The sequence below is a fragment of the Candidatus Kosakonia sp. 282A-S69 genome (assembly GCF_029433855.1).
Taxonomy (GTDB): Bacteria; Pseudomonadota; Gammaproteobacteria; order Enterobacterales; family Enterobacteriaceae; genus Kosakonia; species Kosakonia cowanii_A.
On the sequence record NZ_JAROAU010000001.1, the window covers coordinates 294,253 to 408,367 of the forward strand.

Sequence of the window (114,115 nt, forward strand, 5' to 3'; positions counted from 1 at the left end):
ACATGTCCACCTTGATCTCGGTGATAAACTCTTGCGCCGTCTCTTTATCCCACTCCACGGCCATAAACTTCTCTGGCTCTTTCTGGTAGCCACGAATATTACGGCAGGACTCATGGTGAATAACCAGCCCTTTACCAGGGCTGACGTGGGCGACAATCGGGTCGCCGGGGATCGGACGGCAGCATTTGGCGAAGGTGATCAGCACGCCGTCTGCGCCTTTAATCGGCAGATGCGCCGTGTTAGCGCCGGTCGGTGCTGCGGTGCCCGGCGTGGCTTCCCCTTGCTGTAGATTCTTCGCCACCACAACGCTCATTGCGTTGCCAAGGCCGATTTCTGCCAGCAGATCGTCAAGCGACGCCAGCCGCATACGCTCCAGTTCGCGCTGAATATGCTCCTGCGGAATCTCTGCCAGCTTGCGGCTTCCGCCCAGCGCGTGATTCAGCAGGCGACGGCCGAGGCTCACGGAGTCGTCGCGCTTGAGATTTTTCAGCATCTGGCGGATCTTCGCGCGCGCTTTCGAACTGACGACAAAGTTCAGCCAGGCGGCGTTCGGGCGAGCGCCCGGCGCGGTGATGATCTCCACCGTCTGGCCGCTTGAGAGGGACTGCGACAGCGGGTAAGGCTGGCGATCGACGCGCGCGCCAACGCAGGCGTGACCGATATCCGTATGTACCGCATAGGCAAAATCCACCGGCGTCGCACCAGCAGGCAGTTCGACAATGCGGCCTTCGGGGGTGAAAACATAAATCTCATCGGGGAAGAGATCAGATTTAACGCTTTCGATAAATTCGAATGAGCTACCGGCGCTCTGTTGCAGCTCCAGCAGGCTCTGCATCCAGCGCTGGGCGCGGATTTGCGCTGTAGTGCTGCTTTCGCCATGCTCTTTATAAGCCCAGTGCGCGGCAACCCCCATCTCTGCCATTTGATCCATATCTTCAGTACGGATCTGCACCTCGACCGGTACGCCGTGCGGGCCAATCATTGAGGTATGGAGGGACTGATAACCGTTCGCCTTGGGAATGGCGATATAGTCTTTTACGCGACCGGGACGTGGCTTGTAGAGGCTGTGCATCTGACCGAGTACGCGATAGCAGGTATCGAGATCGTGAACAATAACGCGAAAGGCGTAAATATCCATGATCGAGTGAAAACGCTGCTCTTTAAGCACCATCTTGCAGTAGATGGAGTAAAGATGCTTTTCCCGCCCACTGACGCGGCAGGGAATTCCCGCTTCCTGTAAACGCCCTTCGATTTCTGAGAGGATTTTTTGAATCATCTCTTTGCGGTTGCCGCGCGCGGCTTTTACCACTTCTTTGATCACGCGATAGCGGTTTGGGTAGAGCGCCTCAAAGCCCAGCTCTTCCAGCTCGGTTTTGATGTGGTGGATACCTAAACGGTGTGCCAGCGGACTGTAGATTTCGAGGGTTTCACGGGCGATGCGGCGACGCTTGTCCGGGCGAAGAGAGCCCAGTGTGCGCATGTTGTGGGTGCGGTCAGCAAGCTTGATAAGGATGACGCGGATATCCTGCACCATCGCCATGATCATCTTGCGAAAGTTTTCCGCCTGCGCCTCTTTTTTATCCTGGAATTTGAGCTTATCCAGCTTGGAGACACCCTCCACCAGCTCGGCAACGCTTTTGCCAAAGAGCTGCTCCATATCCTGATAGGTGGCGGGGGTATCTTCAATCACGTCATGCAGCAACGCGGCCATCAGCGTTTCATAGTCGAGTTTCATCTCGGCCAGAATACAGGCCACCGCTACCGGGTGCGTGATATAAGGTTCACCGCTTGAACGTGTCTGACCCTCGTGAGCGTCACGTGCAACGAGATACGCCTGCCTGAGACGTTTGATCTGGTCTTCAGGCAGATAGTTTTGAATCAGCTGATTCAGGCTTTCAAACAGATACAAGGGTGACCTGCAGGTTAATTAACGACGACCTTCAGCAATGGCGGTAACGGCCTGCAGTTCTGCGGCTTCCTGCTCTTGCTGTTCCTGGCGCTCACGTACATCAAGGATCTGGTTATTAATCAGACCCTCTTCGATTTCGCGCAGCGCGATAACGGTGGTTTTATCGTTTTCTTCCGGTACTAACGGATCTTTACCGCCAACCTGCATCTGACGAGCGCGACGCGCGGCGACCAGCACCAGGTCAAAACGGTTACCAACTTTCTCTACAGCGTCCTGAACAGTTACGCGTGCCATACTTAAAATGCTCCACAGGTGAAGAAATGACTGGGCATGATACTGAAACCAGGCTCAGTCTGCCAATAGTTTGCTGATTAAAGCGTCATGTCGCTGCTTTTGGCGGCTCATGCGCAGACGTTCAGCGCGAATAATGGTTTTCAAATCGCCCAGGGCGGTATCAAAATCATCATTCACAATCAGGTAATCATACTCAGCGTAATGGCTCATCTCGGCTACCGCCTGGGCCATACGTTTCGCGATCACCTCTTCGCTATCCTGGCCGCGGCCACGCAGGCGGCGATCCAGCTCCAGCTTCGACGGCGGCAGAATAAAGATGCTGCGCGCCTGCGGCATGCGGGTGCGAATTTGCTGCGCGCCCTGCCAGTCGATATCAAGAAACACATCGACGCCGGTTGAGAGCACTTGCTCAATGGTCGCGCGCGAGGTGCCGTAATAGTTGCCGAACACTTCGGCATGCTCAAGAAACGCATCCTCACTAATCATCGCTTTGAACTCATCGTGATTAACGAAGAAGTAGTGTTCACCGTGCACTTCACCCGGGCGCGGCGCGCGCGTGGTATGCGAAACAGAAACTTGCGTGTCGTATAACGGTTGGGTTTTCAGCAAAGCCTGGATGAGGCTTGATTTACCCGCGCCGCTGGGGGCGGAAACAATATAGAGCGTGCCTTGAGCCATGAGAGTCTTTTGTATGTGAATGCGATAGGAACTTACATACGTGCCTATTATACACATCGCCGCTACGTGACGTAGCTTTTGTCACCCGTTTTACCATCAATGATTCGATTTTGCGTGCTGCTTTCCTGATTTTTATGCACGTTTTCATTGCCATGTAAGTTTCCCGGAACCCCGCTCGCATCCTGCTTTTTTCCCGCTCGAAAGTGTTTAACCGCAGCGCTATAACCAACCCGCAATCACAAGGGAGAGGCATGATGTGGAAAAGAGCTGGAGTCACCATTTTTCTACTGCTATGGAGTGCGTTTAGCCTGGCGGCTTGTCCGGTCTGGTCGCCATCACGGGCGCAGGATGAAGTAAAGCGCCTTAAACAGCAGCTCAGTAAATGGAATGATGATTACTGGTCCAGAGGCGCAAGTGAGGTGAGTGATGATGTTTACGATCGGATGAGCGCGCGGCTGGCGAACTGGCAGCGCTGTTTCAACATGATATCCGCAGACTTTTCGCCTGCTTTACCCGGCGGCAATATCGCTCATCCAGTTGCCCATACCGGGGTGCGCAAGCTGGCAGATAAATGGGCGCTGCAGCAGTGGATGAGGGGGAAGCAGGATCTTTGGGTGCAGCCGAAAGTGGATGGTGTTGCCATCACGCTGGTCTATCGCAACGGCAGGCTGGCGCAGGCGATCAGCCGGGGTAATGGTCTTGCGGGCGAGGAGTGGACAGCAAAGGCGCAGGCCATTCCCGCGATCCCTAAAACTGTTACCGGCGCGCTGGTGAATAGCGTCTTGCAGGGCGAGCTCTATTTACGTCGCAAGGGGCATATACAAAAACAGGCCGGGGGGCTTAATGCCAGAGCAAAAGTCGCCGGTGCAATGATGCGACACGACAACCCGGAACTGCTTAATGAGCTTGCTTTCTTTGTCTGGGCCTGGCCCGATGGCCCTGCCACCTTAGCGCAGCGGCTGATAGCACTGAAGAATGCGGGCTTTGAAGAGGCACACTACTACAGCGCCCCGATCAACAGCGTGCAGGACGTAGAGCGCCTGCGCGAACACTGGTTTACCACGCCGCTGCCCTTCGTCACGGATGGCGTGGTGGTGCGCACCAGCGTGGAGCCTGCGGGGAAAGAGTGGTTACCCGGACAAAGCGACTGGGTGGTAGCGTGGAAATATGAGCCGTCAGAAGAGGTGGCGGTGGTAGAGGATATTCAGTTTGCCATCGGACGGACCGGGAAAATATCCGTTGTCGCGCTGCTGGAGCCGGTAAAACTTGATGATAAGCGCGTACAGCGCGTGAATATTGGGTCCGTTCAGCGCTGGCAGGCATTAGATATCGCACCGGGCGATCATATTGCTGTCACCCTCGCCGGGCAGGGGATTCCGCGCGTAGAACGTGTGGTCTGGCGCAACATTGTTCGACAGCCGCCCACGCCGCCGGAGGCTCGCTTTACACCCCTCAGCTGCTTTTATGTCACGCCGGATTGCCAGCAACAGTTCATTGCCCGCCTCTCCTGGCTCAGTTCTGATAAGGCACTCGACATAGCCGGATTGAGTGAGAGTGGCTGGCGTACGCTGCATCAGGCGCACCATTTTGAGCATCTTTTCTCCTGGCTGGCGCTGACAAAAGAGCAGTTGCAGGCGACACCCGGAATGTCGCCCGCGCGCGGGCTGCAACTCTGGCACCGTTTTTCCTTAACGCGGGAGAGACCGCTAAACCGCTGGCTACATGCGCTCGGTACGCCGCTACCGCAATCGGCGATCAACGCCGCGGGCGATGTTTCATGGCGACAGATGCGAAGCCGGGATGAACTGGCCTGGCAACAACTACCGGCCATCGGCGCACAAAAAGCACGTCAGATTGTCGCTTTTATCCGCGCGCCGGTAATTGAGCAGCTGACGGCCTGGCTTGCGAAGCAGGGCGTAAAAGCCTTTCAGTGAGCATTATGCCTGTAGTGAAAAACCGGCAGACCCAGCTTCCAGCGTATCGCCAGCAGGCGGCTGGTGAAGCCAAACAGCAGGGTGGTAATCACCACGATGTCATGATTGGTGACGACATGGCTCAGCGCGATGTAGAACACGGCGGCAGCAAACGCGATCCCGGCATAGAGCTCTTTCTGGAAGACCAGAGGAATGCGCTTACAGAACATATCGCGCAGGACGCCACCAAAGACGCCGGTGATGACAGCCGCAATCACGGCGATCACGGGGCCTTCGCCCATATCGAGGGCGATTTGCGCCCCGATAATGGAGAATACCACCAGGCCGAGCGCGTCCAGCACCAGAAAGAGGCGGCGCAGGTGTGGCATGACTGGCGCAAAGAGTGTCGTCAGCACAGCGGCGGCGGCAACGATGATTACATACTCCGGATGCTTCACCCAGCCAAGCGGGTAGTGACCAAGCAGGATATCACGCACCGAACCACCGCCAAGCGCGGTCGCGGTGGCAATAATAATGACGCCAAAGGTGTCCATACGGCGTCGACCTGCGGCCAGCGCACCGGTCATCGCTTCAGCAGTGATACCAACCAGATAGAGAATATGTAACAGCATGCCGCCCCCATAAATTAAGAGCGTGCAGTGTAACGATTAAGCAGTCTGGGGGCGGTTGAGATTTTCTAAGGTGGTGCGTTTCGGATTAGATTGGCTAATGTTTAATATCATATTTTTATTTGATTAACGTATTGATTTTAAGGTAATTAACTTAAATATATCTACAATCTTCGTTGGCATTATAAGGTCGTTATCAGTAAATAATATGCAGGTGGCAGAGTACCAAAAAGGCCCTTGCGGGCCTTTGAATGGGATGAGGGGCCTACTCGATATTCTGAATCTGCTCGCGCATCTGCTCGATAAGCACTTTCAGCTCAATAGCCGAGTTGGTCACTTCCGCATTGATCGATTTAGAGGCCAGCGTGTTCGACTCCCGGTTGAACTCCTGCATCATAAAGTCGAGGCGGCGACCCACAGCTTCCTTCTTCTTCAGGATGTTGTAGGTCTCTTTAACATGCGCTTCGAGTCGGTCCAGCTCCTCGGCTACGTCGATACGCTGCGCCATCATCACCAGCTCTTGCTCGAGGCGGTTGTTTTCCAGCTGTACCTGCGCCTCTTCCAGCTTGCTCACCAGGCGTTCACGCTGCCATTGCAGGATTTCCGGCATATGGGCGCGCACGTTGTTGACTTCGGTGCTGACGCCTTGCAGACGCTGCTCGATCAACGCTTTCAGCGCCTGGCCTTCGGTTTCGCGGGCGATGATAAAATCGTCCAGCGCGCCATCCAGCGCGGCGAGAATTTCAGCGGTAATTGCATCGAGATCCTGCTCCTGCGCCGCCATCACGCCGGGCCAGCGCAGAATATCGACCGGGTTTATTTCACCCTCGTCGCTCTGCATTTTTACCCAGTTAGCGGCGGTAACCAGCTGCTTAGCCAGTTTTTCATTCAGAATCAGTTCGCCCTGCGCACTGGCGTCTGGCTCAAAGCGTAGCGTACATTCCACTTTACCGCGGGTCAGACGGGTACGCAGACGCTCTCGGACAACCGGTTCAAGGCTGCGGAATTGTTCCGGCAGACGGAAGTAAGTTTCCAGATAACGCTGGTTAACCGAGCGCAGTTCCCAGGAGGCGGAGCCCCATGCACCCTTGATTTCACGCCGGGCGTAGGCGGTCATACTGCGGATCATAGTCGTTCCCGTTTTGAAGGAGAGATGCGGGGGATTATAGCTTTGGTGGCCTTATCAGGATAGGAATAACCAGGGTAAGCCAGTATAATGCGCAGCCACATTCGTAACAGCCGGAGAAATCATCATGCGTCCAGCAGGCCGAAGCGCCACTCAAGTGCGCCCCGTCACCCTGACCCGTAACTACACAAAACACGCAGAAGGTTCCGTGCTGGTGGAATTTGGCGACACCAAAGTGCTCTGCACCGCCTCCATCGACGAAGGTGTTCCACGCTTCCTTAAAGGCCAGGGCCAGGGCTGGATCACTGCCGAATATGGCATGTTGCCGCGTTCGACGCACACCCGTAACGCCCGTGAAGCGGCGAAGGGCAAGCAGGGCGGACGCACTATGGAGATCCAGCGACTGATCGCGCGTGCACTGCGCGCGGCGGTCGATCTGAAAGCGCTTGGCGAATTTACTATCACTCTCGATTGCGATGTTCTGCAGGCCGATGGCGGTACCCGTACCGCGTCGATCACCGGTGCGTGCGTGGCGCTGGCCGATGCGCTGAACAAACTCGTTGCCGCAGGCAAGCTGAAGAGCAACCCGATGAAAGGCATGGTCGCGGCCGTCTCTGTTGGCATCGTTAATGGCGAAGCGGTGTGCGATCTGGAGTATGTTGAAGACTCAGCGGCTGAGACCGACATGAATGTCGTGATGACCGAAGATGGCCGCATGATTGAAGTGCAGGGCACCGCAGAGGGCGAGCCCTTCACTCATGAAGAGCTGCTCGCGATGCTGGCGCTAGCCCGAGGGGGCATTGAGTCCATTGTCGCGGCGCAAAAAGCGGCGTTAGAAAATTGATTTTGAGGGCGACGATGAGTCGCCCTTTTTTTTGCGCAACATTCGGGCTTCGGCCCGGTAGCCTGCGCAACGTACTTTGTTAAATGTTTAAATCATTACAAACAGGAAGAGGAGCGGATCCATGAAAGCGTACCAGCGTCAGTTTATTGAATTTGCGCTTAACAAACAGGTACTGAAGTTTGGCGAATTCACGCTGAAATCCGGGCGCAAAAGCCCCTATTTCTTTAATGCCGGGCTGTTTAATACCGGGCGCGATCTGGCGCTATTAGGTCGTTTTTACGCTGAAGCGTTAATGGATTCCGGGATTGATTTCGATCTGCTGTTCGGCCCGGCCTATAAAGGTATTCCGATTGCGACCACCACCGCGGTGGCGCTGGCAGAACATCACGAGCGCGATGTGCCTTACTGCTTTAACCGTAAAGAAGCCAAAGATCACGGCGAAGGCGGTAACCTGGTCGGCAGCGCGCTGCAGGGTCGTGTAATGCTGGTGGATGATGTGATCACCGCCGGGACAGCGATCCGCGAGTCGATGGAGATTATTCAGGCTAACGGCGCGACGCTCGCCGGCGTGCTGATCTCGCTTGACCGCCAGGAGCGGGGTCGCGCAGATATCTCCGCGATTCAGGAAGTTGAGCGTGATTACGGCTGCAAGGTGATTTCCATCATTACGCTGAATGACCTGGTAGACTATCTGGAAGAGAAGCCGGAGTTAGCCGATCTGGTCGCCTCCGTGCGTGCGTATCGCGAAGAGTATGGCGTCTGAATAGCCACCCGGCAGCAGGCCTGCCGGGTTTCGCCTTACAGAAGCTGCGCGCCCTGCGTGTTGACATACAGGGCGTAAATCGAGGTGCTGGCTGCCATAAAGAGCCTGTTTCGCTGCTCACCGCCGAAGCAGAGATTGGCGCAGCGCTCGGGCAGATGAATCATGCCAATCGCGTTGCCCTGTGGGTTAAACACCCGGACACCATCCAGCTCGTCGCTGCCCATCCCCCATCCGCACCATAAATTGCCGTCAACATCGCAGGCGATACCGTCTGCAGTGCCGTTGCCACAATCAATATGCACCCGCTTGTTTTGTAACTGCCCGTCGATAATGTCCCACGCCAGAATTAAGCGATTAGGTGCGGCGCGGCTCTCCACCACATAGAGGATTTTTTCGTCTGGCGAAAAGCAGATGCCATTAGGCCCGCGAACATCCTCCAGCACCACTTCCAGCTTACAGGTCTGCGGATCGAGGCGATAAACATTCTGCGGCAGCTGCGGCGCGGCTTTGTGTCCTTCATAAAAACCGGCGATGCCAAATGGCGGATCGGTAAACCAGATCGAACCGTCTGATTTGACGGCGATATCGTTCGGTGAGTTGAGCGGCTTACCGGTGAAGCTATCCGCCAGTACCGTGATGGTGCCGTCATACTCCGTGCGCGTAACGCGCCGCGTGTCGTGCTCGCAGCTGATCAGCCTTCCCTGCCGATCGCGGGCATGCCCATTGGCGTTATTTGCCGGTTTGCGAAAAACACCGATCTCGCCGGTCTGCTCATCCCAGCGCATTACCGCATTGTTGGGGATATCGCTCCAGAGCAGCATGCGCATATCACCAAACCATACCGGCCCTTCCGCCCAACGACAGCCGGTGGCGATTTGCTCCACCTTCGCGCTGGAGACCATGTACTCGCGAAAGGCATCATCGAGCGCGACCACGCGCGGATCGGGGTAGCGTTGCGCAGGCGTCCAGGCAGCAAAACTTTTTTGACTCAGTAACAGGGAAGCGGTAGCGATACCGCTCAGCTTTAACAGTTCCCGACGAGATGTTGCCATCCGGTCTCTCCTTCTTGCTTTTGTAGGGTATCGAAGCGGTACTGTGTTTTAGGCAGAAATAGCGTGCCTGAAGGAGCGTAGAGAACCGGGAAGGGTGCCACATCTGGCATTGTTACGAATTACGTTGGGCTTTTACACAGAATGGCGGGAAATGTGAATGCAGCCACAGAGGCTGCATAAGGTGATTACTGTAATTGCAGAAGTAAAAGCGGCCAGCGCGCCTCGAAATCCCCGGTCGGGCTATATTTGAACTCGCTACGCACATAGCGCGACAACATCCCTTCACAGAAGGCCAGCAGCTGGCTGGCCAGCAGCGTTTCGTCGGTCGCGTACCCTTCGCCCTCACGCATTTTGCGTTCGCGCAGTACCTGGCGCAACTGCGCTTCGATACGTTCAAACAGCTGGTTGATGCGCCCCTGCAGGCGATCCTGCTCAAACATCAGCGCATGGCCGGTCATGATGCGGGTCAAACCGGGATTACGTTCGCCGAAGCCCAGAATCAGTAAGACAATCAGACGCAAACGCGCTGTGGTATCTTTTTCATCTTTTAAAATCAGGTTGATGCGGGTAATCAGGCTATCTTCGATAAACTCGATCAGGCTATCGAACATGCGCGTTTTGCTGGGAAAGTGACGATACAGCGCGGCTTCAGAGACGCCGACCGAGGCCGCCAGTTTCGCCGTGGTAATACGTTGGCTCCCATCGCTGGATTCAAGCATTAACGCCAGAGATTGAAGGATTTCCTCACGGCGATTCTTTTTCGCAGTTTGTTTTTCTGCCATGTTCTAAAAAACCCCAGAAAATAATCACTTGTCAGGCGAGCAACCACACAACGACCGCAAATGCCTGGCATTTGCGATCATCTTATCGCGTTATAGTGTTGTGTAATGCGTTAAATAGCGCGGATTATTGACGCCCGGAATGGCCAAAACCGCCTTCGCCACGCGCGGTGGCATCGAACTCTTCCACCAGGTTAAATTCAGCCTGCACGACCGGCACAAAGACCATCTGCGCGATACGTTCACCAGGCACTATGGTGAAGCTCTCCTGGCCGCGGTTCCAGACGGAGACCATCAGCTGCCCCTGGTAATCGGAATCAATCAGCCCAACCAGGTTGCCCAGCACCACGCCATGTTTATGACCCAGGCCCGAGCGCGGCAGAATCACGGCAGCGAGCGTTGGGTCGGCAATGTGAATCGCCAGGCCGGTCGGCAGCAGCGTGGTGGCGCCAGGCGCAAGCTCTACGGCGTCATCCAGACAGGCGCGCAGGTCAAGACCGGCGGAGCCGGAAGTGGCATAGGTCGGCAGCGGGAACTGCTCACCCACGCGCGGGTCCAGAATCTTAACGTCGATTTTTTTCATCATAACGGGTAACAATCTCGTCCAGTAATAGGTGTCCCAGCAGCGCTTTGCGCTCCAGCGGCAAGCGCTTATCGCCATCGTGCCAGAACAGATGTAATGCGTTGTTGTCGCTATTAAAGCCTTGATTAGATTGCGAAACATCGTTGGCGCAAATCAGGTCGAGGTTTTTGCGGGCGCGTTTCTGCCGGGCGTATTCTTCCACATTATTCGTTTCCGCGGCAAACCCAACGACATAAGGACGATGGCTGGTGAGCGCCGCAACGCCGGCGACAATATCGGGGTTTTTCACCATTTTTATTGTGATTTCATCGCCTTGCTTTTTAATTTTCTCCGGGGCGACTTGGCTGGCGCGGTAGTCCGCGACCGCCGCACAGCCGATAAAAATGTGCTGCTGCTGGGCACGCTGCTGTACCGCCGCTTCCATCTCAAGGGCGGTGGTAACGTCCACGCGCTGAACAAAGGCGGGTGTAGGCAGCGACACCGGGCCCGACACCAGCGTCACGTTCGCGCCACGCTTCGCGGCAGCTTCAGCAATGGCAAAGCCCATTTTGCCGGAGCTGAGATTGGTGATGTAACGCACCGGATCCAGCGGTTCGCGGGTCGGACCGGCGGTAATCATAATGTTCAGATGTTGCAAATCCTTGACCGGCGAAAAGTGAGCTGCGGCCATATCAACGATGGTCAGCGGATCGAGCATGCGCCCCGGACCAACATCCCCGCAGGCCTGGCTGCCGCTGTCTGGTCCCCATAACAGCAAACCGCGCGAAGCGAGCACCTGCAGGTTGTGTTGGGTAGCGGCATTGCGGTACATCTGCTGATTCATTGCCGGAACAACCGCAACCGGTGATGGCGTGGCCAGACAGATGGTTGAGACCAGGTCATTCGCCATTCCCGCCGCGACGCGGGCGATTAAATCGGCGGTGGCGGGGGCCAGAATCACCAGATCGGCCCATTTACCCAACTCGATATGCCCCATTGCCGCTTCCGCAGCCGGGTCGAGCAGGCTGTCGGAGACCGGATAACCGGAAACGGCCTGCAGACTCAGCGGTGTGATAAAAGCTTTGGCGGCCTCGGTTAGCGCCACGCGGACTTCCGCGCCCCTATCGCGTAAGCGACGCACCAGCTCAGGCGCTTTATAGGCCGCGATACCGCCGCTTACGCCGAGGACAATTTTTTTACCCGCCAGAGTTGTCATGATTCTTTCCTGTTGGATTCGCCAGAGGCTGGGGATTTTATCACAATCCTCATGTCGTCGTGCCTATGCTCGTGAACCACTTTGCGAGGCGCTACGCAGCGTTGAAAAGTGCCATTCGATGAGCTTCCCTAGTTGTGGCAGCATAATGACCAGACAGGGAGGTGTGGATATGGCGATTGTGTTAATTCCTCAAAAGCCGCGTGAGAAAATGATGCAGCTGGGCGTTGAATCCCTTACGGACGTTGAGTTACTGGCGCTCTTTTTACGCACCGGCGCGTGTGGTAAAAGCGTACTTACCGTGGCGCGTGAGATGCTAAACCACTTTAGCTCGCTCCACTCTCTGCTCTGTGCCGACTATGATGAGTTTCGGTTTATCTCGGGCATTGGCGTTGCCAAATATGCGCAGCTCAGGGGCATCGGTGAGCTGGCGAGACGCTCTTACAACGCGCGTATTGCCGAGGAGAGTTCTCTGCTGAGCCCGGAGATGGTGCGGGAGTTTTTGCAGAGCCAGCTGGCAAACGAAGAGCGGGAGGTCTTTATGGTGATTCTGCTTGATAACCGCAATCGCATCATTAAACACGCCCGGCTATTTTCCGGCACGATTAACCATGTTGAGGTGCATCCGCGAGAAATTTTACGCGAAGCGATAAAATTCAATGCGGTTGGCGTGATCCTCGCGCATAATCACCCCTCGGGTAATGCTGAGCCCAGTAGAGCAGATAAGGCCATCACCGAACGAGTGATAAAATGCTGCCAACTCATGGACATTCGCGTTCTTGATCATCTGATCATTGGCCGCGGCGAGTGCGTTTCTTTTGCAGAACGCGGTTGGATTTAGACCACTTTGCGCGATCCATCGGGATCTTTGTCTGTTCGGGACTTGAGCACACCGCCGAGTCAGCGTATACTACGCCACCTTTGAGAATCTCGGGTTTGGCATTTGGGCCTGGCAATCGAGAGTTCACATAGAACTGCGATGACCGGGCTGTAAAGCCTGACGAGGCGCCAATACCCCATACGAAGCTCGAGCTAATTTGATTTTTGGAGAATAGACATGTCCCGAGTCTGCCAAGTTACTGGCAAGCGTCCGGTGACCGGTAATAACCGTTCCCACGCACTGAACGCGACTAAACGCCGTTTCCTGCCGAACCTGCACTCTCACCGTTTTTGGGTTGAGAGCGAAAAGCGTTTTGTCACCCTGCGTGTATCTGCTAAAGGTATGCGTGTAATTGATAAGAAAGGCATCGATACAGTTCTGTCTGAACTGCGTGCCCGTGGCGAAAAGTACTAAGTACTTAAAGGATATAAATCATGGCTAAAGGTATTCGTGAGAAAATCAAGCTGGTTTCTTCCGCTGGTACTGGTCACTTCTACACCACCACGAAGAACAAACGTACTAAGCCGGAAAAACTGGAACTGAAAAAATTCGATCCAGTTGTCCGTCAGCACGTGATGTACAAAGAAGCTAAAATTAAATAATTTTAGTTTTCTTGAACAAAAACCCCGCATTGTCGGGGTTTTTGCATTTCTGATAGCCCGCAAAAAGCTGGAGATGAGATGCCTGAATTACCTGAAGTTGAAACCAGCCGCAGAGGCATTGAGCCGCACCTGGTCGGTGAAACCATCCTGCATGCGGTGGTGCGCAACGGTCGCTTGCGCTGGCCTGTTTCCGAAGAGATCCACAGCCTGAGCGATAAACCGGTGCTCAGCGTGCAGCGACGCGCTAAATACCTGTTACTGGAGTTGCCGGACGGCTGGATCATCATTCACCTCGGCATGTCCGGCAGTCTGCGCATTCTTCCCCACGAGCTTCCTGCACAAAAACATGACCATGTTGATCTGGTGATGAGTAACGGCAAAGTGCTGCGTTATACCGATCCGCGTCGTTTCGGCGCCTGGCTGTGGACCAAAGAGCTGGAAGGGCATAATGTGCTGGCGCATCTCGGCCCCGAGCCGTTAAGCGACGCGTTTAATGCTGACTATCTGCGGGAGAAGTGCGCAAAGAAGAAAACGGCGATAAAACCCTGGCTGATGGATAACAAGCTGGTAGTGGGCGTCGGGAATATTTATGCCAGCGAATCGCTGTTTGCCGCCGGGATCCATCCCGATCGGCTGGCCTCATCCCTCTCGCAGCAGGAGTATGAACTGCTGGTACGGGTGATCAAAGCGGTGCTGTTACGCTCCATTGAGCAAGGCGGAACGACGCTGAAAGACTTCCTGCAAAGCGACGGCAAACCCGGTTACTTCGCGCAGGAGTTACAGGTTTACGGGCGGGAAGGGCAGCCGTGTCGCATCTGCGGGGCACCCATCGTGGCGGCAAAACATGCGCAGCGCTCGACGTTTTACTGCCGACAGTGTCAGAAATAAACAGGTATGGAATAAAAGCCAGATAAGCTATCCGGCATTGAAGCTTACTTCAGCTTATCAAGCAGCGCCTGGTGAACTGGCTGCGGCAGGAAATGCGCGACGTCGCCCTGATGGCGCGCCACCTCTTTGACCAGTGAAGAGGAGATAAATGACCACTCTTTCGACGGCATTAAATAGACGCTTTCCAGATCCGGCATCAGATGCCGGTTCATATGCGCCAGCTGCATCTCATACTCAAAATCCGCTACTGCGCGCAGACCGCGGATCAAAATCGTGGCCTGCTGATCACGCGCGAAATTGGCCATCAGATCGCTAAAACCGACTACCGTGACATTTTGCAGATGCGACGTCGCCTGCTGCGCCAGCGCAACGCGCTCGTCAAGGCTGAACATCGGTTTTTTGCTCGGGCTGGCGGCAATTGCCAGTATCAGCTCATCAAACATCACGGCGGCACGGGTCACAATATCGATATGCCCGTTAGTGATAGGATCAAATGTACCAGGGTAGATCGCCCGCTTTTGCATAATCGACCTTATTGCGCTTTAGGTGGCAGATAGGGTTCCAGCAGTTGCAACAGAAGCTGCAGAGCGCCCTGATTCTGATAGAGCACTTCCACTGCGTGGCGACCGTAAAAACTCCGGTAATCTTCATCGGTCAACAAAGAGGTGATCTCTTTGATGAGCGCATCCACGTCGTTTACGGTGATCAACCCATCGGCCTGCGTCAACCGTGCGCAGATATCTTTGAAGTTGAACGTATGCGGCCCCATCAACACCGGGATTGCATGTGCGGCGGCTTCAAGGGGGTTATGACCGCCTCTCTCTACCAGCGACCCGCCGACAAATGCCAAATCTGCAATGCCGTAAAGCAGCATCAGCTCACCCATCGTATCGCCAACCACCACCTGGGTGCTGGCAGAGGGGATCTCGCCGGAAGAGCGCGTGATAAAACTCAAACCCGCATCCCGCACCATATTGACGGCGTCAGGAAAGCGTTCAGGATGACGTGGAACCAGAATCAAGAGTAAATCAGGAAACTGTTTTAGCAAGGCCTGATGCGCGAGCAGCATGATGCTCTCTTCCCCTTCGTGGGTGCTGGTCGCAATCCAGACCGGACGATGCGGCGCCCACTGGCGACGCAGGGCGACAGCGCGGGAGGCCAGTTGCGGTGTGACGGAGATATCAAACTTCAGGCTGCCGGTTACGGTAAGCTGATTGCGCCTGGCACCAAGTGCGATAAAACGGTCGCCATCTTCGCTGTTTTGCGCGGCAATCAGCGTAATTTTGCGCAGCAGCTTCTGGATAAATTTACCCAGCTTCGCATAGCCAGCGGCAGAGCGCGCCGAGAGCCGGGCGTTAGCGATGACCAGCGGAATGCTTCGTTTGTGCAGCGCGCTAATCAGGTTTGGCCACAGCTCGGTTTCCATAATCAACACCAGCTTGGGGTCAACTTTATCGAGGAAACGGTTTAGCGCGCCGGGCAGATCGTAAGGCAGATAAACATGCTGCACGTCGCCACCGAATGCTGACATCACGCGCTCGGAGCCAGTTGGCGTCATGGTGGTGACGGTTATGGGCAAATCGGGATAGCGATGGCGTAAGGCGCGCACCAGCGGAATTGCCGCCAGCGTTTCGCCCACGGAGACAGAGTGCAGCATGATGCCGCCTGCTTTCAACGGCTTCTTGTAGAAGCCATAGCGCTCGCCCCAACGTTTACGGTAAGCCGGAGCTTTTGCACCACGCACCCATAACCGCACCCAAATCAGCGGCTGAATGATGTACAGCAGTGTGGTGTAGAGCAATTGGAGCATAGTACGTTGCAGGCTTAGGAATGTGCAGGGGATTTTATGTATTTAGTACCGCTATTGCTATTACTTTTGCTGAAATCGTCCAAATTCACCTCTTATAGCGTCATTAGTATCAGTCTTATCAATTTTTTTTCATTTTTATCTATTTTATTGAATGTTTCAGAACGTACCCATCAGGAGCATGTGACTAAGAAAAGTATTTATTGTTTTGATTTTTATGTTTTTTTTAAGGGGTTTGTTGAAAAGTGCTGCGGGTCGGATTGATGATAAAGAAGTGGTACAATAAAAGATCTATAAGTGTGCAATATCAGTGTTCAGGTAGCTGTCGAGCCTGGGGCGGTAGCGTGCCTGTAATTTTTCACGGATATACATCAAGAAGAGCCGATTGTGGAAAAGCCATTTCACCGAATTCTGGTCATAAAAATGCGTTTTCATGGAGACATGCTGCTGACCACGCCGGTCATCAGTACGTTAAAACGCAACTATCCTGATGCGCGCATTGATATGCTGCTTTACAAAGACACAATGCCAATCTTATCCGAAAATCCTGAGATTCATGCGCTTTATGGCATGAGCAATAAAGGGGCGTCCTTAAAGGAAAAGATAGGGAATTTCTTCGGTCTGATGAGCCAATTACGCAAGAATAATTACGATCTCATCGTGAATCTGACGGATCAGCATATTGTGGCGCCGCTGGTGCGCTGCCTGTCGGCAAAAGTGAAAATTTCGCAGGATTACGCTCATCGCCAGTCCGCTTTCTGGAAAAAGAGCTTTACGCATCTCGCGCCGTTCGCCGGTGAGCACGCGGTAGAACGTAACTTATCAACCCTTGCTCCGCTGGGCATCACCGACTTCTGCCGTGATACCACCATGAGCTACGCCCCCGACCACTGGGAGCGTATGCGCAGCGCGCTGAATGAGGCAGGCGTTGGCGAGCACTACGTCGTTGTACAACCGACGGCCCGCCAGCTATTTAAATGCTGGGACAATGAAAAATTCTCGCAGGTGATTGATGCGCTGCAAGCTCGAGGATATGACGTTGTACTGACCTCCGGCCCGGGCGCTGACGATCTCGCCTGCGTTGAGGAGATTGCCCGCGGATGCGCGCGCAGGCCTGTCACTTCTCTGGCGGGGAAAACGCGTTTTCCTGAACTCGGTGCCTTAATTGCCCACGCCGCGCTGTTTATCGGCGTGGATTCCGCGCCGGGTCATATCGCCGCCGCGGTGAAGACGCCAATTATCTGTCTCTTCGGTGCCACCGACCACGTTTTCTGGCGGCCGTGGAGCGACAACATCATCCAGTTCTGGGCCGGTAATTACCAGCCGATGCCAGCGCGTAGCCAGCTGGACAGAAATAAGAGATATCTCTCTGTTATTCCGGCAGAAGATGTCATCGCGGCGACAGAGAAAATGCTGCCCTCTTTAGAAGGCGTCTCCTGATGATTGTCGCTTTCTGCTTATATAAATATTTTCCCTTCGGCGGTCTGCAGCGCGATTTTATGCGCATTGCGCAGACCGTTGCCGGGCGTGGGCATCATGTCAGGGTCTATGTCCAGTCCTGGGAAGGCGATGTGCCAGCAGAGTTTGAGCTGATCCGCGTCCCGGTCACGTCACGCACCAACCACGGTCGCAACGCCGAATACCACGCCTGGGTAGTGACGCATCTGGCAAAACACCCCGCCGATCGTGTGGTCGGCTTCAATAAAATGCCGGGTCTTGATGTCTACTATGCGGCCGATGTTTGCTACGCCGAAAAAGTGGCGCAGGAGAAGGGCTTCTTCTACCGCCTGACGGCCCGTTACCGCCATTATGCTGCCTTTGAGAAAGCGACCTTTGAACACGGGAAGGCGACGCAGTTGCTGATGCTGACGGATAAGCAGATTGGCGATTTTCAACGGCATTACCATACCGAAAGCGACAGGTTTCACATTCTGCCACCGGGGATCTATCCCGATCGTAAATATAGCCAGCAGATCGCCAACAGCCGCCAGATCTACCGTGAAAAAAATGGCATCGCGGACGATCATTTCTGGCTGTTACAGGTCGGATCCGATTTCAGCAGGAAAGGCGTTGATCGTACACTTGCCGCTGTTGCCGCATTGCCAGAGCCATTAAGAAGTAAGACGCAGCTATTTGTGGTCGGTCAGGACAAACCCGGACGCTTTGCCGCACAGGCGGCGAAGGCAGGTATCAAAGAGAATGTGCACTTCTTCTCAGGGCGCAGCGATGTGGCCGAACTGATGGCGGGTGCCGATCTGCTGATGCATCCGGCCTATCAGGAAGCAGCGGGCATTGTGCTGCTCGAAGCGATAACCGCCGGCCTGCCGGTGATCGCCAGCGGCGTTTGCGGATATGCGCACTACATTGCCCGCGCGCAGTGCGGCGTGGTAATTGAAGAGCCATGGTCTCAGGCCGCGTTAAACGAGGCGCTACAGCGTGCATTGCAAGAGACTGCCTTGCGCGAAGCGTGGGCAGAGCGGGCGCGTCACTTCGCGGACACAGAAGATCTTTATAGCCTGCCGGAGAGAGCGGCGGACATCATTACGGGTGAAGTGAATGGTTGAATTGAAAGAGCCGCTGGCGACACTCTGGCGGGGTAAAGATGCGTTTGCCGAAGTCGAAAAGTTACAGGGAGAGGTGTTTCGCCAGCTCGAAACGCGGCGCACCCTGCGTTTCGAACTTGCCGGTAAAAGCTATTTCCTGAAATGGCACCAGGGCACCGCGTTTAAAGAGGTGTTGAAAAATCTGCTTTCACTGCGCCTGCCGGTGCTGGGTGCCGATCGCGAGTGGAAAGCCATTCATCGTTTGCATGATGCAGGTGTTGATACCATGCACGGCGTTGGGTTTGGCGAAAAGGGTGCCAACCCTATCAATAAAACGTCCTTTATTATCACTGAAGATCTGACGCCAACCATCAGCCTCGAAGATTATTGCGCAGACTGGCGGGCGGTACCCCCGGAACCGCGCATCAAACGGATGATTATTCGGCGCGTCGCCACCATGGTGCGCAAGATGCATCAGGCCGGGGTTAACCATCGTGACTGCTATATCTGCCATTTTCTGCTCCACCTGCCTTTCACAGGCGATGAAAAGAGCCTGAAAATCTCGGTGATTGATCTTCATCGTGCGCAAATGCGTGCGCATGTGCCGACGCGCTGGCGAGATAAGGACCTGATCGGGCTCTACTTCTCTTCACTCAATATTGGGCTTACCCAGCGGGATATCTGGCGTTTTCTTACGGTCTACTTTGCCGCATCGCCGCGAAATATCGTTCAGCAAGAAGCGGGTTTATTAGCACAAGCGCAGGCCCGGGCTGAAAAGATCCGCGAAAGAACGGAACGTAAGTCTCTCTAAAATGAGAAGTGGTCACTCCATGAAAATTGCATTTGTTGGCGAAGCCGTATCGGGCTTTGGTGGCATGGAAACGGTCATTAAGGCCGTCATTCATTCGTTTCAGCAGGACGCCTTTGCGCAGTGCGAGGTGTTCTTTTTTTGCCGTAACGACAAAATGGATAAAGGATGGCTGGCAGGAATTGATGCTGCTTACTCATTTTCAAAGGTGAAAATCAGCTTTATCAGGCGCGCGATCCATATTCGTAATTTAAAGCGTTGGATAGATGAGCATAAGCCCGACCTTGTTATCTGTATTGATACCCCCTCCTGCTTCCTGACAAGCAGAGCCCAGCAGAAATGCAAACATCGTTTTACCATTTTGTCATGGCCTCATTTCTCGCTGGATCATAAAAAGCACGGCGACTGTGTGGCCTGGGCTGATTATCACCTCGCGATAAGCAGCGGCATCAAAAGGCAGATGGAGGCGCGGGACATCGCGGAGGAGACAGTCCACGTCATCTATAACCCGGTTGCACCGCAGAGTGGCACAATTCCCGCTCCGAACGCGGACGAGACCGCGACCTTCCTGTACGTTGGCAGGATGAAGTTTGAGGGGCAGAAAAGGGTTAAAGATCTGCTTGATGGCCTCGCGCAGGTCAAGGGCAAGTGGCATCTGCATGCGATTGGTGATGGCTCGGATTTTGATAAGTGCAAGGCCTACGCGCGCAAACTCAATATCGACAGCAACATCACCTGGCATGGCTGGCAGGCCCAGCCCTGGGAGGTCGTCAGGGACAGGATCGAAAAGGTCTCCGCATTGCTGCTGACCTCCTCTTTTGAAGGCTTCGGTATGGTGCTTCTGGAAGCGATGGCGTGGGGCATTCCCTGTATCAGTGCAAACTGTGTTGCCGGCCCGGAAGATATTATTCGCCAGGGTGTTAATGGTTACCTCTACCCACCAGGCGAGATGGCTGAGTTTGTGACCTTGCTGCAGCAGGTCGTTGATCATCGCACCTCGTTCCAGCCGGATACGATTAAGCAATCAATTAACACGTTTTACACCGAGACATATAATCGACGTATGCGAGAGGCGATCCTCTCTGTCCTCGCTGCACTGAATACGAGCATTAAATGAGCCAAACTTATTTTGATGAGAAAGACGTGATTCTTTCAATAAAGGATTATAACCATTTATCTGATGCTGGCATCAGTGCGTTTAATATCGCCTACGGCATCGATAAGAACTTTCTTTATGGATGCGGGATTTCGATAGCGTCAATTCTTTTAAATAATAAAGATAAGCGCTTATCCTTCCATGTCTTTACCGATTATATAACCGAAGAGGATAACAAAAAGTTCTCTTCACTCGCAGAGCAGTACCAGTCACGAATTACGGTTTATCTGGTGAATTGCGATAAATTGAAATCGCTTCCCAGCACCAAAAACTGGACCTATGCGACCTATTTCCGCTTTATTATTGCCGATTATTTTACAGAAAAAGCGGATCGTGTGCTTTATCTCGATGCGGATATCGCTTGTCAGGGCAGCGTTCAGGAGCTGATTGATCTCGAATTCAACGATCATGAGATCGCTGCGGTTGTCGCGGAAGGTGATATTAACTGGTGGCAAAAGCGAGCAGTAAGCCTGGGCTCACCTGGTTTAGTTAATGGCTATTTCAATGCCGGTTTCCTGCTGATTAATATTCCGTGCTGGACGGCTAATGATATCTCGCGGAATGCGATTGAAATGCTACGCGATCCGATTGTTGCCAGCAAAATTACGCATCTCGATCAAGATGTGTTAAATATGCTGCTGGTGAGTAAAGCGAAGTTTATCGATAAAAAATTCAACACTCAGTACAGCATTAATTATGAATTAAAGGCCGGTGTGTTAAATCCGGTGAACGAAAACACGGTGTTCATTCATTATATCGGGCCAACGAAACCGTGGCATGAATGGTCGGATTATCCTGTTTCACAGGGTTTTCTCCGGGCTAAAAAAGAGTCACCGTGGAAAAACGATCGCTTATTGAAGCCAACAAATGCGAATCAGTATCGATATTGTGCCAAGCACATGCTGCATCAGAAGAAGTTCGTTAAAGGGCTAATTAGTTATTTGTTCTATTTTCAAAAGAAAATCGCAAACTAAAAAAACACATAGGTGATGCAGTGGACTCATTTCCAGGTATTAAAATTTCTGAATTTGAAGTTTTTGATCATAGCAAAGAGATAACGACCAATGCTTTAAACATCGCCTATGGAATTGATCGCAACTATCTTGATTGGGTAGGCGTATCAATAACGTCGATTGTCATCAATAACAGTATCAATATTAATTATCACATCATTTCAGATGAGTATGATGACTATTTCCTGAAACGAATCGCGGTTCTGGCTGAGAAGTATTCAATCAGCATAAGCTTATATTTGATTAATGCTGGATGTCTGAGCGACCTACCGAGCACTAAAATATGGTCGCGCGCCATGTATTTCAGATTGTTCGCCTTTGAATACTTCAGCAATAGCTTTGATAAGTTACTTTATCTGGATGCTGACGTTTTTTGCAAAGGTAAGCTCGATGAACTGGCTGAATGTAACCTTGATAACGTTGCAGCTGCGGTTGTCAGGGATGTTGATTCGATGCAAAGTAAAGCTGTTGAGAGATTAAAAGATCCGGATATCCGCAACAATTATTTTAACTCAGGCGTGGTGTTTGCCAACCTTAAAGAGTGGGTGAAAAACGATCTCACTAATCAGGCGTTCTCTATTCTACTCAATAAAGATAATCGCGGCATCGAATTTAAGTATCCGGATCAGGATGTGCTTAATGTATTACTGAAAGATAAAGTCCATTTTCTGTCGGGCAAATTTAATACAATTTACACCATTAAAAGTGAGCTAAAAGATCATACTCACCAAAATTTCAAGAATATTATCTCGGATGAAACCGTATTAATACACTATACGGGGGCCACAAAACCCTGGCATAAATGGGCGACGTATCCATCAACCGTTTATTACCAAACTGCGCTAGCTGCATCGCCCTGGAAAGATCAGCCGCCGCGTGACGCAAGGACATTTATAGAGTTTAAGAAGCGATATAAACATCTCCTGGTGCAACATAAATACATGGCAGGTATCAAAGCAGGTTTTTTATATCTTTTGAGAAAATATTCTTTACATTCAAAATAAAATAATAGCTGGTCAAATTTATGAGTGACAAATATCAAGTTAGAGATTATGTTGTTTTCACCAAAAAAGGTGGTGAAAAATACCTGAAAATCTTTAAAGATTTTATGGATTATAATCTCGATGTGATAAAGATTTTTCGCAGTATTGATGACACCAAGGTTTTACTAATCAATACAGAATATGGCAAGTATATTTTAAAAGTCTTCGCGCCAAAACAGAAAAAGACCGAACGTTTTCTCAAGTCTATTTTCAAAGGCGATTACTATGAAGCTCTGTTTCATCAGACTGAACGCATCAGGGCAAATGGTGCTGACGCGATAAATGATTTTTACCTGCTGGCTGCTAAAAAGACATTTCGCTTCGCTCACTCCTATATTATGTTAATCGAATATATTGATGGCATTGAGTTAGCAGACTTCACTACTATTGATGATGACCTGAAAGAAAAAATTAAACTATCAATAGATGAGTTACATCAAAATGGTATGGTTTCAGGCGATCCGCATAAGGGTAACTTTATCATACAAAACGGTGAGGTTCGCATCATCGATTTGTCCGGGAAATCGCCGTCCCGCATACGTAAAGCGAAAGACCGCATCGACCTGGAGCGGCATTATGGTATTGTTAATGGCGTCAAAGATCTTGGCTATTACCAGTTTATTTATAAGAAAAAATTGCGTAATTTTGTTCGTAAGATAAAAGGTAAGCCGGTTCGCTGAAAACATGAGATGGTTTCGGGTTGCTTCTACATCGCGTGCAGAAAACTTAATAGTGGTAAGCACAGCAAGCAGAAAGGTGGTGGGAGAAGTGAGGCACCACCTAAAGTAATATGGTTGGCCCGTATTATTAAAGATAAGCATATTGTTAGTCTGAAACGGTAATATGTGTTAATCCCAACAGGTTTATTATGAAAAATATTAAATATATTACACATGCATGTGTTGAACGATTGAAAAGGCACAAGTCTTCAGATGACGTGGTTATCTTTCTCTCTGGGCCAACTTCAAAGAAGACGCCATTATCAATTCTTCGCAATCGGGATATTATCGCGGTAAACGGCTCTGCCGCTTATTTAATCGAGAATGATATTAATCCGTTAATTTACGTTTTGACGGATGCCCGTTTCTTGCTGCAGCGACGTGATGATTTTTACCAGTTCAGCCGCAACAGCCGTTTTACCATTGTTAATGCAGATGTTTACGAGGCGGCAACGGAGGAGGATAAGCGCTACCTTCGTGAAAATTGCCTGATACTGCGTGCCTTCTACAAACGAGAAAAAGGTGGGGCAGTTAAAAAGGTAAAATTCCTGATGAAAAGTCGTCTGCATAAAAATCTACTGATTAACATCCCCTGGTCTAAAAAGGGGCGTCTGGTTGGCTTCAGTAAAGATATTGCGCTGGGTTACTGTTCATGCCATACGGTCGCTTATACCGCGATTCAAATTGCCTATTCCTTACAATACAGCGCAATTATCTGCTCCGGTCTGGATCTTACCAATAACTGCCGCCGCTTTTACGACGAAAGCAGTAATCCGATGCCATCTGAATTGAGTAAAGATCTGCCAAAGATTTTACCTTTCTTTATTTTTATGCGAGCAAACATTCCAGATATTAATATCTATAATCTTTCGGATGACACTGCAATTAGTTACGACATCATTCCTTTCATTCAACCCGAAGAACTTGAAAAAAATCATTATAAAAACAGTCATGAGTTGCATGAAAAAATTGATTTCGAACGCAAAGCCAACACCTTTGCTAACTAGTGGCAAAAACCTTTTTGGTAAGAAAAATGCGCCTTGGAACCTTTCACAAGAAGAAAAAGCATTTAATTAATAAAATAAAAATTAATTTCCTCTCTTTGCTCTTAAAAAACAGAAGAGGACCCGATGTAGACAGCAAAAGCGTAAAAAGCTGCCTGTTGATTCATGACAACAGTAAGATTGGCGATCTGATTGTTCTCAGTGCGCTTTACCGAATACTGGCCAGAAAAGAGATCGCCTTATCGATACTCTCTTGCGGCACGGGGCACGCTTTTCTCAAAGGGCACCCGCATATCGAACAGCTGTTTATAAAAAAATCAAACAGCCTGGCTGAAACGCTTAAACTTCGTCGCCAGTTAAGCGAACGCCAGTTCGATATTATCCTGGATCCTTTCGAAACGTTTCCCTGTTTTGGTCATGCGCTACTGCTCTCGGGTTTCCGGGATTCCTACGTGCTGGGATTTGATAAATGGTATAAGCGCTATTACTCGCGTTATAACCCACATGACGAATTGCTTAATGAACATATGTCTTCACGCACAAACGTCATTGTGCAGGAGATTTTCGGCTGCGATGCCGACGATGATTATCGTTACGATATCGCCATTCCGGCTGATGTCGAAGAGGCGGTAAGCGCGTTCGTGGGATCGTCTGACGTTATTATTATCAATCCGCTGGGTGCCAAGAAGATTTGCCGTCTTTCATCTGAACAGATGGTGCTTATCCACGGCTGGCTTGCACAGCACTATCCTGGCCTGAGAATTATCTATACAGGCCATCCGAACGACTTATCCTCCATCCCTGTAAGCAATATTGAAACGCTGCCCTATCCTGACTTTATCTATACTGTAGCGTTAACGAAGCTGAGCAAATATGTTGTATCCGTCGACACCGCGCTGGTGCATATCGCTTCAGCCTTTAACCGGCCGTTGCTGGCGCTCTATCCTCAGGCGCGTACTGCAGAGTATCCATCGCCGTTGATTTGGTCGCCGAATAATGAGTCTGCGCAGCAAATTATCTCGCCCACGCATTTTGTCGCAGATATCGATGCGCGTACGTTAATTGACGGGCTAGAAAGCCTGATGACCTGCAAGTTGAGTGCTGCGCAATAAAATGGCCACACGCGGTGGCCATTGTTTCATCATGCTATTGCGAGCTACGAATCTTATTGAAGAGTAAAAGAAGAGTCAGGCCACAGATAATGATAATTGGCACGCTTCTCGCCCAAATAAGTACGTCGCTTAATCCGGAACCAATGATGGCAAGGGTAAAAGCAAATAGCCCAAGCGCGCGATAGTAGTAAGCGGAAAAAAGTAGAGCGATATAAAAACAAAGTACAGATATTACGCCAACTATGCCTTTAAGTGAGGCATTTTCAATAATTTCGTTATGCAGATGAACGTTTATATATATCATCGCAGAACTTAATGTTTTATTTTTTGCGATTAAATTTTCAACCCCCTGCGATCGTTCTTCTGCGGAGCGCCATTTTAACGGAGCTTCCTTAAAGAGAGTCATACCAGATTCGTACATCGCAAATCGGGCACCGAGAGAGGTATCACCGTTACCCTGCTGATATAAGTTTATGTCATTTATGGCCGCATCGTATCGAGTGGCAATGGACTGGCTGAACACAAGACCAAGAACAATCATTAATGTTAAGAAACCACAAATTCCCAGGAAAAGTTTTTTCGGATTTTTAAGATAATAAGTAATGATCGTTATGCAGCAGATTACCGGGAACACCAAAATGGATGAGCGGGTCTGCGTCATCACCAGAGCAGCAAAAACCATTATCGTGTTCAGCACAAATAAAAATGGATGACTTTTAGGGGTATACAAAATGGATACCGCGCTGATCAGTCCAACCAGCATAATTGAGTAAGCAGCGCCCGTCGACGAGCCTATACCAAAGTCAATCCTGTCCATACCGATGGAAAATTTCTGGTAGAGAGCATAGCCCAGAATAATAAAAGAAACGGAGTAGAGAAGATAAAGCAGCACGCTGCTCTTGTACTTAATTTTTGTCGTGGCGGCCAGCAATATGATGAAGAAGCCGAAAATAAAGACCCGCACGGTATTGATGTAGTTATGGTACGTCGCCTGGAAGGGAGAGTTATTAACTTTAAAAAGCTTGTACCAGATAAGATCGATGATGCCAATAAAGAGAATGGACGCAGGCAGGGCGAAAATCTTCCAGTCTATATTTGATGACCTTCCTTTGAGAATAAGCGTTAATATTGCGAGAATTGCGCAGATATTAAATAACTTCATGCTCAAATTATTATTAATCATCGCTACGAGCAGTGTCGCGGCGCTCAAAATAAACGTACCATATTCCATAACGGAGGCGGCTTTTTCACTTCGCCCCTTCCAGGTTTGCGCACTCATAGAGTCTGGCATTCACTTTCCTTTACGCTAAACAGGTTATCTCATTAAAAACGGTGTCTGCGCTGAGATGGGCTAAGTCGCCATCATCCGCGCGGCATATATGCTGATTTTTTCCATACCCACCAATAAGTCCGGGATCGGTTGGGCCATATAATGTGACATTTGGTCGATCCAGCGCCGCTGTCAAATGACTAAGGCCCGTATCCACTGATACCACGAATTTTGCGCCAGCCAGTGTCTGCGCGACCTTCTCAAGACTCATCTTCGGCAGCACTTCAACGTAATCAAACCCTTCCGCTAAGCGCTTTGCACGTGCCTCTTCATGAGGGGCTCCCCAGGGAAGCTTTATCTGCAAACCGCTTCCGTTAAGCTGGCCAATTAATGCGCGCCAGTGGCTTTCCGGCCAGTGTTTATCATCTCGCGTAGTGGCATGTAAAAAGACGGCATAGGAGGAGACTGGCGCAGCGCTGGACATAAAATGTTGCGCAATCGCGTAATCTCCCTGAGCCTGCGGTTTGGCATAGCCAAGACTTTTCGCAAAGAGCTCACGCGTACGCTCAACCGCGTGTTGCTGTTTCGAAATAGGGTGACGTCGGTTGTAGAACAGGCTCGCCAGCGGTTCGCGCGCAGAGTGCCAGTCCATGCCATGTTTCACGCCATGCGCCAGCCGGGTGACCAGCGCGGCACTCTTCACCAGGCCCTGCGCGTCAATAATGGCGTCGTACTGCCTCTCCTTCAGCGCACTGCGGAACGCCTGGCGCTCTGCCGTAACAGGCGCGGAAAACCAGGCTTTGCGCCAGCGGCGGATAGCCACTGGGATAATGCGATCAACCGCTGGATGCCATGAGGGGATCTGGGCGAAACCCTCTTCTACGACCCAATCAAAACGGATGCCTGGAATGGCGTGCGCGGCATCGGTCAGCGCGGGCAGCGTATGCAGCACATCGCCCATTGACGAGGTTTTCACAATCAAGACCCGCATCGCTTATCCTTCTGCTGCCAGCAACAAACCATTCAACTCATCCAGCACGCGCTGCGGCGTAATATCGATCAGGCTCTGGTGATACCCTTCAGCGGCATCGCCTTTGCGCACTTTATGGTAGCCAGTGATTAAGCGAATCACGCGCGCTTTGTGAGAGAGCGGCGGCGTGAAATCGGGGCTGCTTGGGCCATAGAGCGCAACCAGTGGGCGATCGAGTGCGGCGGCGACGTGCATCAAGCCTGAGTCATTACTCACCACCGCTTTACAGGCGGCAATCAGCACCACGGCTTGTTCCAGCTGCGTTTCTCCCGCCAGGTTGCGGCACCACGCTTGTTGCTCAACGCTCAACGCGGTCAGAATCTGATTACCCGCATCGTGATCTTTTGCTGAGCCGAACAGCAGCACCTGATAGCCTTCATCAATAAGCTGTTTCGCCAGCTCGGCGTAGTGATAGTGGGGCCAGCGTTTCGCCGGGCCAAACTCTGCACCGGGACAAAATCCGATCATCGGACGTTCAGAAGCGAGATCGAAGGTTGCGCAAACCTGCAGCTTCTCACTCTCACTGACCTGTAGCTGCGGCCATAACAGCGGCTGAGGCAGATCTTTCGCCGAGCGCATCACGCCTTTGTCATACGCCAGCGCGACATAACGCTCGACCATCAGCGGCCAGGCTTGCTTATCCAGCACTCGCGCGTCGTTAAGCACGCCATAGCGCATTTCGCCGCGCCAGCCGGTACGGTGCGGAATGCCGGCAAAGAAGGGGACCAGCGCGGATTTAAAGGAGTTAGGCAGCACATAGGCGCGATCGTAACGCCGGTCGCGCAGGCTGTGTCCCAGCTTACGGCGTGCGCCAATCTCCAGCGCGCCGTGACCGAGCGGCATCGGGATCGCTTCATTGACTTCCGGCATGCGCGATAAAAGCGGACGGCACCACGCGGGTGCCATCACATCGATTATCGCCTGGGGAAAGCGCGCCTTTAGCGTGCGGTAGAGACTCTGCGACATCATCATGTCGCCCACCCAGGAGGGTCCAATGACCAGAATTTTCATACTTACGCGTCGCGGTTCAGCCAGGCCATATATTCGCTCACGCCCTCAGCCACGGTTTTAAACGGCTTATCGTAGCCCGCAGCGCGCAGGTTGGTGAGATCGGCCTGCGTAAACGCCTGATAGCGGCCTTTCAGCTTGTCCGGGAACGGAATGTACTCAATGCTGCCTTTTTTATGGAAGGCGAGCGTGGCATCCGCCACGGCCTGGAAGGACTCCGCGCGGCCGGTGCCGAGGTTGAAGATGCCGGAGACACCGTTTTCCCAGAACCAGAGATTGACTGCCGCCACATCGCCGACATAGACGAAATCGCGTTTAAAGTTGTCGCTGCCTTCGAACAGCTTCGGGCTCTCGCCGTTGTTCAGCTGGGTGTTGAGATGGAAAGCGACGCTCGCCATGCTGCCTTTGTGCCCTTCACGCGGGCCATAGACGTTGAAATAGCGGAAGCCGACAATCGGCGAGTTCGCTTCCGGCAGAATGCCGCGCACGTACTCGTCGAACAACATTTTCGAGTAGCCGTAGACATTCAGCGGCTTCTCATATTCGCGCGATTCAATAAAGTCCGAGGTGCGGCCGCCGTAAGTGGCGGCGGAGGAGGCATACAGAAAGGGAATTTCGCGCTCCAGGCAGTAGTGCAGCAGCTCTTTGGAGTACTGATAGTTGTTCTCCATCATATACTTGCCATCCCACTCGGTGGTGGAGGAGCACGCACCTTCATGGAATACCGCTTCAATCTCGCCGAACTCTTCGCCAGACATAATCTGGATCAGAAAATCCTCTTTATCCATATAGTCGGCGATATGCAAGTCGACCAGATTGACAAACTTTGTGCCGTCTTTCAGGTTGTCCACCACCAGGATATCGGTGATGCCTTTGTCATTCAGAGCTTTAACGATATTGCTGCCGATAAAACCCGCGCCGCCAGTGACGATGATCATAACTGTACCTTTGCAAAATGAAGCGTTGAGACTATCTCAGACACGAATAACTTTATCATACCATCACATTGCTGACCCTTCAGCCATTCCCCGGGAAAGCGGAGGGCTATGCGTGATTTATGCTGCAAAATGGATAAGCAGTGAAGCGTCATCTCGTATCAGCGTATAGCTTTGGGTAATATGTGCCGAAATTTGCCCAGTCTGGAGAATTGCGATGCGTGGGGATTTTTATCAACAGTTAACGAACGATCTGCAAACCGCACGTGCGGAAGGATTGTTCAAAGAGGAACGCATTATCACGTCAGCGCAGCAGGCTGATATCACCGTGGCGAATGGTAGCCACGTCATCAACTTCTGCGCCAACAACTATCTTGGCCTCGCCAACCATCCGGAGTTGATTGCCGCCGCGAAAGCCGGTATGGATAGCCACGGTTTCGGTATGGCCTCAGTGCGCTTTATCTGCGGCACACAGGATAGCCACAAAGCGCTGGAGAAGAAGCTGGCCGACTTCCTCGGCATGGAAGACTCCATCCTTTACTCTTCCTGCTTCGATGCGAACGGCGGGCTATTTGAAACGCTGCTCGGCGCGGAAGATGCCATCATTTCTGATGCCCTCAACCATGCCTCCATCATTGACGGCGTGCGTCTGTGTAAAGCGAAGCGCTATCGTTACGCGAACAATGACATGCAGGAGCTGGAAGCCCGCCTGCAGGAGGCGCGTGAAGCGGGTGCCCGCCACGTGCTGATTGCCACCGATGGCGTCTTCTCGATGGATGGTGTGATCGCCAACCTGCAGGGCGTCTGCGACCTGGCGGATAAATATGATGCGCTGGTGATGGTAGATGATTCCCACGCTGTCGGGTTTGTTGGCGCAAACGGTCGCGGAACGCACGAATATTGCGACGTGATGGGCCGTGTCGACATCATTACCGGCACGCTGGGCAAAGCGCTCGGCGGGGCGTCGGGCGGTTATACCGCCGCGCGTAAAGAGGTGGTGGAGTGGCTGCGTCAGCGCTCGCGCCCTTATCTCTTCTCCAATTCACTGGCCCCAGCGATTGTCAGCGCATCGATCAAAGTACTGGAGATGCTGGAGTCGGGCGGCGAATTGCGCGATCGCCTGTGGGCCAACGCCCGTCTGTTCCGCGAGCAGATGAGCGCCGCGGGCTTTACGCTGGCAGGCGCCGATCACGCCATTATTCCGGTGATGCTTGGCGATGCCGTGGTGGCGCAAAACTTTGCCCGCGAGCTGCAAAAAGAGGGCATTTACGTCACGGGCTTCTTCTTCCCGGTCGTGCCGAAAGGCCAGGCGCGCATTCGTACACAGATGTCGGCGGCCCATACGCCTGAACAAATTGAACGCGCGGTAGCAGCCTTTACCCGCATTGGTAAACAACTGGGTGTGATCTGAGGACGTGAAATGAAAGCGTTATCCAAACTGAAAGCGGAAGAGGGCATCTGGATGACCGATGTGCCGGAACCGGAAGTGGGGCACAACGATCTGCTGATTAAGATCCGCAAAACCGCGATTTGCGGTACCGATGTTCATATCTATAACTGGGATGAGTGGTCGCAAAAAACCATTCCAGTACCGATGGTGGTCGGTCATGAATATGTGGGTGAAGTGGTTGGCATCGGTCAGGAAGTGAAAGGCTTTAAAATCGGCGATCGCGTCTCCGGCGAAGGGCATATTACCTGCGGCCACTGCCGTAACTGCCGCGCGGGTCGCACCCATTTATGCCGCAATACCGTCGGCGTGGGCGTCAATCGCCCGGGCTGTTTTGCCGAGTATCTGGTGATCCCGGCCTTTAACGCCTTCAAGATCCCGGACAATATCCCTGACGAGCTGGCGTCAATTTTCGACCCGTTCGGTAACGCTGTACATACGGCGCTCTCCTTCGATCTGGTGGGCGAAGATGTGCTGGTCTCCGGCGCAGGCCCCATCGGCATCATGGCGGCCGCGGTCGCGAAACACGTTGGCGCACGCCATGTGGTGATTACCGATGTGAACGAATACCGTCTTGAGCTGGCACGCAAAATGGGCGTGACGCGCGCGGTAAATGTTGCTAAAGAGAGCCTCACCGAGGTGATGGCGGAATTAGGGATGACGGAAGGGTTTGACGTCGGTCTGGAGATGTCCGGCGCGCCTGCGGCGTTCCGTACTATGCTCGACACCATGAACCACGGCGGACGCATTGCGATGCTCGGTATTCCGCCTTCGGAAATGTCGATCGACTGGAACAAGGTTATCTTCAAAGGGCTGTTTATCAAAGGGATTTATGGCCGTGAGATGTTCGAAACCTGGTACAAAATGGCGGCGCTGATCCAGTCTGGCCTCGATCTCTCACCGATCATCACTCACCGCTTCGGGATTGATGAATTCCAGCAGGGCTTTGACGCGATGCGTTCGGGACAATCCGGCAAAGTAGTGCTGAGCTGGGATTAAAATAATAAGGGCCAAACAATGGCCCTTTTTTTTACGAAAAATCTCAAAAAATATTATCCAATGTAAAATTTTGTCAGTGTCATAAATTCTTCGCAATTACGCCATACTCTTATTACGCCCTTTAACTCTCCTGGCTACTCTGAATAATCTTAGTTCGCATCAGTGATGAAACTTAATCGCAAACACTCTGTCTGAGAATTTACCTAATCAATCAGCCCGACCTTAATTTTTTCTTAATTAAAACAATTTAAAAATAGTCACTGTAATGACAATGAATCAGGTAATTAATGATGAATAGCCCTGGTAAGCTTAGCGTTATTATCCCCCTCTATAATGCGGGCGATGACTTTGTACCTTGCATGGAATCCCTGTTAGCGCAAACCTGGACGGCGCTTGAAATCATCATCGTCAATGATGGTTCAACCGATAATTCTGCTGAAATAGCAGAGCGTTACGCAAAGAAGTACCCACATATTCAGCTTGTTCACCAGTGTAATGCCGGTGCCTCGGTGGCGCGTAATCGTGGCTTAACCTATGCCACAGGTGAATACGTCGCGTTTGTCGATGCCGATGATATTGTCTATCCGCAAATGTATGAAACGCTGATGAAAATGGCGCTGGAAGACAATCTTGATGTCGCGCAGTGTAACTCAGACTGGTGCGATCGGCAGAACGGCAGCACCTGGCAATCCATTCCGCTGGATCGTATTCGCTCCACCGGCGTGCTTAGCGGGCCTGACTGGTTAAGAATGGCGCTGGCAAGCCGCCGCTGGACGCATGTGGTGTGGATGGGGGTTTATCGCCACGATGTGATTAAGCAAAATCGTATTGAATTTATTCCCGGACTGCATCACCAGGATATTATCTGGAGCACCGAATTTATGTATAACGCCAAACGTGTGCGTTATACCGAACAATCGTTATATAAATATTTTCTCCACGGCTGCTCGGTCAGTCGTCTGAAGCGCCAGGGGTTAAAAAACCTCGCCTATCAGCGTCATTACATGAAAATTACGCGCCTGCTGGAGAAATTAAATCGTGATTACGCGGGCCGTATTACAATATATCCCGAATTCCATCAACAAATTACTTATGAAGCACTCCGCGTATGCCATGCGGTGCGAAAAGAACCGGATGAAATAATTCGCAAGCGCATGATTGCCGAAATATATGCATCGGGAATGTTTAAACGAATGGTCACTAATGTCCGCAGCCCTAAACTCGCTTATCAGGCGCTGCTGTGGTCACTTCGTCTGTACAAATGGCGGGACAAGACGATGTCTCACTATCGTCTTGCCCGTAAAGCGGTAAAAATCTACTAGCACAGCTTACTTCCGGCCCCAGCCCTGCCACTGGTGCTGGAAGTACTGTACCAGCGTACTTTCGCTGATGCTCTCTCCCACCACGCTAAAGAAGCGGCTGGCATTGACCGGCTCTGGCTTCTGCTTCGCTTTACACACCTTCGCGCCGCGGAACGGGTTACGTGGCGTCTGCTGCGGCGCGTCAGGTTTAGCTGGCGTGGAGTTGTCCACCTGCGGCTCATGAAGCAGGTCGCTCGGGCGCACCAGCGTAATGTCAGAGGGTAAGTTTGCCAGCGCCTGCTGCAACACGCGCACGGTCGCCGGATGCGGGTGTCCGATGGCGATTGCCGAGCCATTACGGCGCGCGAGCGCGACGGCACGGTCAAACTGACGGCGGATATCTCCCTCATTCTGCGTGTCGTCGAGGAACACTTTGCGCTTAATCACTTTTACACCGGTGCCGGATGCTGCGCGCATCGACTGACTGTTGCCGATGGTCATGCTGTCGAGGAAGTAGAGGTTATAGCGCTCCAGTGCCTGCATCACTTTCTGCATGCCAAACAGACTGGAGGTCATGGCGCTGCCCATATGGTTATTCAACCCGACGGCATAAGGCACCTTATTCACGGCGTCACTGATAATGCGCTCAATCTCTGCGCTGCCCATCTCCGGGCGCAGGGTATCTTTTTCCAGCGGCTGTTTGCTGAGCGGTGCCATCGGCAGGTGGATCAGCACTTCGTGGCCGCTATTGTGCGCTTTGGTCGCCATGTCGCGGGCGTGCGTGGCATTTGGCAACACCGCGACAGAGACCGCCTGCGGCATGGCCAGCACCTGGTTTTCTGTCTGGGGGCGGTAGCCAAAATCGTCGATAACGATGGCCAGTTTGCCGGCAAACACCGGCGAGGAGAGCGCCAGCACGCTGGCAAGAGTGATCACGATGCGGCGAAGTTGAAGCAAACCTATCTTCCCAACCACGGCTGTGGATTGACCGCCTGGCCCTGACGGCGAATTTCAAAATAGAGTGAAGGCCGGCCCTGACCGCCACTGCTCCCGACGAGAGCTATCGGCTGGCCTGCGCGCACCTGCGCACCGACGCTGACGAGGGCGCTTTGGTTATAACCATAAAGGCTCATATCGCCTTTGCCGTGCTCAACGACAACCACCAGGCCATAGCCCTGCAGCCAGTCGGCGAGGATCACGCGCCCGTCGGCGATGGCTTTGACTTCGCTGCCTTCAGACGCACCGATAACAATCCCTTTCCACCGTAGCTCACCCTGCAGCTGTTCGCCATAGCGATGGAGTAACGGGCCGCGAACCGGCCACATCGCGCGGCCTGCTGGTGAGCCTAAGCCGCCGGTGCGGGACATCAGCGAGCGCTCGCTCTCGGTTGGCTTATAGGTGGTGCCTTTGCGGCTGGCCTCGTTCTGCCGCTCGCGCACCGCCTGCGCTTCCCGGGCTTCGCGCTCGGCGCGGGCTTTTGCTGCCGCTTCCGCACGGGCAAGGCGATCGCGCAGACGCGATTCGTTGGCGCGCATCTCGCTTAGCTGCTGCTGACCTTCCTGAATAGAGGACTCAAGCCCGGCGAGGGTCTTTTTACGCTCGTTTCGCGCCTGCTCCAGCTTCGCCTGCTGCGCCTGCTGCTCATAGAGCAGGGTCTGCTGCTGGCTCTGCTTCTCTTCCAGATCGGCCTTTTGCGAGGCGACCTCTTCGCGCGTCTGCTTAAGCTGCGCGATGGTCTCCTGGCGCGCCTGGTTGAGATAACCAAAGTAAGCCTGCAAACGTTGCCCGCGCTGGCTCTCTTCACCGCTCAACAGGAACTGGATACCGCTGTGCTCGCCCTGGCGAAACGCGGCATCAAGCTGTGCGGCGAGATTGCGCTCCTGCGACGCACGCTGACGCTCCAGTTTGGCGATGGAGGCATTCATCTCATCAATCTGTTTATTGAGTACGGCCAGCGTGTTTTCGGTTTCATGCAGCTGGCGGGCGGCGGCGGAGATGGCCTCCTCCTGCGCCTTCAGCTGCGCGAGCAGGCCTGCGCGCTGCTGCTGCTGTTGGCGAACTGCGCGCTCTTTGGCGGCGATATCGGCCTGGATGGATTTGAGCTGATCGCGGTCATCCGCGTGGGCGGGAACGGCGCACAGCAATGCGCCAGCGCTGAGTGCGCTGGCGCAGAGCAGAGGTCGGAGCCCGACCCATGTAATTGAAAAAATCGCCTTTCCCCTCATGGGGAGCGATTATTCCACGATGAACAGCGGCTTACCAGTCATCTCTTGCGGGATTTCCTCGCCCATCAGCGACAGCATGGTTGGCGCGATGTCGGAAAGTTTGCCGCCGGATAGCGCTTTCACCGTTTTGTCACCCACATAAATCAGCGGAACCGGCAGATTGGTGTGCGCTGTATGCGCCTGGCCGGTTGACGGATCGCGCATCTGCTCCGCATTACCATGGTCGGCGGTAATCAGCAGTTGCCCGCCAACGGATTCAACGGCGCGGGTGACCTGTGCAATGCAGTTATCCAGCGCTTCCACCGCGGCGACAGCGGCATCAAACACGCCGGTATGGCCAACCATATCGCCATTCGGGTAGTTACAGATGATGGTGTCGTATTTGCCGCTGGTAATGGCGGCGACCAGTTTTTCCGTCAGCTCAGCGGAGCTCATCTCCGGCTGCAAATCGTAAGTGGCAACTTTCGGAGAGTTGATGAGGATGCGCTCTTCGCCCGGGAATGGCTCTTCAACGCCACCATTAAAGAAGAAGGTGACATGCGCATACTTCTCCGTTTCGGAGATACGCAGCTGGGTGCGTTTTTTCTTCGCCATCCACTCGCCAAGGGTGTTGGCAAGAGAGGTCGGCGGGTAGGCCACGGCGGTTTTGATATCAGCGGCGTATTCGGTCAGCATGACGAAATCGAGCTTAACCACTTTCTTGCGCGGGAAGCCGTCAAAATCGGCGTTGACAAAGGCACGAGTGATTTCGCGGGCGCGGTCGGCGCGGAAGTTCATGAAAATCAGTGCGTCGCCATCTTCCATTGCTGCAGTGGCCTGACCGGCGGCGCGAATTACTGTCGCTTTCACAAACTCATCGTTTTCGTCGCGAGCGTAAGCGGCTTGCAGCCCGGCAACGGCGCTGTCGAAGATAAACTCCCCCTTGGCCTGCGTCATCAGGTCGTATGCCTGCTCAACGCGATCCCAGCGGTTATCACGATCCATGGCGAAGTAACGGCCAATAAGGGAAGCCACGCGGCCTTTACCGAGGGCCGCGAATTTCTCTTCAAACTTTTTCAGCGAGGATTCAGCGCTGCGCGGCGGCGTATCGCGGCCATCGAGGAAGGCGTGCAGGTAGATTTTCTCTGCGCCGCGTTCAGCGGCCAGCTCGACCATCGCCATAATGTGGTCTTCATGGCTGTGAACGCCGCCCGCGGAGAGCAGGCCCATAATGTGCACCGCTTTGCCCGCGCTAACTGCGTTATCCACCGCGCCGCGCAGCACCGGGTTGGTGAAGAAGGTGCGCGCTTTAATTTCAACGTCCAGACGGGTTAAGTCCTGGTAAACAATACGCCCGGCACCAAGATTAACGTGCCCTACCTCGGAGTTGCCCATCTGGCGATCCGGCAGCCCCACTTCCAGGCCGGAAGCATCAATCAGGGTGTGCGGACGGTTGGCCCACAGGCTATCCATCACCGGGGTTTTAGCATTAAAAATGGCGTTATCTTGCTGATCTTCGCGATAGCCGTAGCCATCAAGAATCACCAGTACCATAGGTTTTTTTGAAACCGACATTGCGACAACCTCATGCTCTGAAGATAAAAATTTGCGTAATTTTACTACAGCTGAATCGATCAAATAGCCGCAGAAGATCAAAGAAAGGGGGTGCGCGAGGGGGCGTTTTGCATCGCTTTGTTTATTTTTTTCGTAACACGCCGCAGAAAATGCAATCCATCGCGCTCGCTGGCTGTATTTGCCCAACTGCGCAGGTATACTCCTTGCTGGTTTTTAATCACTTAGTCGGGAGCTGTTACCCCAGATGCAAGAAATTATGCAATTTATTGGACGCAACCCGATACTCTGTATCGGCTGGCTTGCGTTGTTCGCCGCGGTGTTATACACGACCTTCAAAGGCGTCGCGTCGAAAGTGAAAGTGATTTCCCGTGGCGAAGCCACGCGCCTCATCAACAAAGAAGATGCGGTGGTTGTGGACTTACGTCAGCGCGATGATTTCCGTAAAGGTCATATCGCCGGCGCGGTGAATTTGCTGCCAGGCGAGATCAAAGCCAATAATGTAGGTGAGCTTGAAAAACGTAAAAGCACGCCGATTATTGTTGTAGACGGTACCGGCCTGCAGGCGCAGACCCCGGCAAACGAGCTGGTAAAAGCCGGTTTCGAGAAAGTCTTTGTGCTCAAAGACGGCGTCTCCGGCTGGGTCGGCGAAAATCTGCCGTTAGTACGCGGTAAATAATTTACCCGGTGGGCTTTGGCTCACGGGTAAAACAGGAGAAGAGATATGGCCAATATTGAGATCTACACCAAAGCAACCTGCCCGTTTTGCCACCGTGCAAAAGCGCTGCTGAGCAGCAAAGGCGTTGATTTTGCCGAGCTGCCGATCGACGGCGACATGGTAAAACGTGAAGAGATGATTCAACGTAGTGGCCGTACCACGGTTCCGCAGATCTTTATTGATGCGCAGCATATCGGCGGCTGCGACGATTTATTTGCGCTGGATGCGCGTGGCGGATTGGATCCGCTGTTACGTTAATGCTTTCTAAGCACTACAACACTTAAGGGTTACTTATTCATGTCTGAGCTAAACAACACCGAAATGACTTTCCAGATTCAGCGTATCTACACGAAAGATATCTCTTTCGAAGCGCCGAATGCGCCGCACATCTTTCAGAAAGAGTGGCAGCCGGAAGTCAAACTGGACCTCGACACCGCGTCAACGCAGCTGGCGGACGGCGTGTATGAAGTGGTTCTGCGCGTAACCGTAACCGCCTCACTGGGCGAAGAGACCGGCTTCCTGTGCGAAGTACAGCAGGGCGGAATCTTCTCTATCGACGGTATCGAAGGCACCCAGATGGCGCACTGCCTGGGCGCATACTGCCCGAACATCCTGTTCCCGTATGCCCGTGAGTGCATCACCAGCCTGGTTTCCCGCGGTACATTCCCGCAACTGAACCTTGCGCCGGTCAACTTTGATGCGCTGTTCATGAACTACCTGCAACAGCAGACTGGCGAAGGTGCCGAACAACATCAGGATGCCTGATGAACGCACTTAATGCTGCAATGACTGTGATCGGTGCCGGCTCTTACGGCACCGCTCTTGCCATCACGCTGGCAAGAAATGGCCACTCGGTTGTGCTGTGGGGCCATGACCCGAAACATATCGCGACGCTGCAACGCGACCGCTGCAACGTTGCGTTCCTTCCCGATGTACCTTTCCCCGACACGCTTGTGCTTGAGAGCGATCTTGCCCGTGCGCTGGCTGCCAGCCGCGACATTCTGGTCGTTGTGCCGAGCCACGTCTTTGGCGAAGTGCTGGCGCAGATCAAACCGCTGATGCGTAGCGATGCGCGCATTGTCTGGGCGACAAAAGGGCTGGAGGCGGAAACCGGGCGTCTGTTACAGGACGTGGCGCGTGAAGTCTTAGGCTCCTCCATTCCGCTGGCGGTGATCTCCGGCCCGACGTTCGCCAAAGAGCTGGCGGCAGGGCTGCCGACGGCAATCTCTTTAGCCTCCACCGACCCGCAGTTTGCCGACGATCTGCAGCAGTTACTGCACTGCGGCAAAAGCCTGCGCGTCTACAGCAACCCGGACTTCATCGGTGTGCAGCTTGGTGGCGCGGTGAAGAACGTGATTGCGATTGGCGCGGGCATGTCTGATGGCATCGGCTTTGGCGCGAATGCGCGCACGGCGCTCATCACGCGTGGCCTGACGGAGATGTCGCGGCTTGGCGCGGCGCTGGGCGCCGATCCTGCCACCTTTATGGGCATGGCGGGGCTGGGCGATCTGGTGCTGACCTGTACCGACAATCAGTCGCGCAATCGCCGTTTTGGCATGATGCTCGGTCAGGGCATGGATGTCGAAGGCGCGCAGGAGAAGATAGGCCAGGTGGTTGAGGGCTATCGCAATACCAAAGAAGTGCGCGCGCTGGCGCACCGGTTCGGCGTCGAGATGCCAATAACCGAGGAAATTTATCAGGTATTGTATTGCGGAAAAAATGCGCGCGAGGCAGCATTAACGCTGTTAGGCCGCGCTCGCAAGGATGAGCAATAAGCGGCTAATCGCAGGGATTCTCATCACTATCACGTCAAGGCTGGCTGAGTCCGGCCTTGCTTTTATTTCGTCTGGAGTAAGCAATGCCGTGTGAAGAACTGGATCTGGTCTGGAAAAATATCAAAGCCGAAGCCCGCGCGCTGGCGGACTGTGAACCGATGCTGGCCAGTTTTTATCACGCAACCTTACTCAAGCATGAAAACCTCGGTAGCGCCCTGAGCTATATGCTGGCGAACAAGCTGGCATCGCCCATTATGCCCGCCATCGCCATTCGTGAAGTGGTGGAAGAGGCCTACGCCGCAGACCCGGAGATGATCGCCTCCGCCGCCTGCGATATCCAGGCTGTCCGCACCCGCGACCCGGCGGTAGATAAATACTCAACGCCGCTGCTCTACCTGAAAGGCTTTCACGCCCTGCAGGCGCACCGTATTGGTCACTGGCTGTGGACGCAGGGCCGCCAGGCGCTGGCGATTTTTCTGCAAAACCAGGTCTCGGTGAGCTTCCAGGTGGATATTCACCCGGCAGCCACCATCGGGCGTGGCATCATGCTCGACCACGCCACCGGCATTGTGGTGGGTGAAACGGCGGTTATCGAAGATGATGTGTCGATTCTGCAGTCGGTTACCCTCGGCGGGACCGGCAAAACCAGCGGCGATCGCCATCCGAAGATCCGTGAAGGGGTGATGATTGGCGCGGGGGCGAAGATCCTCGGCAATATCGAAGTGGGGCGCGGCGCGAAAATCGGGGCCGGTTCCGTAGTGTTGCAGCCCGTGCCGCCGCACACCACCGCCGCAGGCGTTCCGGCGCGCATTGTCGGCAAGCCGGAGAGCGATAAACCAGCGATGGATATGGATCAGCATTTCAACGGAGCCAATCACGGATTTGAATACGGCGACGGTATTTGAAAAATGCCGGATGGCGCTGCGCTTATCCGGCCTACATCTATTTTCGCCAATAACGCCAGAAAGCGTGGTAGGTTAACGCGCTACCCGTAGGCCGGATAAGGCGCAGCCGCCATCCGGCAATGCCGCCCCAACTCACCCACTAGCTGCGCAACACCGCGCCGGGATAACCGAGCTGGCGCCAGGCTTCATACACCACCACCGACACCGCATTAGACAGGTTCATGCTGCGGCTGTCCGGCATCATCGGAATACGGATCTTCTGCTCCGGCGGCAGCGCATCAAGAAGGGTGGCGGGCAGGCCGCGGGTTTCCGGGCCGAACATTAAATAATCCCCATCCGCAAACGACACGGCGCTGTGCGCGGGCGTCCCTTTGGTGGTCAGCGCAAACAGGCGCTGAGGCTGAGCGACAGCCAGAAAGGCGTCGTAATCGGCGTGGCGCTGCACGGCGGTAAATTCGTGGTAATCCAGCCCTGCGCGGCGCAGGCGCTTATCGTCCCAGGTAAAACCCATCGGCTCGATGATATGCAGACGAAAGCCGGTGTTAGCGCACAGGCGGATAATATTCCCGGTATTGGGCGGGATCTCAGGTTCAAATAAGACAATGTTTAGCATGCAGCCCCCTTAATAGCGGGGGCAGGATAGCACTCTCCCCTGGGCGGGGAGAGTCTTTTTTACTACGCTGCATCGCCGTGCGACAGGGGGGCCAGCGCCGCCGGAACCTCGCTCTGCGCCTGCACCAGCGACGCTTTACTGATTTCGCGAATCGATTTCGCGCCGGTCAGCGTCATGGCCACGCGCATCTCTTTTTCAATCAGATCCAGCAGGTTTGCCACACCCCGTCGGCCATGTGTCGCCAGCGCATAGAGATAGGCGCGGCCAAGCAGAACGGTGTCTGCGCCGAGTGCAATCATCCGCACCACATCAAGGCCGTTACGAATCCCGCTATCGGCGAGGATGGCAATATCTCCCTTCACCGCATCGGCAATTGCCGGCAGCGCGCGCGCTGAGGAGAGCACGCCATCAAGCTGGCGACCGCCGTGGTTAGAGACGACAATCCCATCCGCGCCAAAGCGCACCGCGTCGCGGGCATCCTCCGGATCGAGGATCCCTTTGATCACCATCGGGCCATCCCAGAATTCGCGGATCCACTCCAGGTCCTTCCAGGAGATAGAGGGATCGAAGTTGTTCGCCAGCCAGCCAATATAATCCTCCAGCCCGGTTGGCTTACCGAGGTACGCAGAGATATTGCCCAGGTCGTGTGGACGGCCATTGATGCCCACATCCCACGCCCACTGCGGATGCATCACTGACTGCCAGTAGCGGCGCAGGGCGGCGTTCGGCCCGCTCATCCCGGAGTGCGCATCGCGATAGCGCGCGCCGGGCGTCGGCATATCGACGGTAAAGACCAGCGTGGAACAGCCCGCCGCTTTTGCCCGCTCCAGCGCATTGCGCATGAATCCGCGATCGCGCAGCACGTAGAGCTGGAACCACATCGGGCGCTTAATAGTTGGCGCCACCTCTTCAATCGGGCAGACGGAGACAGTCGACAGGGTAAAGGGGATACCTTTGGCATCTGCCGCCCCGGCGGCCTGCACTTCACCGCGTCGCGCATACATGCCGCACAGCCCGACGGGTGCCAGCGCCACCGGCATCGAGAGCTGCTCCTTGAACAGCGTGGTCTCAAGGCTGAGGTCGGACATATTCTTCAGCACCCGCTGGCGGAGCGCGACCTGCGATAAATCCTCGACATTGCGGCGCAGGGTATATTCGGCGTACGCGCCCCCGTCGATATAGTGAAACAGGAACGGCGGCAGAGTGCGTTTTGCCGCGGCGCGATAGTCGCTGGCTGCGGAAATAATCATGCTTTTTTCTCCCTTAAATGAATCAGTTGCTCGTCGGGCAGACGGGTTATGCGCGCCTGGCGGGCCCGGTCTTCGTCAAACTGGCGAATAGTCGTGTGGACGAACGCAAGGTGCGCCATCATCGCCTGACGCGCGCCTTCGGCATCGCCGGCAAGAATGGCGTTCATCACCGTGCGGTGTTGCTCCGTAAGCCGGGCGAAAACCGGCGGAACAAGGTACATACGCTGGCGGCTCTGCTTAACCGAGGATTGCAACAGGTCGAAGAAACCGCGCATGGTTTGCAGCAGCACCACATTGTGCGAGGCCTCGGCGATCGCCAGATGGAAACGCACATCCGCCTGCGAAGCGAGATCCGGGTCATCGGACTGCGACGCCTCAAAGCAGAGCACGATTTTCTCTTTATCGGCTTCGGTGGCGCGCATCGCCGCATGCCAGGCAGTGCTGGCCTCAATCGCGTGGCGGGCTTCGAGAATGTCAAAGCTATAATCGGGGTCGTCATTGAGCAGCGGTTTCAGCGGCTGAACGATATTCTGTTCCGACCAGGCCTCGTGCTGCCAGCGCACAAAGGTTCCGCCGCCGCGGCGGCTCAGCAACACCCCTTCGCTGACCAGCTTTGCCAGCGCTTCGCGTAAGGAGTTGCGCGACACACCAAGCTGCACGGCAAGCTGGCGCTCGGCAGGCAGCTTCATGCCCGCTTCCAGCTGTTGTTCTGTAATTAACGCCCGCACGCGGTCGGCGACCTCGTCAGCCAGGCGTCTGGGAAAGGCATTCATGGGATCATCCAGGTCAGCACATAGGCCTGCAGGGTGGTGATCACGCCGACCATACAGGTGAATATCAGGCTATGTTTCACGGTAAAGCGGAAGAGATCGGACTCTTTGCCCACCAGACCCACCGCCGCACAGGCGATAGCGATGGACTGCGGCGAGATCATCTTGCCGGTGACGCCGCCGGTGGTGTTAGCCGCCACCATCAGCACATCCGAAACGCCAATCTGCTGCGCGGCGGTGGCTTGCAGCGCGGCAAACAGCGCGTTTGATGAGGTATCGGAGCCGGTTAAAAAGACCCCCAGCCAGCCGAGGAACGGCGAGAAAAAGGTAAATGCGCTGCCGGTATGCGCCAGCGCTAACGCCAGCGTCGACGACAGGCCGGAGTAGTTGGAGATAAAGGCGAAGGCCAGCACCATACCGATAGAGTAGACAGGCAACGCCAGCTCTTTCAGCGTACCGGCGAAGGTGGTGATGGCATCCTTCGGTTTCATCTTCAGCCACACAATCGACAGGATTGCCGCAAAGAGAATGGCGGTGCCGGTGGCAGAGAACCAGTCGAACTTATAGACCGCCGCATACGGCGTGGCGGCGTTCACCACTGGCGGCATGCGCGCCACCAGCTTATCAAGGTGCGGAACGGAGATATTAAACACCCAGTCGTAGAGCGCGCCACCCGGCGCAAAGAGCGCTTTAAAGGGAGGAACACTCCATAGCGTGACGGTCGCCGTCAGGAACAGGAAGGGTGACCAGGCGCGCAGGATCTGCCCGGCGCTGTATTGGGTGCGGGATAAATCGAGATCGACCTGCGACGCGCCCATATCGCCAAAGCGGAAAATGCGCACCGGCTTCCAGCGCTTGAGGAACAGCGTCAGGCAGACCAGCGACACCAGAGAGGAGATGATGTCCGGCAGTTCCGGGCCGATAAAGTTAGAGCTGAGATACTGCGCAATGGCGAACGAGCCACCGGCAACGACCACCGCAGGCCAGGTCTCTTTCACCCCGCGCCAGCCATCCATAATCGCCATGATCCAGAAGAGCACGATAATGGTCAGGAAGGGGAGCTGGCGGCCCACCATCTGGCCGATTTCGAAGCTGTCCAGCCCGGTCACCTGGCCGGCAACCAGAATCGGAATACCCATCGCACCGAAGGCAACCGGCGCGGTGTTGACAATCAGGCACAGCCCGGCGGCATAGAGCGGGTTAAAGCCCAGACCGACCAGCAGGGCGGCGGTGATCGCTACCGGCGCGCCAAACCCGGCGGCCCCTTCCAGAAACGCGCCAAACGAGAAGCCGACAATCAGCATCTGCAAACGCTGGTCTGGCGTAATGGAGAGAATCGACGAGCGAATAATGTCGAACTGGCCGGTTTTGACAGAGATCTTATAGACAAAGACGGCGGCGATGATGATCCACGCGATGGGCCACAGGCCATAGAAAAAGCCGTACACCACCGACGCCAGCGCGCGATCCACCGGCATTTTGTAGAACAGCAGCGCAACGGCAAGGGCGATGACGACGGTCCAGCTTGCCGCAACGTAGCCTTTCAGCTTGAGCTTTATCAGCGCGAAAAAGAAGAACAGGATCGGAAGCGATGCGATGAGGCTGGAAAGCCAGAGGTTGCCAGCCGGGTCATAGTTCTGTTGCCAGAGCGTCATGCAGGTCTCCTGAGAACCACGGCAAAACCGCGAGCGATAAGTCTCTGCTTAGCTCTGTCTCACAGGTTTTGTAAAAGTGGTCCTGCCAATGCGGTTGTGTAGGGTTTGTGATAACGAATGGTTATCCAAATGTTGCGGCGTGGCAATCGGGCTGTGAAGGGATTTAATGGAACTGTGAAGCGCGGAGAAAAAGCGGCTGGAATTGGTAGGGCCAATTAATACCGCCCGCGCGCTCAGCAGAGGCGGGGCGGAGAGAATATCAGAATTCGGTGTTGGCGAAGCCGGTCATCGCATCGAGGCCCATTTCGCGGCCCAGCGCCGTCATCGGGTGAACCACGACAATCCCTCGCACGCTTTTTTTCAGCTTGCCGAGATCGGCCTGCTCTTTCCTGGTGATCGGGCGGCTATAGCGCATTTTCGTCAGTTTCTGCGCCTCTTTACTCAGCTTCTGGCTGTACTGTTCGCGCAGGCGGGCAATTTCGGTCTCCAGCGTAGTCTTCTCTTTTTCCAGTTCGGCGTACTTCTCAGCCGCGTCAACCAGAGAGAGCTCTGCCTGCTGGTGGCGGATCGCGTCGAGACGGTCGCTCAGACGCTTAATTTCGTTTTTTTCGACTTCTTTCATGATAGGCATTTTCTTCAGGAACAAAGTGCAAGGATACAACACTTCAGGAAGGGATTACTTCTGGAATGCTTTTTTTAAGCTGATCCGTGAGATCAGCTCGGTCAGCGAAAGCACCATGGTGGAGCGCACCACCTGCTGATAACGCTGTTTTTGCATGGCGAAAAAATCTGCATCGCTGGTATCGAATATGGGCTGCGGCGGCAGGGCGGCGACGCAGTGCAACTCGCCAAACGGCCCGAGGATCTCATCATCGGTGAAGGCGTACTCCGTGCCATCGTGGTTCAGCTCTTCGCGCAGCGCCATCAGCAGCTCGGCATCTTCATACTCGGCCCGCGAGATAACCCCGAGGCCGTAAATCAGCTTCAAACGCACAGACAAATTGCCCAGCGGACCGTCGCCGTCCAGCAGCGGCTCGACGGCATATTTCACCGCGTAGTCATCTTTGCGAAACACCTGGAGCACGAGGATATTGATCGCTTCGTTGAGCAACTCAACGGCGGCAATCAAAAAACTGCGCACGGTTTTTCCCGCATTCAGACGCTCGAGTACACGGTTTTCGAAAGCCTGGGTGTGTTCCATTATTGCCTGCATATCTGACAACTTCGTTAGCTGGCGCGGGGCATCCCGCGCCAATATCGGCATCATGCCTGGGTTTGATAAGCGTTGACGGCTTCCTGGACTACCGGGCTGTCGGCGTCGAGGCCGGAAACCTGTGCCAGCGCCGCCTGCGGGCCTTTCTCAGCAATAAGCTGAGCCAGCTCCTGCGCCTGCGGATCCTCTTCGCTGCGATAGTGCATCGCGGCGGCGATACCTTTCACCAGGTTGGCGTGCGGCAGGTTGTACTCCAGCGTGCCGAGCAGCGGTTTAATCAGACGGTCGCCCGCGCTCAGTTTACGCAGCGGTTGACGCCCTACGCGCTCTACATCGTCTTTCAGATAGGGGTTCTCAAAACGGCCCAGGATTTTCTGAATATAGGCCGCGTGCTTGTCAGCATCGAAACCATAACGCTTGATCAGCACCGCGCCGCTCTCTTCCATCGCGCCTTTCACCACGGCACGAATTGTCTCATCAAGGATCGCGTCGCGAATGGTCTGATGGCCGGTCTGTTTTCCAAGGTAGGCGGTTATAGCATGCCCGGTATTCAGCGTGAAGAGCTTACGCTCAACAAAGGCCATCAAATTATCGGTCAGCTCCATTCCCGGGATGGTCGGCAGCGCGCCTTTAAACTGGGTTTGGTCGACAATCCACTCGCTGAAGGTCTCCACGGTCACTTCCAGCGGATCGTTGTTGGCGGAAGCGGAGGGGGGAACAATACGGTCAACGGCGGAGTCGACGAAGCCGACATGCGCCTCAACCCAGGCTTTATCCTGCTCCGCCAGCTGGGCGAAAACATGCCCTTTCAGCTGGCTGGTGCCGCGCACCATATTTTCACAGGCGATAATGTTCAGCGGCGTATCGACGCCCTGCGCCTTACGTTTTACCAGCCCTTTGGCGACCGCCGGGGCGATGCGCTCCAGCACTACCGGGCCAACGGCGGTAGTGACTAAATCCACCTGCGCAATCAGGTCGACAACCTCTTCGCCGATGCTGCTCACCGCATTGACGCCCGAGACGATATCGACCTGCTCTTTTTCACCAACGACGTGAACCTGATAGCTGTGACGGGCGTTGAGGGCGTCCAGAACCACCTGATTAACATCGGCGAACGTCAGTTCAATCCCCGCGTCGGCCAACAGCTTGCCGATAAAGCCACGTCCGATATTACCTGCGCCAAAATGTAATGCTTTCATAGAATGACCCTTTATCAATGTTTTTACCCGAGAGGGCTGGGGTGAGAAGCGTCAGCGGGTTCTTCTCACCCAAGCCCTCTCCTCCGAAGAGGAGAGAACGTGGAGCTGATTACGGGTTCAGCAACGCCAGCACTTCCTCAACGCTTGTGGTGTGCGTGAGACGTTCGACAATTGTCTCATCATCCAGCGCGGTGGTCAGGCTGGTAATGACCTGAATGTGCTCGTTATTGCGTGCGGCAATGCCGATCACCAGATGAGCAATCTCATCCTCCTCTTCGCCGAAGCGCACGCCCTGCGGATACTGGCAGAAGACCACACCGGTTTTCAGGACGCGATCTTTCGCTTCCACCGTGCCGTGCGGAACCGCGATAGACTGACCAAGATAGGTCGGGGTCATTTTTTCACGGTCCAGCATTGCGTCAATATATTCTGGCTGCACATAACCGCCTTTGACCAGTTGCTCACCGGCAAAGCGGATCGCCTCCTCTTTATGCGTTGCGCTACAACCGAGGAAGATATTCTCCGCGCCCAGCTTAAAGAGATTTGTATTGGAGGTATCAAAGCTATCCTGCAGGCTGCTGTTGACCTTCGCTTCGTTAGTCGTGTGGCGCTGGGCAGCCGCCAGACGCTCCGTCAGGCCGGTGTAGAGGCCGCTGTCGAGGAAGTTGGTCAGCGAAATATGCTGCGCTTGCGGTGCCTGGCGCATGGCGCGCTCGGTCAGGTCGCGGTGCGTAATCACCAGATCGACATCGGAGGGCAGGCTGTTAATCGCGCTGTTGGTGACAGAGATGTTGGTCAGACCCGCATCCTGCACTTTCTTACGCAGTACGCCTGCGCCCATGGCGCTGGAGCCCATCCCGGCATCACATGCGACGATGATTTTGCGCACGTGGCTCAGATCGTTAGTGACATCTTTTGTCCCGTGCGCAGCAGCAACACCTTTGGATTCGGCTTTCATATCGTGCATACGGCGGGTTGCCGCTTCGATATCATCCTCTTCCTCTTTCACTTTGCTGGTCTTCAGCAGGATGGCCGCGACAACGAAGGAGACAATCATGGCTGCGAAGATCGCCGCGAGGTTAGCGAAGTAGGCGCCTTTTGGCGTCATGGCCAGCACCGCCAGGATAGAGCCAGGAGAGGCCGGAGAGACCAGGCCGCCGTTCAGCATGCTGAGGGTAAAGACGCCGGTCATACCGCCGAGGATCACGGCAATCAGCAGACGCGGGTTCATCAGCACGTACGGGAAGTAAATCTCATGGATCCCGCCGAGGAAGTGGATAATCGCCGCGCCACCCGCAGACTGCTTCGCGCTGCCGCGACCAAAGAACATGTAGGCCAGCAGGATGCCCATACCCGGACCCGGGTTCGCTTCAATCAGGAAGAAGATGGACTTGCCGATCTCATGGGACTGCTGAATACCCAGCGGCGAGAAGATGCCGTGGTTGATGGCGTTGTTGAGGAAGAGGATTTTCGCCGGCTCAACGAAGATAGAGGCCAGCGGCAGCATGTCGTGAACAACCATAAAGTTCACGCCTGCGGCGAGCGCTTTAGAGAGCACTTCCACCGCCGGGCCAATCGCCAGGAACGCCAGAATGGCGAGGATCATCCCGATGATGCCAGCGGAGAAGTTGTTCACCAGCATTTCGAAACCGGACTTGATCTTGCCGTCGACGGCCGCGTCAAATTTCTTGATGCAGTAGCCGCCCAGCGGGCCTGCAATCATCGCGCCGAGGAACATCGGCATATCCGCGCCCACGATCACGCCCATGGTGGTGATAGCACCAACCACACCGCCGCGATCGCCACCCACCAGACGACCGCCGGTAAAACCGATCAGCAGTGGCAACAGGTAGGTGATCATCGGGCCGACGAGTTTCGCCAGCGTCTCGTTAGGTAACCATCCCGTAGGGATAAACAGCGCGGTGATAATCCCCCACGCGATAAAGGCGCCGATATTCGGCATCACCATATTGCTCAGGAAACGACCAAAGCTTTGCACCTTGATCTTGATATCGGATGACATAAAACACCCCTTCTTATGTTTGCTAGCGCACAGGCCGGAAGCCCGAGGTTTATTGTTAATGTGGCGGCAGAGGTAGCCGGACCTGAATTGTCTGTGATGCGGAATCTGGCACCGAATCGCGCACCTGTCCAGATGACACACTTTAATGTGATTCTGATCACGTTAAGGGCGGGGGTTATCCCTCATTCATAGTGATTTTCGTCACAAAAAATGAGTGTAAAAAAAGAACGGCGCGCAGAATTTATACGATGTCGGGGAATAAATGTGACGGATATCACGTTTAACTGCTGGGGGTTTGTGAGTTATTTGTGATGTGAGTCACAAGATATTTTTCTCGGAAAATTCCGAACGTGATCGACCGCAAAGTGCGCTTTTTCACAAGCCCAAAGATGTAACTTCCTTTCACCCTTCAACCGCTCATCATGAGGGGTAAAGTTGTCACCCTGATGAAGGCGACGCGCGCCTGCGCTTTCCTCACGCGTTAAGAGCGGCTCTGTTATCCAGGATAAGACTCCTGGTTTTGCGATCTGATATTCCCGCACGGATTAAAAGGACTATTTTATTATCCTGAGACAATGTTAAGAGGCGCGGGGCCAGCGCCTGTACAACCCCCGTACGTGACGTACACTCTTTTTTATCCCTGCGGCAAATTTAAAAAGGACACGGCAATGAAACTGATCGGCAGCTACACCAGCCCGTTTGTACGCAAAATCTCTGTCATTCTGCTGGAAAAAGGTATCACCTTCGAATTTATCAATGAGCAACCCTACAGCGCCGGGAGCGGCGTCGGTCACTATAATCCGCTCGGCAAAGTGCCGGCGCTGGTCACCGATGAGGGGGAGGTATGGTACGACTCGCCGATCATTGCACAATACATTGACCTGCTGGGCGCTGAGCCGCCGATGTTGCCGGATGATGCTAAAGCGGCGCTGAAAATCCGCCAGCTGGAAGCGCTGGCCGATGGCATTATGGACGCCGCGTTGGTCTCGGTTCGTGAATTAGCGCGCCCGGTAGAGCAGCAGTCGCAAGCGGAGCTGCTGCGCCAGCGGGAAAAAGTCTCTCGCGGGCTGGATGCGCTGGAAAAGTGCCTGCAAGAGGGTGAACTCGCTGTCGATACGCTCAACCTGGCCACCATCGCGATCGCCTGCGCCATTAGCTACCTCAACTTCCGCCGCGTCTCGCCGGGCTGGAATGTCAATCGCCCGCTGCTGGTGAAGCTGGTGGAAAATCTCTTCCAGCGTGAAAGCTTTGCCCGCACGGAACCGCCCAAGGCGTGATCCGTGTTATGCCCGCCTGAGAAAATCGCTGTACAATCCCCCTCACGTCAACACCCCTGACGGGAGGGGTAACTCCACAGCCGGGCCTTTTCATGACAACTCTTTACAGCCAGATTCCTTCGACCGATCGCCTGTTACGTGACGAGGCGTTCGCGTCGCTGTTAACCACCTATGGCCACCGCCGCATCACGCAAACCCTGCGTCAGCTTCAGGACGAAGCGCGCGCGGAGATCCGCGACGCGCAGCGCTTGCCTGCATGGTGTGAAAACTGGGCGCAGGCTGTGCTGCAGCGCCTGGAGCAGGAGAACAGCCACGCGCTGCGCCCGGTGTTTAACCTCAGCGGCACGGTGCTGCACACCAACCTCGGGCGCGCGGTGCAGTCGCAGGCGGCGATAGATGCGGTCACGACGGCGATGGGCTCGGCAGTAACGCTGGAGTACGATCTCGACGGTGCCGGGCGCGGTCATCGCGATCGCGCCATCGCGGCGCTGCTCTGCCAGTTAACCGGCGCGGAAGATGCCTGTATTGTCAACAACAATGCTGCCGCAGTGCTGCTGATGCTGGCGGCGACGTCGGCCGGCGGTGAAGTGGTGGTATCGCGCGGTGAGCTGGTGGAGATTGGCGGCGCGTTTCGTATTCCCGATGTGATGCGCCAGGCGGGCTGCATCCTGCATGAAGTGGGCACAACCAACCGCACCCACGCCAGGGATTACCGCCAGGCGATCGGCGCGAATACCGCGTCGCTGATGAAAGTCCATACCAGTAACTACCATATTGAAGGCTTTACCAAAGCGGTGGACGAAGCCGAGCTGGTGGAGCTGGCGCAGGAAGCCGACCTGCCGGTGATTGTCGATCTCGGCAGCGGCTCGCTGGTCGATTTGAGCCTCCACGGTTTGCCAAAAGAGCCGATGCCGCAGGCGCTGATTGCCGCAGGCGTCAGCCTGGTGAGCTTCTCGGGCGATAAGCTGCTCGGCGGGCCGCAGGCGGGGATTATTGTCGGTAAAAAAGCGTTGATCGAGCAGCTTCAGCACCACCCGCTGAAACGCGCGCTGCGGGCGGATAAAATGACTCTCGCGGCGCTGGAAGCGACGTTGCGCCTCTATCTGCACCCGGAAAAATTAACGCAAAACCTGCCGACGCTACGCTATCTCACCCGCCCGCAGGCGGAGATCCGTGACCAGGCGCAACGCTTATGCGACGCGCTTGCCGCTCGTTACAGCGAATTTGCGCTGCGCGTCGAGCCCTGTCTGTCGCAAATCGGCAGCGGTTCGCTGCCCGTCGAGCGGTTGCCGGGCGCGGCGCTAACGCTTACGCCCCATGACGGCAGCGGCCGTCGGCTGGAAGCGCTGGCAACGCAGTGGCGCGCGCTGCCGCAGCCGGTGATCGGCCGTATCTATGAGGGCCGTCTGTGGCTCGATTGCCGCTGTCTTGATGATGAATCCCGCTTGCTGGAGATGTTGCTGAAATGATTATTGCCACTGCCGGGCATGTGGACCACGGCAAAACCACCCTGATCGAAGCCATTACTGGCGTCAACGCCGACCGTTTGCCGGAAGAGAAGCGGCGCGGCATGACCATCGATCTGGGCTACGCCTACTGGCCGCAGCCGGATGGCCGCGTGCCGGGCTTTATTGATGTGCCGGGGCATGAAAAATTCCTCAGTAATATGCTGGCGGGTGTCGGCGGTATCGATCATGCGCTGCTGGTCGTGGCCTGCGACGATGGCGTGATGGCGCAGACCCGTGAACACCTGGCAATTTTGCAACTGACCGGCAACCCGGCGCTGACCGTCGCGCTCACCAAAGCCGATCGCGTTGACGAGGCGCGCATTGCCGAGGTGCGCGAAGAGGTGGAGAACACTTTACGTGAGTTTGGCTACCCGCAGGCGACGCTGTTTGTCACCGCCGCCGTCGGGATGCGCGGCATTGATGCGCTGCGCGCGCACCTGTTGCAGCTGCCGGAGCGGGCGCACCCGGAGCATCAGCGCTTCCGGCTGGCGCTGGATCGCGCCTTCACGGTGAAAGGGGCAGGGCTGGTGGTCACCGGCACGGCGCTCTCCGGCGATGTTCGCATCGGCGATACGCTCTGGCTTACCGGAGTGAATAAGCCCATGCGCGTGCGCGGTCTGCATGCGCAGAATCAACCCGTTGAGCATGCCCACGCCGGGCAGCGCATTGCGCTGAATATCGCCGGTGATGCGGAGAAAGAGGCGCTCAGCCGCGGCGACTGGCTGCTGTCGCAACAGCCGCCTGAGCCAACGGAGCGGGTGATCGTCGCACTTTATAGCCATACCCCACTCACCCAGTGGCAGCCGCTGCATATCCATCACGCCGCCAGCCATGTTACCGGGCGCGTATCGCTGCTGGAAGATGGCTTAGCCGAGCTGGTGCTGGATACGCCGCTGTGGCTGGCGGATAACGACCGGCTGGTGCTGCGCGACATCTCCGCGCGCACTACGCTGGCGGGTGCTCGCGTGGTGACACTGAACTCGCCGCGGCGCGGCAAGCGCAAAGCGGAGTACTTAGCGTGGATCGCCGCCCTTGCCCATGCAGAGGATGATACTCAGGCGCTCAGCGCGCACCTGTCGCGCGGTGCGGTTGATCTCACGGCTTTTGGCTGGTCACGCCAGCTTAGCGCCAGCGGGCTGAATGCGCTGCTGGCGAACCCCTGTTTTATCCGTGCCGGTAATAACCTGCTCGATGCGCCGATAGCCGCCCGCTGGCAGCGCAAGCTGCGGGAGACGCTGGCGACCTATCATCAACAGCACCATGACGAACCCGGCCCTGGCCGCGAGCGTTTGCGCCGCATGGCGCTGCCGATGGAGGATGAAGCGCTGGTCTTAACGCTGATTGAGCGTATGCGCGAGAGTGGTGATATCCAGAGCCATCACGGCTGGCTGCATCTGCCGGAGCATAAAGCCGGTTTTAACGATGAGCAGTCGCAGCTGTGGCAGAAAGCCGCGCCGCTCTTCGGCGATGAGCCCTGGTGGGTGCGTGATTTGGCACGCGAAACGGGGGTTGATGAGCAGGTGATGCGCGGCGTATTGCGCCAGGCGGCGCAGCAGGGGCTGATCACCGCCATCGTCAAAGACCGCTACTACCGCAACGATCGCATTGTCACCTTCGCCAGCATGATCCGCGATCTCGATCAGGGGCGCGGCTCCACCAGCGCGGCGGATTTTCGCGACCAGCTCAATGTCGGGCGCAAGCTGGCGATTCAGATCCTTGAATACTTCGATCGCATTGGTTTTACCCGCCGCCGGGGCAATGACCATATTCTGCGCGACAAGGCGCTCTTTATTAACGAGAAGGGTTAGGGCACCTCGCCTGGGGAGAAATCTGCCGATCTCCCGGGGTGTGATCAAAGCGCGCAGGCGGTCTCTTCTGGCACTCTCGCTCTTTTCAGCCTCAGGCGGGAGGACGCGTGAACCGATTTATCATCGCCGATGCGGCAAAATGCATCGGCTGCCGCACCTGCGAAGTGGCCTGCGTGGTGTCGCACCAGCAGAATCAGGATTGTTCGGGCATTAACCCTGCCCGTTTCTCTTCACGCATTCGCGTGGTCAAAACCGGCGACTTTTCCACGGCCGTCACTTGTCATCACTGTGAAGAGGCTCCCTGCGCCGGAGCCTGCCCGGTCGGTGCCATTTACCGCACGCAGGGCGCGGTGCAGGTCGAACAGTCGCGCTGCATTGGCTGCAAAAGCTGCATGATCGCCTGCCCGTTTGGCGCGATGGAGGTGACAGCAGCGCCGCGACAGGCGCTGAAGTGCGATCTCTGTCAGCACCGCGACGGCGGGCCAGCCTGCGTTGAGGCCTGCCCGACGCGCGCGCTGAGCTGTGTCGATCCGGTGCTTTTACGCGAAGTGCGGCTCAGGAGCCTGCCCGCGTAAACCCTTGTCAGGCGCTGTGCTCCTGCCAGGCGCGCTCCACCTCTTCGGCGAGGATTTTAACGCCCGCTTCGATAAGCGCAGGTTCCGGCACATAGTTCATGCGCATGCATTGATGGGTATGGGGCCAGGGTTTATCGAGGCCGGGGAAGAAGTAGTCTCCCGGTACCATCAACACGCCGCGTTTTTTCAGACGCTGGTAGAGCAGTTCGGTGCTGATCGGCAGATCTTTAAACCACAGCCAGAGGAAAATTGCCCCTTCCGGTTTGTGGATCAGGCAGCGCTCCGGCGGCAGATAGCGACGCAGCGTAGCGATGGTCTCCTGCACGCGCTGGTAGTAGAACGGCTTAATCACCTCGTCAGAGAGGCGCAGCAGGTCTTTGCGCTTAATCATTTCGCACATCATCGCCGGACCAATGCCCCCCGGTGAGAGGCTGATGATGCCGTTCATATTGCGGATGGCAGAGATCACTTTGTCATTGGCGATAATGATGCCGCAGCGGCTGCCCGGCAGGCCCAGCTTCGACAGGCTCATGCAGAGAATGATATTCGGGTTCCAGAGCGGGCGCGCTTCGCTGAAGATAATGCCGGGGAAAGGAACGCCGTACGCATTATCGATCACCAGCGGGATATTGTGCTGATTGGCCAGCACATCCAGCTTCATCAACTCCTCATCGGTGATGACGTTGCCGGTCGGGTTGGTCGGGCGCGAGACGCAGATCATCCCCGTCTCTTCACCAATATGCAGGTGTTCGAAATCGACGTGGTACTTAAACTGCCCCTCCGGCAGTAACTCGATATTGGGCCGCGTGGAGACGAAGAGATCCTCCTCCAGCCCGGCATCGGCGTAGCCAATATACTCAGGCGCCAGCGGGAAGAGCACTTTGCGCGTGCTGCCGTCGGCGCGGCGGCCGGCAAAGAGGTTAAACAAGTAGAAAAACGCGCTCTGGCTGCCGTTTGTCAGTGCAATGTTCTGCGGTTCAATGTCCCAACCTAACTCTTCACGCAGCATCGCGGCCAGCGCCGTCAGAAGCTCGGTTTTGCCCTGCGGACCATCGTAATTACACAGGGCATCCGTGGCGCTGCCGCTCTCCAGCATCTCAGAAAGCAGCTGCTGGAAGTAGTCGGTCATCGCCGGGATTTTTGCCGGGTTGCCGCCGCCGAGCATGATAGCGCCAGGGGTGCGTAAACCGTCGTTAAGATCCTCCATCAGACGCGTAATGCCTGAATGTCGGGTAAATTTGTCGCCGAAAAGTGAAAATGTCATCGCTACTGCTCTGTCGGGCTGCGGGTGAAAGTGGCTAACCATAACGCTCTCACCCGCGTGGTGCAAATCTCCCTTCGCTGCAGTTTATCGACGTTTACTCTTACCGTGCGTGCTTTATTAGCACAATATTCTGGCATTAGTTCTGTTGCGCACGTCCGGCCCAGACGACCATCACTTTATCCTCGCCCTGCGTGCGTACAAAGCCATAACCCTGCGGTAGGGTGAGCGGGGTTTGCTTGCCGCTGCCCAGCGCCGGGTGGCGCGCGCGGAACTGCCCGAGCGTCTGCCAGTGACGCAGGCTGGCGGCGGCTTTACCATCAAGATCCTGCCAGTTCATCTGCGATCGCGTCCCCTGCAACGGATCAGAACCCGTCGGCCCGAAGGGACGATCGGATTCGTCGCCGTAGAAGATCTGCACCGCGCCGGGGGCGAGTAGCAGCAACTCTGCCGACTGCGTACCGCCTTCGCGGAACAGGCGGGTATCGTGGGAGGAGAGGTAGCTCAGCACATTAAAGCTTTGCAGCTTCTCCGCCATCTCTTGCCAGACGCTCTCCATATTCGCCAGGCAACTGGCGGCATCTGCCGCCTGCTGCTGATAATCAAAGTTAATCATCGCGTCGAAGCCGTGCTGGTAGTAAGCACTCTGCATCACGCCGTGTCCCCAGGATTCGCCGGTCATCCAGAAGGGCGCATCGTCGATCTTCTTCTGCGGGTTGGCCTGTTTCCACTCCGCCAGCGCCGCCGTAGCCTGAGTTTTTAACTGCTGCCAGGCCTCCGGTTCAACGTGCTTGGCGGTATCAACGCGGAAACCATCAATGCCGTAGTCGCGCACCCACTGACTGAGCCAGTGGGTCAGGTAGTCGCGCGGCGTGTAACCAGCAATCTCGCGTGCGGCGGTATCTGGTTTATGGCGATAAAAGAGCGGCAAGCCGGAGGGCTCTTTAGATTCGGTTTTCAGATCCGGCAGGAAGGCCAACGACATCGTCAGGTCGTCGAAACCGGGATTGTCGTAATCACCAATATCGGTGCGGATCCACTTTTTGCCCCACCAGTTTTGCCAGGCGGTTTTATCGCTGAAGTTGATGTAATCATTGAAGCTATGCCAGGTCTGTCCGGCGGCGGGCTTCCAGTCGGTCCAGTGCTCGCCGAGGATTTTTTTGCGCTCCTCCTCTTTCAGGTAGAGCGCGCCGAACTGGTAAGTCTGCATATCTGCAAGCGTTGCGTAGCCGGCGTGGTTCATCACCACATCAAACAGCACACGGATGCCACGGCGGTGTGCTTCATCAACCAGCGTGCGCAGATCGTTTTCATCGCCCATATTGGCGTCGAGGCGCGTCCAGTCGAGCGTGTAGTAACCGTGGTAGGCATAGTGGGGGAAATCCCCTTTGGTGCCGCCGCCAACCCAGCCGTGGATCTGCTCCAGCGGCGAGCTGATCCACAGCGCGTTTACGCCGAGCTGCTGCAAATAGTCGAGCTTGCTGGTCAGCCCCTTCAGATCGCCACCGTGAAAAGTACCGATCTCCTGCATACCATCTTTGTGCCGCCCGTAGCTGTTGTCATTCGAGGGATCGCCGTTGACATAGCGGTCGGTGAGCACGAAATAGACCGTGGCGTTATGCCACTGAAATGGTGCCGCGCCGTGCGTCTGCGCTGCCTCAAGCAGCAGCAGGCCGTTGCTCTCTTGCGCCGGCAGCAGTGTGATTTTGCCGTCGCGCACCGTCGCGGTTTGCTGGCTATAGAAATCCCGCACTTCGCTGCCTTCTGCGAAGGTGTCGCCAACCGGAATGGTCAGCGGTTTATCGCTACGCACCGGGCACTGGCGCGCCACCACCGTTTGCTTCTCTGCCGGGGCTTTTACGCTGATTAATAGCGTCGGCGTGCCGGAGCGGGTATCAAGCTGGAGCTGATAGTCACCGTCGCGGAAGATGCGCCACTGCGGCGCGCTGGCGCTGCATGGCATAAGCGATAACATCTGGTTGAGCTTGATGGCTCCGGCAGGCTGCCAGCACGCGTCGCCTTGTTGCACGGTGACAGGCCGCTCACCCTTTTTCAGCGTTGCCTGGCTGCGCCAGACGCCGGTGCCGTCGTCGGTCAACGCGGGAAAACCGGCCGCCGTCCAGTCGGTAGCGCAGGCGACGCCAGGCAGTAACAGCAGAAGTAAGGCAGCATGTTTCATCGAAGAGCCCCGAGGTAGCGATTTTCCCTAGTGTGCCCGTGTGTTGATGCGGGCAACTCCTCCCCGGCACCGGTTCGCCAGGGAGGAGGGCGAGGGTTGAGAAAATGCGTAAAACGTGCGGTTTTCAATATTGCGATAATCACCGCAATTTTAAGAACTTGTGCGCTTTATGTGCAGTTTACCGGTGACATAGTTTCAGAATTGGATTATTTCTGTACGTGCCCGATAAGGTTAATTTTGGTATGATTTGCGATTCAGCCCGCAAAATCGTGCATAAAAGAAGGTGTTGGAATGTTTATATCCGACCAGGAGACCTAATGATATCGATACCCATGCGACGAAGTGGGGCGACGATACTCATGTTTTTCACCTTGATGTTTTCAGGTGGAGTGCTGGCAAAAACGCACACAGAAACAGCGAGTCACAAAGCCCACGTCACTAAGGCAAGCGTAAAAAAAGAGGCAAGCAGTAAGAAAGAGTATTCTCGCAATAGTGTAAAAAGCCGTTCACTTCCTGATTTGCGAAAATACCCTTCCGGGACACCACGAAAGAGAGCGTTTCTCCGGACCGTAATGCCTTACATCACCAGCAAAAACGCTGCAATAACCGCGGAGCGTAACTGGCTGCTCAGAAAACAGTACGACAGCCAGTGGTCGCCGTCTGAGCGCACACGTATGAAGGATATTGCCAGACGCTACAAAGTGAGCTGGTCCGGGAATACGCGTCGTATTCCGTGGAACACGCTGCTTGAGCGCGTTGACATTATTCCGGACAGCATGGTTGCCACCATGGCTGCGGCAGAGAGCGGCTGGGGCACCTCTAAGCTGGCGCGCAGCAATAACAACCTGTTCGGCATGAAGTGTGCGAAAGGTGCCTGTAAAAGCGGCTCTGGCAGAGTGAAAGGCTACTCGCAGTTTGGTTCGGTGCAGGAGTCAGTGGATGCCTACGTCACCAACCTGAATACGCACGCGGCCTATGCCTCATTCCGAAAATCCCGTGCGCAGCTGCGTAAAGCGGATCAGGAAGTGACGGCGACGGCGATGATCCACAAGCTGAAGGGCTACTCCACCCGCGGCGCGAGCTATAACAACTATCTGTTTGCCATGTATCAGGACAATCAGCAGTTAATTGCCGCCCACATGTAACCCCGCTTGCTGAAACGCCTTCCCTCCGGAAGGCGTTTTTCTTTGCGCCTAAATCAGAATTTCACTGTAGCGATCGCGATAATCCTTTGGCGTGCTGTCGTAGGCTTTGCGGAACACGGAGTAGAAGTACTGCAAGGACGGGTAGCCGCACATCTGCGAAATCTCATTGATAGAGAGCGACGTGGAGATCAGCAGGCTGCGCGCCTTCTCCAGCTTCTCGGCGTGAATCACTGCATGAATGGTTTCGCCCACCTCCTCTTTGAAGCGCTTCTCCAGATTGGAGCGCGAAATGCCGACCGCATCCAGTACCTGATCGACCTTGATGCCTTTGCAGGCGTGGTTGCGGATGTAGTGCATCGCCTGAATCACCGCCGGATCGTTGAGCGAGCGATAATCTGTCGAACGGCGGGCGACGACCCGCATTGGCGGTACCAGCAGGCGCTGCAAGGGCATCGCTTCGTTATCCAGCAGCCGGTGCAGCAGTTTCGCGGCCTGGTACCCCATCTGGCGCGTGCCCTGCGCCACCGAGGAGAGCGCGACGCGGGAGAGGTAGCGGGTAAGCTCTTCATTATCGATGCCGATCACGCACAGCTTCTCCGGAACCGGAATATGCAGATGGTCGCAGACCTGCAAAACGTGGCGCGCCCGCGCGTCAGTGACGGCAATAATCCCCGTTTGCGGCGGCAGCGTCTGCAGCCAGTCGGCAAGGCGATTTTGCGCATGCTGCCAGTTTTCCGGCGCGGTGGTCAGCCCCTGGTAGACTACGCCGCGATACTTCTCCTGCGCGACCAGCTGGCAGAAGGCATATTCCCGCTCGGCGGCCCAGCGCTTGCCGCTCGACGCCGGCAGGCCGTAAAAGGCGAAGCGATGCACCCCCTTCTCTTTAAGGTGCAGAAACGCGCTCTCGACCAGCGCATGGTTGTCGGTGGCGATATAGTGCACCGGCGGATAGTGCTCCGGTGTATGGTATGAGCCGCCGACGCCGACAATCGGCACATCAACATCCGTCAGCAGCCGCTCAATCTCCCGGTCATCGTAGTCGGCGATCACGCCATCGCCGAGCCACTCCTTAATGTTCTCAATGCGGGCGCGGAAATCCTCCTCAATAAAGATATCCCACTCCGATTGCGACGCCTGAAGGTACTCCCCAACACCTTCGACCACCTGGCGGTCGTAGGCTTTATTGGCGTTAAATAACAGCGTGATGCGATGGCGCTTTTCAAACATAGTGGTTCGCTTCCTGACTATTCATCAGTTCTGATTACCATATTCAACACACGGCCGGACAAAAATAATCCGGCAGTGTGATCGCGCCTCTGTTCGCCCGGCTCAGGCGCGACGTTTGGTGGCGGAGTCCATCCATACCGCCAGCAGTAAAATGGCCCCTTTGACGATGTACTGCCAGAAGGTGGGGACATCCATCATACTCATACCGTTATCCAGCGAGGCCATAATAAACGCCCCCATCACCGCGCCCGCCACACTGCCGATCCCACCTGCCAGGCTGGTGCCGCCAATCACGCAGGCGGCAATCGCATCCAGCTCGGCAATGTTGCCGGCCGACGGTGAACCCGCGCCGAGACGGGAGCTGAGAATAAGGCCGGCAATCGCCACCATCAGGCCATTAATTGCGAACACCGCCAGCTTGGTGCGCTCAACGTTAATACCGGAGAGTCGCGCCGCTTCAAGGTTGCCGCCGATAGCGTAAATGCGGCGGCCAAAGGCGGTGCGCGTCGCCATAAACAGCCCGGCCAGCAGCAGAAAGACCAGCAGCAGCACCGGCGTCGGCACGCCGCGGTAATCATTCAGCAGCCAGATGGCACCGAGCACGATCACTGCGATAAGCGCCTGGCGCCCCACCGCGTGGCTGGAGGAGGAGGTGGCTAAGCCCAGCGACTGGCGGCGCATACGCCCGCGCCACTGCCAGAGCACAAACGCCACCAGCCCCAGCGCGCCAACGCCGAAGCCAACGCCGTCCGGCAGATAGCTCTGACCAATTTGCGACATCGCCGCGCTGGTGGGCGAAACGGTGGTGCCGTTAGTAATGCCGATTAACACCCCGCGAAACGCCAGCATCCCGGCGAGGGTGACGATAAACGACGGGACTTTGCGATAGGCCACCCACCAGCCGTTCCACGCGCCGAGCAGCAGGCCGAGCAGCAGCGTCACCACCACGGTGAGCGGCAGCGGCCAGCCGAGCCAGACGTCAAAAATGGCCGCCGCACCGCCCAGTAAACCCATCATCGAGCCTACCGAGAGGTCAATCTCCGCCGAGATAATGACAAACACCATCCCCACCGCCAGGATGCCGGTGATGGCGGTCTGGCGCAGCAGGTTAGAGATATTGCGCGCGCTCAGGTAGGCACCGTCGGTCATACCGGTAAAAAAGAGCATGATTACCACGATAGCCGCAAGCATCACAAACACCTGCAGGTTGAGCGATTTCAGCCCGGAGAAGGGGCCCGGCGATGCGGTGGATAACTGACTTTCAGACGGGTTGCTTTTCGACATGATGTTCGCTCCTCAGCGCCGCTTCCATAACCTGCTCCTGGGTCAAATGACGGTTGATAAGATCGGCTTTCAGCTTTCCTTCGTGCATCACCAGCACGCGGTCGCTCAAGCCCAGCACTTCGGGCAGCTCGGAGGAGATCACAATCACCGCGATCCCCTGCTGCACCAGTTGGTTAATCAGTTTGTAAATTTCATACTTCGCGCCGATATCGATGCCGCGCGTCGGCTCATCAAGGATCAAAATGCGTGGGTTGAGCAGCAGGCAGCGGGCGAGAATCGCTTTCTGCTGGTTGCCGCCGCTCAGCCGACCAATCGCCAGCTCTGGCGAGGAGGTTTTCACCTTCAGCCGCTGAATCGACTGCAAAATGCACGCCTGCTCGGCGGCGTCATCAAGGCTGCTCAGGCTGCCGGTAAATTGGTTAAGTGCCGCCAGCGTGATGTTTTTGCCCACCGCCATCACCGGCACAATGCCGTCGCGCTTGCGATCCTCTGGCACCATGGCGATGCCGTGGCCAATCGCCTGCTGGCAGTTGCGGATCTCAACCTCCGTGCCATTGAGAAAGATTTTTCCCTCCCAGCGACCCGGCCAGACGCCAAACAGGCACTGCACGGCTTCGGTGCGCCCGGCACCGACCAGCCCGGCAATGCCAAGAATTTCGCCGCGCTTGAGGCTAAAGGAGATGTCATTGACGCGTTTGATATGGCGGTTAACCGGATGCCAGGCGGTGAGATGCTCGACGCGCAGGATCTCCTCGCCGTGGGTATGGGGCTCATTGGGGTAGAGCGCCGTCAGCTCGCGACCCACCATCATGGTGATGATGTCATCTTCACTCATCCCCGCCGCATCGCGGGTGCCGATGTGCTTCCCGTCGCGGATAACGCAGATGACGTCGGAGATCGCTTTCACTTCGTTAAGCTTGTGGGAGATGTAAACGCAGGCGATATCGTGGTTGCGCAGGTCGCGGATGATATCGAGCAGCACCGCCGTCTCCTGCTCGGTCAGCGAGGCGGTCGGCTCATCTAAAATCAGCAACCGCACCTGCTTGTTCAGCGCTTTGGCAATCTCCACCAGCTGCTGCTGGCCCAGGCCTAAGTCGCCGACACGGGTATCCGGCGAGATGGCGAGGCTCACCTGCCTGAGCAGCTTTTCGCAGCGCAGCGTCATCTGGTCATAATCCATCACGCCGCGGCGGGTGATCTCCGCGCCAAGGAAGATGTTCTCCAGCACCGTGAGGTGTTTCACCAGCGCCAGCTCCTGGTGAATGATGGCGATGCCTTTACGCTCGGTATCGCGGATATGGCTGGCTTGCAGAATCTCACCGGCAAAGTAGATTTCGCCCTCATAGCTGCCGGCCGGGTAGATGCCGCACAGCACTTTCATCAGGGTCGATTTACCCGAACCGTTTTCGCCGCACAGGGAGAGCACTTCGCCCGCGTTAAGCTGCAGGCTGACGTTATCAATCGCCTTCACGACGCCGAAGGTTTTGGTGATGTTCTTCATTTCGAGTAAGTAAGGCATGGCTACTCCACGTCGATCGCTTATCAGACAGCGCCTGAAACGAGTGCGGCAGCGCGCATGATGCTCGACTCAGGCGCGCTGTCGTTTTCAGAGCTGATTCTTCTGGTGGAAGCCGTCTTTGATCACCGTGGCGTCAATATTCTCTTTGGTGACCTCAATCGGCGTCAGCAGGCGGGCTGGCACATCTTTCAGGCCATTGTTAAGTGAGGCATCGGCCTTCGGCTGCTTGTCGTTGCCAAGCTCGACGGCGATCTCCGCCGCGGTGTTGGCAAGCTGGGTGATAGGTTTATAGACGGTCATCGTCTGGCTGCCGTTAATCAGGCGTTTAACCCCGGCGAGATCCGCATCCTGACCGGAGATGGCGACTTTGCCCGCCAGCCCCTGGGCGCTTAACGCCTGGATAGCCCCACCGGCTGTGGCATCATTCGAAGCGACTACGGCATCGATTTTATTGTTGTTGGCGGTCAGCGCGTTCTCCATTATTTTCAGCGCATTTTCCGGCAGCCAGCCGTCGACCCACTGATCGCCCACAATTTTAATTTTGCCGCTGTCGATATAGGGCTTTAACACCTTCATCTGCCCGGCGCGGAACAGCTTGGCGTTATTATCCACCGGCGAGCCGCCCATTAAGAAGTAATTACCCTGCGGCACCTTATTGACCAGGCTTTGCGCCTGTAATTCCCCAACTTTTTCATTGTCGAAGGAGATATAGAAATCGATATCTGCATTATTAATCATGCGGTCATAGGCCAGAACTTTAATTCCTTCCTGTTTGGCTTCTTTAACAACGTTACTTAATACCTGACCGTTGTAGGGAATAATTACCAGCACGTCGACACCGCGGTTGATCATATTTTCGATTTGCGACATCTGGGTCTCTTCATTACCGTTCGCCGACTGGACAAAGACATCGGCGCCGAGGGATTCGGCTTTCTTAACAAAAATGTCGCGATCTTTTTGCCAGCGTTCAAGACGGAGATCGTCAATCGCCATGCCGATTTTTATCGTTTTGGCGTGGCCGAATGCGCTGGCGAGCAGCAGAGTGGCGCAGAGTGTAAGGCAGAGATTCTTTATCTTCATAATAGGAATACCTTTCGTAGGGTGGTGTGCGAGATAAAAGAAACGTGCACTGCTTAGAACGAGCAAATTCTTAACGCAGAATGGAATAGTGGCAATTACAGATTTTAATAGGCGGGTTACGTTTTTTGGTTTATTTGCTGATTTATGACCCCGATCTTATTTTAAAAAAAATAAAACTGGCGTTGCATAAAAAACAGGAAACTTTCTCGCAGCAACTTTTGCGGTTATTTTGCGAGCCAGCGCACGTTTGCGTATTCTCTCAATGGCAGTGTGAAATAACGTAATTGAGCAGGGCGCAGAGAGAATCCAGTATTAACTCAGATATGTTCACTCGCCAATGGAGCTCATTATGCACGCTTATTTTGACCAGCTGGATCGGGTTCGTTTTGAAGGTTCAAAGAGTACGAATCCGCTCGCGTTTCGTCACTACAACCCGGATGAGCTGGTGCTCGGGAAACGCATGGAAGATCACCTGCGTTTCGCCGCCTGCTACTGGCACACCTTCTGCTGGAACGGCGCGGATATGTTTGGCGTCGGATCATTCGATCGCCCCTGGCAGCAGCCGGGCGAGGCGATGGCGCTGGCAAAACGCAAAGCCGATGTCGCCTTCGAATTTTTCCATAAGCTCAATGTGCCCTATTACTGCTTCCATGATGTCGATGTCTCCCCGGAGGGCGCCTCGCTGAAGGAGTACCTCAATAACTTTGCCGAAATGGTTGATGTGCTGGGAGAAAAACAGCAGCAGAGCGGCGTTAAGCTGCTGTGGGGCACGGCGAACTGCTTTACCAACCCACGTTACGGTGCGGGCGCGGCCACTAACCCGGACCCGGAAGTCTTCAGCTGGGCGGCAACCCAGGTGGTGAGCGCGATGAACGCCACCCATAAACTCGGCGGCGAAAACTACGTGCTGTGGGGCGGTCGTGAAGGGTATGAAACCCTGCTCAATACCGACCTGCGCCAGGAGCGCGAGCAGATTGGCCGATTTATGAACATGGTGGTTGAGCATAAACACAAAATCGGTTTCCGCGGCACGCTGCTGATTGAGCCAAAACCGCAGGAGCCGACCAAGCACCAGTACGACTATGACGCCGCGACCGTCTATGGTTTCCTTAAACAGTTTGGGCTTGAGAAAGAGATTAAACTCAATATCGAAGCCAACCACGCCACCCTCGCGGGCCACTCTTTCCATCATGAAATTGCCACCGCCATTGCGCTGGGGCTGTTTGGCTCTGTCGACGCCAACCGCGGCGATCCGCAGCTCGGCTGGGATACCGATCAGTTCCCGAACAGCGTCGAAGAGAATGCGCTGGTGATGTATGAAATTATCAAAGCGGGTGGCTTCACGACCGGCGGCCTCAACTTTGACGCCAAGGTTCGTCGCCAGAGCACCGATAAATACGATCTCTTCTACGGTCATATCGGCGCGATGGACACCATGGCACTGGCGCTGAAAATCGCCGCCCGCATGGTGGAAGAGGGCGAGCTGGATAAACGCGTCGCCAAACGCTACGCGGGCTGGAATGGTGAGCTGGGCCAGCAAATTTTGCAGGGGCAGCTTAGCCTTGCGGAGCTGGCGAAGTACGCTGAAGAGCAGAACCTGGCACCGCGTCACCAGAGCGGTCATCAGGAGCAACTGGAGAACCTGGTCAACGCGTATCTCTTCGATAAGTAACCGGCTTCTGCGCGGCACACTCAACAAGGAGTAGCACTATGTATATCGGGATCGATCTCGGTACCTCGGGCGTGAAGGCGATTCTGCTCGGTGAGCAGGGCGAGGTGCTGGCCTCCTGGACGGAAAAACTCAGCGTCTCTCGCCCACACCCGCTGTGGTCGGAGCAGGATCCCGAAAGCTGGTGGCAGGCGACGGATCGCGCCATTCAGGCACTTGGCGCGGCGCATTCGCTACAGCAGGTGAAGGCCATCGGCCTCGCCGGGCAGATGCACGGCGCAACGCTGCTGGATAGTGAAAACCGCGTTCTGCGCCCGGCGATCCTCTGGAATGATGGTCGCTGTGGTGAGGAGTGCGGGCTGCTGGAGGCGCGGGTTGCTAACGCCCGAGCGATCACCGGTAACCTGATGATGCCGGGCTTTACCGCGCCGAAGCTCTTATGGGTGCAGCGGCATGAGCCGGAGATCTTCGCCAGGGTGGCGAAAGTGCTGCTGCCGAAGGATTACCTGCGGCTGAAGATGTCCGGCGTCTTTGCCAGCGATATGTCTGATGCCGCGGGCACCATGTGGCTCGATGTGGCGAAGCGCGACTGGAGCGACGAGATGCTCGCCGCCTGCTCACTGTCGCGCAGCCATATGCCCACGCTTTTTGAAGGTAGCGAGATCACCGGCGAGCTGCTGCCGGAGGTTGCCCGGCGCTGGGCGATGCCGGTAGTGCCGATTGTTGCAGGCGGTGGTGACAACGCCGCTGGCGCGGTCGGCGTCGGCATGGCGGATGCGGGCCAGGCGATGCTCTCCCTCGGCACATCCGGCGTCTACTTTGCCGTCAGCGAAGGGTTCCTCAGCAAGCCTGAAAGCGCGGTGCACAGCTTCTGCCATGCGCTGCCAGGGCGCTGGCACCTGATGTCGGTGATGCTGAGCGCGGCCTCCTGTCTGGACTGGGCGGCCAAACTGACCGGCATGGCGTCGGTGCAGGCGCTGATTAAAGCCGCGCAGCAGGCGGACGAGAACGCGGGCGATATCTGGTTTTTGCCTTACCTCTCGGGCGAGCGCACGCCGCACAACAACCCACAGGCAAAAGGCGTCTTCTTTGGGCTGACCCATCAACACGGCCCGGCCGAGTTGGCGCGCGCGGTGCTGGAAGGGGTGGGATATGCGCTGGCAGACGGTATGGATGTGGTGCACGCCTGCGGCGTGACGCCGCAAAGCATCACCCTTATCGGCGGCGGCGCGCGCAGTGCCTGGTGGCGGCAGATGCTGGCGGATATCAGCGGCTTGCAGCTTGATTACCGCACCGGCGGGGATGTTGGCCCGGCGCTCGGCGCGGCGCGGCTGGCGCAAATCGCCGTGAATCCCGACGTACCGCTGGCAACGCTGCTGCCGCAGCTGCCGGTGGAGCAGCAGCATCACCCGGACGCAGAGCGCCACGTGCACTATGCCTCGAAGCGTGACACCTTCCGCCGCATCTATCAGCAACTGTTGCCGCTGATGTCATAACCTTTGCGGCCCGCTGACAAACGGTGGGCCGTAATCACCCTGATGTTGTCCTTTTTTGGTCTTAGCAGCAGCGTAAAGCCTTGCCAGAATAGCGTTAACCCCACTGAGCAAGGAGTCCTGAAATGACCCGTACCGCCCTGATTAACATCGACACCCAGCAATCCTTTTTCCACCGTGACTTCTGGCAGGATAACGACTTTCCCGCCTTCCAGCAGGCGATGCTGACGCTGATTGCCGGGTGCCAGGCGCGCGGCATTCCGCTGGTGGATATTTTTCACGTCGCCGACAGCGGCCCCTTCTCGCTGGAGAGTGGCTTCGTGAAACCGATGCCGTTTTTGCAGCATCAGCCGGATGTCACCTTCCATAAGCATGTCCACAACGCCTTTACCGATACCGGCCTCGATCGCTGGTTGCGTCAGCGCGATATCAATCATCTGATCATTTGTGGTATTCGTACGGAGCAGTGCTGTGAAACGACCGCCAGGGTGGCATCGGATCTGGGCTATCGCGTGACCTTTGTCAGCGAAGCAACGCTCACCTTCCCGATGACGCACAATGGCGTGACGCTCGATAGCCACACGCTGCGCCACCGTACGGAAACCGTGCTGGTCGGGCGCTTTGCCGCCATTAAAACCGTCCAGGAGACGCTGGAATAATAAATGTGTGATGTCTGGTTTGTGATGCTGCCCGGCGTGCTGGCGCTGGATATGGCCGGTCCGGCAGAGACCTTTGCGCAGGCGCAGGAGACCTTTCGCCTGCACTACATCGGCCCTGAAGCGGAGGTGGCGACTTCCCTTGGCTTGACGATGGGCAACATCGCGCCGCTGCCGGAGTCATTGCCAGAGGGGAGCCTGCTGGTACTGCCCGGCGTCAGCGATTCGTCGCGCTTATTCGACACGCCGCAGGCAACCCAGGTGCGCAACTGGCTGATGTGTCTGCAACCGCTGCTGCACCGACGGGCGATTACGCTAATGTGCGTCTGTTCCGGGGCGATGCTGGCGGCGAAAGCCGGGCTGCTAAAAGGGGTGCAGTGTACGACCCATCACCATGTGATTGCCCGCTTGCAGGCGCTCGAACCGGCGGCGCTGGTGAAAGAGAACCGGATTTTTATTGAGGATCGTGGCATCTGGACCAGTGCGGGCATCACGTCAGGCATCGATCTCGCCCTGCACATTATCAACCGCTTATGCGGGCCGGCGCGCGCGCTGGCGGTAGCGCGTGAAATGGTGGTCTGGTTTCGCCGCTCCGGCGACGATCCGCAGCTTTCACCGTGGCTGCGCTATCGCAATCATCTCCATCCGGCGGTGCACCGCGCGCAGGATGCGCTAACCGCCGAGCCGCAAAAAGCCTGGCAGCTGGTGGAGATTGCCGCCCAGGCACACGTCAGTGCGCGGCATCTCACCCGTCTATTTCAGCAGCATCTTGGGATCAGCGTGCGCGACTATCTGGAGCAGCTGCGGCTGGTGATCGCCGAGCAGGCGCTTTTGCAGGGGCTGGGCGCAGAGCAGGCGGCGCTGGCCGCCGGTTTCTCCTCCCCGCGTCAATTGCACCGGGCGCGGGCACGAATCGCTAGCTGACAAACCGCCGGTGGTCGATGCGCTGAACCAGCATCGAGAGCGCCAGGCTTGCCGCCAGCGCCGCGCTGAAAACCCACAGAATGTCGAGCAGCGGCCAGCTTTGCACCTCTACTCCGCGCGTGCGCAGCGCATGAATAATCAGCGCGTGAAAACCGTAAATGCCCAGCGAGTGGCGCGAAATCAGCGCCAGCCCCGGCAGCGTGCGGCTATTGAGGGTGTTTTTTACCAGCGTAAAGAGCGCGATGGCGCAGAGAAAGACCATCGGGCCGCAGTAGAGATACCAGGTATCGGCGAAGTTGCCGCGCCATCTCAGCTCATGCAGCGTCCCGCGTGAAATCGCCACCACCGCCAGCACCACCACCGCGGCGCTCAGCCAGTTCAGCGCCCGTTTTTGCGTCTCCATCATGCCGATGGCGCGCCCAAGGATGGCGTAGAGCACGTAGTAAAAGGTGTCGCCATTGATATAAAGATTGATCGGTAGCCACTCCACGCCGTCGCTTTTTAGCGTCACCAGATTAGGGTTGGCGACGACGCCAATCACCACCATCAGCGCCAGCAGCATCTTGCCGCTCAGGGCTTTGACCTGAATTAAGGGCGACAGCAGGTAGATAACGATGACGGCGAAGAAGAACCACAGGTGATAAAAAATCGGCTTTTGCAGCACGTTCTTCAGCGACAGGTCGCTGTTAATCGAGGTAAACAGCACGATGTAGAGCAGGGCGATCGCGCTATAAAACAGCAGGCAGAGGGCGATGCGCGCAAAGTGGCGCGGCTGGGCGCTGCGTTCGCCATAAAAGAGGTAGCCTGAAATCATAAAAAAGAGGGGAACGCTGACGCGCGAGGCGGAGTTGAGCAGGTTGGCAATATTCCAGTCGAAGCTGGTCACAGTGGCCGGATTGGTAATGTACCAGGTGGTGGTGTGGATCATAACCACCATTAAACAGGCTATCCCGCGTAAATTATCAATCCAGTGAATTTTTGACGGCATCAGTTCCTCTGTTTCTTATTGTCGACAAATATCCTGAGACTGGTAATTTACCTGCGTATCTCTTTGGATAATTCTGAGTTTTCCCACGTGTGGTTGTGCACTTAGCGCAGTGCTGCACAATGGCGGTTTTGGTCGTTTACCCTATCAGCCCGCAAGGAAATGCGTAAGAAAATGATGAAGTTTACTCTGCCCATGCTGATGTTGCTGCTGGCGGGCTGCAGCGCACCCGAGAAAATGCCGGAGCAGAAGGCGCAAACGGCGCGGCCTGGCCCGACGCGCTCCCTCGATATGGAGCAGCTCTGCCGGGAAAACGCCGCGCACCGCTACAACACCGGGGCGGAAAAAGTGAGTGTGACCGGCCTCGAGCAGTATCAGGGCAGTTACGAGATGCGTGGCGTTACGCCACGCCATGAGGCGTTTGTCTGCACTTTTGACGCCGAAGGGCAGTTTTTGCACCTTTCGATGCGTTAAGCCCCCTAATACGCGCCAATGCCGCCTCTATTTCCCAATTTTCCGTAAACAACCCCGTTTCGTACTGTATATCTTGCAGTCAGCGGGTATACTGGTCGCCTCCTTTAAATCCACACGTATCCAGCACGAAATAATATGCAAAAGTTTGATACCAGGACCTTTCAGGGTCTGATCCTGACCTTACAGGATTATTGGGCTCGTCAGGGCTGCACCATCGTTCAACCTCTGGACATGGAAGTGGGTGCCGGCACCTCGCACCCGATGACCAGCCTGCGCGCGCTGGGCCCGGAGCCGATGGCAACCGCCTACGTTCAGCCTTCCCGCCGCCCGACCGATGGTCGCTACGGCGAAAACCCGAACCGCTTACAGCACTACTATCAGTTCCAGGTGGTGATTAAACCCTCTCCGGACAACATTCAGGAACTGTATCTCGGGTCACTGAAAGAGCTGGGTATGGACCCGACCATTCACGATATCCGTTTCGTGGAAGATAACTGGGAGAACCCGACGCTGGGTGCCTGGGGTCTTGGTTGGGAAGTGTGGCTTAACGGCATGGAAGTGACGCAGTTCACCTACTTCCAGCAGGTTGGCGGCCTGGAGTGCAAGCCGATCACCGGTGAGATCACCTACGGTCTGGAACGTCTGGCGATGTACATTCAGGGCGTGGACAGCGTCTACGATCTGGTCTGGAGCGACGGCCCGCTGGGTAAAACTACCTACGGCGACGTGTTCCATCAAAACGAAGTGGAGCAGTCCACTTACAACTTCGAATACGCCGATGTCGACTTCCTTTTCACCTGCTTTGAGCAGTATGAGAAAGAGGCTCAGCAGCTGCTGGCGCTGGAAAACCCGCTGCCGCTGCCGGCTTACGAACGCATTCTGAAAGCCGCCCACAGCTTCAACCTGCTTGATGCGCGTAAAGCCATCTCCGTCACCGAACGCCAGCGCTACATTCTGCGCATCCGTACGCTGACCAAAGCAGTCGCTGAAGCCTATTACGCTTCCCGTGAAGCCCTTGGCTTCCCGATGTGCAACAGAAATAAATAAGAGGCGGCCATGTCAGAGAAAACATTCCTGGTGGAAATCGGCACCGAAGAGCTGCCACCAAAAGCGCTGCGCAGCCTGGCTGAGTCCTTCGCTGCTAACTTTACCGCGGAGCTGGATGCGGCAGGTGTTGCCCACGGCGAGGTTAAATGGTTCGCCGCGCCGCGCCGTCTGGCGCTGAAAGTCGCTAACCTTGCTGCCGCGCAACCGGATCGCGAAGTTGAAAAACGCGGCCCGGCTATCGCCCAGGCGTTTGACGCGGAAGGCAAACCGAGCAAAGCGGCTGAAGGCTGGGCGCGCGGCTGCGGTATCACCGTCGATCAGGCTGAACGTCTGACCACCGACAAAGGCGAATGGCTGCTCTACCGCGCCCATGTTAAAGGCGAAAGCATCGAAACGCTGCTGCCGAACATGATCGCCACCTCGCTTAGCAAACTGCCGATCCCGAAACTGATGCGCTGGGGCGCGTCGGACGTGCACTTCGTGCGTCCGGTTCACACTGTTACGCTGCTGCTGGGCGACCAGCTGGTTCCGGCAACCATCCTTGGCATTCAGTCCGATCGCGTGATCCGCGGCCACCGCTTTATGGGCGAGCCGGAGTTCACCATCGACAACGCCGATCACTACCCGCAAATCCTGCTGGAGCGCGGCAAAGTGATGGCGGATTACGCCGAGCGTAAAGCCAAAATCAAAGCGGATGCTGAAGAGGCGGCGCGCAAGATTGGCGGTGTCGCCGATCTGAGCGACAGCCTGCTGGAAGAGGTGACGTCGCTGGTTGAGTGGCCAGTGGTGCTGACCGCGAAGTTCGAAGAGAAGTTCCTCGCGGTTCCGGCAGAAGCGCTGGTCTACACCATGAAGGGTGACCAGAAGTACTTCCCGGTGTATGGCAACGACGGCAAACTGCTGCCAAATTTCATCTTCGTCGCCAATATCGAGTCGAAAGATCCGCAACAGATTATCTCCGGTAATGAAAAAGTGGTGCGCCCGCGTCTGGCGGATGCCGAATTCTTCTTCAATACCGACCGTAAAAAACGCCTGGAAGACCACCTGCCGCGTCTGCAAACCGTGCTGTTCCAGCAGCAGCTCGGCACGCTGCGCGACAAGACCGATCGTATTCAGGCGCTGGCGGGCTGGATTGCCGGTCAGATTGGCGCAGATGTGAACCACGCCACGCGCGCGGGCCTGCTCTCCAAGTGCGATCTGATGACCAACATGGTGTTTGAGTTTACCGACACCCAGGGCGTGATGGGCATGCACTATGCGCGTCACGACGGGGAAGCCGAAGATGTTGCCGTCGCGCTGAACGAGCAGTATCAGCCGCGTTTTGCCGGTGACGATCTGCCGTCTAACCCGGTGGCCTGCGCCGTGGCGATTGCCGATAAGATGGATACCCTCGCGGGGATCTTCGGTATCGGCCAGCATCCGAAAGGGGATAAAGACCCGTTCGCGCTGCGCCGTGCCGCGCTGGGTGTGCTGCGTATTATCGTTGAGAAGAACCTGGCGCTGGATCTGCAAACTCTGACCGAAGAGGCGGTGCGTCTCTACGGCGATAAGCTGACGAACGCTAAAGTGGTCGACGATGTGATCGACTTTATGCTGGGCCGCTTCCGCGCCTGGTATCAGGATGAAGGCTACAGCGTGGATACCATCCAGGCGGTGCTGGCGCGCCGTCCGACTAAACCGGCAGACTTCGACGCGCGTATGAAGGCGGTTTCCCACTTCCGTACGCTGGAGGAAGCGGCGGCGTTGGCGGCAGCCAACAAGCGCGTCTCCAACATCCTGGCGAAATCTGACGAAACGCTGAATGAGAACGTGCAGGCGGCGGTGCTGAAAGAGGCGGCAGAGATTAAGCTGGCGGGCAACGTGGTGGTTCTGCGCGATACCCTGCAGCCGTTCTTCGCCGAAGGGCGTTATCAGGAGGCGTTGATCGAGCTGGCGCAGCTGCGCGAGCCGGTGGATGAGTTCTTTGAGAACGTGATGGTGAACGCCGAAGATAGAGAGGTGCGCATCAACCGCCTGACGCTGCTGGCGAAACTGCGCGAACTCTTCCTGCAGGTTGCGGATATCTCGCTGCTGCAGTAATCGTACAGTTGATAAAAAACCCGCTACGGCGGGTTTTTTTATGCTCCAGTGTTGCCAGACAGTTTGTTGCCGGATGGCGGCTACGCCTTATCCGGCCTACGATTGTGTGCCATCGCTCCGGCCATGTAGGCCGGATAAGCGAAGCGCCATCCGGCAACAGCACCCACTCAGCGGCGTGGCGCATGGGTGAATCGACGAAAGGCGGTGCTGACGCGTACGGCGTTGCGCCCGGCGCGTTTCGCCTCGTAAAGCGCATTATCCGCGCTCTGGATAAGCTGCCCATATTCGGTATGGTTTTGCTGACACACGCTGGCGACGCCGATACTAACGCTGACGCAGCCATCCGGTGAACTGGCATGGGGGAGCTCAAGCCGCTGCACGCTGGTGCGCAGCGTCTCCGCCAGCTCAACGGCATCGGCGGAGCGCGTTTCTGGCAGCAGGGCGCAAAACTCCTCGCCGCCGTAGCGAAACAGGATCTCATTCGGGTTATTCAGCGCACCGCGCATCGCTGTGGCAATCTGCTGTAAGCACTCATCGCCGCGCTGGTGCCCATAGCTATCGTTATAGGACTTGAAATAGTCCACATCGATAAGCAGCAGCGACAGGGGTTTGTTATTGCGCTTGCTGGCGCGCCACTCGCGCTCGATGCAGAGATCAAAATAGCGGCGGTTGCCGACGCCCGTCAGGCCATCCGACAGGGATTGTGACAACAGCTCATGCGCCTGATCGCGCAGCAGCGACTCACGGCGTACCGCCGCGGTGACATCGACGATCTGAATCAGGCAGTAACGCTCGGTATCGCCGAGTGGAACAATGGTCACCGCCTGGCTCAGACGGGCGGTGGGCCGCGCCGGTTCTGCATAGAGCGGAAAAGGGGAGCGGTGCAGGGATTGCGAAAGCAGGGAAGATAAATTGTGACCAATGGCCTGGCGGATCGCATCACCAACGCGGTGATACGTTAAGTCAGGAAAGACGGTAAAAAAGTCTTCGCCAACGGTGTCGCTGGCGGCCCGCCCGGTATGCGTCTCTAACCACGCATTCCACAGCGCGATGCGGTACTGCGCATCCACAAGGATGACACCGAGGCTGAGGGCTGAAAACGCATCCAATAACAACTTATCTTTCATGATTAATGCATTCCGCTGGGAACACTACCGGATTCTAAACGGCTGATATAAAGCCGAACCTGCTCGCGTAAGTCGCACAGAGCGGACATATCCAGAATAAACGCGAGATAGCCCTGGATCTGCTGGCGCTCCAGTGCAAAATCGATGCGCAGCATCATCACCAGCGGATCGTTCTTCTCTTTTTCCGGGTTGAGGATCTCTTCGCTGCTACCAACGCGTACCACCGGCAGCGATCCCTGGAGCTCTTTCTGGAACATATTTGCCAGCGTGCCGACACAGGCGTTGAGCACGATATTGCCAATCTCGCTCATCGCTTCGCGCTCCATCTCTCCCAGTTCGTGCGCCGGGATCAGATCGCCGACCATCATGCGCACAATTTCGAAACTGGCGGCTTCCGGGAACATCAGAATCGCTTCGGTGGCGTACGCCCCTTCGTAATGCTGGCTGATGCCGAACAGCGACACGCCCGCACCCATCTCGTCGGCCGCTTTTGAGCGCGGCGTAAAGCGGATCGTTGGCACCGACATTCGCACCTCTTCGTTGACGATGTTGCTCATCGCCGCCGCCGCGTGACCGACCCCGATATTGAAAATCTCCATCAGGCTGTCCGCTTCGATCTCGCTGATATCGGGCAGTTCGGTCATGGTTGGCTCTCCAGACTTTTCAACATGGCGTGAAGCTGCGGCTCTTTCAGCGGTTTCGGCAGAAAGCCGAGCCCCATCTCTTCGGCGGCAGCCTGAACCGAGTTTTGCACGTTAGCGGTGAGCAGCACGATGTGGGTCTGCGGGTGCGTCTGACGCAGGCGTGACGCTGCTTCAATGCCGCCAATACCGGGCATATTCACATCAAGCAGAATTAAATAGGGGGGATTCGCCGCGGCGTGGGCAATTGCCTCTTCGCCTGTGCCAGCCTCATCAATACGCCAGTCGCTGTGCAAATTAAGTACATACTGGCGGGAAATCATGCGTGACAGGCGGCTGTCATCGACAATCAGAATATATCTGGACATCATTCATTCTCATTTTAGGATTCAGGGCCTGAAACCAGAACAATGCTTCACTTCCGGATCTCTTCCCTGAGCAGTGCTGAACGATATGCCACCGTTATGCGTTTGGTTTAACGCGCGGTTTTATCGTCTCCTTTCTGAAATGGCGATCCTGGATTGCACGCATGGCCTGCTACTTTCAGTTAAGTCACCTTATTCATCGGCAATATTGCGCAAACAATTAGCCCTCAATTTTGCGCGCTGCGTGATAAAGATGAAAATTTGACCTTGAACCTGGCCTGTCTCTCTGGCTATTCTTTGTCGCGACGAACTCCTCGTCTCACTGGAGCGCACCCGGAAAATGAACAAACACGACTGATGAATCCGCACCTTGTTACACGCCCGCGCGTTGGCAAGGCCGTTAACGATCTCATTCAGGAGTGCTTATGGCTCATTGTGCGCAGTCACCCGCCTTTATTTTGCATCAGGTCACCTGTCAGTTTGCGACGGGCGAGACCCTTTTTGGCCCGCTCAATTTCACCCTCGACGGCTCGCTATGCGGGCTGGTGGGGCGTAACGGCGTCGGCAAAACCCAACTTCTACGCCTGCTTGCCGGGCACAGTCAGCCCGCGTTCGGGCATATCGAATCCGCGGTGCGCTGGGCGTATGTCGCGCAGCAACACACCCTCTCTGCGCAGACCACCCTGGCGCAACTGCTGGGCTATGGCGAGATCTTTGCCGCGCTGGATCGCGTGTTGCAGGGGGGCTATCAGCCCGCTGACCTTGAACTACTCGACGGTCAGTGGGATCTGCCTGAGCGGCTTGCGGCCGCCTTTTCGCAGGCCAACCTGCCGCCGTTCGCGCCGGACAAACCGGCTGCGGCTTTAAGCGGCGGCGAACGCGTTCGGGCCTTACTCTGCGGCGCGTTTATGACCGGCGCGGACTACCTGTTACTGGACGAACCGACTAATCATCTCGATGGCGAAGGGCGCGCGTGGTTTAGCGACCTGCTCCGGCAGCATAAAGGCGGTGCCCTGATCGCCACTCACGACCGGCAGTTGCTCGGTGAGATGTCGCGCATTGTTGAACTGACGCCCGCCGGGCTTCGCAGCTACGGTGGCAATTACGCTGATTACGCGCAGCAGCGCGACGCGCAGCAGCAGGCTGCCCGCGCGATGCTGGATCATGCCGCCATCGAGCGTCGGCGCGCGCGCAGCCGAATGCAGAAGGAGCATGACGCCAGCCTGCGGCGTTCGGCGAAGACGCTGCGCACCGTCGACACGCTCAACATCGCCTCCTTTGAGCGGGTGAAATATAAAAACCTCGCCAAAGAGCGCCCGGCGAGCTGGCGCAAGCAGCATCAGCAGCAAAACGAGGCACTTAACGCTGCGGTTAACCAGGCGCGTGAGCGGGTCGAAGAGGAGATGCCGGTGCTGTTTACGCTGCCCGGCAGCCAGGTGCCGCCGGGCAAACAGGTGCTGGTGCTCGACGAGGTGGTGCTGCCGCACGTCGCGCTTCCTCCTCTGAGCATGCGCATCGACGGCCCGTTGCGCGTTGCCATCCGTGGGCCAAATGGCTGCGGCAAATCGACGCTGTTAAAGGTGATCCTCGGTGAGCTATTGCCGCTGGCAGGCGAGTGTCACCGCTCGGTTGCCTGCGCCTGGCTGGATCAGCATCTCTCCCGGTTCGATCTCTCGTTATCAGTACTTGAGCACCTTCAGCGGGCCGACTCACTGCTGGAGGAGGGGGTGCTGCGCAGCCGCCTGGCGCAGTTACAGCTGGGCGCGGAGAAGGTGATGTTGCCGCTGGCGGCTCTGAGCGGCGGCGAGCGGTTGAAGGCGGCGCTTGCCTGCGTGCTGTGGCAGCGGGATGCCACGCAGCTGTTACTGCTCGATGAGCCGACCAACCACCTCGATCTTGCCTCCACCCGCGCGATTGAAGCGGCGCTGGCAGATTTTCCCGGCGCGATGGTGGTGGTCTCGCATGATGAGGCGTTCCTTGCCGGGCTTGGGCTGACGCACAGCCTGACGTGGCAGGCCAGCGGATGGTGCTGGCAGCAAGCGTGAGCGGACAACCAATTCTCGTAGTCAATCCTGCTCTAAACTTGAGTGGTGAAAATAAACGCGATACGGTTGCCTGCTGTTAATGAGAAGTAACATAAGTGAAAGCGATAGATATGCTCACGCTGCTCAGCCCCGGTTGGACAGCTTCTGCTACGCCACCGCCACAAGGAAACGATGATGAATCTGCCAGGAATGAACCCCGAACGAAATCTGCCGGGGTATGAATTTGCCCGTATGACCGGTGCAGGAGCGAGTGATTTTGATTTTAAAGCCCTCGGCGCCGCCATGGATTGTACCCGTGAATTTGCCGAGGCTGGCATCATCTATGCCGATGGTCCCGAGCGTTATCTTGTGCGTCCGAGTAAACGCCACCCCAACGGGCAGAGCGGCATCGTCACTCACGTTATCGTCACCAAAGCCGCCGCCCAGCCGACCAACTCCAGCAACGGGAAAGCGCTGACGGAAGCGGTCTCCGCAACCTCAATGGGCACCGAGATTGCCTCAACGGTGCTCTCCTGCGGCGCGATGCTCATCACCGCGGGCGTGATGGCCGCCGGCACCGTCGCAACACCGCTCACCGCTGGCGGCAGCACCGTCCTGGTGGCGATTGGCTACGCGGGCACGGCGGCGACCGGTTTGCAGTGCCTTAACGGCATCTACCGCGTGTACGATCTGGTGGAGAACGGCGGTGAAAATGTCGCCTGGCTCGATTCGCAGGAGTGGTATGTTGCCACCTCAACCTCGCTGGATCTTATCTCTCTGGCGAGCGCCGGTGGCGCGCTGAAAGAGGCACTGGCGACCTGGAAAGCGATGAAGTCGGTTTCTTCGCTGAAAGCAACGCAGTGGCTGAAAGAGTATCCGCGCCAGGATCGCGCCCGCCTGACGGAGCTGATTATCCGCGCGCAGAACCCCGGCATCAGTAATAAAGGCATCAAAGCCGCCATCCGCGCCGGTCTCTATCCGAAACGCTTCCCGGTCGAGCCGGTACAGGTTGAGCTGACCCGCCAGCTGGGCCAGGTGGTAACCAGCGCGGCGGCACTGGCAGGCAGCGCGGTGAGTGGCGTGATTGCCGCACCGGGTAACGTGCCACGCACCGGGCGCTATATCGTCGGCACCATTCAGTCGCTGGCGGTGATCTGATGTCGTTGTTGAGCTGGCTGACGGGATCGGTGTTCTACGATTTATGGCAGCACGGGCGTGAAATCGAGCCGCTGATAGCGCGCAGAGATGAACGCGTCCTGTCGCGCTCCACGCCCGAGCTGGAGCGCCACTTTGACAAAACCGCCGCCGAGCAGCCGCGCCAGAACGGTTTCCCGCTGGCGTTTGTCATCCTGCTGCTGCTGGTGGCGTTTGCGCTCAATCTGCTGACTCTGCTGCGCATCTTGCCAGGGTTGACGCCGCCGCTGCACGCGCTCGCCTTTTTTGCGCCTGCGCTGGTGGTGCTGGCGACAACCCTCAGCAGCATGTTTATGCTGGCGCGCGGCTTTAGCGCCGGGCTTGCCGGTTTCGCGTATCTCTTCAGCGGCTTGCTGCTGGTGACCGTCGTCCAGTTAGTGATGAATCTGCTGACGGGCGGCGGCGCGGCGATACCGTTGCTGATTGCGCTGGCGGCGTTAGCTGGGTGTCGGTGGTTGCTGAATGGTGAAGGGTTTGTGCTGTTTGCGCTTTACTGTCGGACAGCGCGTCTGACAAGAGTGGCGAGGGATTTGCGGCTGAAGTCTCGTTAAGGCGGGGAAAACATAAACCCCCGGCGTGGCGGGGGCTCTGACCGTTGCAGCTTAGTCAATAAGCTGCTTGCTGAGCATCGGATTCGAATGAATCAGGCGCATCAGTTTCATCTCGGTGGCGGTGGGTGTTATACGTTGTGATTCCCACTCATGCACCATTGAGACCGAGACTCCCATCGCACGAGCGAAGTCATCAATCTTCAGACCGGTCCCACGTCGCAATTGTTCAAAGTCACTAAAGGAATTCGGCTTCTTGCTCAGGGTTCCCGTCTGCGCAACATCTTTCTTAAATACGATCTGTTCGAGACTGCTCATCAGTTCAAACATCGGGTCTTTGTACTCCATTGAGCACTCCTCATAAAATCACACAGCGGATATCGTGATACAGCCTGATAAGAATAGTCGGGAAAAAACCTGGCGTATGATTTCGCCAGTGATTATTTGCGTTGTAAGCGGGATATATGCGCTCAAAAATGTACCTTCTGCCGCTTAAATTTTTCTTAATTGATTGATTAATAAGAGAGCGATTTTGCTCGGTATAAATTTGTAAATCGTCAGCAAAAATTTGGATTAAGAATAATCCGACCGGGATCACGGAAAATATCGTGCCAAAACGGATCCGCGCGTTTTTGTGTGTAATGAAGGGGTATCTTGCGAGGCTGACCTGGACTATCCTTGTAGGCCGTTGGGCACGCGTGTGCCGAGAAGCGGTTTTATGGGTAAAAGGAGTAATAAAATGGCGACAGGACAGTCCTGCTCTCGCTGGTTTGCGTCTCTTGCGGCGCTATTGATGGTAGTAAGCCTGAGTGGGTGTTTTGATAAAGAAGGCGATCAACGTAAAGCGTTTATCGATTTCCTGCAGAATACGGCAATGCGCAGCAGCGAACGTCTGCCGGCGCTGACGGCGGATCAGAAAAAACAGTTCGGCCCGTTTGTCTCTGATTATGCGGTTATCTATGGCTATTCCCAGCAGGTGAACCAGGCGATGGATTCCGGTCTGCGCCCGGTCGTTGATAGCGTTAACGCCATCCGCGTGCCGCAGGATTATATGACGCAGCGCGAGCCGCTTCGCCAGGCCAACGGCTCTCTCGGCGTGCTGAGCCAGCAGCTGCAGAACGCGAAAATGCAGGCCGACGCTTCCCATGCCGCGCTCAAGCAGGCAGACGATCTGAAACCGGTCTATGACCAGGTTTACACCAAAGTGGTGACCAACCCGGCTAACGCGCTGCAACCGCTGATCCCGGCGGCGCAGGTCTTCACCCAGCAGCTGGTTCAGGTGGGCGACTTTATCGCGCAGCAGGGCACGCAGGTGAGCTTCACGGCGAACGGCATTCAGTTCCCGACCTCCGAGCAGGCCAGCCAGTATAACGCGCTGATAGGGCCGCTGGCGGCGCAGCATCAGGCGTTTACCCAGGCCTGGACGGCAACCGTCTCAGGAATGAAATAAGTAATAAAGTTGCGGTGAAGCGCGGTCGCCAGTGGCTGGCGCGACACCTGCTACATCCGCGCCTGAAAGGAACGGCCTGTTGATGGTCGTTCCGCTCCCCTTCAGCCAGGAGCGGAAGCCCTATCAGCGCTTTTTCCTCAACACTTACCTGTCTCAGTAAATCTTCGCAAACAAGTCGTGTAAATCGCTGAGCCAGCCCATCACCTTTACCCATGAACGCGATTAGATTTCAACGTAGGGGTCATTTATCAGTGGAAATAACCAAATATTTACATTTCATTCCATGGATACTTGTTGTGGTAATAGTCGTTTCTTCACTTAAAGGAGTTAAAGTTAATAAAGAAGAGAACACGCTAATTAGACAATGGAATACCAAAGATAAATGGCAAGGCGAAGTGACTGCTGCATCCATCATTGACTGGAAACAGTTAAACGTCATGCGTAACTTTGACTACTTCTACGAGTTCACGCTGGAGAGCAATATCGGCGGGAAAAAAACGGTATTGAAAGCCGCGGGCGTGATACCCGTATCGCAAGCGAAGCTGATAAAAAATGGCGCATCGGTCGTCGTAAAATACAGTCTTCAGCCCAAAAAAACCGCCGTTGAGTACATTGTCGATCCTGAAGGGCAGCACCACGTCGAGTTACCTTAAGCTGTTGCTCGCAACCCAGCAGTAAGCGGATGCAGGGATAAAAAAAGAGGCGATATGATCGCCTCTTTTTTATTGCTGAAGTGATCTTAGCGGACGACCTGCGGGTTAACGCAGTTCTGCTCCACTTTGCCATTCAGCGCATTAATCAGGTTATCGACCGCGCAGGCCGCCATGTTGTAGCGCGTCTCGTGGGTCGCAGAGCCGATATGCGGTAGCGCCACCACGTTGGGCAGCGACAGCAGCGGTGAATCTGTCGGCAGCGGCTCCTGCTCAAACACATCCAGCCCGGCGGCGTCTATTTCGCCGTTTTGCAGCGCCTCAATCAGCGCCGCTTCATCCACCACCGGGCCGCGCCCGGCATTAATAAAGATGGCGGATTTTTTCATCATCGCGAACTGCGCTTTGCCGATCAGATGCTGCGTCTCTTCAGTGAGCGGCAGCACGACGCAGACAAAATCGGACTCCTGCAACACCGTGTCCAGATCGCAGTGGCGCGCCTGAAAGCGCTCTTCCGCTTCCGTGTGCTGGCGGCGGGCGTGGTAAAGGATCGGCATGCCGAAGCCGCAGTGCGCGCGCTGCGCCAGCGCCAGGCCAATGCGTCCCATACCCACAATGCCCATCGTTTTATGGTGTACATCGATGCCGAACCAGTCCGGCCCGATGCTTTTAGTCCATTCGCCCGCTTTAACGCGTTCAGCCACATCCACCACCCGGCGGGCGCTGCTCAGCACCAGCGCCATAATGGTATCGGCCACGGTTTCGGTCAGCACGGTCGGGGTGTGCATCAGGGCAATCTTGCGCGCGTTCAGCGCATCCACATCAAAATTGTCATAGCCTACCGAAACGGTCGAGGCGGCACGCAACTGCGGCATCTTCTCCAGCAGTGCGCTGTCCACCGTCTGGCTGGAGCCTAACAGCCCCTGTGCATTAGCAAACGCCTCGGCGTGTTGCTGCACCGTTTCTGCTTTCAGGTTAGCAATCTGTGTGACGGTAAAGTGCGTCTCCAGTCGTGCGAGCAGATCATCGGGCAAGGCTTTGTACAGGATGACAGATGGCTTCATGCGGTTCTCCCTTGTGACGGTGCGCCTGCCGGAATCTGCTTATTGTTAGCAGGCTTAACAATTAAAGTAAGCCATACAGAGGCGAAAAGTGCCACCCCCATAAAGATGTACGAGGCGGACGGGCTGCCGGTCGCGCCGTTGAGGTAGCCGACAAACCACGAGCCGCAGAACGAGCCGAGCGCGCCCATGCTGTTGATCAGTGCCATGGCGCCGCCCGCAACGTTGCGCGGCAGCATCTCCGGGATAATCGCAAAGAAGGGGCCGTACGGTGCGTACATCGCCGCCCCGGCAATCACCAGCAGGGTGTAGGAGATCCAGAAGTGGTTCGCGCCTACCGCCCACGAGCCGATAAAGGCGAATGCACCAATCAGCAGCAGCGGCCAGACAAAGAGTTTACGGTTTTGCAGCTTATCGGAGGCCCAGGAGGCGAGGATCATCGCAATGGTTGCCGCCAGATAGGGGACGGAAGAGAGCCAGCCCACTTCCACCATGCCGAGGTTGTCGCCGCCGCTGCGGATAATTGACGGCAGCCACAGCACAAAGCCATACACGCCGATGCTCCAGGCAAAATATTGCAGGCAGAGCAGCACCACATTGCGCGAGCGGAAGGCTTCGCTGTAGTTGCGAACGGCTTTAATGCCCTGCTGCTCTTTATCAAGCTGCGTTTGCAGAGCGCGCTTCTCATCTTCGCTCAGCCACTTCGCCTGGCTCGGTTTATCTTTTACCAGCACCCACCAGCAGAAGGCCCAGATCACTGCCGGCACGCCTTCGATGATAAACATCTCGCGCCAGCCGAAAGACTGGATCAGGTAGCCGGAGACCACCGACATCCACAGCACCGTGACCGGGTTGCCGAGGATTAAAAAGGTGTTCGCCCGCGAGCGCTCTGATTTGGTAAACCAGTTACTGATGTAAATCAGCATTGCTGGCATCACTGCCGCTTCCACCACGCCAAGGATAAAGCGGATGGCGGCCAGCATCGGGATATTGCTCACCACGCCGGTCAGCGATGCGCAGGCACCCCACAAAATCAGGCAGATAAAGATCAGTTTGCGCACGCTGCGCCGTTCGGCGTAGACCGCGCCGGGGATTTGGAAGAAGAAGTAGCCGAGGAAAAAGAGCGCACCCAGCAGCGAAGAGATACCTTTGGTAATGCCAAGATCTTCATTAATCCCGGCCGCAGAAGCGAAACTGAAGTTCGCGCGATCGAGGTAGGCCAGACTGTAGGTGATAAATACAATCGGCATGATATAGAGCCAGCGTTTGGCTGAGTTGGTGGCGTTGCTCATAAGGTTGCCTCTATGGTTGAGGTTATTCTCCGCCTGTTATGTAGGGTACAGGCGGTTTGAGTATCGACGAAACGGGCGCTTACAGCGCGCCCAGCTCCGCACGGGTTGGCAATCCTTCGCTGTCGCCGGGCACCTGAATCGCCCGCGCGCCGATGGCATTACCCCGGCGCACCGCATCGTGCAGCGTTTTTCCTTCCAGCAGGGCGCTGATCACCCCAACGGCAAAACCATCGCCTGCGCCGACGGTATCAACAACCTTCTCGACGATGATCGGCGCAACTGCCCCCTGTTGACCGTCGGCAGCTTTAAACCATGCGCCGTCAGGGCCGGTTTTGATAATTACCGCCTTCACGCCGCGTTGCAGATAGAAGTCGGCAATCCCTTCCGGCGTCTGCTGACCGGTGAGAATGACGCCCTCTTTCAGCCCCGGCAGCACCCAGTCTGCCTGCAAGGCGAGGGCATTAAGCTTCTCGACCATCTCCGCTTCGCTCTTCCACAGCACCGGGCGCAGATTGGGATCAAACGACAGGGTTTTGCCCTGCGACTTCATCGCCTTCGCCGCATGCTCCAGCAGGGCGTAAGAGGTGGTAGAGATTGCCGCCGCCACGCCGCTCATGTGCAGGTGACGCGCATCGCTGAACAGCGCGGCGTTAAAATCCTCCGGTGAAAGATGGCTTGCAGCGGAACCCTTGCGGAAATACTCCACAATGGGATCGGTTCCATCATCGCATTTCGATTTCAGCTGAAAGCCGGTCGGGTAGCGGGTATCCAGCGTTACGCCGGCGGTATCAATCCCCTCTTTGCGTAGCGTGTTAAGGATAAATCGGCCAAAGCTGTCATCGCCGACGCGGCTGACCCAGCTCACTTTCAACCCCAGCCGTGCAAGGCCAGTGGCGACATTTAATTCGGCTCCTGCCGCACGTTTAATAAAGTGTCCGGCCCCGGCGAGATCGCCGGTTTCGGTGGCGACAAACATCGCCATCGCTTCGCCAAGGGTGATGACATCCAGCGCGTTATGCATGGCTGAACTCCTTACGTAGCAGAGAGACATAGTGACGGGTTACAGCGGTCAAATCGTCGCCTTCGAGCGGAAACTCGATGCCGCGCGGTATATCGCCAGGCAAGGCGTCGAGCAGCGCCAGCCAGCGCGGATTTTCGGCATTGGGCGGTGTGGCGCGGTGTTGGCCGCCTGCCTGCTCAACGGCTTTAACGTGCACATAGCTGACGGCGGGCGCGAGCTGGCGCGCGGCCTCTTCCGGCGTGTCACCGACCCATAGCCAGTTGCCGGTATCAAAGGTGAGCGTGACGGGGAGGTGCGCGGTGTGGCAGGCGGCTTTAAAGCGCAGCATCGGCGCGAGCTTGCCACACTCGGTTTGATCGTTTTCCACTACCAGCGGCACATCGCTTGCCGCCAGCCAGCCGCGCAGGGTCTCCAGCACGGCGTTATCGTTGAAATGCCCCAGCGAGACTTTCAGCCACAGCGCTTTCAGTGTGCGGGCCTCTTCCAGCAGGGCGGGCAGGCGCGGGTTTAAGCTGCCATCTTGCAGGCAGAGCGGCTCCGGCGCAGAGTAGCAGGCCAGCAGGTTATGCATATCAATCGCGAAGGCCAGCGAGGGCAGGTGCGACAGCTCTTCCGCGCTCAGCAGTTCGCGGCGAATCTCCACGCCGTCGGCACCGGCATCGGCGATGAGAGGCAGCGTGCCGACCTGGCCGCCCAGCGCCGCCACCTGGTCATGACCATACGCGGCGGTAACAACAATAATTTTTCTTTCCATCTTCCGGTTCCCCGATAACGGCAGGGTGATTAGCTTCCATTAACGCTAGATGGAACCGGTTCCAAAGAAAAGTTCACTGTGTCGAATTTATGATCGGCATCACGAAGGGGAAAATTAACGCGACGTGGAGCCGCGCACGATCAGCTCACCGGAGAAAACCCGCTCGTGAACCGTGTCGCTGTGCCCCTCAATGCGGCGCACTACCTGCTCAACGGCGGCAAAACCGATCTGCCAGGTGGGCTGTTTTAGGGTGGTAATGCCCACCCCCGCCAGCTCTGCCCACTCCAGCTCATCAAAGCCCAGCAGGCCGATATCGCTGCCCCAGTTCAGGCCGATGCGCTTTAGCGATCGCGCCACCTGCAACGTTAATGCGCCGTTGGCGGAGATCACCGCTTTGCGCATACCGCGATGGCGGGCATGGAACTGGCGCAACGTGTTATCGAGCTGCGCTGCTTCGTGCAGCACCACTTCTGCATCTTCCGCCACCACACCAGGGTAGCGGGCAAGGGTGGTGTGAAAAGCGTGCAGCCGCTCGCGGCGGGTGTTGACGGTGCCCAGCGGTTCGCTGAGGAACAGCAGCGCTTCAAAACCCTGTTCAATCAGGTGTTCGGTGGCGGTGGTGGCGGCCTGGGTATTATCCAGCCCGACGACATCGCAGGCGAAATCGGGGATTTTGCGGTCAATCAGCACCATCGGCAGGGAGGATTGTTGCAGGCGGTTCAGCCCCTCTTCGCGCATACCCACGGCATTCACCACAATCCCCTCCACCTGGTAGCTGCGCAGCAGGTCAAGGTAGTGCAGCTCCTGATCGACTTCGTTATTGGTGTTACAGACCAGCGGCGTAAACCCCTTTTCGCGGCAGGCAGCTTCGATGCCGCTCAGCACGTGCACGGAGTAGGGGTTGGTGATGTCGGCGATAATCAGCCCGATAAGCCGGGTGCGCCCGCGCTTGAGACCGCGCGCCATCAGGCTTGGGCGGTAATCCAGATCGGCGATAGCCTGTTCAATGCGCGCCAGCAGGGCCCCGGAAAGGAGATGTTTTTCACCGTTGAGATAGCGTGAAATACTGGTTTTTCCGGTGTTGGCCGCTTTCGCCACATCGCTGATGGTTGGGCGCGTCGTTTTCGCCATTGTTGCTTCCCTCGCCGTAACTGGTTGCCCACACCTTAGCGCGAAATCGCGGGCAATCAAGCACTAACCTGCGCTTATCACCCGCCGTGCGGCGGTAATGACGTTTAATTCTTTGCCAAACGCGCCCCGCCGTGGATGATAGAGCGCAAACAACACATCCGACACCACCTGCAAGCTATTCAGGAGCGCGCTTTGGCAAACTCTGCTATCAAAACAGTTCTTACGGCGGCCCACTGGGGCCCGATGCTGGTCGACACCGACGGTGAAAAGGTGCTCGCCTCACGCGGCGCGCTGCCGACCCCTTTCCCCAACTCGCTGCAAAGCGTGGTGCAGGAGCAGGTTCACAGCCCAACGCGTGTGCGTTATCCGATGGTGCGCAAAGGCTTTCTCGCCTCGCCGGAGAGCCCGCAGGGCGTACGCGGGCAGGATGAGTTTGTGCGCGTCAGCTGGGATCAGGCGCTGGATCTGATCCATCAGCAGCATAAACGTATTCGTGACAACTATGGCCCGGCGTCAATCTTCGCTGGCTCCTATGGTTGGCGCTCCAACGGCGTGCTGCACAAAGCCGCAACGCTCTTACAGCGCTATATGAGCCTCGCGGGCGGCTATACCGGTCATCTGGGAGATTACTCCACCGGCGCCGCGCAGGCGATTATGCCGCATGCGGTTGGCGGGAATGAAGTTTATCAGCAGCAGACCAGCTGGCCGCTGATCCTTGAGCACAGCGACGTAGTCGTGCTGTGGAGCGCCAACCCGCTTAACACTCTAAAAATTGCCTGGAACGCCTCAGATGAGCAGGGCATTCCTTACTTTGACGCGCTGCGCAACAGCGGCAAGCGGGTGATCTGTATCGATCCTATGCGATCGGAGACCGTCGATTTTCTTGGCGAGCGCGCCGAGTGGATTGCGCCGCATATGGGCACCGATGTGGCGTTGATGCTCGGCATCGCCCATACGCTGGTGGAAAACGGCTGGCAGGATGATGATTTTCTCTCCCGTTGCACCGTTGGCTACGAGATTTTTGCTGCCTACCTCACCGGCAAAAGCGATGGCGTGGCGAAAACGGCGGAGTGGGCGGCAGGCATCTGCGGCATTGAAGCAGCTAAAATTCGCGAACTGGCGGAAGTTTTCCATAAAAACACCACCATGTTGATGGCGGGCTGGGGCATGCAGCGCCAGCAGTTTGGTGAGCAAAAACACTGGATGCTGGTAACGCTGGCAGCGATGCTTGGGCAGATCGGTACGCCGGGCGGCGGGTTTGGCCTCTCTTATCACTTCGCCAACGGCGGCAACCCGACGCGCCGCGCGGCGGTGCTCGCCTCAATGCAGGGGCTGGTGAAGGGGGGAACCGATGCGGTGGAGAAATTCCCCGTCGCGCGCATTGTTGAAGCGCTGGAGAACCCCGGCGCACCTTACCAGCACAACGGCATGGATCGACACTTCCCGGATATTCGCTTTGTCTGGTGGGCGGGCGGTGCCAACTTTACCCATCATCAGGATACTAACCGCCTCATCCGCGCCTGGCAGAAGCCGGAGCTGGTCGTCATCTCCGAGTGTTTCTGGACTGCCGCGGCAAAACACGCCGATATCGTGCTGCCCGCCACCACTTCGTTTGAGCGTAACGACCTGACGATGACCGGCGATTACAGCAACCAGCACCTGGTGCCGATGCAGCGCGTGGTGCCGCCCCAGTTTGAGGCGCGCGATGACTTTGAAGTGTTCGCGGAGCTGAGCGAGCGCTGGGAAGCGGGTGGGCGGGAGCGCTTTACCGAAGGGAAGAGCGATCTGCAGTGGCTGGAGACCTTCTATACCATCGCCGGCGAGCGCGGGGCGAGCCAGCAGGTGACGCTACCGCCGTTCGCTGAGTTCTGGCAGGCGAACCAGCTGATTGAGATGCCACAGAGCGAGCAGAACGCGCGCTTTGTACGTTACGCCGATTTCCGTCGCGATCCGCAGGCGCACCCGCTGAAAACGCCGAGCGGTAAAATTGAAATCTACTCTGAGCGCATCAACAGCTTTGGCTATGCTGACTGCCCGCCGCATCCAACATGGCTGGAGCCGGATGAGTGGCACGGCAATGCCGAACCGCAGCAGCTTCAGGTGCTCTCTGCGCACCCGGCGCACCGCCTGCACAGCCAGCTCAACTTCACCCGTCTGCGCGACGAGTATGCGGTGGCCGGGCGCGAGCCGATTACGCTCCACCCGCTGGATGCGCAGGCGCGCGGCATTGCGCCGGGCGACGTGGTGCGGGTATGGAATCAGCGCGGGCAGGTGCTGGCGGGCGCGGTGGTGAGCAGCGGCATTAAGCCTGGCGTGATCTGCATTCATGAAGGGGCATGGCCAGATCTTGAGCCAGCGGCGAATGGGCTGTGTAAAAACGGCGCGGTAAACGTGCTGACCAAAGATCTGCCCAGCTCGCGGCTGGGCAATGGCTGCGCCGGAAACACGGCGCTGGCGTGGGTCGAGAAGTACCGCGGCCCGGCGCTTACGCTGACGGCGTTTGATCCGCCTGCCAGCTCATGATCCACGTCGGATGACCGGTCTCCTCCTGCCATGCGCGCTCGGAAAGGGTAAAGCCCTGCGCATGGTAGAAGTTCACCGCCCGCTCATTCTGCTGGTAAACCTCAAGGCTTAACCGGGAAAAACGCTGTTTAACGTGGTTAATCAGCGCTTTCCCGATCCCCTGGCCAAACGCCTGCGGGCGCACAAACAGCGCGCCGATAAACTGCTCGTCCATTACGCTGACAAACCCCTGCAGTTCACCTTCGCGCTCAACGACCCAGGTTTTCGCCGCCGGAAGGTAGGCGTCGCGCACCAGCGCTTCGCTCTCCTGCCAGTAGCTGGCCTTAATAAAGGGGTGGGCGAGGGTGGTGCTCTCAAGCCACAGCGCCAGCAGCGGGGTTAAATCTTCACTGTTCCATGCGCGAATCATGCGTCTCTCCCGGGTAACAGATGCAGCCGACGACGTGGTCATTAACCAGACCGCAGGCCTGCATAAAGGCATAACAGATCGTTGAACCGACAAATTTGAAGCCGCGTTTTTTCAGCGCTTTTGATAAGGCATCGGAAACGGGCGTTGAGGCGGGGATCTCGGCGAGCAGTGCGGCGTGCGCGATCTGCGGCTGGTTATCGACGAACCCCCAGATAAAATCTGAAAATGATTCACCGTTCGCCTCCATCGCCAGGTAGGCGCGCGCATTGCCAATGATCGCTTCAATCTTGCCGCGATGGCGAATAATCCCGCTATTTTGCAGCAAGGTATCGACCTCCTGCGGCGTCATGGCGGCGACGCGCGGCGGGTCAAAATTGTGGAAGGCGTGACGATAATTCTCCCGCTTTTTCAACACGGTAATCCACGACAGCCCCGCCTGCTGCCCTTCGAGACAGATCATCTCGAACAGCTTTTTACCCTCTCTTTGCGGGACGCCCCACTCGTTATCGTGATAATCGAGATAGAGCGGGTCCTGCGTAACCCAACCACAACGCTGCATATCCATACTCCGTTTGTGAAGGAAAAATAAACGTCGGCCTGCCTTGACGTTAACCCCAGAAAGACAATATTTATTACAGGGCTTTTGCCCGCTCTAACAACGATAACAACTACGCCGGATTCGGCTCTTCTCTGGAGTCGTAAAATAATGAATACAACACGCAGTGGCCTGATGATGTCGCTGCTGCCTGCCTGTCTGCTTTTTTCGCAGACGACGGCGGCGTGGCAGCAAGAGTATGTCGGTGCTGATGACACCGATGGACGCTATCGCTGGGATAGTGAACGGCAACCCCGTTATAACGATATTCTTGAAGAGCGCATTCGTTCGACGCAAAACTCGCCGGGGCTGGCAATTAATCTCCCCGATACGTCGCCGCTCGATACGATTAGTACCATGAGCCTTGGCTGGAATATTCCGCTCTCCAGCCACGTTACTACCGGCCCGGTGGCGGTGTGGCATTACGATGGCTCAACGACCTCAATGTATAACGAATTCGGCGACAGCGCGACCAACGTGCAGTACAGCGATCCGCTGTGGCACGCCAGCGTCAGTTCGCTGGGCTGGCGTGTCGATAGCCGCTTTGGCGATCTGCGTCCGTGGGCGCAGATCAGCGTTAACCAGCAGTTTGGCGAAAACGTCTGGAAGAGCCAGTCGGGTCTTTATCGCCTCACCGCCGCCAACCAGTATGGTAACTGGATGGATGTGACGCTGGGCGCTGATATGCTGCTCAACCCGCACCTCGCCGCCTATGCGTCAATGTCGCAATCGGAAAACGAGGCCTGGGGGCAGAACTACCTCTACAGCATGGGAGTCAGCGCCCGTTTTTAGCTCGATTAAAACAATCTTTTTACAGTCTGGAAACAATAGCGGCGCGTTTTGTATTGATAGTATGTACTAACTCACACTTAATATTCGCCGCATTGATATTTCGCGCGGTCATTCATTCCCGCTCAGCGGCATTTCATTCCTCTCTCGTTGCATTTCATGCCTTTTTTACCCTGGCATGAAATGCGCTTCGTTATGGTTGTCGGCAGTGAATTCCTTTTTATTCTTCTGCGGGACAACTGCCATGAATAGTTCCTTTGCTCAACACACTCGCTGGCTGACGCTGGTCGGCACCATCATCACGCAGTTTGCGTTAGGGTCGGTTTACACCTGGAGTTTGTTCAATAGTTCGCTGGCGGAAAAACTGGGCGAACCGGTAAGCCAGGTCGCCTTCTCCTTTGGCCTGCTGAGCCTTGGCCTTGCGCTCTCCTCCTCGGTGGCCGGCAAACTGCAGGAGCGTTTTGGCGTGAAGCGCGTCACCATCGCTTCCGGTCTGCTGCTCGGCCTCGGCTTCTTCCTCACCGCGCACGCCACCAATTTGATGATGCTGTGGCTGAGCGCCGGGGTGCTGGTTGGCCTGGCAGACGGCGCAGGCTACCTGTTAACCCTCTCTAACTGCGTGAAGTGGTTCCCGGAGCGCAAAGGGCTGATTTCCGCCTTCTCGATTGGCTCTTACGGCCTTGGCAGCCTTGGTTTTAAATTTATCGACAGCCACCTGCTGGCGACCGTCGGCCTGGAAAAGACCTTTATGATTTGGGGCGCGATCACGCTGGTGATGATTGTCTTTGGCGCGATGATGATGACCGATGCCCCGCTGCAGAAAGCCTCTACCGTCAACGGTGTGGTTGAAAATGACTTCACTCTTGCAGAGTCGATGCGTAAACCCCAGTACTGGATGCTGGCAGTGATGTTCCTGACCGCCTGCATGAGCGGCCTCTATGTGATTGGCGTGGCGAAAGATATCGCGCAGGGGATGGTGCATCTTGACATGGCGACGGCTGCTAATGCGGTAACAGTGATCGCGATTGCTAACCTTAGCGGCCGCCTTGTGCTGGGTATTCTCTCTGACAAGATTGCCCGCATCCGCGTGATCACCATCGGCCAGGTGATTTCATTAGTGGGTATGGCCGCACTGCTCTTCGCACCGTTAAATGCTATGAGCTTCTTTGCCGCCATCGCCTGCGTTGCCTTCAACTTCGGCGGCACCATCACCGTCTTCCCGTCGCTGGTGAGTGAGTTCTTCGGCATCAACAACCTGGCGAAAAACTACGGCGTGATTTACCTCGGTTTCGGTATCGGCAGCATCTGCGGCTCGATTATCGCCTCCCTGTTCGGCGGCTTTTATGTCACCTTCTGTGTCATCTTCGCTCTGCTGATCCTCTCGCTGGCGCTCTCTACCACCATCCGCCAGCCGCAGCGCGAGGTCTACCAGCAAGCGCACGCGTAATAATAACCTGACACGAAAAACCGCCGTCCTTTACGGCGGTTTTTTTATCTGCGCCGCACACTTTCCGCAAAGCGACTATCCTTAATAATCAGGTTCATCCAACAGAAGGAGTGACAAATGTCTTTAGAGAAAGTGGTTTACCGTGCTAAAGCGAAAGCAACCGGGGGACGCGATGGCCGTGCAACCTCCTCTGATGGCGTGCTGGATGTCAAACTGGGCGTACCGAAAGAGATGGGTGGCCCTGGCGGTGAAGTGACTAACCCAGAGCAGCTGTTCGCGGCGGGCTACTCGGCCTGTTTCCTTGGCGCGCTAAAACACGTTGCAGCAAGCGAGAAGAAAAAAGTGCCGCAGGATGCTTACATTGAAGGTCAGGTAGGTATTGGGCCGTTGCCGACCGGTTTTGGTATCGAAGCGCAGCTGGATATTCACCTGCCGGGCATGGATCACAAAGAAGCGGAAGAGCTGGTGCAGAAGGCGCATATTGTTTGCCCGTACTCCAATGCCACCCGCGGTAACATTGATGTAAAACTCAATGTAATTACTTCCTGATAACCCATCGCGGTTAACATTTTTTGTCATCGGCCATCTATTTTTTGTAAATATATGGCCGAATCTCATTTCCCGCTGACACTTTTCTCTGCCGCTATGGTCTACTTAGCGCGCTTCCGAAGTTTCACGTATTAACTTCCTTCGCATTTTTTTAGCCTGACGCGTGAATGACTCTCGCTTTCAGGAGCTTTTTCCTCTTTTTGAGTTGCTTGCATGAACTATATCAAAGCGATAACGCAGCAGAAGTTGAGCTTCCTGCTTGCGTTGTATATCGGCCTGTTTATGAATAGCGCTGTGTTTTACCGTCGGTTCGATGGTTATGCGCACGCCTTCACCCCGCTAAAAGGGCTCTCTGCGGTTGTTGAACTGGTCGCGACCGTGCTGGTCACCTTCTTTTTGCTGCGTGTCCTGTCGCTGTTTGGCCGACGCGTCTGGCGTATTCTTACCTCGCTGATTGTGGTCTTCTCGGCCGCCGCCAGCTACTACATGACTTTCCTTAACGTGGTAATTGGCTACGGCATCATCGCCTCGGTGATGACCACGGATATTGACCTCTCCAAAGAGGTCGTGGGCTGGCAGCTGTTCGTCTGGATCGTGGCGGTGAGCGCGCTGCCGCTGCTGTTTATCTGGCACAACCGCTGTCGTGACACCCTGCTACGCCAACTGCGCCAGCCCGGTGCGCGCATTCGCAGCGCGGGCCTTGTGGTGTTAGCCGGTCTGCTGGTGTGGGGGCCGATTCGCCTGATGGATGTGCAGCAGAAGCAGACCGAGCGCGCCTCGGGCGTTGATTTGCCGAGCTATGGCGGCGTGGTCGCAAACTCCTATCTGCCCTCCAACTGGCTCTCCGCGCTGGGGCTCTATGCCTGGGCGCGGGTTGATGAGTCTTCAGACAACAGCTCCCTGCTGAACCCAGCGACGAAGTTTACCTACGTTGCGCCGAAGGATATCGATGATACCTGGGTGGTGTTTATCATCGGTGAGACCACACGCTGGGATCATATGGGCATGCTTGGCTATGAACGCAACACCACGCCGAAGCTGGCGCAGGAGAAGAACCTCGTTGCCTTCCGCGGTTACTCGTGCGATACCGCGACCAAGCTCTCGTTGCGCTGTATGTTTGTGCGCGAAGGCGGCGCGGAGCCCAACCCGCAGCGCACGCTGAAAGAGCAGAATATTTTCGCGGTGCTCAAACAGCTCGGCTTCTCCAGCGATCTCTATGCCATGCAGAGCGAAATGTGGTTCTACAGCAACACCATGGCGGACAACATCGCTTACCGCGAGCAGATTGGCGCCGAGCCGCGTAACCGCGGCAAGCACGTTGATGACATGCTGCTGGTCGACGAGATGGATCGCTCGCTGGAGGAGAATGCTAACGGTAAGCATATGATTATTCTCCACACTAAAGGGTCGCACTTTAACTACACTCAGCGCTACCCGCGCAGCTTCGCGCAGTGGACGCCGGAGTGCATGGGCGTGGATCGTAAGTGCAGCAAAGAGGAGATGATCAACTCCTTTGATAACTCGGTGACCTATGTCGATCACTTTATCGATAGCGTGATCGATAAGATGCGCGACCGTAAAGCGATTGTGTTTTACGCAGCGGATCACGGCGAGTCGATCAATGAGCAGGAGCATCTGCACGGCACGCCGCGCCATATGGCACCGCCTGAGCAGTTCCGCGTTCCGATGATGGTGTGGATGTCTGATAAATATCTTGCGGACCCACAAAAGGCGCAGATGCTGGCGCAGCTTAAGCAGCAGGCGGCCTATAAAGCACCGCGCCGCCACGTTGAGCTGTACGACACCATTATGGGTTGCCTCGGTTATACCTCGCCGGATGGCGGGATTAACGAGAACAATAACTGGTGCCGTTTGCCGGCGCAGGCCGCGAAGTAACGGCGCTGCTGGCTTTCTCGCCAGTCAGTTAGCTTTTTTCGATTAAAGGATTGACGGGGCATGTTGGCGGCAGTAAGATGCGCCCCGCATTCGGTGATTGGCGCAGCCTGGTAGCGCACTTCGTTCGGGACGAAGGGGTCGGAGGTTCGAATCCTCTATCACCGACCAAATTTGAAAACCCCGCTTCGGCGGGGTTTTTTGCTTTCTGCGTCCGCACAATTGCCTGATGGCGGCTTCGCCTTATCAGGCCTACGCGATCCAGCACACCCATGATTCCGAATCCAGCACCCCCGTAGGCCGGATAAGCATTCACGCGCCATCCGACAAACCATCGATTCCGCAGGCAGCACCCCCGTAGGCCGGATAAGCGTTTACGCGCCATCCGGCAAACCATCGATTCCGCAGGCAGCACCCCCGTAGGCCGGATAAGCGTTCACGCGCCATCCGGCAAACCATCGATTCCGCAGGCAATTCATCCGGCAAAAACCAAAACTCACCGAAACTCCCCTTATCCCAGCTTCCCGCTGCCTGACGGCTATTTTTTGCGATATTCCATTGTATTTATTTATATATATAACGATCTTTTTTCGCGTTGCTTATGGATAAAGGCAGCATTTTGCGCTGTGCGTTTTAGCGTTCGCGGGATATACCGCTCAGATAATCATCATTCTGGTAGAAATTTTTCATAATCTGCATGAATGTTAATCACTGGGTAAGCGCGCTTTATAAGGGGAATATTCTGCTTCCGCGCCCTTAGCATAAATTTCCCTGCTGAATATGGTGGCTTGAACTTTTTTTTAACTTTGTTTGCCGATTCTCACCGTCGTTGTAAATCCCGGTTACCTGTATTGACGTTTTGACATTCTGTTGACAGATTGTAGGGCATGAGGGGCATTTCATGGAGAATCTGTACTGCAACTCAGTCAACCTTGTGAAAGGAATCCCCATCTCTCATAACGCCTGCGGGCACAACCGACCAGACCGGGTAAAAAACTAAAAAAGGCCTGTCGGACATACCCACTGCATGGGTAACAACACATATCACATTGGAGCAGAATCAATGAGTATTTCCTTGAAGAAGTCAGGGATGCTGAAGCTCGGTCTTAGCCTGGTGGCCATGACCGTCGCGGCAAGCGTGCAGGCTAAAACCCTGGTTTATTGTTCTGAAGGTTCGCCCGAAGGCTTTAACCCACAGCTTTTCACCTCTGGTACCACTTACGATGCCAGCTCTGTGCCAATTTATAACCGTCTGGTTGAGTTCAAAACCGGCACCACGGAAGTGATTCCGGGTCTGGCGGAGAAGTGGGACATCAGCGAAGACGGCAAAACCTACACCTTCCACCTGCGTAAGGGCGTGAAGTGGCAGGACAACAAAGAGTTCAAACCGACGCGTGAATTCAACGCCGATGACGTGGTGTTCTCTTTTGATCGTCAGAAAAATGCCCAGAACCCCTACCATAAAGTCTCTGGCGGCAGCTACGAATACTTCGAAGGCATGGGTCTGCCGGATCTGATTAGCGAAGTCAAAAAAGTCGACGATCACACCGTGCAGTTCGTGCTGACGCGCCCGGAATCGCCGTTCCTCGCTGACCTGGCGATGGACTTCGCCTCCATCCTCTCCAAAGAGTACGCGGACAACATGCTGAAAGCCGGCACGCCGGACAAAGTGGACCTCAACCCAATCGGTACCGGTCCGTTCCAGCTGCTGCAATACCAGAAAGATTCGCGCATTCTCTACAAAGCGTTTGAAGGCTTCTGGGGCACCAAGCCGAAGATCGATCGCCTGGTCTTCTCCATCACGCCGGACGCTTCCGTGCGTTACGCCAAGCTGCAGAAAAACGAATGTCAGGTGATGCCGTACCCGAACCCGGCTGACATCGCGCGCATGAAGCAGGACAAAAACATTAACCTGATGGAGCAGGCTGGCCTGAACGTCGGTTACATGTCCTTTAATACCGAGAAAAAACCGTTTGATGATGTGAAAGTGCGCCAGGCGCTGACCTACGCGGTAAACAAAGAAGCGATCATCAAAGCGGTCTATCAGGGCGCGGGCGTTGCGGCGAAAAACCTGATTCCGCCGACCATGTGGGGCTATAACGATGACGTTAAAGACTACACCTACGATCCCGAGAAGGCGAAGCAGCTGCTGAAAGAAGCCGGTCATGAGAAGGGCTTCACCGTTGAGCTGTGGGCTATGCCGGTACAGCGTCCGTACAACCCGAACGCGCGCCGTATGGCAGAGATGATTCAGTCTGACTGGGCGAAAGTGGGCGTACAGGCCAAAATCGTGACCTACGAGTGGGGCGAGTACCTCAAGCGCGCGAAAGCGGGCGAGCACCAGGCCGTAATGATGGGCTGGACCGGCGACAACGGGGATCCGGATAACTTCTTCGCCACCCTGTTCAGCTGCGCCGCGGCGAAAGATGGCTCTAACTACTCACGCTGGTGCTACAAGCCGTTTGAAGATCTGATTCAGCCGGCGCGTGCGACCGACGACCACAACAAGCGTATTGAGCTCTACAAACAAGCGCAGGTGGTGATGCATGACCAGGCACCGGCGCTGATCGTCGCGCACTCCACCGTCTATGAGCCAGTGCGGAAAGAAGTGAAAGGCTATGTGGTTGATCCATTAGGCAAACACCACTTCGAAAACGTCTCTGTCGAATAATAAGTAAAATGCCTGACTTCCCCCTCTTCGCTGGAGGAGGGGGAAAGGTCTGTTCCCTCTTGTCATGAGAGTGGAAATACATTTGTGAGCAATACAGACGTGCCGTCGCCAGGCGTCGCGTCACTACTGAGAATCCGGGTTATGTTGCAGTTCATCCTCCGACGTCTGGGGTTAGTTATCCCGACGTTTATCGGTATCACCCTTCTCACCTTTGCCTTTGTCCATATGATCCCCGGCGATCCGGTGATGATCATGGCGGGTGAGCGTGGTATCTCCCCTGAGCGTCACGCTCAGTTGCTGGCCGAGCTCGGTCTCGACAAGCCGCTGTGGGAACAGTATGTCCACTATGTGTGGGGCGTACTGCACGGCGATTTAGGTCTCTCATTGAAGAGCCGTCTTCCGGTGTGGGACGAATTCGTGCCGCGCTTTAAAGCCACGCTGGAGCTGGGCGTCTGCGCGATGATTTTCGCCGTTGCCGTCGGCATTCCGGTGGGCGTACTTGCCGCGGTCAAACGCGGTTCCATCTTCGACCACACCGCGGTGAGCCTCGCGCTGACCGGCTACTCCATGCCGATCTTTTGGTGGGGCATGATGCTGATTATGCTGGTCTCGGTGCAGCTAAACCTGACGCCGGTCTCCGGGCGCGTCAGCGATATGGTGTTCCTTGATGACACCAACCCGTTAACCGGCTTTATGCTGATCGACACTGCCATCTGGGGCGAAGAGGGCAACTTTATTGATGCCGTCGCGCACATGATCCTGCCGGCCGTCGTGCTCGGCACCATTCCGCTGGCGGTGATTGTGCGTATGACGCGCTCCTCGATGCTGGAAGTGCTGGGCGAAGACTATATCCGCACCGCGCGCGCCAAAGGGCTGACCCGTATGCGGGTGATTATCGTCCATGCGCTGCGCAACGCGATGCTGCCGGTGGTGACGGTCATCGGTCTGCAGGTCGGCACCATGCTGGCGGGCGCGATTCTGACGGAAACCATCTTCTCCTGGCCTGGCCTTGGCCGCTGGCTGATTGATGCACTGCAACGCCGCGACTATCCGGTGGTGCAGGGCGGGGTGCTGCTGGTCGCGACGATGATTATCCTCGTCAACCTGCTGGTCGACCTGCTTTATGGCGTGGTGAACCCGCGTATTCGGCATAAGAAGTAAGGGGCCATCATGTCACAAGTTACTGAAAATAAACTTATCTCTGCACCAGTGCCGATGACGCCGATGCAGGAGTTCTGGCACTACTTCAAACGCAACAAAGGTGCGGTTGTCGGCCTGGCCTACGTCGTGGTGATGTTGATTATCGCCATCTTCGCCAACTTTATCGCGCCGCATAATCCGGCTGATCAGTTCCGCGATGCGCTGCTGGCACCGCCGGTCTGGCAGGATGGCGGCACCTGGACGCACATCCTCGGCACCGACGATGTGGGCCGCGACACGCTGTCGCGCCTGATGTTCGGCGCGCGCCTCTCGCTGCTGGTTGGCTGCCTGGTGGTGGCGCTGTCGCTGATTGCGGGGATTATCCTCGGCCTGGTAGCGGGTTACTTTGGCGGGCTTATCGACAACATCATTATGCGCATCGTCGACATCATGCTGGCACTGCCGAGCCTGCTGCTGGCGCTGGTGCTGGTCGCGATATTTGGCCCGTCGATCGTTAACGCCTCGCTGGCCTTGACCTTTGTCGCCCTGCCGCACTATGTGCGTCTGACGCGCGCCGCCGTGCTGGTGGAGGTAAACCGCGACTATGTGACCGCCTCCCGCGTGGCGGGCGCAGGAGCGATGCGTCAAATGTTCGTCAATATTTTCCCGAACTGCCTTGCACCGCTGATCGTTCAGGCGTCGCTCGGCTTCTCCAACGCCATTCTCGATATGGCCGCCCTTGGCTTCCTCGGCATGGGTGCGCAGCCGCCAACACCGGAGTGGGGCACCATGCTCTCCGACGTGTTGCAGTTCGCACAGAGTGCCTGGTGGGTCGTGACCTTCCCGGGTCTGGCGATCCTGCTGACGGTGCTGGCATTTAACCTGATGGGTGACGGACTGCGTGATGCGCTCGACCCCAAACTGAAGCAGTAAGAGGTTCGAGATGGCGTTATTAAATGTAGATAAATTATCGGTGCACTTCGGCGACGTTGGTGCCGAATTCCGCGCCGTAGACCGCGTAAGCTACAGCGTAAACCAGGGCGAAGTGATCGGTATCGTTGGCGAATCCGGCTCCGGTAAATCGGTCAGCTCGCTGGCGATCATGGGGCTGATTGATTTCCCCGGACGCGTCATGGCAGAGAAGCTGGAGTTCAACGGGCAGGACTTAACGCGGATTTCCGAAAAAGAGCGCCGTAACCTGGTCGGCTCGGAAGTGGCGATGATTTTCCAGGATCCGATGACCAGCCTCAACCCCTGCTACACGGTCGGTTTCCAGATTATGGAAGCGATCAAAGTGCACCAGGGCGGTAATAAGAGAACGCGTCGCCAGCGGGCAATCGACCTGCTTAACCAGGTTGGTATTCCCGATCCGGCGTCGCGTCTGGACGTTTACCCGCACCAGCTCTCCGGCGGTATGAGCCAGCGCGTGATGATCGCGATGGCGATTGCCTGCCAGCCGAAGCTGCTGATTGCCGATGAACCGACCACTGCACTGGACGTCACCATCCAGGCGCAAATCATCGAGCTGTTGCTGGAACTGCAGCAGCAAAAGAACATGGCGCTGATCCTGATTACGCACGATCTGGCGCTGGTGGCGGAAGCGGCGCACAAAATCATCGTGATGTATGCAGGCCAGGTGGTGGAAGCGGGCGAAGCGCGGGATATCTTCCGCGCGCCGCGTCACCCTTACACCCAGGCGCTGCTGCGCGCGCTGCCGGAGTTTGCGCAGGACAAAGCGCGTCTGGCGTCACTGCCGGGTGTTGTACCGGGGAAATATGACCGCCCGAGCGGCTGTCTGCTCAACCCGCGCTGCCCCTATGCGACGGACAAATGCCGTGTCGATGAGCCGGATCTGAACACCGTCGACGGCGGCCGTCAGTCCAAATGTCACTACCCACTCGATGATGCCGGGAGGCCGAATTATGAGTACGCATGAGGCCACTTTGCAGCAGCCGCTGTTGCAGGCGATCGATCTAAAAAAACACTACCCGGTGAAGAAGGGCTTATTCGCCCCGGAGCGCATGGTCAAAGCGCTGGACGGCGTCTCGTTTTCGCTGGAGCGCGGTAAAACGCTGGCGGTGGTCGGCGAGTCCGGCTGCGGCAAATCAACGCTTGGCCGCCTGCTGACGATGATTGAAACGCCGACCGGCGGCGAGCTTTACTACCAGGGCCAGGATCTCCTCAAGCACGATCCGCAGGCGCAGAAGCTGCGCCGGCAGAAAATCCAGATTGTCTTTCAGAACCCCTATGGCTCGCTCAACCCGCGTAAAAAAGTGGGGCAGATCCTCGAAGAGCCGCTGTTGATTAACAGCTCGCTCAGCAAAGAGGCGCGCCGCGAGAAAGCGCTGGCGATGATGGCGAAAGTGGGGCTGAAAACCGAGCATTACGACCGCTATCCGCATATGTTCTCCGGCGGTCAGCGTCAGCGTATTGCCATCGCCCGTGGTCTGATGCTCGACCCGGACGTGGTGATTGCCGATGAACCGGTTTCGGCGCTCGACGTCTCCGTGCGTGCGCAGGTGCTGAACCTGATGATGGATCTGCAGCAGGATTTGGGGCTCTCCTACGTCTTTATCTCTCACGACCTGTCGGTGGTGGAGCATATTGCCGATGAGGTGATGGTGATGTACCTCGGCCGCTGCGTGGAGAAGGGCAGCAAAGCGCAGATCTTCGCCAACCCGCGCCACCCTTACACCCAGGCGCTGCTCTCCGCGACCCCGCGTCTCAACCCGGATGATCGCCGCGAGCGCATTAAGCTCACCGGCGAGCTGCCGAGCCCGCTCAATCCACCGCCGGGTTGTGCCTTTAATGCCCGCTGTAGCCGTCGCTTCGGCCCCTGCACCCAGTTGCAGCCGCAGTTGAAGGAGTACAACGGTCAGCTGGTGGCCTGTTTTGCGGTGGATAAAGATGAGAACCGCGAGATCCCGCAGGTGTAGTGTGGACGCTGGCTCGTAACGCGTAGGCCGGATAAGGCGCAACCGCCATCCGGCATGTTTCGCGGCGCTGATGCCGGATGGGTGGAAGGGTTCCGTTCACCACGGGGATGGGAGCCTCATAAATCATCTGTGCGGTGAACGGGACAAGGGAAGCGGCCGCGCTCCCCTTGTCAATCCCCGCGGCCCCGCGAGGAAATCGGTGCTGCGCACTGCGCTCACCTCCCGCGTGCCTGACTGCGGCCGGCTCTACTCGACATCCTGTCTCGGTTCGCCTCTGGACGCCATCCCTGGCGTCCAGACCTTGTCATTCCCGCTTCGGTTCGCCGATTTCAGCGGGGACACAACCCTTCGCTGTCATATTGCAGATATAAAGCCGCACCAGTGTCGCTGAAAGCACGTTTTGGTAGGCCGGATAAGGCGCAGCCGTCATCCGGCAATCGTGCCGCGAGGATAATGCCGGATGGCGCGTACCGCTTATCCGGCCTACGCCGTTTCAGCGACTTCTTTCATATAGGCCGGTTAAGGCGCAGCCGCCATCCGGCAATCAATACCGGGGTATGTGATGTGGGTTGTCGCGGTTTTGGTAGGCCGGATAAGGCGAAGCCGCCATCCGGCAATGGTGCCGCGAGGATAATGCCGGATGGCGCGTACCGCTTATCCGGCCTACGCCGTTTCAGCGACTGCTTTCATATAGGCCGGTTAAGGCGCAGCCGCCATTCGGCAATCAATGCCGGGGTATGTGATATGCGTTGTCGCGGTTTTGTAGGCCGGATAAGGCGCAGCCGTCATCCGGCAATCGTGCCGCGAGGATAATGCCGGATGGCGCGTACCGCTTATCCGGCTTACGCGGTTTCAGCAGCGCTTCGTACTGCATTATTCTGTTTATGCTCTTTTCTGGCCTGCGTTCGCTGCTTAAACAAACTAATTTATCTTTAGTCTTCGTATAAATATCGCACAACTCTTCACTGGCAGCGATTAACGCTGTCGCCTCTCTTCGCGCCTAAAAAAAAAGATGCAATCAGCAGCATTATTTATATATTTAGTGCCAGTTAAAGCGCGAATTAGCACCACTAAAATTAATAGCGCAACCGCAGGCCGCAGGTCATCGCCGTTACATTCACCTGTACCCTCATAAAAAGCACCACCAATAAAAACATTCATCACCCTACGCGTGGCAGAAGAGCCTCTCCTGCTGGTGGGGGAACGCGTTTATTGCGTAAATCACGGACTTAACCATGAAGCACTATGATGATTTGCAGAGATTCAGGGAGAAGAGCGGCAAACAGCATCACGCCTTCAAAGACCTCTCTACCCAATCCCTTGCTGCCGACCAGGGTAACTGGGCGATCCTCAACCAGCTCGCGCCCGCCGACGACAATGCCGGGCTGGCGCTGGGTGGGCATGTCGCCTCTCCCGTTCCACAACCCATTAATAGCGAGCACTTCGCCGCCGGGGCGCAAATAAGCGCCCCGCCAATCCCGAGCGCCAGCCAACCCGATCACCCCCCCGTGCCGCGACCGGCTGCGGCGTTGCAGCGTGACGCCAGCATTCACTACGACCAGCTCTTTGCCGCGAAGCCTGCACAGACCAAGCCGCGCAGCCAGAAGAACCAGCCTCTACAACCGTTGCTAGAAAGGATTGCCGCATGCCGCTGATTTGTGTCTGCTCACCGAAAGGCGGAACCGGGAAAACGACCCTTGCGGCGAACCTCGCCTATGCGCTGGCCCGCAACGGCAGCAAAGTGCTGGCACTCGATTTCGACGTGCAAAATAGCCTGCGCCTGCACTTCGGCGTACCGCTCTCCGACACGCGCGGCTACGTTGCCCGCGCGGCAGATGCCTCCGACTGGAGCCAGTTTGTCCTCACCGCAGGCGGCAATATTTTTGTCCTGCCCTATGGCGATGCCACCGGCGCGCAGCGCCGCGACTTTGAGCAGCGCCTCACCCACGACGAGCACTTTCTCACCCGTGGGCTTAACACGCTGCTTAACTATCCGGGGCTGATAATTGTCGCCGACTTCCCGACAGGCCCCTCGGCGGCGTTAACGGCGCTGTCCCGCCAGGCCGATCTGCACCTTATCCCGCTGCTGGCGGATAGCGCCTCGCTCTCACTACTGCCGCAGATTGAAAACCACCACCTGACCGGCGAGGTATTGAATCAGAAAGCGGGCCACTTTGTGGTGCTCAACCAGAGCGATAACCGCCGCCAGATCAGCCGCGATGTCACTGCGTTTATGGAACAGCGCCTCGGCAACCAGCTACTCGGCGTGCTGCACCGCGACGAGAGCGTGGTGGAAGCCAATGCTTCACAACAGTCGGTGTTCGACTTCAGCCCGGCCTCGGCTGCGGCATTTGATATTGAGCTTATCGCCAAACGCGCCGCCGGTATGCTGGGCGTCACCATCGGCGACGGCACGCTGCACAACTCGCCGCGCATGCCGGGACTCTAAGCGTCAGGACAACTATGAAAAAGATCCTCTCTCTCCTGCTGGCGCTGGTTATGCTGCCGCTCGCCCTGCTGGTGATCATCACGCCGATGGACAGCCAGAAGCAGTACATTTTCGGCCTCATCAGCATCGGCGCGCTGTTCATCGCCGGCACTCTCAGTAAAAAGCGCAGCGTCTCGCTGGTGATGGTGGCGATGTCGGTGCTGCTCTCCACCCGCTATATGTACTTTCGCCTGACCCAGACGCTGCACTTCAACTCGGAAATTGAAACGCTGCTCGGCATGGGGCTGTTTCTGGCCGAAGTCTATGTCTGGGTGATGCTGCTGCTCAGCTACCTGCAAACCGCCTGGCCGCTGAAGCGCGACATTGTGCCGCTGCCGGATGACACCAGCCTGTGGCCGACGGTCGATGTCTATATACCCTCCTACAACGAGCCGTTGGAGGTGGTGCGCGACACGGTGCTGGCGGCGCAGTGTCTCGACTACCCGCGCGACAAACTGAAGATCTACCTGCTCGACGATGGTAAACGCAGCGAGTTCGCGGTATTTGCCGCCGATGCTGGCGTTGGCTACATCACGCGCAGTGACAACGCCCACGCGAAAGCGGGCAACCTCAACCATGCGATGAAGCTGACCCACGGTGAGTTAATTTGTGTTTTTGACTGCGACCACGTGGCGACCCGCATCTTTCTCCAGGCCACCGTCGGCGGTTTCTTGCAAGACCCGAAACTGGCGCTGGTGCAGACGCCGCACTACTTCTACTCACCGGATCCGTTTGAGCGCAACCTCTCGGTCGGGCGCAATATCCCCAATGAAGGGGCGCTCTTCTACGGCCCAATCCAGCAGGGAAATGACAACTGGAACGCCACCTTCTTCTGCGGCTCCTGCGCGGTTATTCGCCGCAGCGCGCTCGATCAGATTGGCGGCTTTGCGGTGGAAACCGTTACCGAAGATGCCCACACCGCGCTGAAGTTGCAGCGGCTTGGCTGGGGCTCGGCGTTTATTGATATCCCGCTGGCGGCAGGGCTGGCGACCGAGCGTCTGGTGCTGCATGTGATTCAGCGTACCCGCTGGGCGCGCGGCATGACGCAGATCTTCCGTCTCGATAATCCGCTGCTCGGACGAGGGCTGACGCTGCAACAGCGGCTCTGCTACCTCAGCGCGATGCTCTATTACCAGTTTGCTATGCCGCGAATTGCCTTCTTAACCGCGCCGCTGGCCTACTTGCTCTTTAACCTCAATATCATTCACGCCTCGGCGAGCCTGATCTTCGCCTACGCGCTGCCGCACCTCTTTCTCGCGGTGTATGTTAACTCGCGGCTGAATGGGCGCTTTCGTTACAGCTTCTGGGGTGAGATTTATGACCTGGTGCTCGCCTTCCACATTGTGCTGCCGACAGCGGTCACGATGCTCTTTCCGAAACGCGGCAAATTCAACGTCACCGACAAAGGCGGGCTGCTCAACGTCGGCTACTTCGACTTCAGCGTGGTGCGTCCGCATCTGATTATCGCTCTGCTGCTTGGCGCAGGGGTGATCGCCGGGATTGTCCGTACCTGCGCTCACGACTACTTCGGCGTCGATCCGCGCGTCATTGCCCTCAACGTCGGCTGGGGGTTATACAGCCTTATCTTCCTGCTGGCAGCGATTGCGGTGGCGCGCGAAACGCGGCAAACCCGCAAAACCATCCGCATTGAGGTCGGGATTCCGGTGCTGATCCACTACGCCAGCGGCATTGTCTCCCGCAGCAAGACGGCGGATCTGTCGATGGGTGGCTGCCGCATTATCGCCCCGGACGATCGTCATCTGAACGAGACGATCGAGGAGATCGAGTTGCTGCTGCACTCCGGGGCGATTCTCCTGCCGGTGCAGACCATTGCCAGCGATGAGAACTCCATCCGCTTGATGTTCAATGATATTCCGCTGGCGCGCCGCCGCGAACTGGTGCGTGTGGTGCTGGCGCGCGCCGATGCGTGGATCCACCCGCCGAAGCCGCAGGACAACCCATTCCGCTCCATGTTGACCATTGTGCGCTGCGTCTTTGACCTCTTCTGGCTCACCTGGCGTTCGCGGCGTGAAAACCGCCGCCTGCGCGCAGAAAAAGCGGCGAACGTGACGCAGGAGGAGAGCCGTATATGAAACGTCTCACCCTGTTAACCCTGCTGGCGAGCGCGCTGGTCACCGCGCCGCTGCACAGTGAGCCGACGCCTGTTGACGCGTTGCTACCGGCGCTCTCCGCCTTTGCTCCCTCGCGTGTCGAGAGCGTGTCGCTGGCGCAGATGGGCCAGCCGCAGGGGCTCACGCTCAGCGGCGGGCAGTTCCAGGGCGGGGTCGATTTCACGCTGCCGGTCGATCAAGTGGTCACCAACGCGCGGCTGGCGCTGAGCCTGAAAATCTCCCCGGCGCTGTCGGCGGCTAACGCCACGCTGCAACTGATGCTGAACGGGCAACCGCTCGGCACCGTGCCGTTGAGCACCGTCGACGGTGATACCGCCCGCTACCAGCTTGATGTGCCAGCGGCGCTGATGGTCTCCAGCAATAATCTCAGCTTCAAAATCAACGGCGGTGACGCCGTGCAGTGCCAGCGCGATGCCGACACCAAAAGGCATGTGACCATCCTGCCGGAGTCGCGCTTCGAGCTGGAAGGGCAGCAGCTCGATATGGGTGCCGATCTCAGCCGCTTCCCGCGCCCCTTTTTTGACAGCATGCAGATGACGCCCGCCGCCATCGCTATCGCTTTTTCGGCGAAACTGAGCCCCGATGCCCTTAGCGCCGGGGCGCTGATCGCCTCATGGTTAGGGATTCAGGCCGATTATCGCGGCGTCACCTTTGCTGCGTACCATGACCGCCTGCCGGAGAAAAACGGCATCCTCATTGGTCATCCGGGCGAGCTGATCGGTGGCCTGACGCTGCCGCAAAGCCACCAGCCGCTGCTGAAGATCATCGATAACCCGGCTAACCCGGTCTATAAGCTGCTGCTGGTGGTGGGCAAAGATGATGAGGCGCTGCGGGCGGCGGCCTGGCGTCTGACGCGCGGCGAGTTCGTGGCGCAAACCGCTGCCGCAGAAGTCGCGGCACAGACACTGCCGCGCAGCCAGCCCTACGATGCGCCGCGCTGGATCGCTACCGATCGTCCGGTGATGCTCTCAGAACTGATCCGCAAGGATCAAAGCCTGACCGCCACCGGCATCTGGCACCCGTCGCTCCAGGTCGCGTTTCGCGCCGCGCCGGATCTCTTTTTGTGGGACGGCGAGACCATTCCGCTGCATATCGGGTACCGCTTTCCCGCCGAAAACTGGATCGATGAAGAGCGCTCGTGGCTGAGCATGACCCTTAACAACACCTTCCTGCACAACCTGCCGATGAACAAGCAGGGCGCGCTGGAGGGGCTGTGGCATAAGCTCGGCGGCGATGCCCGCCAGGAGCAGTTTGATATGCCGCTTGAGCCCTACATGATCTATGGCGACAACCAGCTCTCCCTCTACTTCAATATCGTGCCGAAGGCGGATGCGCCGTGCAGCACCCTGTTGAACAACAACATCAAGAGCCGCATCGACGAGCACTCATGGATCGATCTCAGCCACACGCGCCACTTCGCGCTGCTGCCCAATCTCTCCTACTTTGTCGGCGCTTCATTCCCCTTCACCCGGCTGGCGGACTACGCCGAAACGGTGCTGATGCTGCCGCCCGCGCCGAGCGAAACGCAACTGGCAACGCTGCTGGATATGGCCGCGCGCGCGGGTAACGCCACTGGCACGGCCTTAACCCACAACCGTGTGCTGCTCGGCATGCCTTCCGGCGACCAGGCGCGTGCAGTGCTGGAGAACCGCGATGTGCTGGCGATAAGCGGTATGGATCAGCATGCGTTTAACCGCGCGCTGCTCGCCGACTCGCCCTTCACCGCCCATGACAGCACGCTGGGCGTGCGTAAACCGGGCAGGTGGCAGAAGGCGCAACGCTGGATGACGGGCGACTGGGCCGCCGAAGGGCTGGAGGCGGATCGCTACTTCTCCTCCAACGAAGCCTGGCGGGGCTTTATCAGCTTCCGTTCGCCGTGGAACAGCAAACGGCTGGTGGTGCTGGCGCTCGGCAGCAGTGATGGCCAACTGGCGCAGCTGCATGACGATCTCTCCTCGGCAACGATTAACGCCGGTATCCGCGGTGATGCGGCGATCATTACCGATGAGAACGGCGTGCGCAGTTTCCGCGTCGGCGAGCAGTTCCCGAGCGGCGAGATGCCGCCGCAGATGATGATTATCTGGTACGCCAACCAGCACTCGGCGCTACTGGCGCTGCTCGGCCTGCTGCTGGGCGCGCTGGCAGGCGGGCTGCTCTATCGCACCCTGAAACAGCGCGAGCGTAAACGACTCAACCCGGAGAAGCAGAAATGAAAAAGGTCACCGCGTTATTGTGCCTCTCCGGCGCGCTCAGCTTCGCGGCGCCCGGCCAGGCGCAGGTCTCGCCTAACCCGGCGGCGTTAAAAGCGCTGTTCGATCAGGCCAACTACTGGCATGAAAAATCCCACGACGATCTGGCGACGGCGTCGCTGCAAAAGGTGTTGATGGTCGATGCCAACAACACCCAGGCGCTCTACTTACTGGCGCTGTGGGCGCAGCAAAATGGCGATTTGAAACGTGCTGCGCAGTGGCGCGCGCGCCTGGTGCAAACCGCCCCGGCCGATGGCAGCCTGCAAGCGCTCGATAACGCCAACGCGCTGGCGCAGGTGCCACAGGGGCAGTTAACCCTGGCGCGGCAACAGGCGCGCAGCGGTAATATTCCGGCGGCGCTGGAGACCTGGCGCGGCCTGTTCAACGACAGTACGCCACCGCAGAGCCTGGCGCCGGAGTATTACCTCACCATGGCGAGCGACAAAAGCCTCTACCCGCAGGCGCTGGCACAGCTGCGCGCGCTGGTAGAGCAACATCCGCAGGATAACGCTGCGCGTATTGCGCTCGGCAAACTGCTGACCTGGCAGGAAGCGACGCGCCGCGAAGGGATGCTGACGCTGGAGCCAATGGCGGGCGGCAGCAAAGAGGCTGATGAGGGGCTGCGCCAGGCGCTATTGTGGCTTGCTCCGCAGGCGGGCGATGAGCGCTTCTACGACACCTGGTTGCAGCGCCATCCTGATGACAGCGAAATGCAGGCCTGGTATCGCAAAAGCATTGGCGGGCGGGCAAAAGGCGCAGGCTTTGAGGCGCTCAACAGCGGCGACAGCAGTGCAGCGAAGCGCCAGTTTGAACAGGTGCTGCAAACCAACCCGCAGGATGCCGACGCGCTGGCGGGCATGGGCTATATCGCCCAGCGCAACGGCGATTACCAGGCGGCGGCGCAATATCTTAGCCGGGCGGCAAGCCAGGGCGGCGAGGCTTCCGACGAGCGGCGGGCGCAGGCTGAAGATGCCGCTTTTTATGGCCAACTGGCGCAGGCGCAGCAGGCACTGAAAGAGGGGAACCTCAGCCAGGCGCTGGCGATCTCCGCGCCGCTGGCAGAGCAAAACGGCGAGCGCGGTACGGCGGCGAAGCTGTTTCGCGCCGATGTCCTGCGCCAGAACAGAGATTACCCGCAGGCGGAGCAGGCGCTGCGCGGCGTGCTCAATAGCGAGCCGCAAAACGCTCCGGCGCGGGAAAACCTCTACTACGTGTTGCGTGAGCAGAACAAAACCGCTGAGGCGCAGACCATTCTGCGCACCTTGCCCGCCGCCCTGCAGGCGAAGCTGCAGTCGCGCACGGTGAGTGGTACGCCGGGCGATCCGCTGCGCCGCGAAGCGCAACAGCTGGCGGCAAACGGCAACCGTCAGCAGGCCATTGCCGTGCTGCGTCAGGGGGTGGCGCGCTTACCGGATGATGCCTGGCTGCGTCTCGATCTGGCGCGTCTGCTGGTGCAGGCCGGGCAGGAGAACGAAGCGGCGAATGTGATGCTGCCCGCGCAGCGTCAGGGAGCCGGGGCCAGCGCGCTCTATGCCGCCGCGCTGTTTGCCAGTGAGCAGGGGGGCTGGCAGCAGGCCAGCGCTTTGCTGGGGCGCATTTCGCCTGCCAGCCAGACGACACAGATGCGAGAGCTGGCACAGCGAGCCAACTATAACTTACAGATGGTCACCGCCGAGCGCTACCTGGCGCAGGGCAATATGACCGCCGCCGCCAACACCCTGAAAGCGCTGGCGCAAACTTCGCCCGCAAGCCCGGTCGATGCCGGGAAACTGGCGCGTATGCTGGCGCGCAGCGGCGATCTCACCTCGGCGGTCGCGCTGGTGCGCGGCAATATGCGCCAGGGCGTGCAGGGCAACGCCGGGGATTATGCCGATCAGGTTGCCGTGCTTAACCAGGCGGGACTGAACGCCGAAGCGCAGGCGTTTGTCGAAAGCCCCGAGATGCAGGCGCGCAGCACGCCCGCGCAGCTTGCCGGGGTACGCAACGGCTATGTCATCAACGAGGCCGACAGGCTGCGCGAGCAGGGAAACTACGCCGCGGCGTACGACACGCTGATCCGCGCATTGCAAAACGACCCGCAGAATACCGACTTGATGTTCGCGATGGGGCGCCTCTACCAGTCCGGCAAGATGAACAAAGAGGCGGGCGTGCTCTATGACTACCTGATGACCCGCGACAGCGACGCTCAGGCGGCGCGCGTCGGCGCGATTGATGTCGCACTGGCACAGAACAACGTCGAGAAAGCGCAATCCCTCGCCAGCGGCCTGCGCAGCGACACCTCGCCGGACCGTCTGCTGTTACTGGCGCGGCTGGAGGAGGCGAAAGGCAACCACCAGCAGGCGATGACCTATCTACGCAGCGCGCGCGGCAAGCTGGTCGGTCTGGAGGCCAGCAACGCTGCAGGTACGCCAACCCTCGGCGGGGTGCTGCTGGCGGATAACCCCTTCACCACCACCAGTAAAACGCCGTCGCCTTACGGGCAAGCTATGCCATGGCAGGTGGCGCAGACGGCGCGCGAGCCGGGTAGCCTGTTGCCGGGCACTGCGCGCACCGATCTGCCCCTCGAGACCACGCAAAGCCGCACGCTGCGCCAGGTGGACGAGATGATGCAGCAGATGAACGATAAAACCGGCATGTGGTTGCAGGGTGCGGTGGCAATCCGCGGGCGCGACGGTGAGACGGGCACCAGCAAACTGACGGAGGCGAAAGCGCCGCTCAGCTGGTCCAGCTCGCCGTTTGGCGAGTCGCGCTTTGAGTTGACCGCCACGCCGGTTTCCCTCAGTTCAGGCAGCGCCTCGGGCGATGCCTGGCGGCGTTATGGCAGCAACCCGCTGGCGGATGCAGCGACCAATCTGGCGGCCTCCATCAAAACGGCGAACAGTTCAACGGCCACGGACGGCAGCGATAAGTTCACCGATCTTGCCCGCTACGCCGACGCCGGGAAGTTATCCCCCTTTACCGAAGAGGGATTCGACAACCTCAGCGCGCTGCTTGGCTCAAACCGTTTACAACGCCTGAGCGAGTCGACCTACAAGAAAAGTTATAACGATCCGATCCGCGCCTCGACCGATGCGCAGAACGGCAGCGGCGTTGAGTTGAATATGGCGCTGAGCGGCGAGGGCTATAAGCTCGACATTGGCACCACCCCGCTGGGGGAGGATCTCAGTACGCTGGTGGGCGGCGTGAAATGGTCGCCGAAGCTGACCAACTACCTGACGCTGATCCTCACCGGCGAGCGGCGCGCGGTCACCGACAGCCTGCTCTCTTACGTCGGCTTGCAGGATAAGTTCTCCGGCGAGCGCTGGGGGCGGGTGACCAAAAACGGCGGTAGCGCGCAGCTGAGTTACGATGATGGCGATGCCGGGTTCTATATTGGCGGCGGTGGCTACAGCTATCTCGGTGAGAACGTGGCCAGCAACACTAGCCTCAATGCTAACGCCGGGGTCTATTTACGCCCGTGGCATGATGATTTCCGCCAGTTGCAGACCGGCCTGAGCATCAGCTGGATGGATTACGCGAAGAACCTCAGCTACTTCACCTTTGGCCAGGGCGGTTATTTCAGCCCGCAGAACTATGTCAGCGTCTCGCTGCCTGTGGACTTCACGCAGAAGATCGATAACTGGAGAGTGCGCCTTGGCGGCGCGGTAGGGTATCAATCCTACACCCAGGATAAGAGCGACTACTTCCCGACCTCGCCGCAGGCGCAGGGGATGCTGGAGCAGCTGGCAGCGCTCGGCTTTATCAAAGAGGCGCAGTACCGTGGCGCGTCGCAAAACGGCATCGGCTACAACTTCCGCGCCGGGCTGGATTACAACGTGAACAAAAATATGTCGGTGGGCGGCAACGTTGGGTATGACACCTTCGGCAGTTATAACGAAAGCACCGCAGGCATCTGGCTGCGGTATATGTTGGGAGAGAAATAATGAGCAGTAACCTGTCCCCTGAACTGGCCTGGCATCAGCAACAGCAGACGCCGCCGGGCTGGTTTGATCTGCTTAACGTGATAATCGATGGCATGGTGAGAAACGTTGGCGAAGCGCAGAGCCTGCTGTTTTTACGCCAGATGGGCGAGAGGCTGGCCGCGCAGACGCCGCTTGCGCCATCCACCACCGTCGGCGAGCTGGAAGCGGCGATCAATGCCAGGCTGGCCGCCTTTCACTGGGGAGTGATGGATATTGAGACCCACGACAGCGGCATGACCTTCCGCCACCGCGCGCTGCCCGTCGCCCGCGATGAGGCGCAGCAGACACGCTGGTGTCACGCCTTTTGCGCCGTGCTGGAGGGGCTTTATGGCCGCTGGATGCAGGATCAGGGCGGCGATGCGCGCCTCGTGTTTAACCGGGAAGCGCTCTATTCTGTCTCGGATGTTCTCTTTCGCTACGCCAACCCAGAGTGAGATTCGCTATGTTTAAACCCCTCTTTAGCGCAATGGTCATGCTAATCAGCCTGCTCTTTTCCACCGTGTCGCAGGCGGCGACCGCCTGGGAGAGTTACAAAGCGCGCTTTTTAATGCCCGACGGGCGAATTGTCGATACCGGCAATAACAACGTCTCTCACACGGAAGGGCAGGGTTTCGCCATGCTGATGGCGGTCGGCAATAACGATAAAGCCGCGTTCGACAGCATGTGGCACTGGACCCATACCACGTTGCAAAACAAGGAAAACGGCCTCTTTTACTGGCGCTATAACCCGGTAGAGGCCGATCCGATCGCCGATAAAAACGATGCCACCGATGGCGATATCCTTATCGCGTGGGCGCTGTTAAAGGCGGGCCAGCGCTGGAATCAGCCCACCTACACCGCCGCGTCGGACGCCATTACCCAGGCGGTGCTGAAACATACCGTCACCACCTTTGCTGGCTATCATGTGATGTTGCCGGGGGCGAAAGGCTTTAATCTCCACAGCCGCGTGACGCTGAACCCCTCCTACTTCATCTTCCCGGCGTGGCAGGATTTCGCCAACCGCAGCCACCGGACAATCTGGCAGCAGCTGATTGATGACGGGCAAAAAATGGTGGGCAAGATGGCCTTCGGCAAACCGCACCTGCCGACCGACTGGGTCTCTCTCTCGGCAGACGGCACCTTTAGCCCGGCAACGGAGTGGCCGCCGCGCATGAGCTACGATGCCATTCGCGTGCCGCTCTATATTGCCTGGCACAATCCGCAGAGCGCGCTGTTAGCACCGTGGCGTCGCTGGTGGCAGGGGTTTGAGCGCAGCCAAACGCCGGCGTGGGTGAATGTGACCACCAACGAGAATGCGCCTTACAACATGAATGAAGGGTTGCTGGCGGTACGGGATTTAACCGTTGGCGAGGCGACGGGAGAGCCGCAGATCACTGCGCAGGATGATTACTACTCCGCGAGCCTGAAAATGCTGGTCTGGCTGGCACAGCAGCGCTAGCGCCTGATGCCGGGAGGCGGCTGCGCCTTACCCGGCCTACGTTAATGTGCGGTATGAATGTGCGGTGCATGATGCCGGGTGGCGGCTTTGCCTTACCCGGCCTACGTTAATGTGCGATATGAATTTGCGGTGCGTGATGCCGGGTGGCGGCTGCGCCTTACCCGGCCTACGTTAATGTGCGGTATGAATGTGCGGTGCATGATGCCGGGTGGCGGCTTTGCC

102 protein-coding genes and 1 tRNA gene (1 of these 103 cut by a window edge) are annotated in these 114,115 nt (G+C 56.7%); 59 read left to right on the forward strand and 44 right to left on the reverse strand.

Annotation, left to right across the window (positions count from 1 at the left end):
- The 3 genes in view from spoT to gmk are tightly spaced (at most 54 nt apart) and all read right to left on the reverse strand, a layout consistent with a single transcriptional unit that may run on beyond the window.
- Nucleotides 1–1,909, reverse strand: partial view of a bifunctional GTP diphosphokinase/guanosine-3',5'-bis pyrophosphate 3'-pyrophosphohydrolase gene (gene spoT, locus PU683_RS01350; RefSeq protein ID WP_042715011.1) — the 5' portion only. Its footprint begins 209 nt before the window's first position; 1,909 of the gene's 2,118 nt are visible here — the first part of the coding sequence; the start codon lies at nt 1,907–1,909; the stop codon falls past the left edge of the window.
- 18 nt (nt 1,910–1,927) lie between these two features.
- Nucleotides 1,928–2,203: a DNA-directed RNA polymerase subunit omega gene (gene rpoZ, locus PU683_RS01355; protein ID WP_007369481.1), complete on the reverse strand. Its 276-nt coding sequence runs from the start codon at nt 2,201–2,203 to the stop codon at nt 1,928–1,930.
- 54 nt (nt 2,204–2,257) lie between these two features.
- Nucleotides 2,258–2,881, reverse strand: a complete 624-nt coding sequence (gene gmk, locus PU683_RS01360; RefSeq protein ID WP_042715009.1) for a guanylate kinase — start codon at nt 2,879–2,881, stop codon at nt 2,258–2,260.
- Between the two features lie 254 nt (nt 2,882–3,135).
- On the opposite strand from gmk, the gene ligB reads away from it, so the two are divergent.
- The gene (gene ligB, locus PU683_RS01365) at nt 3,136–4,815 is read left to right on the forward strand and encodes an NAD-dependent DNA ligase LigB (protein WP_277170466.1); all 1,680 of its coding nucleotides are present in this window, start codon (nt 3,136–3,138) and stop codon (nt 4,813–4,815) included.
- Here the strand turns inward: ligB and PU683_RS01370 are convergent.
- A complete protein-coding gene (locus tag PU683_RS01370) occupies nt 4,809–5,426 on the reverse strand; it encodes a trimeric intracellular cation channel family protein (RefSeq protein ID WP_277169759.1) in 618 nt (205 codons plus the stop codon). The genes ligB and PU683_RS01370 overlap by 7 nt on opposite strands.
- A 262-nt stretch (nt 5,427–5,688) precedes the next feature.
- Nucleotides 5,689–6,552 (reverse strand): YicC/YloC family endoribonuclease, encoded by an 864-nt coding sequence (locus PU683_RS01375; RefSeq protein ID WP_277169760.1) that lies wholly within the window; start codon nt 6,550–6,552, stop codon nt 5,689–5,691.
- A gap of 124 nt (nt 6,553–6,676) precedes the next feature.
- On the opposite strand from PU683_RS01375, the gene rph reads away from it, so the two are divergent.
- On the forward strand, nt 6,677–7,393 hold the full coding sequence (rph, locus tag PU683_RS01380; RefSeq protein WP_277169761.1) for a ribonuclease PH: 717 nt from the start codon (nt 6,677–6,679) through the stop codon (nt 7,391–7,393).
- Between the two features lie 121 nt (nt 7,394–7,514).
- Nucleotides 7,515–8,156 (forward strand): orotate phosphoribosyltransferase, encoded by a 642-nt coding sequence (gene pyrE / locus PU683_RS01385; RefSeq protein WP_139567446.1) that lies wholly within the window; start codon nt 7,515–7,517, stop codon nt 8,154–8,156.
- 35 nt (nt 8,157–8,191) lie between these two features.
- On the opposite strand, the gene PU683_RS01390 is transcribed toward pyrE, so the two are convergent.
- From PU683_RS01390 to coaBC, 4 genes are all read right to left on the reverse strand, one after another.
- Nucleotides 8,192–9,208, reverse strand: coding sequence for an SMP-30/gluconolactonase/LRE family protein (locus PU683_RS01390; RefSeq protein WP_277169762.1), 1,017 nt, complete (start codon nt 9,206–9,208; stop codon nt 8,192–8,194).
- Nucleotides 9,209–9,393: 185 nt separating this feature from the next.
- Nucleotides 9,394–9,990, reverse strand: a complete 597-nt coding sequence (gene slmA, locus PU683_RS01395; protein WP_277169763.1) for a nucleoid occlusion factor SlmA — start codon at nt 9,988–9,990, stop codon at nt 9,394–9,396.
- 124 nt (nt 9,991–10,114) lie between these two features.
- Nucleotides 10,115–10,573, reverse strand: a complete 459-nt coding sequence (gene dut / locus PU683_RS01400) for a dUTP diphosphatase (RefSeq protein ID WP_277169764.1) — start codon at nt 10,571–10,573, stop codon at nt 10,115–10,117.
- Nucleotides 10,551–11,765 carry a bifunctional phosphopantothenoylcysteine decarboxylase/phosphopantothenate--cysteine ligase CoaBC gene (gene coaBC / locus PU683_RS01405; protein WP_277169765.1) on the reverse strand — a complete coding sequence of 405 codons (1,215 nt, stop codon included), beginning with the start codon at nt 11,763–11,765 and terminating at the stop codon, nt 10,551–10,553. Before coaBC ends, dut begins: the two co-directional genes overlap by 23 nt.
- A gap of 169 nt (nt 11,766–11,934) precedes the next feature.
- Between coaBC and radC the strand changes: the two genes are divergently transcribed.
- The 4 genes from radC (at nt 11,935) to mutM (ending at nt 14,132) form a co-directional block, all read left to right on the forward strand.
- Entirely contained in the window at nt 11,935–12,603 is a 669-nt protein-coding gene (gene radC, locus PU683_RS01410; RefSeq protein ID WP_277170467.1) for a RadC family protein, read from the forward strand.
- Between the two features lie 216 nt (nt 12,604–12,819).
- Nucleotides 12,820–13,056 (forward strand): 50S ribosomal protein L28, encoded by a 237-nt coding sequence (rpmB, locus tag PU683_RS01415; RefSeq protein ID WP_002436699.1) that lies wholly within the window; start codon nt 12,820–12,822, stop codon nt 13,054–13,056.
- A gap of 20 nt (nt 13,057–13,076) precedes the next feature.
- Complete coding sequence (gene rpmG, locus PU683_RS01420) at nt 13,077–13,244, forward strand: 50S ribosomal protein L33 (protein WP_013094893.1); 168 nt, start codon at nt 13,077–13,079, stop codon at nt 13,242–13,244.
- A 78-nt stretch (nt 13,245–13,322) separates the two neighbouring features.
- Nucleotides 13,323–14,132 carry a bifunctional DNA-formamidopyrimidine glycosylase/DNA-(apurinic or apyrimidinic site) lyase gene (gene mutM, locus PU683_RS01425; RefSeq protein ID WP_277169766.1) on the forward strand — a complete coding sequence of 270 codons (810 nt, stop codon included), beginning with the start codon at nt 13,323–13,325 and terminating at the stop codon, nt 14,130–14,132.
- Nucleotides 14,133–14,176: 44 nt separating this feature from the next.
- Here mutM and coaD read toward each other — a convergent pair whose 3' ends face one another.
- Both coaD and waaA read right to left on the reverse strand, forming a co-directional pair.
- Nucleotides 14,177–14,656, reverse strand: coding sequence for a pantetheine-phosphate adenylyltransferase (gene coaD / locus PU683_RS01430; protein ID WP_277169767.1), 480 nt, complete (start codon nt 14,654–14,656; stop codon nt 14,177–14,179).
- Between the two features lie 8 nt (nt 14,657–14,664).
- Nucleotides 14,665–15,942, reverse strand: coding sequence for a lipid IV(A) 3-deoxy-D-manno-octulosonic acid transferase (waaA, locus tag PU683_RS01435; protein WP_277169768.1), 1,278 nt, complete (start codon nt 15,940–15,942; stop codon nt 14,665–14,667).
- A 384-nt stretch (nt 15,943–16,326) separates the two neighbouring features.
- On the opposite strand from waaA, the gene rfaQ reads away from it, so the two are divergent.
- The 9 genes from rfaQ (at nt 16,327) to PU683_RS01480 (ending at nt 25,337) form a co-directional block, all read left to right on the forward strand.
- Nucleotides 16,327–17,379, forward strand: coding sequence for a lipopolysaccharide core heptosyltransferase RfaQ (rfaQ, locus tag PU683_RS01440; protein WP_277169769.1), 1,053 nt, complete (start codon nt 16,327–16,329; stop codon nt 17,377–17,379).
- Entirely contained in the window at nt 17,379–18,503 is a 1,125-nt protein-coding gene (locus tag PU683_RS01445; protein WP_277169770.1) for a glycosyltransferase family 4 protein, read from the forward strand. Before rfaQ ends, PU683_RS01445 begins: the two co-directional genes overlap by 1 nt.
- Complete coding sequence (gene rfaP, locus PU683_RS01450; protein WP_277169771.1) at nt 18,496–19,293, forward strand: lipopolysaccharide core heptose(I) kinase RfaP; 798 nt, start codon at nt 18,496–18,498, stop codon at nt 19,291–19,293. Before PU683_RS01445 ends, rfaP begins: the two co-directional genes overlap by 8 nt.
- Before the next feature lie 19 nt (nt 19,294–19,312).
- Nucleotides 19,313–20,407 carry a lipopolysaccharide 1,6-galactosyltransferase gene (waaB, locus tag PU683_RS01455; RefSeq protein ID WP_277169772.1) on the forward strand — a complete coding sequence of 365 codons (1,095 nt, stop codon included), beginning with the start codon at nt 19,313–19,315 and terminating at the stop codon, nt 20,405–20,407.
- Complete coding sequence (gene waaO / locus PU683_RS01460; protein WP_277169773.1) at nt 20,404–21,420, forward strand: lipopolysaccharide 3-alpha-galactosyltransferase; 1,017 nt, start codon at nt 20,404–20,406, stop codon at nt 21,418–21,420. Before waaB ends, waaO begins: the two co-directional genes overlap by 4 nt.
- Before the next feature lie 20 nt (nt 21,421–21,440).
- Nucleotides 21,441–22,463 (forward strand): glycosyltransferase family 8 protein, encoded by a 1,023-nt coding sequence (locus tag PU683_RS01465; RefSeq protein WP_277169774.1) that lies wholly within the window; start codon nt 21,441–21,443, stop codon nt 22,461–22,463.
- 20 nt (nt 22,464–22,483) lie between these two features.
- The gene (gene rfaY, locus PU683_RS01470) at nt 22,484–23,182 is read left to right on the forward strand and encodes a lipopolysaccharide core heptose(II) kinase RfaY (RefSeq protein WP_277169775.1); all 699 of its coding nucleotides are present in this window, start codon (nt 22,484–22,486) and stop codon (nt 23,180–23,182) included.
- Between the two features lie 188 nt (nt 23,183–23,370).
- Nucleotides 23,371–24,228 (forward strand): 3-deoxy-D-manno-oct-2-ulosonate III transferase WaaZ, encoded by an 858-nt coding sequence (waaZ, locus tag PU683_RS01475; protein ID WP_277169776.1) that lies wholly within the window; start codon nt 23,371–23,373, stop codon nt 24,226–24,228.
- Nucleotides 24,229–24,254: 26 nt separating this feature from the next.
- Nucleotides 24,255–25,337 carry a glycosyltransferase family 9 protein gene (locus PU683_RS01480; RefSeq protein ID WP_277169777.1) on the forward strand — a complete coding sequence of 361 codons (1,083 nt, stop codon included), beginning with the start codon at nt 24,255–24,257 and terminating at the stop codon, nt 25,335–25,337.
- A gap of 34 nt (nt 25,338–25,371) precedes the next feature.
- Here the strand turns inward: PU683_RS01480 and PU683_RS01485 are convergent, their stop codons facing one another.
- From PU683_RS01485 to rfaD, 4 genes are read right to left on the reverse strand one after another with little or no spacing between them, the layout of a single operon-like run.
- Complete coding sequence (locus tag PU683_RS01485; protein ID WP_277169778.1) at nt 25,372–26,628, reverse strand: O-antigen ligase family protein; 1,257 nt, start codon at nt 26,626–26,628, stop codon at nt 25,372–25,374.
- A gap of 10 nt (nt 26,629–26,638) precedes the next feature.
- Nucleotides 26,639–27,598, reverse strand: a complete 960-nt coding sequence (rfaC, locus tag PU683_RS01490) for a lipopolysaccharide heptosyltransferase RfaC (protein ID WP_277169779.1) — start codon at nt 27,596–27,598, stop codon at nt 26,639–26,641.
- A 3-nt stretch (nt 27,599–27,601) separates the two neighbouring features.
- The gene (rfaF, locus tag PU683_RS01495) at nt 27,602–28,648 is read right to left on the reverse strand and encodes an ADP-heptose--LPS heptosyltransferase RfaF (RefSeq protein WP_277169780.1); all 1,047 of its coding nucleotides are present in this window, start codon (nt 28,646–28,648) and stop codon (nt 27,602–27,604) included.
- A 2-nt stretch (nt 28,649–28,650) separates the two neighbouring features.
- On the reverse strand, nt 28,651–29,583 hold the full coding sequence (gene rfaD / locus PU683_RS01500; protein ID WP_042718686.1) for an ADP-glyceromanno-heptose 6-epimerase: 933 nt from the start codon (nt 29,581–29,583) through the stop codon (nt 28,651–28,653).
- Between the two features lie 214 nt (nt 29,584–29,797).
- On the opposite strand from rfaD, the gene kbl reads away from it, so the two are divergent.
- The 3 genes from kbl to PU683_RS01515 all read left to right on the forward strand — a co-directional run bounded on the left by kbl (nt 29,798) and on the right by PU683_RS01515 (nt 33,348).
- A complete protein-coding gene (gene kbl / locus PU683_RS01505) occupies nt 29,798–30,991 on the forward strand; it encodes a glycine C-acetyltransferase (protein ID WP_277169781.1) in 1,194 nt (397 codons plus the stop codon).
- 9 nt (nt 30,992–31,000) lie between these two features.
- Nucleotides 31,001–32,026 (forward strand): L-threonine 3-dehydrogenase, encoded by a 1,026-nt coding sequence (gene tdh, locus PU683_RS01510; protein WP_277169782.1) that lies wholly within the window; start codon nt 31,001–31,003, stop codon nt 32,024–32,026.
- A 287-nt stretch (nt 32,027–32,313) separates the two neighbouring features.
- A complete protein-coding gene (locus PU683_RS01515; RefSeq protein WP_277169783.1) occupies nt 32,314–33,348 on the forward strand; it encodes a glycosyltransferase in 1,035 nt (344 codons plus the stop codon).
- Between the two features lie 6 nt (nt 33,349–33,354).
- Here PU683_RS01515 and PU683_RS01520 read toward each other — a convergent pair whose 3' ends face one another.
- From PU683_RS01520 to gpmM, 3 genes are read right to left on the reverse strand one after another with little or no spacing between them, the layout of a single operon-like run.
- Nucleotides 33,355–34,284, reverse strand: coding sequence for a divergent polysaccharide deacetylase family protein (locus PU683_RS01520; RefSeq protein ID WP_277169784.1), 930 nt, complete (start codon nt 34,282–34,284; stop codon nt 33,355–33,357).
- A gap of 2 nt (nt 34,285–34,286) precedes the next feature.
- The gene (gene envC / locus PU683_RS01525) at nt 34,287–35,552 is read right to left on the reverse strand and encodes a murein hydrolase activator EnvC (RefSeq protein ID WP_277169785.1); all 1,266 of its coding nucleotides are present in this window, start codon (nt 35,550–35,552) and stop codon (nt 34,287–34,289) included.
- A 9-nt stretch (nt 35,553–35,561) separates the two neighbouring features.
- On the reverse strand, nt 35,562–37,106 hold the full coding sequence (gene gpmM, locus PU683_RS01530) for a 2,3-bisphosphoglycerate-independent phosphoglycerate mutase (protein WP_277169786.1): 1,545 nt from the start codon (nt 37,104–37,106) through the stop codon (nt 35,562–35,564).
- A 244-nt stretch (nt 37,107–37,350) separates the two neighbouring features.
- Here gpmM and PU683_RS01535 point away from each other — a divergent pair, with 244 nt between their 5' ends.
- The 5 genes from PU683_RS01535 (at nt 37,351) to cysE (ending at nt 40,501) form a co-directional block, all read left to right on the forward strand.
- Nucleotides 37,351–37,782 carry a rhodanese-like domain-containing protein gene (locus tag PU683_RS01535; protein ID WP_042718673.1) on the forward strand — a complete coding sequence of 144 codons (432 nt, stop codon included), beginning with the start codon at nt 37,351–37,353 and terminating at the stop codon, nt 37,780–37,782.
- A 45-nt stretch (nt 37,783–37,827) separates the two neighbouring features.
- Entirely contained in the window at nt 37,828–38,079 is a 252-nt protein-coding gene (grxC, locus tag PU683_RS01540; protein ID WP_277169787.1) for a glutaredoxin 3, read from the forward strand.
- A 39-nt stretch (nt 38,080–38,118) separates the two neighbouring features.
- Nucleotides 38,119–38,586 carry a protein-export chaperone SecB gene (secB, locus tag PU683_RS01545; RefSeq protein WP_042718670.1) on the forward strand — a complete coding sequence of 156 codons (468 nt, stop codon included), beginning with the start codon at nt 38,119–38,121 and terminating at the stop codon, nt 38,584–38,586.
- Nucleotides 38,586–39,596, forward strand: a complete 1,011-nt coding sequence (gene gpsA / locus PU683_RS01550; protein ID WP_277169788.1) for an NAD(P)H-dependent glycerol-3-phosphate dehydrogenase — start codon at nt 38,586–38,588, stop codon at nt 39,594–39,596. The genes secB and gpsA overlap by 1 nt, the downstream gene beginning before the upstream one ends.
- An 83-nt stretch (nt 39,597–39,679) precedes the next feature.
- Nucleotides 39,680–40,501: a serine O-acetyltransferase gene (gene cysE, locus PU683_RS01555; protein WP_042718667.1), complete on the forward strand. Its 822-nt coding sequence runs from the start codon at nt 39,680–39,682 to the stop codon at nt 40,499–40,501.
- 139 nt (nt 40,502–40,640) lie between these two features.
- On the opposite strand, the gene trmL is transcribed toward cysE, so the two are convergent.
- The 8 genes from trmL to PU683_RS01595 all read right to left on the reverse strand — a co-directional run bounded on the left by trmL (nt 40,641) and on the right by PU683_RS01595 (nt 49,224).
- A complete protein-coding gene (trmL, locus tag PU683_RS01560) occupies nt 40,641–41,114 on the reverse strand; it encodes a tRNA (uridine(34)/cytosine(34)/5-carboxymethylaminomethyluridine(34)-2'-O)-methyltransferase TrmL (protein WP_277169789.1) in 474 nt (157 codons plus the stop codon).
- A gap of 62 nt (nt 41,115–41,176) precedes the next feature.
- Nucleotides 41,177–42,364 (reverse strand): FMN-dependent L-lactate dehydrogenase LldD, encoded by a 1,188-nt coding sequence (gene lldD, locus PU683_RS01565; RefSeq protein WP_277169790.1) that lies wholly within the window; start codon nt 42,362–42,364, stop codon nt 41,177–41,179.
- Nucleotides 42,361–43,137 carry a transcriptional regulator LldR gene (gene lldR, locus PU683_RS01570; RefSeq protein ID WP_277169791.1) on the reverse strand — a complete coding sequence of 259 codons (777 nt, stop codon included), beginning with the start codon at nt 43,135–43,137 and terminating at the stop codon, nt 42,361–42,363. The genes lldD and lldR overlap by 4 nt, the downstream gene beginning before the upstream one ends.
- Complete coding sequence (gene lldP / locus PU683_RS01575; protein ID WP_277169792.1) at nt 43,134–44,789, reverse strand: L-lactate permease; 1,656 nt, start codon at nt 44,787–44,789, stop codon at nt 43,134–43,136. Before lldP ends, lldR begins: the two co-directional genes overlap by 4 nt.
- Before the next feature lie 259 nt (nt 44,790–45,048).
- Nucleotides 45,049–45,411: a YibL family ribosome-associated protein gene (locus PU683_RS01580; RefSeq protein WP_277169793.1), complete on the reverse strand. Its 363-nt coding sequence runs from the start codon at nt 45,409–45,411 to the stop codon at nt 45,049–45,051.
- 54 nt (nt 45,412–45,465) lie between these two features.
- The gene (gene mtlR / locus PU683_RS01585) at nt 45,466–46,053 is read right to left on the reverse strand and encodes a mannitol operon repressor MtlR (protein ID WP_277170468.1); all 588 of its coding nucleotides are present in this window, start codon (nt 46,051–46,053) and stop codon (nt 45,466–45,468) included.
- Entirely contained in the window at nt 46,053–47,201 is a 1,149-nt protein-coding gene (mtlD, locus tag PU683_RS01590) for a mannitol-1-phosphate 5-dehydrogenase (protein WP_277169794.1), read from the reverse strand. Before mtlD ends, mtlR begins: the two co-directional genes overlap by 1 nt.
- A gap of 109 nt (nt 47,202–47,310) precedes the next feature.
- The gene (locus tag PU683_RS01595) at nt 47,311–49,224 is read right to left on the reverse strand and encodes a PTS mannitol transporter subunit IICBA (RefSeq protein WP_277169795.1); all 1,914 of its coding nucleotides are present in this window, start codon (nt 49,222–49,224) and stop codon (nt 47,311–47,313) included.
- Nucleotides 49,225–49,892: 668 nt separating this feature from the next.
- Between PU683_RS01595 and PU683_RS01600 the strand changes: the two genes are divergently transcribed.
- The 4 genes from PU683_RS01600 to PU683_RS01615 all read left to right on the forward strand — a co-directional run bounded on the left by PU683_RS01600 (nt 49,893) and on the right by PU683_RS01615 (nt 54,392).
- Nucleotides 49,893–50,501 carry a glutathione S-transferase gene (locus tag PU683_RS01600; RefSeq protein WP_277169796.1) on the forward strand — a complete coding sequence of 203 codons (609 nt, stop codon included), beginning with the start codon at nt 49,893–49,895 and terminating at the stop codon, nt 50,499–50,501.
- Between the two features lie 92 nt (nt 50,502–50,593).
- Entirely contained in the window at nt 50,594–51,970 is a 1,377-nt protein-coding gene (gene selA, locus PU683_RS01605; protein WP_277169797.1) for an L-seryl-tRNA(Sec) selenium transferase, read from the forward strand.
- The gene (selB, locus tag PU683_RS01610) at nt 51,967–53,817 is read left to right on the forward strand and encodes a selenocysteine-specific translation elongation factor (protein ID WP_277169798.1); all 1,851 of its coding nucleotides are present in this window, start codon (nt 51,967–51,969) and stop codon (nt 53,815–53,817) included. The genes selA and selB overlap by 4 nt, the downstream gene beginning before the upstream one ends.
- Before the next feature lie 107 nt (nt 53,818–53,924).
- A complete protein-coding gene (locus PU683_RS01615) occupies nt 53,925–54,392 on the forward strand; it encodes a 4Fe-4S dicluster domain-containing protein (RefSeq protein WP_277169799.1) in 468 nt (155 codons plus the stop codon).
- A 7-nt stretch (nt 54,393–54,399) separates the two neighbouring features.
- Here the strand turns inward: PU683_RS01615 and avtA are convergent, their stop codons facing one another.
- Both avtA and PU683_RS01625 read right to left on the reverse strand, forming a co-directional pair.
- On the reverse strand, nt 54,400–55,656 hold the full coding sequence (gene avtA, locus PU683_RS01620) for a valine--pyruvate transaminase (protein WP_431190918.1): 1,257 nt from the start codon (nt 55,654–55,656) through the stop codon (nt 54,400–54,402).
- A 136-nt stretch (nt 55,657–55,792) separates the two neighbouring features.
- On the reverse strand, nt 55,793–57,832 hold the full coding sequence (locus tag PU683_RS01625; RefSeq protein WP_277169801.1) for an alpha-amylase: 2,040 nt from the start codon (nt 57,830–57,832) through the stop codon (nt 55,793–55,795).
- Between the two features lie 317 nt (nt 57,833–58,149).
- Between PU683_RS01625 and PU683_RS01630 the strand changes: the two genes are divergently transcribed.
- Entirely contained in the window at nt 58,150–58,977 is an 828-nt protein-coding gene (locus PU683_RS01630; RefSeq protein WP_277169802.1) for a protein bax, read from the forward strand.
- 48 nt (nt 58,978–59,025) lie between these two features.
- Here PU683_RS01630 and xylR read toward each other — a convergent pair whose 3' ends face one another.
- The 4 genes from xylR to xylF form a co-directional block, all read right to left on the reverse strand.
- A complete protein-coding gene (gene xylR / locus PU683_RS01635; RefSeq protein ID WP_277169803.1) occupies nt 59,026–60,204 on the reverse strand; it encodes a D-xylose utilization transcriptional activator XylR in 1,179 nt (392 codons plus the stop codon).
- A 102-nt stretch (nt 60,205–60,306) separates the two neighbouring features.
- Nucleotides 60,307–61,488, reverse strand: coding sequence for a xylose ABC transporter permease XylH (xylH, locus tag PU683_RS01640; RefSeq protein WP_277169804.1), 1,182 nt, complete (start codon nt 61,486–61,488; stop codon nt 60,307–60,309).
- Nucleotides 61,466–63,007, reverse strand: a complete 1,542-nt coding sequence (locus PU683_RS01645; RefSeq protein ID WP_277169805.1) for a xylose ABC transporter ATP-binding protein — start codon at nt 63,005–63,007, stop codon at nt 61,466–61,468. Before PU683_RS01645 ends, xylH begins: the two co-directional genes overlap by 23 nt.
- Before the next feature lie 87 nt (nt 63,008–63,094).
- Nucleotides 63,095–64,087: a D-xylose ABC transporter substrate-binding protein gene (gene xylF, locus PU683_RS01650; protein ID WP_277169806.1), complete on the reverse strand. Its 993-nt coding sequence runs from the start codon at nt 64,085–64,087 to the stop codon at nt 63,095–63,097.
- A 349-nt stretch (nt 64,088–64,436) separates the two neighbouring features.
- On the opposite strand from xylF, the gene xylA reads away from it, so the two are divergent.
- The 4 genes from xylA to PU683_RS01670 all read left to right on the forward strand — a co-directional run bounded on the left by xylA (nt 64,437) and on the right by PU683_RS01670 (nt 68,829).
- The gene (gene xylA, locus PU683_RS01655) at nt 64,437–65,759 is read left to right on the forward strand and encodes a xylose isomerase (RefSeq protein WP_277169807.1); all 1,323 of its coding nucleotides are present in this window, start codon (nt 64,437–64,439) and stop codon (nt 65,757–65,759) included.
- Nucleotides 65,760–65,797: 38 nt separating this feature from the next.
- A complete protein-coding gene (gene xylB, locus PU683_RS01660) occupies nt 65,798–67,252 on the forward strand; it encodes a xylulokinase (protein ID WP_277169808.1) in 1,455 nt (484 codons plus the stop codon).
- A gap of 122 nt (nt 67,253–67,374) precedes the next feature.
- Nucleotides 67,375–67,908: an isochorismatase family protein gene (locus tag PU683_RS01665; RefSeq protein WP_277169809.1), complete on the forward strand. Its 534-nt coding sequence runs from the start codon at nt 67,375–67,377 to the stop codon at nt 67,906–67,908.
- 3 nt (nt 67,909–67,911) lie between these two features.
- A complete protein-coding gene (locus PU683_RS01670) occupies nt 67,912–68,829 on the forward strand; it encodes a GlxA family transcriptional regulator (protein WP_277169810.1) in 918 nt (305 codons plus the stop codon).
- Here the strand turns inward: PU683_RS01670 and PU683_RS01675 are convergent.
- Nucleotides 68,822–69,817 carry an acyltransferase gene (locus tag PU683_RS01675; protein ID WP_277169811.1) on the reverse strand — a complete coding sequence of 332 codons (996 nt, stop codon included), beginning with the start codon at nt 69,815–69,817 and terminating at the stop codon, nt 68,822–68,824. The genes PU683_RS01670 and PU683_RS01675 overlap by 8 nt on opposite strands.
- A 171-nt stretch (nt 69,818–69,988) precedes the next feature.
- Between PU683_RS01675 and PU683_RS01680 the strand changes: the two genes are divergently transcribed.
- The 3 genes from PU683_RS01680 to glyS all read left to right on the forward strand — a co-directional run bounded on the left by PU683_RS01680 (nt 69,989) and on the right by glyS (nt 73,414).
- Nucleotides 69,989–70,288, forward strand: a complete 300-nt coding sequence (locus tag PU683_RS01680; RefSeq protein WP_277169812.1) for a YsaB family lipoprotein — start codon at nt 69,989–69,991, stop codon at nt 70,286–70,288.
- Nucleotides 70,289–70,423: 135 nt separating this feature from the next.
- Entirely contained in the window at nt 70,424–71,335 is a 912-nt protein-coding gene (gene glyQ, locus PU683_RS01685) for a glycine--tRNA ligase subunit alpha (RefSeq protein ID WP_042718627.1), read from the forward strand.
- Between the two features lie 9 nt (nt 71,336–71,344).
- Nucleotides 71,345–73,414: a glycine--tRNA ligase subunit beta gene (glyS, locus tag PU683_RS01690; protein ID WP_277169813.1), complete on the forward strand. Its 2,070-nt coding sequence runs from the start codon at nt 71,345–71,347 to the stop codon at nt 73,412–73,414.
- 167 nt (nt 73,415–73,581) lie between these two features.
- On the opposite strand, the gene PU683_RS01695 is transcribed toward glyS, so the two are convergent.
- From PU683_RS01695 to PU683_RS01705, 3 genes are read right to left on the reverse strand one after another with little or no spacing between them, the layout of a single operon-like run.
- Nucleotides 73,582–74,541, reverse strand: coding sequence for a sensor domain-containing diguanylate cyclase (locus PU683_RS01695; protein WP_277169814.1), 960 nt, complete (start codon nt 74,539–74,541; stop codon nt 73,582–73,584).
- A gap of 2 nt (nt 74,542–74,543) precedes the next feature.
- The gene (locus PU683_RS01700; RefSeq protein WP_277169815.1) at nt 74,544–75,185 is read right to left on the reverse strand and encodes a chemotaxis protein CheC; all 642 of its coding nucleotides are present in this window, start codon (nt 75,183–75,185) and stop codon (nt 74,544–74,546) included.
- Nucleotides 75,182–75,553, reverse strand: coding sequence for a response regulator (locus PU683_RS01705; protein WP_277169816.1), 372 nt, complete (start codon nt 75,551–75,553; stop codon nt 75,182–75,184). Before PU683_RS01705 ends, PU683_RS01700 begins: the two co-directional genes overlap by 4 nt.
- A gap of 419 nt (nt 75,554–75,972) precedes the next feature.
- Here PU683_RS01705 and PU683_RS01710 point away from each other — a divergent pair, with 419 nt between their 5' ends.
- From PU683_RS01710 to PU683_RS01720, 3 genes are all read left to right on the forward strand, one after another.
- Nucleotides 75,973–77,592: an ABC-F family ATP-binding cassette domain-containing protein gene (locus PU683_RS01710; RefSeq protein ID WP_277169817.1), complete on the forward strand. Its 1,620-nt coding sequence runs from the start codon at nt 75,973–75,975 to the stop codon at nt 77,590–77,592.
- A gap of 174 nt (nt 77,593–77,766) precedes the next feature.
- Nucleotides 77,767–78,729, forward strand: coding sequence for an Ssp4 family T6SS effector (ssp4, locus tag PU683_RS01715; protein WP_277170469.1), 963 nt, complete (start codon nt 77,767–77,769; stop codon nt 78,727–78,729).
- Nucleotides 78,729–79,316 (forward strand): hypothetical protein, encoded by a 588-nt coding sequence (locus PU683_RS01720; protein ID WP_277169818.1) that lies wholly within the window; start codon nt 78,729–78,731, stop codon nt 79,314–79,316. Before ssp4 ends, PU683_RS01720 begins: the two co-directional genes overlap by 1 nt.
- Before the next feature lie 51 nt (nt 79,317–79,367).
- Here the strand turns inward: PU683_RS01720 and PU683_RS01725 are convergent, their stop codons facing one another.
- Nucleotides 79,368–79,661, reverse strand: a complete 294-nt coding sequence (locus PU683_RS01725; protein ID WP_042718609.1) for an HTH-type transcriptional regulator — start codon at nt 79,659–79,661, stop codon at nt 79,368–79,370.
- Nucleotides 79,662–80,052: 391 nt separating this feature from the next.
- On the opposite strand from PU683_RS01725, the gene PU683_RS01730 reads away from it, so the two are divergent.
- Together PU683_RS01730 and PU683_RS01735 are read left to right on the forward strand one after the other, a co-directional pair.
- On the forward strand, nt 80,053–80,763 hold the full coding sequence (locus PU683_RS01730) for a DUF3053 domain-containing protein (protein WP_042718608.1): 711 nt from the start codon (nt 80,053–80,055) through the stop codon (nt 80,761–80,763).
- Between the two features lie 296 nt (nt 80,764–81,059).
- The gene (locus PU683_RS01735) at nt 81,060–81,416 is read left to right on the forward strand and encodes a hypothetical protein (protein WP_277169819.1); all 357 of its coding nucleotides are present in this window, start codon (nt 81,060–81,062) and stop codon (nt 81,414–81,416) included.
- A gap of 86 nt (nt 81,417–81,502) precedes the next feature.
- Here the strand turns inward: PU683_RS01735 and ghrB are convergent, their stop codons facing one another.
- The 5 genes from ghrB to PU683_RS01760 form a co-directional block, all read right to left on the reverse strand.
- Nucleotides 81,503–82,477 carry a glyoxylate/hydroxypyruvate reductase GhrB gene (gene ghrB, locus PU683_RS01740; RefSeq protein ID WP_277169820.1) on the reverse strand — a complete coding sequence of 325 codons (975 nt, stop codon included), beginning with the start codon at nt 82,475–82,477 and terminating at the stop codon, nt 81,503–81,505.
- Entirely contained in the window at nt 82,474–83,766 is a 1,293-nt protein-coding gene (locus PU683_RS01745; protein WP_277169821.1) for an MFS transporter, read from the reverse strand. The genes ghrB and PU683_RS01745 overlap by 4 nt, the downstream gene beginning before the upstream one ends.
- 79 nt (nt 83,767–83,845) lie before the next feature.
- Nucleotides 83,846–84,787, reverse strand: a complete 942-nt coding sequence (locus tag PU683_RS01750) for a sugar kinase (protein ID WP_277169822.1) — start codon at nt 84,785–84,787, stop codon at nt 83,846–83,848.
- Entirely contained in the window at nt 84,780–85,541 is a 762-nt protein-coding gene (locus tag PU683_RS01755; RefSeq protein WP_277169823.1) for a sugar phosphate isomerase/epimerase family protein, read from the reverse strand. The genes PU683_RS01750 and PU683_RS01755 overlap by 8 nt, the downstream gene beginning before the upstream one ends.
- Nucleotides 85,542–85,655: 114 nt before the next feature.
- Nucleotides 85,656–86,672 (reverse strand): LacI family DNA-binding transcriptional regulator, encoded by a 1,017-nt coding sequence (locus tag PU683_RS01760; RefSeq protein WP_277169824.1) that lies wholly within the window; start codon nt 86,670–86,672, stop codon nt 85,656–85,658.
- Nucleotides 86,673–86,864: 192 nt separating this feature from the next.
- Between PU683_RS01760 and PU683_RS01765 the strand changes: the two genes are divergently transcribed.
- Entirely contained in the window at nt 86,865–89,195 is a 2,331-nt protein-coding gene (locus tag PU683_RS01765; protein WP_277169825.1) for a molybdopterin guanine dinucleotide-containing S/N-oxide reductase, read from the forward strand.
- Here the strand turns inward: PU683_RS01765 and PU683_RS01770 are convergent.
- Nucleotides 89,158–89,604: an N-acetyltransferase gene (locus tag PU683_RS01770; RefSeq protein ID WP_277169826.1), complete on the reverse strand. Its 447-nt coding sequence runs from the start codon at nt 89,602–89,604 to the stop codon at nt 89,158–89,160. The two genes, PU683_RS01765 and PU683_RS01770, sit on opposite strands and share 38 nt — an antisense overlap.
- Nucleotides 89,582–90,163, reverse strand: a complete 582-nt coding sequence (tag, locus tag PU683_RS01775) for a DNA-3-methyladenine glycosylase I (protein WP_277169827.1) — start codon at nt 90,161–90,163, stop codon at nt 89,582–89,584. Before tag ends, PU683_RS01770 begins: the two co-directional genes overlap by 23 nt.
- Nucleotides 90,164–90,310: 147 nt before the next feature.
- Here tag and PU683_RS01780 point away from each other — a divergent pair, with 147 nt between their 5' ends.
- The 17 genes from PU683_RS01780 (at nt 90,311) to PU683_RS01860 (ending at nt 113,893) form a co-directional block, all read left to right on the forward strand.
- The gene (locus PU683_RS01780) at nt 90,311–90,991 is read left to right on the forward strand and encodes an autotransporter domain-containing protein (RefSeq protein WP_431190919.1); all 681 of its coding nucleotides are present in this window, start codon (nt 90,311–90,313) and stop codon (nt 90,989–90,991) included.
- A 241-nt stretch (nt 90,992–91,232) separates the two neighbouring features.
- Nucleotides 91,233–92,435 carry an L-lactate MFS transporter gene (locus tag PU683_RS01785; protein WP_277169828.1) on the forward strand — a complete coding sequence of 401 codons (1,203 nt, stop codon included), beginning with the start codon at nt 91,233–91,235 and terminating at the stop codon, nt 92,433–92,435.
- A gap of 117 nt (nt 92,436–92,552) precedes the next feature.
- Complete coding sequence (locus tag PU683_RS01790) at nt 92,553–92,984, forward strand: organic hydroperoxide resistance protein (protein WP_277169829.1); 432 nt, start codon at nt 92,553–92,555, stop codon at nt 92,982–92,984.
- Nucleotides 92,985–93,197: 213 nt separating this feature from the next.
- The gene (gene eptB / locus PU683_RS01795; RefSeq protein WP_277169830.1) at nt 93,198–94,880 is read left to right on the forward strand and encodes a kdo(2)-lipid A phosphoethanolamine 7''-transferase; all 1,683 of its coding nucleotides are present in this window, start codon (nt 93,198–93,200) and stop codon (nt 94,878–94,880) included.
- Between the two features lie 91 nt (nt 94,881–94,971).
- Nucleotides 94,972–95,048: transfer RNA gene (locus PU683_RS01800), tRNA-Pro, on the forward strand.
- 892 nt (nt 95,049–95,940) lie between these two features.
- A complete protein-coding gene (dppA, locus tag PU683_RS01805) occupies nt 95,941–97,548 on the forward strand; it encodes a dipeptide ABC transporter periplasmic-binding protein DppA (protein WP_277169831.1) in 1,608 nt (535 codons plus the stop codon).
- A gap of 141 nt (nt 97,549–97,689) precedes the next feature.
- A complete protein-coding gene (dppB, locus tag PU683_RS01810; protein ID WP_187800815.1) occupies nt 97,690–98,709 on the forward strand; it encodes a dipeptide ABC transporter permease DppB in 1,020 nt (339 codons plus the stop codon).
- Nucleotides 98,710–98,718: 9 nt separating this feature from the next.
- Nucleotides 98,719–99,621 carry a dipeptide ABC transporter permease DppC gene (gene dppC, locus PU683_RS01815; RefSeq protein WP_277169832.1) on the forward strand — a complete coding sequence of 301 codons (903 nt, stop codon included), beginning with the start codon at nt 98,719–98,721 and terminating at the stop codon, nt 99,619–99,621.
- A gap of 10 nt (nt 99,622–99,631) precedes the next feature.
- Nucleotides 99,632–100,624, forward strand: coding sequence for a dipeptide ABC transporter ATP-binding protein (gene dppD / locus PU683_RS01820; RefSeq protein ID WP_277169833.1), 993 nt, complete (start codon nt 99,632–99,634; stop codon nt 100,622–100,624).
- Nucleotides 100,611–101,624, forward strand: coding sequence for a dipeptide ABC transporter ATP-binding subunit DppF (gene dppF / locus PU683_RS01825; RefSeq protein WP_277169834.1), 1,014 nt, complete (start codon nt 100,611–100,613; stop codon nt 101,622–101,624). Before dppD ends, dppF begins: the two co-directional genes overlap by 14 nt.
- Nucleotides 101,625–102,859: 1,235 nt before the next feature.
- Nucleotides 102,860–103,279 carry a cellulose biosynthesis protein BcsO gene (bcsO, locus tag PU683_RS01830; RefSeq protein WP_277169835.1) on the forward strand — a complete coding sequence of 140 codons (420 nt, stop codon included), beginning with the start codon at nt 102,860–102,862 and terminating at the stop codon, nt 103,277–103,279.
- A complete protein-coding gene (bcsQ, locus tag PU683_RS01835; protein WP_277169836.1) occupies nt 103,270–104,073 on the forward strand; it encodes a cellulose biosynthesis protein BcsQ in 804 nt (267 codons plus the stop codon). Before bcsO ends, bcsQ begins: the two co-directional genes overlap by 10 nt.
- Before the next feature lie 14 nt (nt 104,074–104,087).
- Nucleotides 104,088–106,205: a UDP-forming cellulose synthase catalytic subunit gene (gene bcsA, locus PU683_RS01840; protein ID WP_277169837.1), complete on the forward strand. Its 2,118-nt coding sequence runs from the start codon at nt 104,088–104,090 to the stop codon at nt 106,203–106,205.
- The gene (gene bcsB / locus PU683_RS01845; RefSeq protein WP_277169838.1) at nt 106,202–108,457 is read left to right on the forward strand and encodes a cellulose biosynthesis cyclic di-GMP-binding regulatory protein BcsB; all 2,256 of its coding nucleotides are present in this window, start codon (nt 106,202–106,204) and stop codon (nt 108,455–108,457) included. The genes bcsA and bcsB overlap by 4 nt, the downstream gene beginning before the upstream one ends.
- Nucleotides 108,454–112,416, forward strand: coding sequence for a cellulose biosynthesis protein BcsC (locus tag PU683_RS01850; RefSeq protein WP_277169839.1), 3,963 nt, complete (start codon nt 108,454–108,456; stop codon nt 112,414–112,416). Before bcsB ends, PU683_RS01850 begins: the two co-directional genes overlap by 4 nt.
- Nucleotides 112,413–112,889 carry a cellulose biosynthesis protein BcsD gene (bcsD, locus tag PU683_RS01855; protein ID WP_277170471.1) on the forward strand — a complete coding sequence of 159 codons (477 nt, stop codon included), beginning with the start codon at nt 112,413–112,415 and terminating at the stop codon, nt 112,887–112,889. Before PU683_RS01850 ends, bcsD begins: the two co-directional genes overlap by 4 nt.
- Before the next feature lie 8 nt (nt 112,890–112,897).
- Nucleotides 112,898–113,893, forward strand: coding sequence for a family 8 glycosyl hydrolase (locus PU683_RS01860; protein ID WP_277169840.1), 996 nt, complete (start codon nt 112,898–112,900; stop codon nt 113,891–113,893).
- The last annotated feature ends 222 nt before the right edge of the window (nt 113,894–114,115 follow it).

Coding starts and splice junctions, on each gene's coding strand:
- rpoZ (WP_007369481.1), bottom strand. CDS start 2,203: ATGGCACGCGTAACTGTTCAGGACGCTGTAGAGAAAGTTGGTAACCGT.
- gmk (WP_042715009.1), bottom strand. CDS start 2,881: ATGGCTCAAGGCACGCTCTATATTGTTTCCGCCCCCAGCGGCGCGGGT.
- ligB (WP_277170466.1), top strand. CDS start 3,136: ATGTGGAAAAGAGCTGGAGTCACCATTTTTCTACTGCTATGGAGTGCG.
- PU683_RS01370 (WP_277169759.1), bottom strand. CDS start 5,426: ATGCTGTTACATATTCTCTATCTGGTTGGTATCACTGCTGAAGCGATG.
- PU683_RS01375 (WP_277169760.1), bottom strand. CDS start 6,552: ATGATCCGCAGTATGACCGCCTACGCCCGGCGTGAAATCAAGGGTGCA.
- rph (WP_277169761.1), top strand. CDS start 6,677: ATGCGTCCAGCAGGCCGAAGCGCCACTCAAGTGCGCCCCGTCACCCTG.
- pyrE (WP_139567446.1), top strand. CDS start 7,515: ATGAAAGCGTACCAGCGTCAGTTTATTGAATTTGCGCTTAACAAACAG.
- PU683_RS01390 (WP_277169762.1), bottom strand. CDS start 9,208: ATGGCAACATCTCGTCGGGAACTGTTAAAGCTGAGCGGTATCGCTACC.
- slmA (WP_277169763.1), bottom strand. CDS start 9,990: ATGGCAGAAAAACAAACTGCGAAAAAGAATCGCCGTGAGGAAATCCTT.
- dut (WP_277169764.1), bottom strand. CDS start 10,573: ATGATGAAAAAAATCGACGTTAAGATTCTGGACCCGCGCGTGGGTGAG.
- coaBC (WP_277169765.1), bottom strand. CDS start 11,765: ATGACAACTCTGGCGGGTAAAAAAATTGTCCTCGGCGTAAGCGGCGGT.
- radC (WP_277170467.1), top strand. CDS start 11,935: ATGGCGATTGTGTTAATTCCTCAAAAGCCGCGTGAGAAAATGATGCAG.
- rpmB (WP_002436699.1), top strand. CDS start 12,820: ATGTCCCGAGTCTGCCAAGTTACTGGCAAGCGTCCGGTGACCGGTAAT.
- rpmG (WP_013094893.1), top strand. CDS start 13,077: ATGGCTAAAGGTATTCGTGAGAAAATCAAGCTGGTTTCTTCCGCTGGT.
- mutM (WP_277169766.1), top strand. CDS start 13,323: ATGCCTGAATTACCTGAAGTTGAAACCAGCCGCAGAGGCATTGAGCCG.
- coaD (WP_277169767.1), bottom strand. CDS start 14,656: ATGCAAAAGCGGGCGATCTACCCTGGTACATTTGATCCTATCACTAAC.
- waaA (WP_277169768.1), bottom strand. CDS start 15,942: ATGCTCCAATTGCTCTACACCACACTGCTGTACATCATTCAGCCGCTG.
- PU683_RS01445 (WP_277169770.1), top strand. CDS start 17,379: ATGATTGTCGCTTTCTGCTTATATAAATATTTTCCCTTCGGCGGTCTG.
- rfaP (WP_277169771.1), top strand. CDS start 18,496: ATGGTTGAATTGAAAGAGCCGCTGGCGACACTCTGGCGGGGTAAAGAT.
- waaB (WP_277169772.1), top strand. CDS start 19,313: ATGAAAATTGCATTTGTTGGCGAAGCCGTATCGGGCTTTGGTGGCATG.
- waaO (WP_277169773.1), top strand. CDS start 20,404: ATGAGCCAAACTTATTTTGATGAGAAAGACGTGATTCTTTCAATAAAG.
- rfaY (WP_277169775.1), top strand. CDS start 22,484: ATGAGTGACAAATATCAAGTTAGAGATTATGTTGTTTTCACCAAAAAA.
- waaZ (WP_277169776.1), top strand. CDS start 23,371: ATGAAAAATATTAAATATATTACACATGCATGTGTTGAACGATTGAAA.
- PU683_RS01480 (WP_277169777.1), top strand. CDS start 24,255: ATGCGCCTTGGAACCTTTCACAAGAAGAAAAAGCATTTAATTAATAAA.
- PU683_RS01485 (WP_277169778.1), bottom strand. CDS start 26,628: ATGCCAGACTCTATGAGTGCGCAAACCTGGAAGGGGCGAAGTGAAAAA.
- rfaC (WP_277169779.1), bottom strand. CDS start 27,598: ATGCGGGTCTTGATTGTGAAAACCTCGTCAATGGGCGATGTGCTGCAT.
- rfaF (WP_277169780.1), bottom strand. CDS start 28,648: ATGAAAATTCTGGTCATTGGACCCTCCTGGGTGGGCGACATGATGATG.
- rfaD (WP_042718686.1), bottom strand. CDS start 29,583: ATGATCATCGTCACTGGCGGCGCGGGTTTTATCGGCAGCAATATCGTT.
- kbl (WP_277169781.1), top strand. CDS start 29,798: ATGCGTGGGGATTTTTATCAACAGTTAACGAACGATCTGCAAACCGCA.
- tdh (WP_277169782.1), top strand. CDS start 31,001: ATGAAAGCGTTATCCAAACTGAAAGCGGAAGAGGGCATCTGGATGACC.
- PU683_RS01515 (WP_277169783.1), top strand. CDS start 32,314: ATGATGAATAGCCCTGGTAAGCTTAGCGTTATTATCCCCCTCTATAAT.
- envC (WP_277169785.1), bottom strand. CDS start 35,552: ATGAGGGGAAAGGCGATTTTTTCAATTACATGGGTCGGGCTCCGACCT.
- gpmM (WP_277169786.1), bottom strand. CDS start 37,106: ATGTCGGTTTCAAAAAAACCTATGGTACTGGTGATTCTTGATGGCTAC.
- PU683_RS01535 (WP_042718673.1), top strand. CDS start 37,351: ATGCAAGAAATTATGCAATTTATTGGACGCAACCCGATACTCTGTATC.
- grxC (WP_277169787.1), top strand. CDS start 37,828: ATGGCCAATATTGAGATCTACACCAAAGCAACCTGCCCGTTTTGCCAC.
- secB (WP_042718670.1), top strand. CDS start 38,119: ATGTCTGAGCTAAACAACACCGAAATGACTTTCCAGATTCAGCGTATC.
- gpsA (WP_277169788.1), top strand. CDS start 38,586: ATGAACGCACTTAATGCTGCAATGACTGTGATCGGTGCCGGCTCTTAC.
- cysE (WP_042718667.1), top strand. CDS start 39,680: ATGCCGTGTGAAGAACTGGATCTGGTCTGGAAAAATATCAAAGCCGAA.
- trmL (WP_277169789.1), bottom strand. CDS start 41,114: ATGCTAAACATTGTCTTATTTGAACCTGAGATCCCGCCCAATACCGGG.
- lldD (WP_277169790.1), bottom strand. CDS start 42,364: ATGATTATTTCCGCAGCCAGCGACTATCGCGCCGCGGCAAAACGCACT.
- lldR (WP_277169791.1), bottom strand. CDS start 43,137: ATGAATGCCTTTCCCAGACGCCTGGCTGACGAGGTCGCCGACCGCGTG.
- lldP (WP_277169792.1), bottom strand. CDS start 44,789: ATGACGCTCTGGCAACAGAACTATGACCCGGCTGGCAACCTCTGGCTT.
- PU683_RS01580 (WP_277169793.1), bottom strand. CDS start 45,411: ATGAAAGAAGTCGAAAAAAACGAAATTAAGCGTCTGAGCGACCGTCTC.
- mtlR (WP_277170468.1), bottom strand. CDS start 46,053: ATGCCGATATTGGCGCGGGATGCCCCGCGCCAGCTAACGAAGTTGTCA.
- mtlD (WP_277169794.1), bottom strand. CDS start 47,201: ATGAAAGCATTACATTTTGGCGCAGGTAATATCGGACGTGGCTTTATC.
- PU683_RS01595 (WP_277169795.1), bottom strand. CDS start 49,224: ATGTCATCCGATATCAAGATCAAGGTGCAAAGCTTTGGTCGTTTCCTG.
- PU683_RS01600 (WP_277169796.1), top strand. CDS start 49,893: ATGAAACTGATCGGCAGCTACACCAGCCCGTTTGTACGCAAAATCTCT.
- selA (WP_277169797.1), top strand. CDS start 50,594: ATGACAACTCTTTACAGCCAGATTCCTTCGACCGATCGCCTGTTACGT.
- selB (WP_277169798.1), top strand. CDS start 51,967: ATGATTATTGCCACTGCCGGGCATGTGGACCACGGCAAAACCACCCTG.
- avtA (WP_431190918.1), bottom strand. CDS start 55,656: ATGACATTTTCACTTTTCGGCGACAAATTTACCCGACATTCAGGCATT.
- PU683_RS01625 (WP_277169801.1), bottom strand. CDS start 57,832: ATGAAACATGCTGCCTTACTTCTGCTGTTACTGCCTGGCGTCGCCTGC.
- PU683_RS01630 (WP_277169802.1), top strand. CDS start 58,150: ATGATATCGATACCCATGCGACGAAGTGGGGCGACGATACTCATGTTT.
- xylR (WP_277169803.1), bottom strand. CDS start 60,204: ATGTTTGAAAAGCGCCATCGCATCACGCTGTTATTTAACGCCAATAAA.
- xylH (WP_277169804.1), bottom strand. CDS start 61,488: ATGTCGAAAAGCAACCCGTCTGAAAGTCAGTTATCCACCGCATCGCCG.
- PU683_RS01645 (WP_277169805.1), bottom strand. CDS start 63,007: ATGCCTTACTTACTCGAAATGAAGAACATCACCAAAACCTTCGGCGTC.
- xylF (WP_277169806.1), bottom strand. CDS start 64,087: ATGAAGATAAAGAATCTCTGCCTTACACTCTGCGCCACTCTGCTGCTC.
- xylA (WP_277169807.1), top strand. CDS start 64,437: ATGCACGCTTATTTTGACCAGCTGGATCGGGTTCGTTTTGAAGGTTCA.
- xylB (WP_277169808.1), top strand. CDS start 65,798: ATGTATATCGGGATCGATCTCGGTACCTCGGGCGTGAAGGCGATTCTG.
- PU683_RS01665 (WP_277169809.1), top strand. CDS start 67,375: ATGACCCGTACCGCCCTGATTAACATCGACACCCAGCAATCCTTTTTC.
- PU683_RS01670 (WP_277169810.1), top strand. CDS start 67,912: ATGTGTGATGTCTGGTTTGTGATGCTGCCCGGCGTGCTGGCGCTGGAT.
- PU683_RS01675 (WP_277169811.1), bottom strand. CDS start 69,817: ATGCCGTCAAAAATTCACTGGATTGATAATTTACGCGGGATAGCCTGT.
- PU683_RS01680 (WP_277169812.1), top strand. CDS start 69,989: ATGATGAAGTTTACTCTGCCCATGCTGATGTTGCTGCTGGCGGGCTGC.
- glyQ (WP_042718627.1), top strand. CDS start 70,424: ATGCAAAAGTTTGATACCAGGACCTTTCAGGGTCTGATCCTGACCTTA.
- glyS (WP_277169813.1), top strand. CDS start 71,345: ATGTCAGAGAAAACATTCCTGGTGGAAATCGGCACCGAAGAGCTGCCA.
- PU683_RS01695 (WP_277169814.1), bottom strand. CDS start 74,541: ATGAAAGATAAGTTGTTATTGGATGCGTTTTCAGCCCTCAGCCTCGGT.
- PU683_RS01700 (WP_277169815.1), bottom strand. CDS start 75,185: ATGACCGAACTGCCCGATATCAGCGAGATCGAAGCGGACAGCCTGATG.
- PU683_RS01705 (WP_277169816.1), bottom strand. CDS start 75,553: ATGATGTCCAGATATATTCTGATTGTCGATGACAGCCGCCTGTCACGC.
- PU683_RS01710 (WP_277169817.1), top strand. CDS start 75,973: ATGGCTCATTGTGCGCAGTCACCCGCCTTTATTTTGCATCAGGTCACC.
- ssp4 (WP_277170469.1), top strand. CDS start 77,767: ATGAATCTGCCAGGAATGAACCCCGAACGAAATCTGCCGGGGTATGAA.
- PU683_RS01720 (WP_277169818.1), top strand. CDS start 78,729: ATGTCGTTGTTGAGCTGGCTGACGGGATCGGTGTTCTACGATTTATGG.
- PU683_RS01725 (WP_042718609.1), bottom strand. CDS start 79,661: ATGGAGTACAAAGACCCGATGTTTGAACTGATGAGCAGTCTCGAACAG.
- PU683_RS01730 (WP_042718608.1), top strand. CDS start 80,053: ATGGCGACAGGACAGTCCTGCTCTCGCTGGTTTGCGTCTCTTGCGGCG.
- ghrB (WP_277169820.1), bottom strand. CDS start 82,477: ATGAAGCCATCTGTCATCCTGTACAAAGCCTTGCCCGATGATCTGCTC.
- PU683_RS01745 (WP_277169821.1), bottom strand. CDS start 83,766: ATGAGCAACGCCACCAACTCAGCCAAACGCTGGCTCTATATCATGCCG.
- PU683_RS01750 (WP_277169822.1), bottom strand. CDS start 84,787: ATGCATAACGCGCTGGATGTCATCACCCTTGGCGAAGCGATGGCGATG.
- PU683_RS01755 (WP_277169823.1), bottom strand. CDS start 85,541: ATGGAAAGAAAAATTATTGTTGTTACCGCCGCGTATGGTCATGACCAG.
- PU683_RS01760 (WP_277169824.1), bottom strand. CDS start 86,672: ATGGCGAAAACGACGCGCCCAACCATCAGCGATGTGGCGAAAGCGGCC.
- PU683_RS01770 (WP_277169826.1), bottom strand. CDS start 89,604: ATGATTCGCGCATGGAACAGTGAAGATTTAACCCCGCTGCTGGCGCTG.
- tag (WP_277169827.1), bottom strand. CDS start 90,163: ATGCAGCGTTGTGGTTGGGTTACGCAGGACCCGCTCTATCTCGATTAT.
- PU683_RS01780 (WP_431190919.1), top strand. CDS start 90,311: ATGAATACAACACGCAGTGGCCTGATGATGTCGCTGCTGCCTGCCTGT.
- PU683_RS01785 (WP_277169828.1), top strand. CDS start 91,233: ATGAATAGTTCCTTTGCTCAACACACTCGCTGGCTGACGCTGGTCGGC.
- PU683_RS01790 (WP_277169829.1), top strand. CDS start 92,553: ATGTCTTTAGAGAAAGTGGTTTACCGTGCTAAAGCGAAAGCAACCGGG.
- eptB (WP_277169830.1), top strand. CDS start 93,198: ATGAACTATATCAAAGCGATAACGCAGCAGAAGTTGAGCTTCCTGCTT.
- dppA (WP_277169831.1), top strand. CDS start 95,941: ATGAGTATTTCCTTGAAGAAGTCAGGGATGCTGAAGCTCGGTCTTAGC.
- dppB (WP_187800815.1), top strand. CDS start 97,690: ATGTTGCAGTTCATCCTCCGACGTCTGGGGTTAGTTATCCCGACGTTT.
- dppC (WP_277169832.1), top strand. CDS start 98,719: ATGTCACAAGTTACTGAAAATAAACTTATCTCTGCACCAGTGCCGATG.
- dppD (WP_277169833.1), top strand. CDS start 99,632: ATGGCGTTATTAAATGTAGATAAATTATCGGTGCACTTCGGCGACGTT.
- dppF (WP_277169834.1), top strand. CDS start 100,611: ATGAGTACGCATGAGGCCACTTTGCAGCAGCCGCTGTTGCAGGCGATC.
- bcsO (WP_277169835.1), top strand. CDS start 102,860: ATGAAGCACTATGATGATTTGCAGAGATTCAGGGAGAAGAGCGGCAAA.
- bcsQ (WP_277169836.1), top strand. CDS start 103,270: ATGCCGCTGATTTGTGTCTGCTCACCGAAAGGCGGAACCGGGAAAACG.
- bcsA (WP_277169837.1), top strand. CDS start 104,088: ATGAAAAAGATCCTCTCTCTCCTGCTGGCGCTGGTTATGCTGCCGCTC.
- bcsB (WP_277169838.1), top strand. CDS start 106,202: ATGAAACGTCTCACCCTGTTAACCCTGCTGGCGAGCGCGCTGGTCACC.
- PU683_RS01850 (WP_277169839.1), top strand. CDS start 108,454: ATGAAAAAGGTCACCGCGTTATTGTGCCTCTCCGGCGCGCTCAGCTTC.
- PU683_RS01860 (WP_277169840.1), top strand. CDS start 112,898: ATGTTTAAACCCCTCTTTAGCGCAATGGTCATGCTAATCAGCCTGCTC.